Here is a 115,343-nt window from a genome sequence, read left to right as displayed (position 1 = left end):
AGGCCCCCACGTTGGTCAGCGCGGCATGCTGATTTTCCGTAACGGGCTGCTGATTCACCTGAATGTGGCCGTCAAATTTAGTGAGCCCCAAGATGGTCTTCATGATGGTGGTCTTGCCAGCACCATTAGGACCAATCAACCCGGTAATGCTCCCAGGTTGAAGGTTAAAGGTGGCGTCTGCCACTATTTTCTTATGGCTGATATAGGTGTTTACGTTTTGTACATTGAGCATGTAATCGTCCTCCCCATCATTAGTTGTTGTGCGCTTTAACTAATTCTATTGTTGGTTATGGGTGGGGTTGCAAACAAGCAATTCATGGCAATCATTCCGCAAATAGCAAGGTAAATGCGCGCAACTTGGGGGTTCGCAAGGAAACGAGATGCTTGCTGTGACGGTATTTTAGCGGGTTGCGTTGCGGTATGCACTAAATTACCGAGAAATGGGGCACTTAACTGGTTGAGCCAGCATTAGCTAAACCAGACCGGCCAAATTAGTCGGTCGGCAATTAGCAATCACGATTTTAGCCCAACGGTTACCCGGTTATTCAGGGTGTTGTAATTGTTGGCATGGAGGGGTAAAGTTACCCTTGCAATAGTAGCAGACAATATTTTTAAAGAATCTAAAGGGGAAAAGGCTATGTGGAGGAAAATTGTTTTATTTTTGGGGATTGGACTGGTTGGTTTGGGGTTATCCGCTTGTACGAAGTCAAATAAGCAGTCGACTACTGTGAATGTGGCTAATAATTATCAGCCAACCTTATTTTTTCACGGTTGGGGAAGTAGTTATCATGCTGAAAATCAGATGGCACGCTCCCTGGTGAATGCTGGGTTGACGAATACCGTAATTCGGGCAATGGTGTCGAAGCAAGGTAAGGTCACCTTATCTGGCCAGTTCCATCAGGATGACCACCGACCAATTGTGGAGGTTGGCTTCGAAGATAACCGCAATGGCAGTGCACAGCAATGGGGACGCTGGGCCACGGCGGTCGTGGTTAAGCTCCAGCAGACGTATCACATTAAAACGTTTAATATGGTGGGTCATTCAATGGGCAATATGGCCATCATGTTTTACCTGAAGCAGCAAAAGGCTAATTTGCCTAAACTACAAAAACAGGTCGATATTGCCGGGCATTTCAACGGTATTCTAGGCATGAACGATGAGCCTAACCGTATGAAGTTAAATCGTGCTGGGAAGCCAGACAAGATGCAAGCGGACTATAAGGCGTTGCTCAGTCTGCGCAAGACGTATCCGAAAAATCAAATTGCTGTGCTGAACATTTACGGCGACAAGAATGATGGATCCCATTCGGACGGCTCCGTCAGCAATGCGTCTTCAAGATCGCTACGTTATCTGGTCGCTGACCGGGCGAAGTCCTACCAGGAACACAGAATCGTTGGGGCCAATGCGCAACACAGTAAATTGCATGACAATTTACAAGTCGATCGGCTACTCATCAGCTTTTTGAAAGCTAATACCCAACGTCAATCATAAGCAGTACAGGTGGTCGCGGTGATCTGAATTGACGTAAAATACCGCGATATTCTCTTGCAGACGACAAATAAAGTCTAGGTGATGTGAATTCACCTGGACTTTATTTTTTTCTGAAAATTACGGTTAACCAGTAACTTATCGTGGTCGAATCAGTCTCGACTAGGATTCCGCCACATGGCCTCTAGCATATCTAAAATCGCTTCAAACGGTACCTGAATAGGATCGACCGTCTGTTCACTCACGGACTGAACGTAATTAATAATGGTCGTATACCCAATCGACAGCAGCACGCCGGGATCCGTGGCGCGGATTTCACCGATTGCGATGCCATGCTTAACCATCGCTTACGTAAATCCCTGGGCTACGCTAGCGCCGCCCAGGTCTTCCAGGACCAGGTCTTCAAGAACATGCATCCAATTCTGTTTACGCTTCATCAGCCTGTGTTGCACTTGGTTTGACAATTGGGGTAGAATTAAAAAGATCAGATCACCAGGGATTCGCCGCGGGTGTCCTGACCTTTCTTAAATCTCAGATGTAAATTAAATGAACTGATCAATCGTAGAAATGACGTGTGCCCATGTCACAGGATCACATGTTTCAATAAATTCTAGCTTTCTTCTCTCGAAATCCATTGATCGTAATTGGTGTGTCACAACCTCACCTTTAATTTTATGAGGCTGAACAATCGTTACATAAGTTCCAAAAGCACGCTTCGTACTCGTAATCGGACAGATTAGACAGAACCCGGTCATTTTATTAAAAATAGTCTTGCTAACGACTAGGCCGGGACGTCGTTTCTTGATCTCGTGACCAATCGAGGGGTCAAAGTTGATAGTGACTAAATCTCCTTGGGTAGGAACATACATTAGTTTTTAGCCTCGTCCCATTCGTGATCTTCCTTGGAGATGCTGTCGCGAAAACCAATCCAGTCGGCTTCGTTGCTAAAAAGATTGTCACGCAAAGGTGTCATGATAAAGGTGTCACCAATTTTAACAATTTTATATTTGTCACCAGCCTCAGCATTAAGTTCACTAGGAATAATAGCGCCAACTGAATTACCAATTTTACGAATGGTTGTTTCCATGTTCATCACTCCTTTTGTAATCTTAATTTACCGCCAGTATAACTAAATTTAACATTAGTGACAAGAAAAATGCATGTGAACTGCGAAGTAAACGGGTCATGTCTAATATACAACATTCTGGATTATTAACGGTTCACGAGGAAGAATAACCCAAAGTGAATGACCAATTTTGGGGACAGTTGTTTCCAAGTTCATCACTCCTCAAGAATCTTAAGCTACAGGCAGTGGGAACATACCTTTGTCGCACTACATCAGATTACTTGAGCGAACGTAACTGGCTACCGTTTGGCCTAAATATGCTGGTGATTCAACAAAGCCATGCTTGACCCAGTTGACCGTGACGTTAATGACAGCACCAGAGAAAAATTCCAAGTAATAAGGCGCCGTTAAACGTGACGTGTGATTTGCAATCCGCTCTTGCTTAATGAGTAGTTGAAAAACAGTCTGAAATGTTTCCAACAGAATATCTAATTTGCCATTTTTAATCAAGAGCTGATAGGTTTCAGCCTCTAGTTTGGTATTCTCAAAGTAGTGTGTCATTAACCGCGTTAAGTCAACCTTAGATGTCTGCGGTAATCGCCGCAGATAGCGTAGCATGTTCTGCGTCTGATAGGCCAGAATGATCTGATTAAAATTCTGATAGTGGCGGTAGAAATAAGTCCGTGAGACTTGAGCCTGCTGACAAAGTTCGGTGATGGAAATAGTCATCACTGGTTTTTGCGCCATCAACTCCAGTAAGGCACCGTAGATGGCCGTCAGATTTTGCTGTTTCCGGTCTTGTGGGTCCATTAGGTAACAACCTCTCCCTTATCTGTAACCTAAACCTAGTTTATCATCATCGGGGCTCGTAAACTAGCGATACACACATTAGGAGGGGACCTCAATCTTGAAAAAATCAACGAAGTTAGTTGGGACAATGTCCATTGGCATTTTTCTCTGCATGTTGGACACAACGGTCATGAATATTGCGTTACCCGCAATTCAGACAGGTCTATCCGTCAGTTTAGAACAGCTTTCATGGGCACTAAATCTGTACACGATTCTATTTGCTACCTTGACGATTCCATTAGGGCGACTAGCCGATATTCACGGTCGTAGTCGCTTCTACATTTTGGGCTTAGGGCTATTTCTGGTTGGGTCGCTATTTTCTGGATTGGCGGGCAAAGTGGCATGGCTGATTGTTGGCCGAGGGATTCAAAGCGTGGGTGCAGCGATTGTTTTCCCCGCTAGTATGACGATTGGCATTCAGAGTGCACCCATGGAAAAGCGGACCAGTGCGATTGCCATTCTGGGAGTTACTCAGGGGTTAGCAGCTGCCATGGGGCCAACAATTGGGGGAATCGTGACGCAGTTCTTTAGCTGGCGAGGCATCTTTTTAATCAATGTGCCCTTTACCCTGCTCGCACTGGTTCTTTGCTGGCAGCTGCTTGATCGACACGAAAGAAGGCAAACAGCAGAACACTTAGATATTTTGGGATTGCTGCTTTCAATGACGATGCTATTTAGCCTGACCCTGTTGCTGGTGAAAGGCAGTGACTGGGGGTGGCTCAGTTACCAGTGTCTCGGGCTGGGACTGATGAGTCTTGTTGCTTTGGCGACCTTTGTGGTGGTCGAGTCTCGGGTCAAGCAGCCCATGGTGCCACTGACACTATTCAAGGACAAACAGTTTGTCGGCGCAGCAATTGTGACCGTGATGTCAGGAATCTTCCTGGTTGCCTTACTCGTCTTGATGCCGAGCTTCTTTACGAAGGTTCAAGGTAAAGGCGAATTGCTAGCGGCCTTGATGATTACGCCAGCGTCGCTCATGATTTTTATGTGGTCCCCGCTGAGTGGCTTGTTGTTGGCCAAGGTTGGCCCACGTGCCGTCATCTTGATGGGCAGTCTTGCCATGATTGGTGGCTACGTCGTCCTTAGTCAAATGAATCCCAATGCGTATTGGCAGGTCTGCATGGCGGCGATCCTGGTGGGTGCCGGTTATGGAATTGTCATCGGCCCCATCACAGTCTTGGCAGCGGGTGACTTTACTGGCAGTCTATTAGCAGCATCGCAGAGCGTCATCGGGGTCTTCCGACAGATTGGCACATCCCTGGCTGTGGCCATCTTTGTGTCGGCGCTATCGACGAATTTAGTGACAGCCAAAACAAATATCTGGACTTTCGCGCAAAATCGGGTTGAGGCATTAACGGTGACGGCTAAGGTAAAGAGTGACACACTGATTCAGGTAAAGCATCAACTGAAGACAGAGACAACGCCTCACCAGCAAACTACTTTTATCAATAAAGCAAAAGCCCAGCGACTCATCCGTCAAAACTATCAGCAAGCATTGCGGCAGCCTCGGCTGGCCCAAGCGTCAGTGGCCACAAAACGGACTGTTTACCAACAAGTCAGTCGGACTGTCACGCAACAGGTTGCCCAGGACAATCGCGTCTTGACGACGGCGGTTGCGACGATCAAGCGTGAAACCAAGGACCAACTGACTGCAGCTTTTATCCGGCCATATCAACTGGCGTTGCCATTTACATTCTTGATGCCACTGACGGCCTTTCTGTTTAGGAAACGCCGTGATTATCTCAGTCGAAAGTAACTGATTAGGCAAGTGCATATGACTGGTGGTAGAAGAGCGTTTAGACAAAGTGACTTGCTGGTTACCTAAAAACGCTACTCAAAGAGACAGGGTTGAATTGAAATTCCGGTTCGGGCCGGTCTCTTTAGATCTTTCTGGCAACTGTCGGTTGACCATTCTTTGGAAAGGGGTGCACCAGTAAAGAACCTAGTTAATGCACTAGACTGAAGGTTGAAATACGTAGATTATATTGGTCGGATTGCGGTTGGCATTCATGGAAGTGAGTTGCCGGGCACAGTGTTCCTAAGACGTCTTCAAGAAACGACTTAACTCGCTAGCGTGCTTAACTACCAGTGTGCAATACGCCTTGGTCTGGTCAGAGTCCCGCACAGTTTGCCATCAATGAAACTTCATGCCCACGTTTAATAGACAACACTCTGGATTGTATATGGCCTGAAAAGATTGGAAGTATGGTAAGATAAACTAAAAGGGGAATGGACGTTATGAAGTTTAGAGCGACATTAGGGGTAGTCTTGGGGCTCATCTTGAGTATCACATTGTGCCTGTTTTTTTCGCAGACGGCGCAGGCTTCTCAGAAATATACAGTGGTCTCAGAAAAGTGGCCAACTGAGCGACCGACTTATCGCGCGAAGTATCCTAATAAGAAAGTGGCGTTGTGGAATAAAAAACATACGAAACGGTACGGCTATTTGACAGACAGACCTAATACGACCTTTACACGTGCATCAACTGTCGTCCTACGGCATGGTGGGACCAAAGCAGTCTACTATTACCTTAATGCCGGCGGGACCAAATCACACCCTAAAGCAACGGTCGGTTATGTTTGGCGGGGGTATTTAACGCACGGGTTAGCGATGGACCTGCTGAAGAGTCGCTATGTGCCGATGGGTATGTTCACGAATAGTCAGGATTTCCAAGATTACATTAAGTATTCACCAACTCAGGGGATTACTCGGTCGTTAGTAAAGTCATTACCCAATATGAAGTTAACCTATAATTTAACGAATATTGCTGCGTATGAGTTTGGCCTGAAGCTTGGTAACGAGGATCCAGCAACGCCAATGGTTAAGAAGAGCGTGCTGAAGACGAGTCGTTATCAAAACGTGACCTATTTCCCTAAGGTTACTGAATATTTAGCAACGAGTAACGCTGTTAGCACGAAGAATCGGGTTAAAAAGGTTAAGCAGATTTTGGCGAATGACTACGGTTATACGGCCGCCAAATTAGGTAAGCTTAAGGGGTACGAAATCGGCTTAAACATTGAGGAAAATGTTAAAGGAAAGAAGTCGATTGATAATGGCCCATATGCAGAAAAATTCTACGCATTTGCCATTGGTCAACGGATTGATTAGCGAGTCAAGACAGGCTTAATGTCAGATATTAATTTGTAAGGGGCCGTGAAACTCGTGCTGCCCATTACCATTGGCTGTCGGGCCATGATTGGAAACTTGATTTTCAATCATGGGTGATCTCATGCCAGTTATGCATGAAAAAAAGGGGCAACATCATTAAGTTAGTGATGTTGCCCCTTTTTAGCAGCAATCACGTGGTCAAAAAAATAAAATCTACATTTTCTCTAGTCCATGCCGCTGTTCCTCATCAATGATGTGGGTATACAATCCAGTCGCACTCGTTGAGTTCTGGCCCAGCTGAGTGGCTACTAGTTGTTCGTTCTTAGTAGCCAGGTAGAGCTTTGAAGCCAACGTATGGCGAAGTTTATGCGGCGTGACGCGGACCTTAAACGATGAGGAGTACTTGGCGACCATTTTTTCAATAGAATTGGCTTGCATCCGTGAGGCCTGGCCACGGTAACTGCTGAGAAACAGCGCACGATCGCTACTGGTGGCGTGATAAATAGCTGCTCGGTGTTCGACGTAATCTTGAATGTAGGGCAGCGTCCACGGGGCAATAGGCACTGTATCGCGTTGCCCACCTTTGCGGACGACGCCAATCGTCCCCGTCTTCAAGTTCAAGTGGCGTAAGTCCGCATTAGCTGCCTCGGAAACGCGGAGACCACTCCCAAGTAGGAGGGCATTGATGGCTAAATCTCGCTGTTTATCCCGGTGAAAGTACCGCTTTTTAGCCGGTGACAGCTGTGTTTCATATTTCTGGTCGATATAGGACAGGTAATCATGGTCCGTATTGCCTAGCATGAGCTTCGTTTTTAAGTTAGCTGCACGGGTCGCATAGGTCTCACTGGTCCGCACCAGGGCAATCTTGTGCATCACGTTACGGTCGAAGTAGGCTTCGCCATCGTCGTTCTCCGTGTCTTCTGTGAGATACTTGAAGAGTGACGAGAGGGCATTTAACGAGCGGTTGATGGTTGGGTGAGTTCGACTGCCGGATGCGCCCGTGAGCTTGGTTTGATTCAGCAGGGCAGACTTATACAATTCAACAGTCTCTTTCTTTAAAATCGCCAGAACTTGAATATTGATGTCAGCGGGGCGGCTAGCCGGCGTAAGACCTTCACTGATCAGCCAGTTAAAGAAACGCCGGTATTCAGTTAAATACTGGTAAAGGGTTGCCGGAGACAGGGGGACGGTTGCTTTAGCTTGGTAGTATTCCTGAACGTACCAGGGCGCGGTGGCCAGTTCTTCGTTAATTAATTTTAAGTAATGCTGCTTCTCCATAAGACGGCCTCCAAACATATGTTCTCATATGATATATGATACCGGTGAATGCTCAAATTAGCAAGTCCCCCATCTTATTTTTGGCGATAACTATCTTTAAAATATTTGTTTTAATGAAAGTAATGGTGGCTTAAGTGGGTTCACCCCAATCTGAGACTGATTAGGGTTTGGGCTACAGATTGTCAGTGATGCCCGTTATATGGGCTTTTTCACCACATTTAACCTAGGATTCATGCTGATGATCATTGTTTGCAAAAATCCACAAACAGCCGTCAAATACCGGTATAACAACGTTTCCTGATGTTAGAGCTACTAGTCATATTAGCGATTGCAGTAGCACCAAATCAGTCGTTCAGTGTAAGTTGTACTGTGGTACCAACGGCTTGGACCATAGATGTCTAAGCACAACTGGTATCACTGACAGTAATTTTCGAGTTATTTAATGTGGCCCAGCCCATAGTTGGGTATCTGTTAGACCATTCAGCCGGCTGACATCGCTGAAACCAATAGTAAATACGTTCTGACCACTAACGACGCGTCTGAACCTGATATTGGGACTTCATCATCGCGAGCAACGTGCGCTGCCATAGTATCTGAATCAGCAGTTATCACGGGATTTTTGACGTTAATTCTAAGCACACGTTCAGAGTTTAGACGGAGACCTGACCGTGAAATTAACGGAGGATCCGCCTGTAAATTGATCGTTTTAGCTAGTATTGAACAGATGCTAGCATAATACGTTTGCAGTGGCATTGCTTAATAGAAATAAAATCGATTTGGTTGCAGACAGACGATTGTAGTCGGTCAGCTTGAGTACTAGTCATTGAGACAAGAAAGATGCTACTAAACATCATGGCCGGTTCCACGCAGTATCGTCAGCGGATGGCTATTAAACTCAAGCAGTTAAATTTTTAAACGGCTACGACAGTCAATACATAAGTTACGTTGAAAAGAACCGACACATTCAAAAGAAAGGGAACGACCAGTCTCAGTCGATAAAGTAAAAAAATATTCTACTTTACATAATATATATTATCGAAAGTAGGACTAGAAGCTAAAAATAAAGGCTTCCTCCAACTTTCCTGGATTTGGCCTTTACTCTCAGACTTATAGGTTTGTCGTGATTCGTAGTTGATTTAAAATGCGTTGGGTAATTGGCGTTAACGTCGGTGGTAACTCTGCTAACGAGAAAAATTTCGCCAAACTCGTCTCGTCTTGATCTGCTCGGAGCTCACCAGTCGCCGTCAGTTGGTAAACGGTTGTGACTGAATCAATCTGATCACCGTTGGGATACGTGTATTGCATGCCAACACCACTGACCACCGTTAAAAGTTTGGGGTCCTGACCAACCAAACCGGTTTCCTCGTTTAATTCACGAATTGCCGTTGTTTGCAGATCTTCAGTCAGTTCTTTGGAACCCGCCGGCAGTCCCCAGAGTAAGTTATCCGTTCGTTTTACCAGTAAGAGTTGCTGTTGTTTGAGCACGACTGCTGCTGCGCCGACAACAATCAATTGTTGAGAGCCAATCGACTGGCGTAAATTCAAAACGTAACCCATTCGCAATCACCATCCTCTAGGCTAATTGTAATGCACAACTAGACAGTTAGTCTTGCCATTTTTTCGCGATAAACGCCTGGCGACCACCCATTTCTTCAATCTGGTAACGGAATGGATTCTTGCGGTAGAAATCCTGATGCTCGTCTTCAGCCGGATAAAATGGCTGGGCGTCCTCGATGCTGGTCACGATTGGCTCGTCAAACTGACCGCTATCAATCAACTTTTTCTTAGACGCCGATGCAATTTGACGTTGTGTGGGGCTATTGACGAAAATGACTGGTCGATAGCTGTCGCCACGATCCTGAAACTGGCCACTGGCGTCGGTTGGATCTGTTTGATGCCAATAGATGTCAACCAGATTAGCATAACTGATCACAGCTGGATCAAACGTAATCTGTACAGCTTCTGTATGCCCAGTGGTATGGCTGGCGACCTCGGCATACGTTGGATTCACAGTGTGACCACCGGTGTAGCCGGAAATGATCGACTGAATGCCGGGTTGCGTATCAAACGGTTGCACCATACACCAGAAGCATCCGCCAGCAAAAATTGCCGTTTCTACCTGTGTCATGAGTGTGCCTCCTTAATTTTGATCGGGAAATAATTGTTGGAAGTCGTGGTAGCCACTCTCTTCGAGCTGATCAACGGGGATAAACTTGAGGGCCGCCGAATTAATACAATAGCGTAAGCCCCCCGCTTCCTGCGGCCCATCGTTGAAGACGTGGCCAAGGTGTGATTTGGCCTCGCTACTACGAACTTCCTGGCGTACCATGCCAAATGAACGGTCGGCGTTTTCCCTGACGTTGGCAGCAGCAATGGGTTTGGTAAATGACGGCCAACCGCAGCCTGCGTCATACTTGTCGGTCGAGCTGAACAAGGGTTGCCCACTGGCCACATCCACGTAAATACCAGGTTCATAAAAGGCATCATACTTACCGCTAAAAGCCGGTTCCGTTGCGGCATTCTGGGTAACGGCATATTCTTCCGCAGTCAAACGAGCCTTTAAATCTGCTTGAGAGTCTTCTTGTTTCATTCCGGTTCCTCCAATCAATTGTGCACAACTTTTTACTTATTTCCAGTTTACGACTCTTGGGGCAAAAGGCAATTAATTTGCCTAATCACCTTTGAATTTTTCCGTGGCGCTTAACTTGTCGGCCGTGATGTTCAAACCTGTGTCATTGACTCGTTGACACAGAGATACAGATATTTAGGCGTTAATTCAAAAAACGTCGGCCCGTAATGAGTCGACGTTTATCTTCTATTCTACTTTTGCTGCTCTACTTCGCACTGACTAACTTGCCTGCCCAGCCGGTGTTTGATAACGGGCCTTAACGCCATTGATATCAACCTGCTGAATGGCAACCGAGCGATTCTCGTAGTACATGACGCTGTCTCTTGACGGGTTATGGGCAAGTCCCATGGCGTGACCCAGCTCATGTTCAGCAACGTGGGTGTCATCCGACTTGGAATAGCCATAGTCATGTAGCAGTTCTGGATTTAACTCGGAATTGATCTTAAACAGGTAGTCATGCCGGGCCCAGAACTCCGTTAACCCAACATCCTTTCCAAGTTGTTGTGACTCACTCTTTGTTGCCGTCGTCAGCTTAATCTGAGCTGACTTGGTGGAAGCGAGTTTAAACGTGAACGCCCCGGTTCTGTTCCATGCCCGAATGGCCGAGCGCCAAATCCGTTGATAGTAAGCCGATTTGGTGGTAATTGCATAGGTCGCATGATTCGTGACAAACCTTTCAGGTCCAAACGGTGTTGTAGACGCTGCCAACGCCACAGCACCACCGATTTGGCTGACAAAAAGACCAATCGTAACCAACACCATCACGATTTTTCGATACCAAGCACTTCTTGTCATGCAAAGTTCCCTCTCTCTTACAGGGAAGATGCCTAACGGCTACCATCGGCCCGTATTATATGCGGGTTACCTAAAAGTTGCGACAAAAACGCTCCCCGAAGGCATAATTTCTTCGAGGAGCGTTCTAATTTATTGTAAATTTACCGAATTAAGCGTTGAAGGCGTCAGTCAATGGTGGCACAACTTGCTTCTTTCGAGAAACTACGCCAGGTAAGCTGGCACGGTTGTTGTCGAGTTTAGCATTGAAGGCTTTTTCAACGACAGCCTTAGGTTCACCGGCAACGATGAGCTCGGAGTCGCTGTTCAAGACGTTGGTTGCCAAGGTAATGAATAAGTCATAACCGTCCGCAGCAATTTCAGCATTCATTTCCTTTTCCAAGCCAGCTTGACGTGAAATAACGTCATCCAAGTCGACCGTGTTGATTTGGCCGATCCGAACATTGTGACCGTTCATTTCGAAAGACTTAGCGTCACCATCAATCAATTCCTTATCACTCTTAGCAGCCAGGTTAGTCCCAGCTTTTAACATCGCGATACCATAACTTTGAACGTCGATGTCGGCAATTTCAGCCAAGGCACGAACGGCTTCGCGGTCCTTATCCGTCGTCGTTGGGGATTGTAATAACAACGTGTCGGAGATGATTGCGGAAAGCATCAAACCAGCCAACTTAGCTGGAATTTCGATCTTGGATTCGTCGAACATTTCCGTCAGGATGGTGCTGACACAGCCCACTGGTTCTGCCCGGTAGTACAAGGGCGCATCCGTATGAAAGTTGGCAATCCGGTGATGATCAATGACAAAGGTTACTTGAACCTTGTCCAAATCGCTCACACTTTGTTGGGCCTCGTTGTGGTCCACCAACATCACTTGGTCAACTTCGTTTGAGACCGTCTTAACGACCCGTGGTGCTGGTTCGTCGAAGTGATTCAAGACATAGTTGGTTTCCATGTTAGGTTCGCCCAAGGCAACGGCCTCAACGTCGTAACCGCGTTGCGTTTGGTAGTAGGCAAAAGCCTTGGCAGCCACAATGGCATCCGTATCAGGATTTTGGTGACCGAAAATTAATGCTTTACTCATTGGTAAAAAACTCCCTTAATCAATAAATTTTTTTGTTTAAATTTACTTGTTACGCAATTGTTTGAGGCGCGAAATGTAATCGTCGGTATGCAAGTACCGGTCAAACTGCGCTAAAAAGTGACTGATCCGCGGAATCTCTGCTTTACCCTTGCGGAAAACAAAGGCTAAGTCGAAGCGAATATTGGGATCAAAGTGAGCCGTCCAAGTCTCTGGCAGGTTATCTTGACCAACCATAAACGAATTAGGCAGCGCCGTTGACGCCCCAGTTTGCATTGAGAAATGCAGTAACTGTGTCGGTGTCGTAAAGTTAGCAACACCCTTGGGAAAATCAGCCAATTGATTCTTGTAGGATTCGTGAATTGTCTGATTCAGGTAGTAACCATCGGGATACATGGCCCATACGTTAGCCGTAGTGTCCTTGAACTTGATCCGGTGTTTCTTAGCCAATTGCTCATCGTGATGGATAAACAACAGGTCATCCGAAATAATCTTCTTGGACTCGTACGGTTTCCAATTTTTGATGGAGTCATCAGGTAGGTACATGATGGCCAAGTCAATTTTATTGTTTTCCAACCGCTCCCAAATTTCCTTCCGGGTTAACATGTGGAAGGAAATCTTGAGTTCGGGGTTACTTTGGTAAGACAGGATAGCAAAATCCTCAAAGACGGCATCCTCGACCGAAGCCAAGAGGCCAATGTTGATTTCACCCTGCGTGGCACTGGTGGATTGCTGAATCTCATCCGTTGCCTGGTTCAGAATGGCATAAATTTTGTGCGTGGCGTCTAACATGGTATAGCCAGCGTCCGACAACCGAAGCTTCTTCCCGACTGAGTAGAAGAGCGGTGCCCCCACCGTTCGTTCTAGCTTCTTTATCTGTTGGGTCAGAGCTGGTTGGGTAATCCCCAAAATTTGAGCAGCCTGCGTATAATTCATGGTTTCTGCGAGTTGTAGAAAATACGTCAGGGTTTTAGAAGAAAAGATGCTTTCTTGTTTCGTCTTCATCCGCGTTTACTCCTTATGACTGGCGTGACGAACCGTCTAGCCGACACTACGTCAGCCTAATAGTAACTATTAATCTCTATAATAGGCTGTTTTGTATGAAAGCGCAACGATTACTGTTTGCAAATCCCCTCACAGCCACCTAAGATCGTTAATCCAACACCAATTCAGCAGGTTTGACGCGTAGTGAGAGCGGTGTGCCTTCTACGTCAGTATCGACCACGAATGATCCGTTTGAATAACGACCGCTCAATGGATGTTCCATCGGCAAAACATCATGGGTCCGTTCACGACTCGTCATAATTTCCAATGGTGGATTACCGGCCGGAATCGTCATGAAATCGACGACCCGATGCGGATCGCGCTTCAACTCACGAAGCACAATAACGCCTCGACGGGCACGACTCGTCACGGAGATTTCCTTCATTGCCAGGCGCTTAAAGCCCCCACGCTGGGTAATTAACGCAATCGTGTCGTTATCGGCAACCAAGGCCAGATTAACGACTTCATCGTCGTCTCGTAGATCCATCGCGCGGACACCAGTCGTCCGGGCACCATTAATGGAAACCTCATCGACCGCATAGCGAAGTGCGTAACCGTTCTTAGAAATTAAGAGAATTCCCTTCTCCACGGGTTCCGTCAGGTATTTCACCTGAACAACCTGTGCGTCATCGTGCTTGAGCTTCTCGTAAATGGCGGCCCGACTCTTATAAGTCCGACCAGGCGTCAAATCACTGAAGGCCGTTTGCTTCACGTAACCGTCACTCGTCGCAATTAAGAAACGTCCCGGCTCTTTCAGTGTCTTAAAGGCAAAGGTCGCAACGATTTCTTCATCGTTGGCTAAGCCAATTGTTTGAGAAATGTGCTCGCCGGTTTCCTTCCACTTCACATCACTGATCTCGTGGACGGGCCGGTAAATCAAGTTACCCTTGCTGGTAAACATCATGAGGTGATCCAGCGTACTGAGCTTTTTCATGAAAATTGGGTAATCTTCATCCTTCAGCCCATTATCCTGGGGATCCGAAGCCGTGTAGGAACGAACACCGGAGCGTTTCAGGTAACCATCATGACTGACCAAAACGACAACGTCTTCATCGGCTACCGTAACTGTCGTCTTGATCTTCAGGTCTTCAATCTTATCCTGAATCTCAGTCCGGCGAGGGTTCCGATAGTTCTTAGCAACATCCTTCAACTCTTTACGCAGAACCGCGTTAAGGGTCTTGGGTTCGGCCAAGATCTTATGATCCTGTTCGATAGCCGCAGATAATTTATCCGATTCGGCTTGAAGCTGTGTCACGTCGGTATTGGTCAACCGGTACAGTTGCAAGGCAACGATGGCGTCCGCTTGCTTTTCAGAAAAATCGTAAGCGCTAACCAGGTTGTCCCGAGCATCACGCCGATCTTTGCTAGCTCGGATGGTTGCAATCACTTGATCCAGGATGGACAATGCTTTGATCAGACCAGTGACGATGTGCTGCCGGTCCAAGGCCTTCTGCAGCTCGTACTTAGTCCGTTTCGTAATCACATCACGTTGGTGTTCCAAGTAAGCTGTCAGAATCGTCTTGAGGCCAACATGTTCTGGCCGCATGTGGTTAATTGCAACCATGTTGAAGTTGTAGGTGATCTGTAGTTCGGTATTTTTAAATAGATAGTTCAGGACACCTTGAGCATCGGCATCACGCTTCAGTTCAATGGCGATACGCAGTCCGTCCCGATCGGTTTCGTCCCGCACTTCGGCAAGGCCTTCAACCTTTTTATTGAGACGGATCTCATCGATCTTTTTGACCAATTGGGCCTTGTTTACTTCGTATGGGATTTCGGTCACAATAATCTGGCTCTTGTTCCCACGTAAGGGTTCAATCGCTGTCTTGGAACGGACAACGACCCGACCACGACCAGTCTCATAGGCCTTAACGATACCGTCTTTCCCCTGAATAATGCCACCGGTAGGGAAATCTGGCCCCTGAACAAAGGACATCAGTTCTGCCAACGTCGCTTTAGAATGACTCAACAGGTAAACTAGAGCGTCTACAACCTCACCCAAGTTATGCGGCGGAATATCCGTTGCATAACCGGCCGAGATACCCGTTGACCCATTGACTAATAGGTTGGGGAAACGGGCTGGTAAGACGGTGGGCTCGTATTCGGTGTCATCGAAGTTGAGGACCATTTCAACCGTATCCTTGTCAATATCCCGCAGCATTTCACCGGCCAACTTGCTCAGCCGAGCTTCGGTATACCGCATGGCAGCGGCCGGATCCCCGTCCATCGATCCATTATTCCCATGCATTTCAACTAGAGGTTCACGAACCTTCCAGTCCTGGCTCATCCGTGTTAGAGCTTCATAAATTGAGCTGTCACCATGGGGGTGAAAATTACCCATGACGTTCCCAACAGATTTAGCTGATTTTCGGAAGCCCTTGTCATAGGTGTTGCCATCCTTGTTCATAGCAAATAAAATTCGCCGCTGAACAGGCTTTAAACCATCTCGAATATCTGGTAGTGCCCGCTCTTGAATGATGGACTTGGAATACCGGCCAAACCGGTCACCCATCACTTCTTCCAAAGTTAATTCTTGAATATTCTGTCCTTCACTCACGAAAGTTGTGCTCCTTTCACCGGTTATTTATCCGTTGATTCTGTCGGTTCTGCGGATTCTAGGAGACTGGTATTATCGTCCTCTAGCGTAAATTGAACGTTGCTTTCAATCCACTTCCGGCGTGGTTCAACCTTGTCACCCATCAACGTTGTGACCCGGCGCTCGGCTAAGGCTGCATCGTCGATCTGGACTCGAATCAGTGTGCGTTTCTCGGGATCCATCGTGGTATCCCACAGTTGCTCGGCGTCCATTTCACCCAGCCCTTTGAATCGTTGCAAGTTGTAGCCGTGATTCTTGATGAGCTTGGTCTTCTGATCAAGTTCATCGTTAGTCCAAGCGTATTCGATCGTTGACTTCTTACCAGTCGTCTTGATCCGATACAATGGTGGCAGAGCAATGTAAACCCGGCCAGCATCAATCATGGGCCGCATGTACTTGTAGAAGAAAGTCAATAGTAGGATCTGAATGTGCGCACCATCATCATCGGCATCGGTCATAATAATAATCTTGTCATAGTTGGCATCGGCGATGTTAAATTCAGTACCGACACCTGCACCAATCGTATAGATCATGGTACTAATTTCTTCGTTTTTCATAATATCAGGTAACTTGGCGCGTTCCGTGTTTAGCACCTTCCCCCGCAGTGGCAGGATGGCTTGAAACTTCCGGTTGCGGCCCTGCTTAGCTGAGCCACCGGCAGAATCCCCTTCGACTAGGAACAGTTCATTCTTAGCGGAGTTCTTGGATTGTGCGGGGGTTAATTTCCCGGAGAGTAGTCGTTCATGTTTCTTGTGGCGCTTGCCATTACGACTCTCATCACGGGCCTTACGTGCAGCTTCACGCGCTTGACGGGCCTGGGTCGATTTTCGAATCAACATCTTCCCAAAATCCCCATTTTCCATGAGGTAATACCCCATCTGTTCACTGACGATGCTGTCAACCGTTGCTCGTGCTTCGGGCGTTCCCAGCTTTTCCTTAGTCTGTCCTTCAAATTGCAACAGATTTTCGGGAATCCGCAGCGAAATGACCGCAGACAGGCCTTCACGGACGTCAGTACCTTCGAGGTTTTTATCGCGTTCCTTGAGCAATCCAACTTTTCGGGCATAGTCATTAAAGGCTTTCGTCCAGCCGCTGCGCATCCCAACTTCATGGGTTCCCCCATCTTTGGTCCGGACGTTGTTCACGAACGACAGGAGGTTTTCAGTGTAGCCGTCGTTGTATTGCGCAGCGACCTCGACCTCGATACCATCCTTCTTGCCATCAAAGTACATCACGTCACCGAGAGTATCCTTGTCTTCGTTAAGGTAGCTAACGAACTCCTTGATCCCATCTTCGAAATGGTACTCTTCGGCCTTTTCTTGCCCCTCACGTTCATCGGTCAGCGTAATCTTTACGCCTTTGAGTAGAAACGCCGATTCGCGGAGCCGTTCTGAGAGCGTATTAAAGTTATAGACGGTCGTCGTGAAAATTTCACTATCCGGTTTAAAGGTCAATGTGGTCCCATTGTGAGCACGCGTATTGCCCTTCTTTTCCAGGGTACCTTGGGGGTGCCCCCCCTTGGCGAATTTTTCCTGGTACCGAACGCCATCGCGTACAATGGTCACGGTCAGCGAACTGGAGAGGGCGTTGACCACGGAAGCCCCCACCCCGTGGAGTCCCCCAGAGGTCTTGTAACCACCTTGGCCGAACTTACCCCCGGCATGTAGCACCGTTAAAATAACTTCAGGTGTGGGAATACCGGACGCGTGCATGCCCACAGGCATACCCCGACCATGGTCGACGACGGTGATACTGTTGTCCTGGTGGATGGTAACGTTGATTTCCTTACCGTACCCGGCCAGCGCTTCATCAACGGCGTTATCGACGATTTCATAGACCAGGTGGTGGAGACCCCGGCCGTCAGTGGAGCCGATATACATCCCAGGACGTTTACGGACAGCTTCCAATCCCTCCAAGACTTGGATGGAGGAATCGTCATATTTAGGTTTTGCTTTCGCCATGCGTAAATCCCCTTTACTTTTACTAGATTTAAAATTGCTTTTACGATACCCTTTAGTTTACCTCAATGCGAACGTATGTTCAAATGAATCGTACAAATCGCATGGGGTGGGTTTTCAGTAACCACATTATCATACCACAGGAAACTAAAAGCTGGCTAGTTTCCTGATATAATTGGCGTAATGCGTAAAACATGCTAAAATATAGAGCAGCTTATTAGTGACGGTCGCCACCCTAGCGATGGTGGCTGTCGGGAGAAAGAGCGGAGGAATTACGCGTGAAATTAATTGGGTTACTCATTGTGGCCTACCTCTTGGGGGCCATTCCAAACGGCGTCTGGGTGGGTAAGACATTCTTCCATACCGACATTCGCCAGTCTGGTTCCGGTAATATTGGGACAACCAATACTTACCGGGTTCTCGGGCCATATGCTGGGACGGTCGTGATGGTCCTTGATATTGCGAAGGGAACGGTCGCCACACTGCTCCCCACTTGGGGGCACGTGACCACAATCTTTGGTACCGCGACACCCCTCTTGTTCGGGCTGTTTGCGGTTCTCGGTCACACCGTGTCCGTCTTTGATCATTTCAAAGGAGGCAAGGCGGTGGCCACCTCAGCGGGGATGCTACTGGCATACAACCCGTTGATGTTTGTGATTGCAGCTGGACTGTGGGTCAGCCTAATCTACTGGACGAGCATGGTCAGTTTGGCCAGTATGATTGCCTTTTCGCTGATTACCTTGATCTCACTAGGGTTTCACGACTGGTATCTGACCGGCATCGCCTTTGTATTGACGGTATTCGTCTTCTACCGCCACAGAACCAACATTACCCGGATCAAGAACGGGACGGAATCACTGGTGCCATTCGGTCATGGCTACCAGAAACGTCACGCTAAATAGGATACCGAAGGCTCTCAACGACATTCGTCGCTGGGAGCCTTTTTCTTATGATTTAAAAGTAAGTAATTTGATAGCTCGCCTTAAAGGAATCCTTACCCGCTAATTTCTGGATGGCAACCTTCGTATTCAGGTCGCCCGTTGCTTGGGCATCATCTGCCAGGCCCCACCATGGTTCTAAGCACACGAACGGTGCTTGCTTGGGATACGGTGACCAGATACCCAGATATGGCGCAGCGACTGTCAGTGCAATACCGTGGTCGTCTGCGGGTGTGCTGAGCATGACTGTCGTCTCATGGTTGTCGAGCGTCAGAACCTGCGCGTCGTGATCGAACAGATCATGTGTCAAGGCTAATGGCTGATGGAGATCAAGTGGTACAGCATGGGGGGTATCGCTGTACGGTCCAACCAATGGGACACGTTGATAGGTCTGTTTGGGTGAAACGGTCACATTGTAATCAGTAAAGTCGGCTAAGGCACCGCCAAAGGGCACGTTGAAGCCAGGATGGGCCCCAAACGAGAAGACCATTTCTTCATCGGCTGGATTCGTCACCGTCGCGTTGACTTTGACCTGGTGATCGACCAATTCGTAGGACAGGGTCAGGATGAAGTCTTGCGGGTAAAGTGCCTTAGTCGCGTCGTCAGCAGTCAATTCAAGGCTAACCTGCGTGTCGGTCTGATCGATAATCGTAAATTCACGATCACGTGCGAAACCGTGCTGAGTCATGTGGTACGTTTCCCCATTTAATCGGTACTGATTATCCTTTAACCGGCCGACGATAGGAAAGAGAATCGGTGCGTGACGGCCCCAGTACGCTTTGTCGGCCTGCCACATGTATTCCAAGCCACTCTCATTATCCTTAACACTGGTCAATTCGGCCCCTAACGGATTGATTTTCACCGTCAGATAGTCATTCTTCAACGTGATCATCACAATTCCTCCCACATTAATCTGTTACCTCTTATCATACCTTACACCACGCAAAAGAGCCAAGACAACTGTCCTGGCCCCCACATACGTTTATAGGATGTACCGTGATAAATCCTTGTTCTGAACGATGTCACCGATCTTATCGTTAACGTAACTTTCGGTAATCGTGACGTCGCCTGTCCCCATGTCAGGTCCTTCATAGAGCAGATCTTCCAGGAGCTTTTCCAGAACGGTCTGTAGCCGCCGAGCCCCAATATTTTGGTTCTCGTGGTTCAGTTCGAAGGCCAATTCGGCAATACGTTCGATGGCCTCCATCGTGAAGGTTACCTTGACGTTGTCGGTCCCAATCAAGGCGATGTATTGCTTGATCAGAGCATTGTTCGGTTCGGTCAAGATCCGCACGAAGTCTTGCTTGCTGAGGTCGTTTAATTCAACCCGAATTGGGAAACGGCCTTGCAATTCGGCAATCAAGTCACTGGGCTTGGATTCTGCGAAGGCGCCAGCTGCGATGAAGAGAATGTGATCCGTATCGATGGTCCCATACTTCGTCTTAACTTGCGTCCCTTCAACGATTGGCAGGATATCACGTTGGACCCCTTCACGGGAAACGTCGCCACTGTTCTGGCCACTGCCCTTGGTGATCTTGTCGATTTCGTCGAGGAAGATAATGCCAGTGTTTTCAGCTCGCATGATGGCATCGTGATTGATGTCGGCGTTGTTGACCAACTTTTCTGATTCTTCACTGACCAAGATTTCACGAGCTTCGGCGACCGTGACCGTCCGCTTGATCCGCTTCTTAGGCATGATAGACCCCAAGGTATCATTCAAATCAATACCCATTTGGCCCAACATATTGTTGTCGGTTGCGCCAGCCTGCTGTGGGTCATCCATTTCGAGTTCGACCGAGTGGTTTTCAAGCAGGCCCTTGTTGAGTTGTTCCGTTAAGGACAGGCGTTCGTTACGAATCTCATCGGTAACTTCTTCCTGTTCGCTAGGCGCCGCTGGCATTTGGCCATTTTGCATCTGGGAGAACATGTTCATCATGTTTGAAAAGTCGTTGTTGTTCTTGTTTTCCTTCTTCTTAGCTGGGGCCAACAGCTTAACTAAACGCTTGTTGGCAGCCTGCGTGGCATCGGCACGGACATTCTTGAATTGGTCCTGCTTTTCCATCGCAACGGAGACTTCAACCAAGTCACGAACCATGGATTCCACGTCGCGGCCAACGTACCCAACTTCAGTAAATTTACTGGCTTCGACCTTGGTGAATGGGGCGTGCACGATTTTAGCTAACCGCCGGGCAATTTCAGTTTTCCCAACCCCGGTCGGTCCAATCATCAGCATGTTTTTAGGTGAAATTTCTTCTTGCATAGCGGCATCAAGTTGCATGCGCCGGTAACGGTTCCGTAAGGCAATAGCAATGGCCTTCTTGGCTTCATCTTGACCGATAACGTATTGGTCAAGTAAGCCGACAACCTCTTTAGGTGTTTTATTAATTGCGTCCACTATTCTCAGTCCTCCAGATTTAAAGTTCTTCAGAAATGACATTTTCGTTTGTAAAGATATCAATCCCACCTGCAATATGGATGGCGCTTTCGGCAATTTCCTTAGCGCTCATTTCCTTAGCGTGGTGGTGTAAAGCCGTTGCTGCGGCCAAAGCAAAGTTCCCACCAGAACCGATGGCCAAAATGTCATCGTCGGGGGCAATGACCTCACCGGAGCCAGAGACTAGGAGCATTTCGTCCTTGTCCATGACGATCAGTAAGGCTTCTAACTTTTGTAAAGCTTGGTCGGAACGCCACTGCTTGGCAAGTTCAACGGCTGCCCGTTGCAGGTTACCGCTGTATTCGTTGAGTTGACCTTCAAATTTTTCTTCCAGGTTAAAGGCATCGGCGACACTACCGGCGAATCCGACAACGACTTGGTTGTTGTAGATCCGACGAATCTTGTGGGCGGTTCCCTTCATGATAACTTTTTCACCCATCGTCACTTGGCCGTCACCTGCCATGGCGTTATGGCCGTTGTGACGGACGGCACAGATGGTCGTTGCTTCAAATTTTACTGGCATAATTATTAGTCTCCTTATGATTACTTCGGTTGGTCCTTGTCTTCAGTTGCACGGGGAAAGAATTGACGATAATCCCGTTGGAGGTGTTCTCGCGTCACGTGCGTGTAGATCTGCGTGGTCGAGAGGCTGCTGTGACCCAGCAACTCCTGAACCGACCGTAAGTCTGCCCCGTTATTGAGCAAATGTGTGGCAAACGTGTGGCGCAACATGTGGGGATGAATATCACCAGTCAGGCTGCTGCGCTTGATGACCTGATTGAGCAGATACGTCACGCCCGCTGGGGTCAGTTGCCCCCCATGGGCATTGATGAAGACGTAATCGTGTTGCTGATGATATTTGGCCATCAAGGGTGTCCGGGCTGCTGTGAAATACGTCTCCAGCGCATCGCTGGCGTAATGGCCAAACGGGACGTAACGTTCCTTATTACCCTTCCCGTGAACTAGCATGATCCGGTTGTCAAAATCTACATCGCGCAGGGTCAGGTTGACACATTCACTGACCCGGATCCCCGTCCCGTACAGAATCTCCAGCACGGCAGAATCACGCGTAGCCAACTGCTGATTGGAATTACCCGCGGCAGCCGTGAACAGTGCCGTCATTTCCCGTTCATAGAAGAAACGGGGCAAGTGGCTCTGGTGATGCTTGAGCTGAACATAGGCGAACGGGTCGTCTTTGGCCAGACCGTTACTCATCAGAAAGTTGTAAAACGACCGTAGCGTTGATAGCTTGCGGGCAATTGTGGTCCGGGCATAGTGGTGATCGTACAAGTCACTGAGGTAGACCTCCACATCGAGCTGGTCGATCTCTGCCCAGGGTTTCTCACCCCCGTTAGCCTGTAGAAAGTGACTGAATTCAGCTAAGTCTTCCTGATAGGCCTTCACAGTTTCAGGTGAATATTGGCGCTCACCACTCAGGTAAGTCATGAATTGTGCGACTGCTGAAGCCACGGCTGACACCTCCTGTACGTGTTAATGCTAGCAAACGCGCCCTAAAAACTCAACTAACTCATCAGAAATGTTGTAGACGGCCCCATTTGGCTAGTGTGTTGCGGCTGATGGCAATTGGCAGTTGCTGCTATTTTTGAAAAGCAAAGATTATTTTGTTTATGGTTTTTGTAAACAATGAGGGACACGCTTAAATCCACATATTGCCAAAGAAATACGGCGTTTTTAGATATTTTTTAATAATATATTCAAAAATAGTTGTTGACATTATCCGTAAACATTTGTAAAGTAGATGCCACTGGAGGGATTCGACATGAACCTAGGCGATCTGACACTAACTGAAATTGAACAGGGCTGGCACGAGACGGATGCGGCCTATATCTGTAACACTTGTGATGCAACGTTTGCCAAGGATCAAGTCTTCCCGGAAGACGACAAGTTCTATCCGGCAGCGACCATGATTCGGCATCATCTTGCGGCCGCACACCCCAATTCGGTGGCCACCTTGATCCAAAACGACACTAAATATAATACCTTGACGGCCAAGCAACGCGACCTGTTACTGGCATTCGTTCAGGGGCAGAAGGACGCCGCAATCGCCGAAGAAATGGGCATTGCAGCAGCAACTGTGCGTCATCAAAAATTTACTTTCCGTGAAAAGGCCAAACAGGCCAAACTCTACCTCGCAATCTATGAACAGGTCTTCAATCAGCCAGCAACTGCCGATCAATTGGTGACATTACCCGATCAAAAGGGACAGGAGGATGACCGTTTTAACATCACCACTGCTGAATATGATCAGTTGGTGACGAAGTACTTTACGTCCACCACCCCCTTGAAACTGGCACGGTGGCCCAAGCACCAGAAGGCCATCCTGGCTGTCTTAAAACGGATTAGCCTAACGCTGCCAGCGACTCAGCATTTGACCGAACAGGCGTTGACGGCCAAATTAAAACCGATCTATGCCGATTATCCCTTGTTGCGCCGCTATCTGATTGACTACGGCTTTCTCAGCCGGACAGCGAGTGGCAGTGATTATTGGCGAAACCCTAATGATAAGGAGTCACACATGAATCACAAAGAAATTACTCAAAATTACAAGGCGGCACCAACTTTCTATGGTGTGATTCAGATCAAAAATAAGCAGAATGGTAAGACCTTCATCGATGTTGCACGCAACATTCACAATCTCTGGGGGTACTATCAAACCAACCTAAACGGCAACTTCTACCACGATACCGCGCTTCAGGCGGATTGGAATGACCTAGGGGCGGATGCGTTTACCTATAGCGTTCTTTGGAAGGCCGATGTCGCTGAGGTTGATAATCTCCGGCAAGCCCTCAAGGACCTCAAAGCCAAGTGGCTAGAGAAGTGTCAGCCGGCGTATAACCAGTCAGAAAGGACTTAATATGACACCCTTAAATACACACAGTACCCCTATCGACTTGGCCACGTGGCCACGGCGCGAATACTTTTATTATTTCACCAAAATGATGCCAACCGGTTTTACGTTGACCGTTGACCTAGACGTCACGGCCACTAAGGAGTGGCTGGCGGCACGTGACCTCAAATTCAATGCGGCCTATCTCTACCTCGTCACGAGGATTATCGCACAAACACCTGAGTTCAGAGTCCATCGCGATGATGCTGGTCAACTCCGGCACTATGACGTCCTCCATCCGGCCTACTCGGTCATGCATACGGATGATCACAGTATTTCCAGCCTATGGACGGCCTACGATCCGAACTTCAAGCAATTTCATCAAAACTACCTGGCCGATCTGGCCGAATATGGGGATCAACGGACGCCGATGCCCAAGGCCCCGCAGAGCGAAAACACCTACATGATCGGTAGCATTCCCTGGACTCACTTCACCAGCTACACACCGCTCCCCTTTACCCCACTGAATACCTTCTTCCCGGTTATCCAGGCGGGAAAGTTCGAGCAGGAGGCCAAGCGGTGGCAAATGCCCCTGTCCCTAACAATTCATCATGCAGTGGCGGATGGCTACCACGTGAGTCAGTTCCTGGAACAGCTTCAGCTAGCCTTCGACCATCCGGAGACTTGGCTAGCCAGCTAGGATTTGACGATTATTTTTAAATGAGTGTGAAACACGTTTTGACAATATCGTTAAATCAACGGTTTGTATAAAGAATATAAGCTTGTTTTGCTAAGGCAATCCATCTGACGGACGATAAGTCTCTTCTTTGAAGAAGCGGCTTATCGTCTTTTTTTGTTATGAATTACAGGATTATATTTGCTAAATCAAAGGTTGAAAGTCCAAATGCACCTAGAAAGGTTCAGCTAACAGGGGTTCAAAGCGAGCTGGCAGACTGCTTTTCAGGCTGACAGCGTCCTACCCACAGCGTTCCAGCCTAAATTTGGCGAACGGTAAGCCGGCTGATTTAGACGACGTTGTCTAATTGTAGTCTCAGCATCATTGGTGCAACAGTCATAATTCGTATTTTAGACCTTTCAACTTTCAGTTAGTTATAAGTAGCAGGCAAAAAAAGGCGTTGACCCGCGAAAGGTCAACACCAGTGAAACAGATTTAAATTTTAGAAGCGATGAGGCACGCTACTTTTGTGGGGCTTCCTCGTAGTCGCCGTTTGGACAAACGATCTGAATGCCGCCACGAATCTTCTTAGCAACCAGGTAGTGACCATCCTTCGGGCAATCACGACCGACTGGCTTGTCCCATGAGACAAAGTCACAGTCAGGATAACGGGAACAACCGTAGAAAATCCGGTTCTTCTTGGACTTGCGCTCGATAACTTGGCCCTTATGACAAACGGGACAAACGACACCAATTTCCTTCACAATTGCCTTAGTATTCCGGCAATCTGGGAAACGGGAGCAAGCGTAGAACTTCCCGTAACGTCCCATCTTAATGACCATTGGGGCACCACAGATATCACAGTCAAAGCCAGCTGGTTCGTCACGGATCTGAATCTTTTCGATGGCGTCCTCGGCATGGGCAACTTCAGTCGAGAATGGCTTGTAGAAGTCGTCAATAATCTTGACCCAATCCTGTTTGCCTTCTTCGACGCTATCTAGTTCGCCTTCCAAGTCAGCCGTGAAGCCGACATCGACGATATCTGGGAAGTAGTCGTTGATGATATTATCTACGATCTCACCCAGTTCAGTGGGCTCAAACCGTCGACCGACCAACTTAACGTAGTACCGACGTTGAATGGTATCCAGTGTTGGGGCGTAAGTCGATGGCCGACCTACACCATTTTCTTCCAAAGCCTTGATCAAGTTGGCTTCGGAGTACCGTGCAGGTGGCTGCGTGAAATGTTGTGCCGGATCAGTCTTGGCCAACTTAACACGGTCGCCGATCTCAAGGTCAGGCAGGAGGTTATCCTTTTCCTTACCGTCTTTGTAGATCTTCAAGAACCCTTCAAACTTCATCTTGGACCCGTTGGCACGGAACGTCACGCCATTTTGGTTCAAGGTTACGGCCATGGTATCCATGATGGCGTTGGTCATTTGGCTGGCCACAAATCGGTTCCAGATTAATTGGTACAACCGGAATTGGTCCTTGTTCAGACGTTCCTTCAGACTGGCTGGCGTCCGAAATACGGAGGTTGGTCGAATGGCTTCATGGGCATCCTGGGCCCCTTCAGGCAACTTCCCTTTGATAGGCTTAGTTGCAGCGTATTCGGCACCGTATTTCTCGTGAATGAAGGTTGAAGCCTCATGCTTAGCGATATTGGAAATTCGTGTCGAGTCGGTCCGCATATAGGTAATGAGCCCCTGTGTGCCTTCCTTACCCAAGTTGATCCCTTCGTAAAGCTGTTGGGCGGCCATCATAGTCTTCCGGGTTCGGAAGTTTAATTTTCGGTTAGCGTCCTGTTGCATGGAACTTGTGGTAAATGGTGGTTGTGGCGAACGCTTCCGTTCCTTCCGTACCACGTTGGTAATGTCGAAGTCACCCTTCTTGTCCAACTTTGCCAGTACGTCTTGAACGGCAGCGTTGTCCTTCAGACCAGCCTTTTTTCCGTTGAGGCCGTAGAAACTGGCGCCAAAGGTACTTCGGGATTTCTTGAAGTCAGCATCGATCGTCCAGTATTCTTCGGGCTCAAAGGCTTTGATTTCCTTCTCTCGCTCGATAATCAGTGACAGGGCGATGGATTGCACCCGGCCGGCACTCAACCCTTTTTTAACCTTTTTCCAGAGCAGTGGTGAGATGGAATATCCCACCAGCCGATCCAGAATTCGGCGGGCCTGTTGCGCATTGACTAAGTTCATATCGATCGTACGGGGCGTCTTAAAGGCTTCCTTGACGGCGTCTTTGGTAATTTCGTTAAACGTGACCCGGTTCTTGTCGTTGACGTCCAGATTCAGGATGTGCGCCAAGTGCCAAGCAATTGATTCTCCTTCACGGTCAGGGTCAGATGCGAGGTAGACGGCTTTGGCCTTCTTGGCTTCAGCGCGTAACCCCTTGATCACATCGCCCTTACCCCGAATGGAAATGTAATGCGGGTCGTAGTTATTATCGAAGTCGATTCCCATCGAACTCTTAGGTAAATCTCTGACGTGGCCGAGACTGGGAACGACCTTATAAGTCCGCCCCAAATATTTTTCAATCGTCTTGGCTTTAGCCGGTGATTCCACAATAACTAATTTTTTTTGCGGTTTCCGCCGCTTCTTTGTACTAGCTTTCGCTTTTGACTTAGTCGGCAAATCACATTACTCCCTCGGTTGGTAGGGGATAAAGCCCCGCTGAACGCGCTTCCTTACCCCTACTTACTTGTTTTTACGACGAACGTAGTGTTCGTAATTTTTTCACTATAATCCCACTCATGGTATTTCAAGTCAGGGTACCTTGTCAACTAAAAGTTCTTCTATTATATGTTCAGAATTCAAGATTGGCTTTGCCCCAGCGAGAATTAATTCGTTGGTACCAACGGAATTTTTGCCATCAATCATTCCCGGAACGGCCAACACATTTCGATTTTCCTGCAAGGCAATATTCGCCGTAATGAGGCTTCCGGAGTGATGGGCCGCCTCGACGACCAATACACTCTGGGCCAGACCGGCAATGATGCGATTCCGTTCGGGAAAGTGATGACGGGCCCCACTTGTCCCCCACGGATATTCCGACAGGATCAATTGCTGATGGGCCAATGTTTCCATGAGATCCCGATTGGCGGCTGGATAGCATTTATCCAGGCCCGTACCAATCACCGCAATCGTTGTCCCCCGGTGTGCCAGCGCCACCTGGTGAGTCAGGGTGTCGACACCCTGGGCCAATCCTGAGACCAGGCACACTCGCTGTTCGACCACAGCCGGTAAAAGCAAACGCATGGCCCGCAACGCGTAATCTGTCGGTTGACGCGACCCCACCACCGCTAATTGCGGCGCTTGCAGACGTCGGAGGTCGCCCAGAAAATAGAGGGCGAGCGGTGGGACATACGTTTCTTTTAATTGTGCCGGATATGCGGCGTCAGCAATCGTCAGGCAGCCACTGTGCGTCAAATTCTCCGTCACCGTATCGTTCATATCTCGGCTGAATAGTTCCAGCTGCAGGGCATTCGTTACGGCAGTGGTCAGCACCAAGTCATCCGAGAATCGAGAAACCACGGCCGGGTCAACACGGTGAATCTCCGGGTGTTCGGCCAGCCACCGCCAACAGGCATTAGCGGTTCGCTGTCCGACTCCGGTCACCAAATTTAAGCGCATGAAAAAATCACGAAGTGTCAGTTGCAAGTTAACAACCTCCTAGTCTCTTTAAGACTAACTCCGTGATTGAGCAGCAATTATTTTTTGAACGGGCGAAAAAGTTTTTCGATGAATTGGGGTAACGCCCCGATCAGCAAGTCCCGCAAGGTGTTCGGCCGTTCCATAACCGGCATTATTTTTGAATCCATACCCCGGATACAACCGATCGTAGGTGGCCATCAGGTGATCTCGATAAACCTTGGCAACGATACTGGCCGCAGCAACACTGGCACTCTTGGCATCGCCCTTGATCAGTCGCGTTTGTGGCAAATCAACGGGAATCTGCATGGCGTCAACGATCAGGTGTTGCGGTGCGACGCCTAGACCCAGGACCGCCCGTTGCATGGCCACCCGGGTTGCCTGATAGATATTGATCTGATCGATCAGCTCGTTGCTACCAATGCCAATACTAACGGCCGTCGCCTGTGCGAGAATCAGTGGGTACAATCGCTCGCGTTCCTTAGGCGTCAACTGTTTGGAATCGTTGACCAGTGGAATGTCGAAGTCCTGCGGTAAAATGACCGCACTCGTGACGACGGGACCTGCTAACGGACCACGTCCCACTTCGTCGATACCAGCGACCAATTTTCCCATCGCCCACAGGTCACGCTCATAGTGCAAGCGCGTCTGAAAGGCCATCTCAGCTTCTGCCTGCTTGTTTAAGCGCCGTTTGATCTGCGCCAGGAGCAATTGAGCCCCTTTGCGTGAATCGGCCGCCAGCACGTCGAGACGGGGGTCTGTGAGACTGGTAACGTCTGCTAAGTCCTGCTTGAGGGTGATGAGGCTGGGTTGCTTAGTCATTATCCCCGTCGCCTGCCTCTGGTGCACGATCTAACGTAAACCCACCAAGCTTCTTGTGTCGAGCGTCCAGGATCAAGCGTTCACTGGCCCGCAGGTAGTCATCACGCATGCCTACCTTTTCCGTGATCTTTAGCAGCAAGTCCACGTCGTTCAGGTCGAGATCAGCTTCAGCTAAATGGTACCGGTCAATCAGGGCCGCACGATGGTACTTGCGGAAGAAATTCAGTGCAAACAGGGCAACGTCGTCCTTGGCATAAAGCTTTTCCTTGATAGCGCCAGTGACCGCCAATTTTTGCGCGGTTTCCTGATCCTTGAACTTGGGCCAGAGAATACCGGGGGTGTCGAGCAACTCCAAATGCTTATTGGATCGCAGCCACTGTTGGCTTTTCGTGACACCAGGGGTATCGCCGACCTGTGCAGCTTTACGATTGACCAGGTGATTCAGCAACGTGGACTTCCCCACGTTTGGCACCCCAACGGTCATGGCACGGATGGGGCGTTCCTTGAGGCCTTTAGCCTGTTCAGCGGCTAGCTTATCAGACAGGATAGCCATGGCAATCTTGGTAATCTGCTTGGGGGTCACGTTGGCCCGAGAATCGATAGCAAACGCCGATTGGCCTTGCGCGCGATAATAATTTAACCAAGCCGCTGTCTGTTGCGGATCAGCCAAGTCTTTTTTGGTTAAGATAATCAAATGTGGCTTGTTCTTCGCAATCCGCGCTACTTCGGGATTACGTGAAGAGGCCGGAATACGGGCGTCGACAAGCTCAAAGACGATGTCGACCAGGTGGACGTTTTCTTCCATCTGCCGAATTGCTTTCGCCATATGCCCTGGGAACCATTGGATGATGCTCATAAATTTCCTCCTTGGATGTTACCTAAATGCTGATATTAGATTAAGCCAATGCCGCCAAATACATTTGCCAGGCGTCGTCAAAGATCGTCATCGATGGCAGGTATGGCGCGTTTTCCTCAAGATACTTGGATAAGGAATCAAATTCCGTATCCTGTTTGGGAAACGAGCTGTCGAGAAAGGCATTATTGGCAAAAGTTGCGACGGGGTCGTAGCTTTCTGGATTACGTTGGGTCATTAAATATTGGTAAAACGTCTTGGGCATGAAGTGCCTCCTTAGTTAGTCTGGAATCCGCGCTTGGAAGACGAACTTTCCGGCACCAGACATATCGATCTTTTTAGCGGCATACGAGAGTTTCTTCCCGTTACCGATGGCCGTGAGGTGAAGTGTGGCGGTCTTCTCGCCACTGTTCATCGCGACCCACTTAGGCAGTGGATAGTTCTTCGCAATGTAACTCATGACGAAGCTCACCGGTACGGGCAGTGACCCAATCGAGAGCTTCTCGGCCTTCAACTGCACGTCTCCTGAGGATAACACGGTCGGCTTGAGGAGTAAAACAAAATTAACGTTGGCGCCCAGCACCTTCGTTGATCCCGTCAGGATAGCGTGGTCGGTCACCTGAAAGCTATACTTAATGTCTTGGCCCTTTAGAGATTTGTTAACATAGTAATCGGCGAGCGCATTGACCTGTTTCTTATTCAGGGTAACGTCAATGTTGGTGGTCTTCGTGGCAGGGGTGGCTGTTGAAGCGACCTTAGTCGTCCCCAGGGCTTTGACCCCCACCGTAATCATCGCAATGACCAACACGGCGACCAGGGCCAGGAAGCCCCACTTCCACCAATTTCGTTGGGTTTTAACTTTTGGTGCTGAATGACGCTGCATAATAGATAATTCCTCCTCGTTTCAAACTAGGCACGTTTGCTGTCGGTATGGGGTCACGCTACTTGAGCAGCCATTGCTCGTGGGCCTGCATTTCTTTGAAAACGTAGCGTGTCATCAGTCGGTACCCCTTGGCATTTGGGTGGAAATGATCCGCTGGTGACAGGTAATCATTCAACTCATCGCTCGCGTTACTTGCCAGAATCGTTTCTTGGAAAGTCTTCGTTGAGATCTTTCCGTTATTGATGTCTTGCGACTTACGTTTCAGCTTGGCTTGTTGCGTGGCAGACTTGAATTGACCTACTGACAGTGGCCGGCTAATGTCAACCATGTACAGGTTCTTGTAGGATTTAGCCGTCTTAGTCGTCGTTGCGTTCCAGTCATCAACGGCGTTCGTGACCTGGTCAATGTTGGCAAAGTACACGTAGACCGGATTGTAAATGGTATACAGGAAGATTGGCGCCGTTGGATTGTACTTACGCACCGTATTCAGTAGACGTTTGAGCTTATTCTGATACGTAACTTGTGCGCTATCCAGTTGCGTGTTGAGTTTCGACTGCTGATTGATTGTAACATTTTTTGTCAGCGTCTGGAGCAGGTCGTTGCCGCCGACCGTCATCACAATGGCCTGTGATTTTTCGACCTGTCGTTGCATCGGTTTACTATCGACCAAGCGCTTCTCAATCTGATCGCTACGGTCGCCGGACTTGCCATAGTTGTGCATGACGACCTTGACCTTATCTTTCTTATGAATCATGGTCTTCAATCGACCGGAGTAGCCTTTGTTATCGGTAGTATCGCCGACCCCTTGCGTCAGTGAATCGCCGAGTGCCACAACCCGGACAACTTTTCGCCGATTAACGGCGTTGGGATGCGGTCCGTTGAGCGTCGTCCGCGCGCCTGGGTGCCAGTATGTTAAGACGGCCAGGATAACGAGGACGATCAGTAGGGCGACCCCCACAATCTTACTGAGTCCTTTTGCATTTTTCATAAGAAATCCCCCCTCGGGATAAAGAAAAAGCGGTGGCCGTGCCACCCCTTTTCTCGGTTAACACTTATTTAGTTGGATCAGTGTAGTACATCAATGCGAAGGCGCCTGGGCCGCCATGGGTGGCAATGATGGGAACCGTTTCCCGCACAAGCACGTCCTTATCGGGTAAGATCTCGTGCAAGTGGCCCTGAATCTTATCGATTGACTCGAAGGCTTCCACGTGAGAGATCCCAATAGAGACGATATCCGGTGTCTGCTTGATCTGTTCATAAACTTTGTCAAAGTACCGGTCGATGGTCTTCATACCGCGACCCTTGGCCCGAATCTTCAGTTCACCGCCAGTCACCTGCAAGACGATCTTGATGTTCAACAGGGACGTCAACATACCGGCGGCCCGACTGAGACGACCACCCTTTAAAATATTTTCCAGAGTGACCACGCCCATGAATAGCTTGGTGTGGTCGCGAACGGCCACGGCACGGTCTAAAATAGCCTGTTTTTCGGCACCTTCAGCAGCTAATTTAGCGGCTTCAACCACTTGGAAAGCCATCGCTTGGTCGGTGTACTGTGTGTCAACAACCGTGACATCAGTCTTAGACAACTGTGCAGCCTGTTCGGCGGTGTGCACCGTCCCACTGATAGCCGCTAACATGTTGAAACAGATGACGGAGCTGCCATCTTCGCCCAACTTGTCAAAGGTTTCCACGAACTTGCCCAATGGTGGCTGGCTCGTCTTCGGCAACGTCTTGGACGTCTTCATCTTTTCAATAAACTCTTGGTTGGTGATTGATTCCCGTTCAACGTAAATGGTGTCATCGATCATGACCGTCAACGGGATAATGGTAATATTGTAATCCTGGATTTGCTGGTCCGTTAGACCAGCAGAAGAATCCGCAACAATTTTAATTTTAGCCATGGGTATCCCACTCTTTCTGACCAGAGATTTTGGTTTATGCTACAATATGCGTAATGGAACATACGGTAATAGTATAGCAGAATTGTTAATTTTTTTCAGTAATTCTACTAACTCGCCACCTGATTATCAGAATTTTCTGATAACAGTCAACGAAGGAGGAATTTGTTTGGAAAAAGAACGGAGTCGCACGTATCAAATTGTCAATGAAGTCCTCAATGCGGTGACCCACGGCATCGGTGCGGCATTAAGCATTGCCGGACTGGTCATTCTGATTCTACAAGCACACAGCGAAGGCGGCAGTCTCAGGATGACCACGTTCCTGGTCTACGGTATCATCCTGGTCTTGTTCTACCTGGCCTCAACGCTGTTCCATGGGTTGTACTTTACCCGCGCAAGTCACGTCTTTCAAATATTTGATCATTGTGCCATTTATCTGTTGATTGCCGGAACCTATACGCCATTTAGTTTGTTAGTTGTTGGCGGTAAACTCGGCTGGTGGATGTTCGGTATCATCTGGGCCATGGCCGTGGCAGGTGTCGTCTACAAAGCCATCTGGCTGGGAAAACTACAGACACTCTCGACCGTCATCTACGTGGTCATGGGCTGGATGTGCCTGATGGGTATCGTTCCACTGTTCCGCGGCCTTGGTCCGGTTGGTTTTACACTGCTCTTCTTCGGTGGCGTTGCCTTCACGCTGGGCGCCGTCATTTATAGCTTCAAAGGGGTTCCGTTCGGCCACGTCATCTGGCACCTCTTCGTCATGCTGGGTACAGGCTTGATGTACTTCTCGATTCTGTTCTACGCCTAAATTTGGCGAACGGTTAGCCGGCTGGTTTAGACGATGTAACTACCATTCAGGGCACTATTCCTACTGTGCAGCGGGTTATGCTAACATTTCATCTTTCAACCTTTTGCTAACAACTATAAAAGACGTTGTCCACGCCCTTCAATTACAATTGAGGGGCACTGGCACAACGTCTTTTCGTTTACATTTTTTACCGCCGTTGATACTGTTCAAAGTGGTAGTCGTAAGGGTTCTTATCATTACGAACACCCGGCTGTGTCGCAATCAACTGGAACTTTTCATAGTCAATCACCGGCATCCAGGTGTCGCCGGTAAAGTTAGCATCAATCACCGTTCGATACAGGAAGTCCACGTCGTCTTGTAAGCCCACGAATAACTGGGCCCCACCGACAACAAAAATCTTATCGTCAGGATGCGCCATCGCGTAGGTACGCACGGCGTCCAACGAATCCAACACGATGACCGTATCGGGAAAGTTGCTGGCCGGTTGATGCGTCACCACAATATTTTGTCGGTTCGGTAACGGTCGGCCGAAGGAGCTGTACGTCCGTGACCCTGCCACAATCGTGTTGCCCGTCGTGACCGTCTTGAAGAAGTGCATGTCAGCTGGAAGGTGCCACGGCAATTGCCCATTTTGGCCAATCACACCGTTATGCCCTTCCGCCCAGAGAAAGATTAACATGGCTGTGCCTCCAATCTGGCTAGACGGCGACCGGCGCTTTGATGGCCGGTGCCGGGTCGTAGCCTGTGACTTTAATGTCCGCCATTTCGTAATCAAAGATACTCGACTTATCTGGATTCAACCACAGTTGTGGCGCTGCCTTAGGTGTCCGAGCCAATTGGGTTGTGATCTGTTCGATATGATTGCTATAGATATGCGCGTCGCCCAAGGTATGGACAAAGTCGCCCACTTCCAGGCCCACTTCCTTAGCAATCAGGGAGGTCAACAAGGCATAACTCGCAATGTTAAACGGTACACCCAGGAAAATATCCCCGCTACGTTGATAGAGCTGACAACTCAGCTTGCCATCGTTCACATAGAACTGGAACAAGGTGTGGCACGGTGGTAATGCCATGGATGGCACATCAGCCGGATTCCACGCCGAGACGATCATGCGCCGGGAATCAGGATGGGTTCGCAGCGTGTCGATAACGTTTGCAATTTGATCGATCGTTTCACCATTTTTCCCTTGCCAGGCGCGCCACTGACTACCGTAGACTAGACCTAGATCACCGTAGTGGTCGCCAAAGGCTTGATCGTTCAGGATTCGGTCGTCAAAGGCGGTCTTCTCCGCCTGGTATTGCTGATTAAAGTCGGCATCGACCAGTGAACGGCGGCCGAAATCAGTCATATCGGGGCCATGGTAGTCGGAACTTTCGATGAACCGCTGGAAGGCCCATTCGTCCCAGATGTGATTGTGGTGTTGTAGAAGAAACCGAATGTTCGTATCACCCTTCAGGAACCACAGTAATTCTGATTTAATCAAACCAAAGGGAACCTTTTTCGTGGTTAACAATGGAAATCCCTCTTGTAAATTGAACCGCATTTGATAACCAAACAAGCTCAATGTCCCAGTTCCCGTACGGTCTGACTTGCGATGGCCCTCGTTTAAAACCTTCTTGGCTAAGTCTAAATAAGCATCTTCTAGCATTCTGGTCGTCTCCTATTCCGCGTACGCGCTAAGATATTCCCAACGTTCCATCTTCTCATCGAGTTGTTTATCGAGATCATCGAGTTGGGCTTGTAGATCGGCTAGCTTGTCGTAGTTCGCACCATTGGCATTCATAGCCGTTTGGACTTCCGCTTTCTGACTCTCAAGGCCGTCGATCACCGCCTCAATCCCTTCCCACTCCTTCTGTTCGGCGTAGGTCAGTTTCACTTTTTTCTTAGGTGCGGCCGGTGTATCGTCAGTGGGTTTGGCTTTTTCCTTTGCTGGCTTGGTTTTCGCTTTGCTGGCCTTCTGAGCGTCATCCAAATAGGTACTGAATTGTCCAGAGTACCGATCAATTTGTCCATTGCCCTCAAAGATCAACAACCGATCGGCTACTTTATCCAGGAAGTACCGGTCATGAGAAACCGTAATCACAGTCCCGGCAAATTGGGAAATATAGTCTTCCAGAACGGTCAACGTACTGATATCCAGATCGTTCGTTGGTTCGTCTAAGAGCAGTACATTAGGCTGTTCCATCAACAACTTCAGTAAATATAGCCGTCGCTTCTCACCACCGGAAAGCTTACGAATCAAGGTGCCGTGCATGAACCGTGGAAAGAGAAATTGTTCCAGTAATTCAGCAACGCTGACTGAATCCCCAGCTTTATCGGTCACATTCTGACCAACTTCAGACAGATAACTAATCATCCGTTTATCCTCAGGAATTGGTTCGATTTGTTGCGTGTAATAAGCCATTTTGACCGTTTCACCAATGGTCACGATGCCAGAATCCAAAGGCAATCGTTGTGCAATCACATTTAACAGACTGGATTTACCGGCACCATTCTCTCCACTAATCCCAATGCGTTCGCCACCCTGAATCAGGTCGCTAAAGTCTTTGAGAATCGTGTGCCCCCCCAGAGACAAGTTGGCATCCTTGAGTTCGATGACCTTCTTGCCTAGGCGTTGCTGTCCCAACGAGATGGCCACGTTGTTTTGAACCTGACGAGTGCCAACGTTGCTGGCAATGTCGTTGAACCGATTGATTCGGGCCTGTTGCTTAGTCGAACGCGCCTTAGCACCCGCTTTCATCCAAGCCAGTTCCTTTTTGTACAGCTGTTGTTGCTTTTGGTCAGCATCGGCCTCCTGGCTGACACGTTCCGCCTTTTCCTGTACGTAGGCTTGGTAGTTGCCCGGATACTGGTAAAGCTTTCCGAAGTCGAGTTCCCAAATTTGGTTGGCAATTTGATCCAAGAAGTACCGATCATGGGTAACGACCAGCAAGGCCCCTTTATAGCTGGTTAAATACTGTTGTAACCAGGCAATGGAATCGAAATCCAAATGGTTGGTTGGTTCGTCCAATAAGAGTAGATCAGGCGATTGAATCAGCACCTGTGCTAGACCGACCCGCTTGATCTGCCCACCGGACATGGTCTTAATGGACTGCGAGAGGTCGGTAATCTTCAATTGGGTTAGAATTGTCTTCACGTCACTCTCGGCGGTCCAGGCTTCTTCTTCGTTCATCTGCGCTTCAGCATCTAAATAACGTTGCTGGGCCTTGGCATCTTCAGGATGGGCCCCATAAGCTGCCAGCGCCGCTTCATAGCGTCGAATCGTGGCGAAGACAGGCTGATCACCAGAGAACACGGCATCCATCACTGTCAGGTTTTCATCGAGATCGGGTTGCTGTGTCAGGTAGCCGATGGAATAGTCCTTGGGTGTTGCGAGTTCGCCGGATTGCTCATTACTGATACCGGCTAAGGTATCCAGCAATGAGGTCTTGCCGCTCCCGTTGACCCCAATCAGACCGATTCGATCGTGTTCGTTAATAATAAAATTCAAATTATCAAATAGGATCTTTTCACCGTAAGTTCGGTGTAAATTTTCTGCGCGTAAGGTTTGCATAGTCTCTTCACTCTCTTAATTAAGATTCTTAAGCAGTTGCTTGAGCCACTAGGGCGTCGTGGGTATTCGCCACGGTCCCAGTAACGACCCCGTATTCTAAGTCGCCCAGAATGGCCCCCAGTTGTGGTCCCGGTTGAATACCGGCTTGCATGAGATCCTTCCCAGTAACGGCCAATTCCTTTTTATGTTGAATCGGTAGCGCCCGCAATTGCGCTGTCAGGGCTGCCAAACGATCTGGAGCCCCTAAAATAACGGCAACCTCGTTGGCTATCGTCATCAGCTCAGCGCCACACTGATAGAGTTGCCAATCGTTCAGCTCACCTTGCAGGAGTATGGTAGCTGTCTTGCTAGTCGTTTGAACGGCATTACTCGTTTGGTTGGCCGTCTTCCAATGTTTCATGAAAGGTGTTATAGCCGTGGTACCTAGCCCAAATTTAGTGACCAGCAACGACCAAGCAGCTGTTTCTGATGAGACACCGTGGACGAGTTGCGTTGTCAGTTCCTTTAAGGCTGTCTCGTGAGACGCAAAGTCTGGGCAATACTGCCACAGTCCTGTGGCCATGAGATCGGTCAGACCGCGTTGGGGCGTCTTCCCTTGGAGCAACTTCAGCAGTTCCACTTGGGTACGTTCAACGGCAATTTTCGTTAGGAGTTGGGCGTGAGCCGTGATCGCGGCTAAGGTATCCGGAACGATTGTAAAGTCCAATTGACTAGCGAACCGGACAGCCCGCATCATCCGCAGGGCATCTTCGTGGAATCGCTCCTGGGCATCACCCACGGCACGAATCTGCTTATTCTGCAGGTCCATCAGGCCATCAAACAGGTCGATGACTTCCCCATTCTCTCGCATGGCTAGTGCGTTGATTGTGAAGTCGCGGCGTTTGAGGTCTTCAGCCAGCGACCGAACAAAGGTCACTTGATCGGGTCGGCGAAAGTCGGTGTAGGTCGATTCTGAGCGAAACGTCGTCGTTTCGTAGCCGGTGCCGTGATCCAGGATCATCACGGTGCCGTGTTCGATCCCGGTGTCAACCGTCCGCTTGAAGAGGCGCTTGATCTCATCGGGATAGGCACTGGTGGCGATATCGACGTCGTGAATGGCCTTACCCAGGATGGTGTCCCGCACGCTGCCGCCGACGAAGTAGGCTTCATAACCAGCCTGCTCAATGGTCTGTAAGACTGGCCGCGCATGTTCAAATTCTTCTGGTAATTGTTCCAACTTCATGTTTAATTCACCTTTCGCCGGCTGAAATAGCCGATCGTTCTACGCACTTAGCCTGACCGAAAACTAGATGACGCCTCATTAACTATGGTCAGTCAGGCAGTGTGCTCTATATGCCAGTCTAACAGATTCCAAGAGAGAATTGAATTCAAAGTCACTACTCCCTTGCGAGTTTCTCGCCTGTTAACGCTTTCGCTGTGCTATGATAGAAAAGTAAAAATTTAATTTTGGTTAGGAGAGAACGTCATGACACAAGTTAAGGACGAATCTATCCGGCTGATTGACCTATTGATGATTGGGATTGGGTGTGCCACCATGGCTTTTAGCCTGGTGTTCTTCAACATCGCCAACAATTTGGCGGACGGTGGGATCTCCGGGATCACGCTGATTTTTCGCGCGCTGTTTCACTTGGACCCGGCCTATTCAACAATTTTGATTAACGCGCCGTTATTGTTGATTGGGTACCGATTCTTAGGACGGCAATCCCTGATTTATACCATTTATGGTACGGCCATGCTGGCCCTATTTCTGTGGATCTGGCAACGCGTGCCGTTCGCAATCGACCTCCACCACGACCTCTTGCTTGCGTCCCTGGCAGCTGGGCTAACTGGTGGATTGGGCTCTGGTCTTCTCTACCGGTATGGCGGGACCACGGGTGGAACCGACATTGTTGCGCGAATCATGGAGCGCTTCTACGGGGTCCCCATGGGCCAAACATTGCTGTGGCTGGACGTCGTGATCCTCTTAATTTCATTGGTCTACATCGACATCCAACACATGGCCTACACCTTGATTTATTCCTACGTATTCGCCCGGCTCGTGAATTTCACGCAGGAAGGAGCCTATGCCGCTCGCGGAATCATTATTGTTTCTGATCAGTACCAGGAAATCACGGACAGTATCATGGATGAACTGCAACGTGGTGTGAGCCTAGTCAGTGGTGAAGGTGGATACTCACACAAGCCACGCCAAATGATCTACGTCGTGGTTGCGCCTAGTGAACTTCACCGGTTACGTCAAATCATTGCACGGCACGATTCGAAAGCCTTTGTATCCGTCATCAACGTAAATGAGGCTTTGGGTGAAGGTTTTTCATTTGCCCGACCGAAGAAGAACTTTCTCAGCAAGTTCAAGCCTTAGAGCTGGGTTGGCAACCGCGGGTTTTGCGGTTGCTTTTTTGATAGGTTGCAAGTTAAAGTAATTATTGTGTGCTCGATCAAGTAAAAAAGAATGATCCACCGGAACCATTCTTTCTTAAACGCATTCTTAGATATCTTGATAGCCTTCCAGCATCACTGCCATCTCACCATCGTCTGGTACAACCTTCAAATAAGCCTGAAGCAACTTGATGACCTGGTCGCTGGCTCCTTCTTCACGGTAAAAGTAGATGGCCGGCTTCAGGAAGTCTGGCTGATCCATGAAGAACGGTGCTGCCGCGTCGTAGTATTTCCGCGCTCCGGCGAAGTCTTCTTGATGGTTAGCCGTGACCGCTAAGTTCCAGTATAACTGCGGATCGGCATCTTCAGCCTTTACATATGGCTTGGCTAAGGCTTCGTTCTCGTCCCACCGTTCTTGTTTGACGTAGAGATTACTCAATTGAATCACTGCAGCAAGATCATCACTGTCGAGCTCGTGGCCCTTCTTCAGATACTTCTCAGCCATGGCCTCATCGTCCAATTTTGTGGCCACGTGGGCCGCCTGAAGCCAGAGCTTCTCATTATACTGATCAACGCCCAGACCCTCTTGTAAGGCAGTCAGCGCCTCTGGTAGGCGGTTCTCCTGCTCCAACGCTTGGCCCAAGTATGGGTAAAGCGAGGTGTAGTGTTCATCGCTGTCCTTCAACTCATTAAAGAGAGTGATGGCCTCAGTTCGCTCCTTGAGTTGCAGGTAGGTAAAGGCCGTCTCGAATTTCACATCTGGCGTCATATCACCGGTATGAATCTGCTTGAGGTAGCCAATGGCCTGCTCAAAACGCCCAGCATTGGCATAGGCCACGCCGAGCCGTTCCACCAGATTAACCTTGGAGAACTCAGTCGTACCAGCCGTAATCAGGTCCAAATACAGCGGTATAGCCTTTCTAAACTCGCGCATGGTATTGTAGAGTTCGGCCAGGGCAAAGGTGATGACGGGCTCGTCAGGGGCCAATTTCTTGGCCGTCAATAATTTCTGTTCACTGACCTCGAAGAGCTCTTGCGTCTGGTAAAGATCAGCCGCTACCATCAAGGCTTCCACGTAGGCCGGTGAATCCGGACTAACTTGATTCAGGTAGTCCAGGGCCTCGTCATTTTTGTCTTCATCGATAGCAATGTCGGCCAGATTCGTACGCAATTCATCTTCATCAGGATATTTCTTCAAAAGCTTCTCGTAGATCCGTCGTGACTGATTCAAGAACCCTAGGGAGTAGAGCTCCTCGCCCAGGCTAAACAGGGTATCATCGTCATCGTGACGCAGTGACAAAGCATACTGCTTCTTGAAGTCTTCGAGCTGTCCTTTTTCCAATTGATCGAGTGCCGTTTGTGCGTAACTCATAACCCGCCTCCATTTAATTCACTGTTAGATGCTGCGCCGCTACGCCTGGATTTGACGTGGGCGCAACACGGTTTCATTTTGTTAAATTCACTAAAATTGACAACGCATTTTATTATACGCAATCCCCTCAAACATGGAAACCATAAACACTCGGCCATCACAAATTTTGGATAATAAAAAACCAGTCCGACAATTGCCGACCTGGCCCTTTACCCGTTAAATAATTAATTGTAATTACTTAACAGCATCCTTTAAAGCTTTACCTGGCTTGAATGCAGGTACTTTGCTTGCTGGGATTTGGATTTCTTGTCCAGTTTGTGGGTTACGGCCCTTACGAGCTGCACGTTCACGTACTTCAAAGTTACCAAAGCCGATCAATTGAACCTTTTCGCCTTTTGCTAACGTTGCTTGGACAGAATCGAATACTGCATCAACTGCAGCAGTTGCGTCCTTTTTAGTTAAACCAGTTGCAGTTGCAACGTCGCTAACCAATTGTGCTTTGTTTGCCATGTTTGAATTCACCTCCTGCAATGAAGATTAGATGAATGCCATCTAGTAGTCATTTTTGAGTGGTCCAAAAATGATGAAACAAATACGGTCAACCGCATCATTTCTTAATCAAAGATAGCACAGGAAGCCTTATATGACAAGGGATAACGCCATTTTTTAGCAATTATCCCGTAAGATTTATGATTTTCGACGAAAAATGGACCAAAAACAGCCTTAGAGTAAGTCGAAAGCGCTTTTTTTACTATTTTCGTGCCCGTTCGATCAGATGGATCGGCGTGCCCTCAAAATCGAAATGTTCCCGGATTTGGTTCTCCAAGAAACGTTCGTAAGAGAAATGCATCATCTTTGGATCGTTAACGAAGACCACAAAAGTTGGCGGTGCAACAGCCACTTGGGTCGCGTAGTAAACACGCAGCCGCTTCCCATTATCGGATGGCGTTGGATTCAGGGCAATTGCGTCCATGATGACGTCGTTCAAGGTAGCGGATTGTACCCGCTTGTTGTGGTTCTCAGAGACCCGTTTGATCATTTCAGGCAACTGTTCGAGCCGTTGTCCCGTCTTCGCCGAAACGAAGATGATTGGCGCGTAGCTCAAATATTGGAACTCGATACGAATCAGGTTTTCAAAGTCCGTCAACGTGTGGTTATCCTTCTTCAGAGTATCCCACTTGTTGACCAAGATAATGATCCCCCGGCCAGCCTCATGGGCGTAACCGGCAACCCGCTTATCTTGCTCCCGAATTCCTTCTTCGGCATTCATCACCATCAGGACGACGTCGGAATTGTCAATGGCCCGCATAGCCCGCATCACACTGTATTTTTCAGTGTTTTCGTAGACCTTACCACGCTTACGAATCCCGGCCGTATCGACCATGGTGAATTCGGTATCGTCAGCGGTAAACTTCGTATCAATGGCATCACGAGTGGTCCCGGCCACGTCAGAGACGATAACTCGGTCTTCGCCCAAAATAGCGTTGACCAAAGAGGACTTCCCGACGTTGGGCCGGCCGATCAGACTAAAGCGAATAGTATCGTCCTTAGGTGCACCGGTATCGTCAGGGAATTCCTTAACGACAGCATCCAGCAAGTCACCCAAGCCCAACCCATGGGCCCCAGAAACGGGGTATGGATCGCCCAATCCCAAAGAATAAAAGTCATAAATAGACTCCCGTACTTCGGGGTTATCAGCCTTGTTGACCGCTAAGAGAACCGGCTTGTTCGCCCGGTACAGGATTTTAGCCACGTTTTCATCGGCATCGGTAACTCCTTCAGGCGCACTCGTAATAAAGACGATGACGTCGGCTTCTTCGATGGCGATTTCCGCCTGTTGCGTAATCTGTGTGATGAATGGTTCGTCACTGAGGTCAATCCCCCCAGTATCGATCATTCGAAATTCAGTTCCCAGCCACTCGGCACGCGTATAGATTCGATCACGCGTAACCCCTGGGGTATCTTCAACGATTGAGATTCGTTCACCGGCGATCCGGTTGAACAGGGTCGATTTACCAACATTAGGACGACCCACGATTGCGACTACGGGATAAGCCACGACAAATCCCTCCTTTTTCAAATCAATTTAATTTTTAGTACGGGCAACTTGGCTATTACTGACGCCTTCACGGCTAACACCAACCTAACCCGTCACCTAATGACAATAACAGCTCATGGGGCAACGAACACCCACTCTTGGCGGATGCCATTGCCCACAAGAGTCATAGTCTACACGATAATCGGTTAACTGTCAAAACTGACGACCACCGCATGCCCAACTGAACCGTCATTTTTAGACCCGTTAGGTGGACGACTGAAACTCCATGATGACATGAAAAGGGTTTGGAGCGAACCAACAAAGTTCCGCGCCAAACCCTTCTTCAACCAAACGTATTACTTGTTTTCGTTGTCTTCCATGTCCTTCTTCAGGCTGTCCCCAATGAGGTCACCTAAAGAGAAACCAGTGCTTTCTTCTGGGGCGTTAGCCGTTGAAGTTTCAGCAGAGTTCCGGTTGTTACGACGACGGTTGTTGTTACCACCGTTGTTGTTCCGGCTCCGGTTGTTGTTCGTATTGCTACTGTGGCTTTCGGAAGCTTCGTCACCAGATTGTGGCTTTTCTTCCAAGGCCTTGATAGACAATGCCAAACGGTGGTCATCTGGACGTACATCCAAGACCTTAACCTTGATTTCTTGACCAACCTTCAAAACGTCAGCAGGCGTTGCGATGTGTTGGTGAGAGATTTGGGAAATGTGAACTAAACCTTCAACGCCAGGGAACACTTCAACGAAGGCCCCAAAGCTAGTCAAACGCTTAACAGTTCCGTCTAAGACGCTACCTTGTGGTGCCTTTTCTTCAATACCATCCCAAGGTTCTGGTAAGGTTTGCTTGATAGAAAGGGAGATCCGGTCGCGGTCAGTATCAACAGATAAGACCTTAACCTTAACTTCTTGGCCCACCTTTAAGACATCACTAGGCTTTTCAACCCGTTCAAAAGCGATTTCTGAAACGTGAACTAAACCATCAACACCACCAAGGTCGACGAAGGCACCAAAGTTGGTCAAACGTGCAACCTTACCTTCGACAACATCACCAGCAGTCAACTTAGCCATGATTTCAGCCTTTTGTGCTGCGCGTTCCTTTTCAACCAATGCACGGTGAGAAAGAATCAGACGGTTTTCGCTAGGTTCGATTTCGACAATCTTGAATTCCAGGGTTTGGCCCTTGAATTGAGATAAGTCTTCAACGAAGTGATCTGATACCATAGATGCAGGAACGAATCCACGCACACCGGCATCAACGACTAACCCACCCTTAACCACTTGGGTAACGGGTGCAGTCAACGTGTGACCTGCTTCGAATTCCTTTTGGATGTCGTCCCAAACCTTGCGGGCTTCCAAACGACGTTGTGACAGTAAGTAACTGCCGCCTTCCTTGTCAGTACCAATACGAGAAATTACGACGAGGTCCATAACGTCCCCGACTTTAATTACAGAATTAATATCATCAACTGGCTTCGTGGAAAGTTCCTTCTTTGGAACAACCCCTTCAATACCAGTATCAGCAATACCGACGATTGCTTGTTGGTCGTCATCGATCGTTAAGACTTCACCCTTAACGACGTCACCGACTTTAACGTTATCGATGCTGTTTAAAGCATCTAATAATTCGTTATTTTCATTGTTTTGACTCGTGCCATTTTCACTCATGCGAATTTTTCCTCCTTGCGACAACTCTAAATACCATTTTAGCTGATTATGCTGTTAAAAGCTAGTAAAAAGCCCATTTCTATAGGGATTCTTTTTCTTGGATGATTTCAGCGATGCGATCAGCCACTTCTTGGATGGACATGGACGTCGTATCAAGCCGAATTGCGTCTTCTGCCTGAGTCAGTGGTGAGATCTTTCGGGTCGAGTCTTTTCGATCTCGTTCTTCAATCTCAATCTTCAACGTCTCAAGTGGTGTATCGATTCCCTTGGCGGCGTTATCCTTCAACCGACGTTCAGCCCGCTCTTCAACACTTGCAACTAAGAAGATCTTAACCTCGGCACGTGGCAACACAGTTGAGCCAATATCGCGACCATCCATAACGATTCCGCCGGCGTCGGCAATCTGTCGTTGGCGTTCCGTCAATTCAGCTCGAACAGCTGCTTGGGCTGAAATCTGTGATACAGCGTTCGTCACGTCCGGTTGGCGAATTGCCAAGGTGACCTCGGTATCGTCAACGAAGACCTTTTGAACGGGAGTCCCGGGTTCAAAACGAATTGTGATCTGATCCAGAAGGCCCTTCACCGCAGCCTCATCGTCTAACGCCACGCCCGCTTGTAAGACTTTCCACGTAATTGCGCGGTACATGGCACCCGTATCACAGTATATGTAGTGAAAACGCTGCGCAACAATTTTTGCCACCGTACTCTTCCCAGCCGAGGCTGGACCATCAATGGCAACCTGTAATCCTTGTTTATCCATCAAACCAAACTCCCTATAAATTGAAATTAAATCCTACTTTACACGTAACTTTTGACCAGGGTGCAATGCAGCACCTGAAGACAGGCCATTTAATTCAAGCAACTTATTAACCGAAATCCCGGCATTCGTCGCGACCCGGTAGACCCCTTGGCCGGATTCGACAGTCGCGTACTTTTCACCGGCAGTACTGCTTGAACTGGTGCTACTACTGGTTGCACTACTGCTGGTAGCAGCAGAACCACTGTGACTAGTGGTAGCCGAAGAACTGCTAGTCGTCTTAGCCGAACTAGCAGTCGTGGTAGATGTCGTTGATTTTTTGTGGCTTGTTGAAGCAGCTTGCTTCTTCGATGACGCCTTGCTTGATGATTTATGGGAGCTCTTGGCCTTCTTGGAGGACGAACTAGACGAACTAGCCGCGACCTTCTCGGTATTTTGAGGCCGGTTGACCGCACTTTGACGGGCTAGGCCGTAGACCAACGAGGCTGCCGCAATCACAATGATAATGGCCACCAGAATGATCGTAACCATGGTATTGCTATGATTTTGTCGCCGCATTTTCGTTCGTGACAGGTTTCCCTGATCGTCGCGATCATCGGCAAATGTGGAATCCCATGGATGGGACTCCTGTTTTTTCGACGTTTGATCGTCACGCTTTTGACTCATCATCTAACCTCCCTGAAAAACTTTCAACCGTAATTGTACCATACCAGCTGAGCGAATTCTCTAAATTCTTCTTAAAATAACCGGTGTAGTCGCACGACCCAGTCCTCATCTGGAGCTGTCGGAGCGGCTTGGTTCGACACCAGTAGGCCTAACTGGCCAAGATTCAGGGACATCCCCGCCGGTGCACAACACTGTTCATGGTGGGCTGGGCTCTGCTCGTCAAATGCTGCAAGCCAGTTTTGCCGTAAGCAGTGTGCTTCTCGCACGTACTTCAGCATCTGTGCCAGTGCACGGTTCCGTTCTCGCTCCCGACGACTAAACAGCTTGACGACTGCCGCCTCACTAATGCCATGCCGCTTGTAGAATGCCAACAGGGCAATCGCCGCATCATCCTCGCTGAATGCCTGTGGTCGTGCATAGTACCGATGGATGGTCTCCGGCTCCGGTCGATTAGCTTGTCCCAGCATCAATGGGAGTTGCTCATCCCCACTGGCATATAGCAGAATGGCCACGCTTGGTAGACCATCCCGTCCAGCGCGCCCAATCTCCTGGGCATAGCTCTCAAAATCAGCTGGTAAGTGGTAATGGATGACGTAGCGGACATCATTCTTATCGATGCCCATGCCAAACGCACTGGTCGCACAGATGACGTCAAGTTGCCCAGCCATGAACTGTTGCTGAATCTTGAAGCGATCCTCACTGCTCAATCCGGCATGGTACGCCGCCGCCTTCACCCCCGCCAGCTGTTGCAGAGCCAATGCCGTATCACTAGCCTGCTGCTTACTGGAAAAGTACACGACCCCCGGTCCTTGGAGCTGACCGACCAACGCCGTCAACCGTTCCTGTTTCTCCGACTCGTCAGCGACCTGCTCCACGTCGAGAAAAATATTGGGCCGGTCGACGGATTCCGCCACAATTTTGGGCTGACTCCGTAACTGTTTGGCAATTTCCTGACGCGTCGTCTGCCCCGCAGTCGCCGTCAGCATTAACGTTAACGGCAGCTGTAACTGCGTTCTAATAGCCCCAAGTAACAGGTATTCCGGTCGAAAATCCGGTCCCCACTGTACAATGCAATGGGCCTCATCAATCACTAACAGACTCAGTTTAAGCTGCTTGATCTGTGCCAACATCTGCGGTTGCGCCAACATTTCCGGTGACATGAAGAGAAATTGGTAGTCTCCGAGATGGCGCATAATCAGTTGCCGTTCCGTATAACCCGTCAGTGAATTAATCGCTGCCACTCGCTTAAATCCTGCCATGCGCATCCGGTCAACCTGATCGTTCATCAGCGACAGTAACGGCGAAATAATCAGCACGCATCCCGGATGACGGTACCCATACAGCTGATAAATCAGCGTCTTACCGGCACCCGTGGGCAGCACAGCCAACGTGTCCTGCCCCGCCTCGAGTGACGTGAGCGCCGCCTGCTGGCCTTCTCTAAATTTTGTAAAACCAAATACCTTTTCTAAACTTGTCGTTAAGGGCTCAAGCATCCCCCACACCTCGCTTATCACACCAAATGGCGTAGAGTCGAAAATCAAAAAAAGAGTAACGGTCCTGGAGCTCTTGGGGCAATGCCGTGTACTGCCAAACATCGATTGGTCCCGTCAGATGCGTCGCAAACGCCGCCCGCATCGCTGACGTCAATAGCCAGTCATAGGGAAATTGCGTGAGGGGTAACAGGATTGCCGCCTCCAGTAAATGCTCCCGTGCTGTTCCCGGCTTAATTTGTCGTATCGTCGCAATCTGTTCCACCCGCCGTCCCTGTGACACCGCCGCTAGAGTCTGCTGCGCACTGCGCGTCACTGGCGACTGCCACAACGACCGAAATAATGTGCCCAACGGATGCTCGGGATCCCGGGCATCCTGAGCAATCTGCATAACCCCGTCAAACTGCATCAACGTTACCGACCAAGACGTTCTTCGCTGTGCCCGTGCAATCTGATCTGCCGTGAGGCCCGGTTGCGCGTACCCCGTAAACAGATCCGTGACAACACTCGCAGTTGCAGGTGGCAATTTTTCTAGGCTGCTTTTCAAGGCATTGAACACTTGTTCCGGTAGCTGAGAATTCTTACTTTGATGAAACCAATTCCGTACCGCTTGGCGTGTCTCCAGATCCGTTGCCAAGGGATAATAGCGTTTAGCCGAGTGCGCATACTGACTGACAACCTGCACGGCTAATAGGAGGCGTTGTCGCGCGGCCAACAGATCTAGCATCCCCCAATCGGCCCACGTCTGCGGGTGTTCAGTCGTCTTTGCCTGCTCGACTACCCCAGCTGCAGTCAGACGAACCTGATCGGGGGTCTCACCGGTCTCGACCCATCCCTGCTTAAGCAACGTCTGGGTCGGCGCATCCAAAGCGCCCCGCACCATTTTCTTATCTAAAGCAATCAGGTAGAGTAATCGGTAGCGCAGCCCCCAGTACAGTGTCGACACCGTCTTCTTCTCTCGCAGGAGATTCTCGATCACCCGCAAACGGCGAAATTGTTGGTGATCGAGTAACCCTAATAAGTCCGCCGCTTCCATGGCTACGCTTCCCTTCCGTTACAAGTCTGCACCTAGTTTACCATACGAAAAGGGCCGACAGTTTGCCAGCCCTTCATTTCAAGACAATTCACTATTGATTCGCTTATGATAGCGTGTGCTTACGTAGCCAGGGTGCCATTCGTCGATTCAGAAGAATGAACAGGACGCCTAGGACGATTCCCTTGATCAAGTTAAACGGAATGACCCCGAATAAGATGAGCTTATTGACGGGTAGCCCCAGCGACATCCCCCACACTTTAAGGTACAGGGGTGTGATGACCCACCAGTTAGCAAGTGACAGCACGATCGTAAGACTCAGCGTTCCCACGATTACCGCGACCACCTGGCGTTTAAACGTCCACTCGTGTCGCCGTAACACGACACTGATGGGTAGCACCAAGGCGAGGTCGGCAATGAACGCCGTCAGGACGCCGATGAAGTTCACGATGTCTAACCCGGTTGTGACAAAGTACAACAGCTCCTTAATCGCAGCAATCGTAATCGCTCCCGCCGGACCAAAGACCCCTAACCCAATCAGCACGACCAAGTCACTCAAATCAAGCTTCATGTACGGGACGATGGGAATAATCGGAATCGACACGAACATCAAGATATAGGAGACACCGGCAAATAACGCCATCTCGACCATTGCGCGAACACCTAACCCCTTGTGACTACTTTCCATGAGACTAATTCCTCCTTGCGGTCATCTCAGTGACGCGACCCACGAAAAAAGGCCTCGCCACAGAAGAGCAAGACCTTGGAGTTTACGTCAAAATTAAGCTACGCAAAAAGCAACGTCTCATCTTCTGCATACCAGACTATACTGTCGGTTTCGGAGTTGCACCGAATCAACCGCTCGCGCGGGTCGCGGACTTTACCGCCGGTCGGGAATCACACCCTGCCCTGAAGATGAACCATAAATTTTTAGTACACCTTTAATGTACTAAACGAACCAACGTCTGTCAACGATTTGTCTCAGGCTAAACCGGTCAACCGGCGGAGTTCTTTGACTTCCTCTGGCTTCAGGTTACGCGCATCGCCGGGTTGGAGACCCTTGAGCGTTAAGAAACCATATTCTTCACGTTTCAGCTTCTCAACGGGACAGCCAATCGCGTTCAGCATCTTCTTAACCTGATGATTCTTACCTTCATGAATCGTTAACGAGACAATCGCAATCTTTTTCTTGTCATCGGTACTGATGATCTTGGCCTTAGCCGGCGCATACTTCATCTCGTCGACCGTGATACCCTGACGTAATTTACGGAGGCCATCGTTCGTTGGAATACCCGTGACCCGTGCCACATAGGTCTTCTCAACCTCATACTTGGGGTGTGTCAAACGATTGGCGAGTTCTCCGTCATTGGTCAGTAGGATTAATCCCGAGGTATCGTAGTCCAAGCGACCCACTGGGTAGACCCGTTGACTAACGCTTTCGACCAAGTCGACCACGGTCTTCCGGCCCTTATCATCATTGGACGTGGAAATGACTCCCCGTGGCTTATACAGCATCACGTAGGCGGGCGCTTCAGTGGTAATTGGGACGCCATCCACGAGAATCTTATCGTGAACACCGACCTTGGTGCCTAATTCAGTCACAACGCTACCGTTGACCTTGACGCGGCCGCTCATGATTAACTTTTCTGATTGACGCCGTGAAGCCACGCCGTCGTGTGCTAAAACTTTTTGTAGTCGTTCCATTTACGTTTCATCTCCTGATTCTCCTGATTGGTTCAGTTGCTGGTTAAAAGCTTGTAAGAACAAGTCACCGCCATCCCCATCGTCCTGCTCGCTGGGATTAGCCGCAGCTGGCAAAGGGGGCAAGTCGCTGAGTTGTTTCAAGCCGAAATAGTCGAGAAAGTAAGCGCTGGTCCGATAGAGCTTCGGCCGTCCTGGTTCATCGAGACGTCCCGCATCTTCAATCAATCGGCGCAAGACCAACTTTTGAACGGTGGATGCGCTCTGAACCCCACGAATCTCATCAACCTCAATCCGCGTGATGGGTTGACGATACGCAATAATCGCCAGGACTTCTAGTGAGGCTGGCGAGAGACTCGTACTCAAGGGGTTCTCAAAGTACCGCTTGATCAAGTCGCCGGCGGCTTCCTTAGTGACCAGCCGGTAAGTGGTATCGTTGACCATCAATTCTAACGCCGAATCCTGATCGGCCGCGTACCTCTGAGCCAGCCGCTCCAGGGACGCTAGAATCGCCGGTCGCAATAGTCCCGTGGCTGCCGCCAAATCAGCGACTGTGATGCCTTCGTCACCGCTGACGAACAGTAAACTTTCAATCTGTGCTAGGGGTGACATCTGTGGGATACCTGCCTTTCAACCGTAAAAAATCGATCTGCAACGGCACTAAGCGACTAACCTGTTGTAAGGCGACCTGTCGCTGCCGCGCGAGCTCTAAGACGGCCAGAAAGGTCGTGACAATCTCATCGAGCACCGGTGTCTGCCCCAGTAGCTTTTCAAAGCTGACTGGTCCCTTACTGTGCGCCAAATGCGTCAGTACCGTCTGCATCTGTTCTTTAATCGTGTAGTGTTCCTGCTGAATACTCTGCGTGACCGGTTTAGCCACCATGGCCCGATGAATCAGCTTGGCCAATGCGGCCTGTAGATCGGCTGGTTCAATGCCCGGTGCCACCGATAAAGCTACCGAGTCCGGCACCGCCATAGCAGGCCGAGTAAAGTGTTGTTGGCGTTCCTGAGCCCGTGCCTTGAGCACCTGAGCAGCTTGTTTATAGCGCTGATACTCCAAGAGCTGATTAACCAAATCCTCACGGGGGTCACCCATATCGTCCTCGTCACTAGGCACCAGCGTCTGGGGCTTGGGTAACAGGAGTTTTGCCTTAATGGCCATCAAGTTTGCCGCCATCACAAAATACTCCCCGGCAATGTCGAGGCGCAGCGTCTGCATCTGATGCAAGTAATCCAGATACTGACTGGTGATCGTTGCGATCCGAATATCATAAATATCCATCTCGTTGGTTTTAATGAGATGTAACAGTAAATCTAGTGGGCCTTCAAAATCACTGACCTGAATCAGCGGTTGCCCGTTTGCTGTGGCTTTGTCCATGGTGATACTCCCATTTTGCAATAGTCTTGGCCGTGGAGAGGGTTCCCATCAGCCGCTTATCTGGCAGTGCCGTCGCGAGTTGATCCAACAACTGCCACGTATTTTCAATAACATCCTTATCCGGCATCAACGTGATCAGCCGCACGATCAGGTAATTCCCCTGAACCTGCGTCCCCACGGCACCGGAAAAGTCATCGTATTTATCTTTCCACAGGTAGAGCGTCCGGTCGGCTCCCCCTTGATACCAAGCCAGTTCTCGCTGCAGTCGATCCCAGTCCTTAAAACTCGGTATCAGACTCAGCAAGCCCATGGCGATCTTCTGATAATCGCTACGATATTTTAATAGCATGGTTTGCCTCCGTTTAATCGTCTCCATACACACTGTAGCTGGCTAAGCTCGTGGATGATACTGGTCGTAGACCGAAACCAACCGTTTCTTAGAGATGTGTGTGTAGATCTGCGTGGTCGTAATATCCGCGTGCCCCAAAAGCTCCTGAACCACCCGTAAGTCCGCACCATTTTCCAAAATATGGGTCGCAAATGAATGCCGCAGGGTATGGGGCGTCACGTCCTTCTGAATGTCGGCCAAGGTCACATAATGCTTGATTTTCTGCCAAATAGCCTGCCGTGACAGGCCCCCGCCGTGCGCGTTGAGAAAGAGATAGGGACTGGTTCGCTGCTTCAGCAGGACCGGGCGGCTGTGCGCTAGGTACCGGTTAATCCAGTCGGTCGCCACATCACCAATGGGAATGATGCGTTCCTTATCACCCTTGCCCAGTGTCTGGATCAAGCCCATCTCTAGGTGCAGATCGACTAGCTTTAAATGAACCAGCTCGCTAACCCGCAATCCGGTCGCGTACATCACTTCCAGAATGGCCCGATCGCGCAGTCCATACTTATTCGCCGTATCCGGGGTCGCCAGCAAACGGTCGACTTCGGCCACAGTGAGCACCGCTGGCAAATGTTCCGCGTGCTTAGGTGCAGCAATATTGGCCATTGGATTGTCGATCAACTGATGGGTCTGCACCAGATAACGGTAAAATTTTCGCAAGGCCGACACGGCGTGAATCACGGAATTTCGCGATTTGCCACTAGTCGTCAGTGCACTCAGGTAAGTCATGACCGTCAAACGATCAACCGTTAAAAAGTTCGTGTGGTGCTGATCAGTCAGATACGCCGAAAAATTATGGAGTTCTTGCGTGTAACTCGTCACCGAATTCTTGGCCAGCCCCTGCTCTACAGTCAGGTAGTGGGCAAAGTCCAGCGTTTGATCCGCTAATTCGGTCATGAGCGTTCCTCCTAGTCTTTGGTCTCCTCATCAGCGGTGGCATCCGTTGGTGCTAGCCAGAGTTGACCATCGTGCTGGGTAATCTTACGGGCCTTCAAGAGGTGACCAATGGCCCGCTTAAATTGACCCTTACTGATGCCAAAGTAAGCTTTGATAGCAGCTGGGTCACTCTTGTCGCTGAACGCCAGACGGCCATCTTCACTGTGTTCCAGAGCAGCTAACAGCATCGCTGAATCGTCGTCAATAGCCTCATACGTCCGTGGACGTAAGGATAGGTTCAACGTCCCATCGTCGTGAACCCCGATAACTCGTGCGTGGAGTTCCTCACCTAAACGCGGTTCGCGTTCCCGTTCGGATGGATGAATGAACCCCAACTCATAATGGTCCGTCATGACCCGCGTGCCGACCAACTTCAATTGATACGAGCGGGCAACGACGTTAGAGTTCTGCAAGATCTTCTTAGCGGGCTGGGCAATGGCAGCGTAAATATCGCCATCGGCCAACACACCCCAGAGTCGTTGCTTGGCATCTTCGCGCAACGCAATCATCAGGCGATCGCCCTGTTGTGGCCACAGTTCCATCATGTCTGGGAGGTCATCCAAGGAAACGACAATATCCTTATTGGGCAATCCAACATCGACAAAGACGCCCAATGTCCGTTGCGTCCGTACAACCGTACCAAAGCCGTAGTGATCGACTTGTACTTGCGGGGCATCACGCGTAATCTGCATTTCATGATTTTCATTTTCGTAGGTAAATCCTTTAAAGTTTGACCCTAATTTTAAAGGTTTTTTGATTTCTGATTTATCCAGCCGAAAAGTCGTCCCGGCAATCTGGACATAGTAATCATTTTCATTTTCATCAGTAACTTTTCCCGCGATGACGCGGCCTAATAGTTCTTCCATAATCTCCTCAATTCTACTGGTTTCCCAGTCAACCGTTCAAAAGTGTCTAACCTTTATTTTACACGGAAACCACCCAACTAGCGAGCTTTAATCTTACAAATTTATTTATGCTGGCCACAGCTCCTCAGCCGCAGTAAGGACATGTACCCTGGTAAGCTTTTTGGTCTCTGCACCCCGTCTTCCCCTTTAAAAAGCCAACAAAAAACGGACCCCCGACAGAGGATCCGTTTTTAATAACAGGTTTATCTCGTATTAAAGCGCGTTGGAAGCACCGTGGTAAACGATACCGCGACGTGAGTCAACGGTGATCAATTCGCCATCGGAGATCTTGTCACTGGCACCAGTAGCGCCAACGATAACAGGAATCCCCATGGAAATCCCAACAACAGCTGCGTGAGAAGTCAACCCACCGTTTTCAACGATAACGGCGCTAGACTTTTCGATAGCTGGCAAGTAGTCTTTGTCGGTGTTCTTGGCGATCAAGATACCACCTTCAACAACCTTTGCATTTGCGTCAGCAGCGGAGTTTGCGATAACGGCCTTGCCGATTACCGTGTCATCACCGACACCTTGGCCTTGAACTAACTTTGAACCGATCAATTGGATCTTCATCAAGTTAGTCGTGCCACGTTCGCCAACAGGAACACCGGCAGTGATTAAGATCAAGTCGCCTTCCTTGGCCAAGCCAGTTTCAACGGCCTTAGCAGCAGCTAAATCAAACATTGCATCAGTGTTAGCAGGCTTTTCGGTAACGATTGGGTATACACCCCAGTTAACCATCAAGCCACGACGCGTACGGTCGTCAAAGGTAACAGCTAAGATATCAGCATTTGGCCGGTACTTAGAAATCATCTTTGCAGTGTAGCCGGATTCCGTAGCAGCAACGATGGTCTTAACGCCCAATTCGTTAGCAACACGGGCAACGGAAGCACCGATGGATTCAGTAACGTCGCCGTTATCGAAGTCCAAGTTGTCACGGCCAAATTCTGCCAAAGCATTTTCAGCCTTGATGTCGATCCGGTTCATAGTTGCAACGGATTCTACAGGGTATTCACCGTTAGCACTTTCACCAGAGAGCATGGTTGCGTCGGTACCGTCAAAGACAGCGTTGGCAACGTCAGAAGCTTCGGCACGCGTAGGACGTGGGTTTTCTTGCATGGAGTCTAACATTTGGGTAGCAGTGATAACTGGCTTACCTAAAATGTTACACTTCTTGATCAAAGCCTTTTGTACCAAAGGTACGTTTTCCGTAGGAATTTCGACACCCATGTCACCACGAGCAACCATCAAACCATCGGAAACCTTGATGATGTCATCAAAGTTGTTGATACCTTCTTGGGATTCGATCTTAGGGAAGATTTGAACGTGTTCCATGTGCTTTTCTTCGAGGAGTTCACGGATGTCCATGACATCTTGTGGCTTACGAACGAATGAAGCAGCGATGAAGTTGATTTCGTGGTCCAAACCAAAACGAATGTCATCGGAGTCCTTTTCAGTGATCCCAGGTAAGTTAATGGAAACACCAGGAGCGTTAACACCCTTACGGGAACCTAAGATACCATCGTTTTGAACCTTAACAACTAATTCCTTAGTTGCGTCATCTTTGGATTCAACGACAGTATCTAATAAACCATCATCGAATAAGACGTGGCCGCCTTCGTGGACATCTTCGAACAAGCCAGGGTAAGTAACAGCGATCTTTTCCTTGGTTCCTTCGAGTGAGTCATCCATGGAGATCCGGAATACGTCGTCGGTATGGAAGGCAAGCTTGCCACCCTTTTCAACAGTCGTCCGAATTTCGGCACCCTTAGTATCTAACATGATACCAACGGTCTTACCAGTAATCTTTTCAGCCTTGTGGACCTTTTCCAAACGGTCTAAATGTTCTTCATGGTCACCGTGTGAAAAGTTGAACCGGAAGATGTTGGCGCCAGATTCGATTAATTTAACAATCGTATCAACGTCAGTACTTGCAGGACCAAGGGTACTTACGATCTTGGTTTTCTTCATTAGAAAAATCTCTCCTTTAGAATTGGCCGAAGCAGTCCGCCAATCTCGTTAAAAATTGGCATGCCAAAAGTTTCGGCTCAAATTTGATTCCAAAATTATTCTATCACTTTTGAAAATTAATGTCTGCTATGTTTATCGATTTTTCGACACTTTGTACACAATTTCTCAAAGTAAGCGTTTTCCCTTACCTACCGGCACTGAAAACACACAGAAATCGATTTGTTTTATAATCAATCAGTTATCGAAAAAATAATTTTCGATTTATTTAAAAACGCTTTCAGGGATTGATTGTCAACGCCAAGGTTTGGCCTAAAGGTAACCTGATCGAACGAAAAAGCCAGCCATGAGTCCCTCTCGGAATTCATGGCCAGCTTCTCATAAAAGCTCATTTAGACGATGCTTAAAGACTTTAACGATCCAAAGCTAGCCGAGCATCGCCATCCGGCTGAAATCAATTGCCCGGTATCAGACTCCGTTTTTAATCAGTGCTGTCGCACATTTGGGTAGACTTATCCGACCTCTACTGGAATTGTAAAGCCCAACTCGGCGATATCTTGGTCAAAAGTTTTGACCGTGTCGACGGAGACCTGGAAGGCATCTTTCCCGAACTTGTCTAACTTATTCAGAATCTTTGGTGGCACGGTGATGATGTCACAGCCAGTCTCGTCGGCTTGAACAACGTTAATTGACTCACGCGTGCTGGCCCACAGAAGTTCCACGTTGGCCTTCCCGTGACAGAGTTCTGCTGACTGTTTCATCATTGGCATTGGATCGACACCGGTGTCGGCGATTCGACCAGCAAATACGGACACGATGCCCCCAGTTTGGGCATTCAACGCATCCACTGCCAACTTAACTTCTTGCAGCGTGGTGATGGCGGTCACGTTGACCTGGACGCCGGCGTCGGAAAGTGCCGTAATCACGGCCGTATTGTCATCCCCACTCGCCCGTATAATCGGTACTTTAACGGCCACATGCTTGCCTAACGCTGCGAGTACTTTTGCCTCAGCTAACATCCGTTCTGGCGTATTACCGAAAACTTCAAAGCTGATCGATTGGTCTGGGAACGTTGCAACAGCTTCCTTGGCGAAGGCCAGATAATCCGTAATCCCAGCAGCCTTCATCAAGCTAGGGTTCGTGGTAAAGCCCGCAACGAGTCCCTTCGCAGCAACGGCTTTCATATCGGTCAGCTTGGCCCCATCGGAATAAACTTTAACGTTTAATTTCATTAAAAAATACCTCCAAAGTAGAATATCTTGTCCATTGGTATATATAATACAGGACTTGATATAAATAGTCTAGAGGTATTTTTTATTAAATTGGTCTATCCATTTTCATAAACAACATTACCCGCACCCATCAGGCGTTCCAGTGCCGCTTTTAGTGCCACATCTGCACGTAGCCACTGCGTCTTCGGCAACAGCCGTTTTTGATCGGTCTGGGGTTGATACACGATCACCGGCACTGGCCCCGTATTCGCCGTCAAAAATTGGGCGAGTTGCTGAGCTACCGGTCGTTGATCGTGATCTTCATCGACCCGAATAAACCAGCGGGGCCCTTGTTTGGCCTGCTGATCTCCAGCCGGCTGCAAGCTTTCGGCCAGATCCAGTCGATCGGCCACAATCTGTAGCCCCCGCTGTTGTTCCACCTTGCCCCGAACGACGATAACCTGATCCGTTTTCAGCCACTCACTCACGGTGCGATACTGATTGGGAAAAATGGTGATACTGACATCGGCGGTCTCATCACTCCCAGTGACAAAGGCCATCGGCTCGCCACGCTTGGTCCGAATCGTCCGAATCCGCGTGACGTAAACAACGATCGCGACCCGATTGTTCTCAGCCAGATCACTGATCGTCACGGCGTGGAGTTTTTGAGCCAGAGGTCGATACTGCTCCACTGGATGACCTGACAGGTAAGCACCCAGCACGGCCTCTTCCTGTGTCAACTTCGTCATCAGATCCAAGTCAGGCCGGTGCTCGACCTTAGGTGCCAGCGCCGCAAAGAGCTCGACGTTGCCCCCAGATAGCTCGACACTGCTTAAGAATTCCGGTAGTGCCGCAATCAATTCCGCCCGATTGTAGCCAAAATTGTCGAAGGCGCCGGCATAGACCAGTGCATTGAGAAGATCCGCCTTCCGGTACTTATCGGCAATCCGTTGAAGAAACTGGTGTAAGTCACGATACGGCCCATTTTCGTGGCGGTCGGCTAGGAGTTCTCGCAAGAAGTCTCGGCGCACACCCTTGATGGAACTCAGGCCAAAGATAATAGCCGCTCCCCGCAAATTAAAGTAAGCCGACGACTGGTTAATATCCGGCGGTAGAATGGTGACACCGTGACGCTTGGCCTCAGTCAAGTACAGTTTGGTCTTCTCCGGCACATTAATCACCGAGTTCAACAGGGCCGCATAGAACGGCCCCGGATAATGGGCCTTCAGATAAGCCAGCTGAAAGGCCAGTTTGCTATAGGCCACGGCATGGGACCGGTTAAACCCGTAGTTCGCGAACCGATCCATGTAGTCAAAGACTTGCTGGGCCGTCTCAGTGGCGTACCCCAGTTGTCGGGCACCCACAACAAACTTCTTTTGCATAGCGTCCATGGTCTGCTTCTTCTTTTTACTCATGGCTCGCCGCAACAGATCGGCCTCACCTAATGTGAAGCCACCCATCGTACTAGCAACCTGCATGACCTGTTCCTGGTAGACCAAGACGCCATAGGTTGGTCCCAGGATTGGCTTAAGCGCATCGGCCGCATAGGTCACCTGCTCCTGTCCGTCCTTACGTTTGATAAAAGTGTCGATGTTTTCCATTGGCCCAGGTCGATACAGGGCATTGACTGCGGCCACCAATTCAAAACTATTCGGTTTTAATTGGCGGAGGACGCGCTTGATGCCAGAGGATTCAAACTGGAAGACGCCGTTGGTTTCCCCCTGAGCAAAGAGCTTGAGGGTCGCCGCATCGTTGAGGTCAATGGCGTTGATATCCAATAACTGTCCCGTCTGCTTTTTAACCAACGCCAGAGCATTGGCGAGGATACTTAGGTTCCGCAGGCCCAAAAAGTCCATCTTCAGCAGACCGACCGCTTCGACTGTATCCTTAGGGTACTGCGTCATCAGTAGGCTCCCAGCGCCCGGTTGTAAGGGCACGAGGTCCGTCAACGGTCCCTGACTTAACACGATCCCGGCCGCATGGGTCGAGTAGTTACGGGGAAGACCCTCCAGCTTACAAGCGGTCTCATAAAGCAATTTATTCTTCGAGCTATCGGCAACTAGGTTACGTAACTTCTGTGACTGCTTATAGGACTCAGCCAGTGTAATGTGAAGTTTATTGGGAATTGCCGCACTCCAGTCACTCATCTGATACGGCGCCATTCCCAGAGCCCGACCCACATCGCGGAGGGCAGCCTTAGTCGCCAGTGTTCCAAAAGTAATAATTTGACCGACGCGAGAATGACCGTACTTATCGTGCACATACTGTAAGACCTGTTCTCGCTTATCGTCCGGAATATCCAGATCAATATCGGGCATTTGGGCCCGTTCTTCATTCAAGAAACGTTCAAACAAGAGATTATAAGTCAGCGGGTCAACCTCGGTAATCGCCAAAACATAAGCGACTAACGAGCCGGCCGCTGAACCCCGTCCTGGTCCCGTTTGAATGTGAGCACGGTGGGCGAAGTTCATGACGTCCCAGACAATCAAAAAGTAGTCGTCAAACCCCATCCGATGAATGGTCCCTAGCTCGCGTTCTAAGCGCTGCTGATAAGGTTGGCTATCCTGGATGCCATTTGCCACTAGCCGCCGCTGAAGGCCCTCCTGGCAGAGCTGTCGCAGGTAACTTTGGGAGCCCTGCTGGTCGGGCGTTGGAAATTGGGGTAATTGTGGTTGTTGAAACTTCAGTGTCACGTCACACGCTGCGGCCAGCTGTTCAGTCGCCGTGACGGCATCCGCCAATCCCGCGTGCGTAAAACGTTCTGTCTGTTCAGCGGCCGGCCGTAACCAATGTGTGCCCATCGTCTCTTGTGCGGCTGGTAAATCTTCAATGACCTCACCCGCCCCGATTGCTCGCAGAACCGTGACAGCAAAATGATCCTCTCGATTCAAATAGGCCACTGGTGCGAGACCCACGAGGGGGACCTGTGTGGCGGTCTGGAGTGCTCGTAACTGTTGCTGAGTGCCCGCGTCCAGATCCGGGCTGATCCCCACGGCCACGTTACCCGGTGCCCACGTCTGTAACTGCTGAACGGTCTTCGTTGCCGCTGCTGCATCCCCAATCGCCAGTAGCTGACCCACCTCACCGGTCAGCGGAACAATCATACTGAGATGCGTTAGATTAGCCGTCTGTTGACTAAGATCGACCGGTGCCTCGGCCACTTGATAGGCCGTGGACAACTGCATAAGCTGTTGATAGCCGGTAAAGTCTTTGGCCAAGAAAATCAATTCACTTGGCTGGGTCGTCTCCCCAATCGCTTGTGTGGTTAACGTCAGCCCCAAGATTGGCTTGATACCTGCCGCGCGACAGGCGTTGTAAAAGGCCACGGCCCCATACATGACATTCTTATCAGTTAGGGCCAACGTGATATAGCCACGGTCTTTAGCCGTTTGCACCAAGTCGGGGATGCGGTTGGTACTCTGTAACAAGCTATAGGTACTTATGACCTGTAACGGGACAAACATCCTGTCCACTCCTCTCATCATTATCTTTATCGCTATTATACCAGAAAAGTGACGAAATATTCGTAAAACGAACAAACGTTCTCTAGCCACTTTACACCATTCCCAGCATACTCAAAAATAGGCGATAACTGCTTAACCTGACCACTAGATAGTCACGACCTAAACTGGCAAAAAAGCTGTACTGACACGGCTTCGATGCCATGACAGTACAGCTTAAATATGCTTACCTGAAGGTTGAAAGCCAAAGTACACCTAGAAAGGCCCAGTTAACAGAGATTTAATCCACAAAATCAGTCGAAAATTACCACCTGCGGCTGCCAGAAATTCCGGCTGCTGTGGGGACCGCCTGCGGCCTGAGAAACGGTCCTCCGGCTCGGTTTGAAGCCTGACATAAACCGTCAGTCTCCAAACGCGTCCCACGCTGTAAGCTGGTTCCCAGCTAACACCGTCGACACAGCCTACCTGCATCTCTGGCCGCCTCCGGTTATGATTTGTTCTTTAACCTGACATTGCGGTGACAATCGCTGAACCGCCAACGTTAGTCCACGATAGTTGATCACTGTCTACGTAGGCGTAAGTGAACCAAATTTAGGCTCAGCCGTGGGATTTTCCAAGTGGGCTAACTTGGGAAATGGCGACTTTGAAACGCCGCCTGGGCGGTTCAAAGCGAGCTGGCAGACCGCTTCTCAGGCTGGCGGCGTCCTACCCACAGCGTTCCAGCCTAAATTTGGTGAACGGTAAGCCGGCTGGCTTAGACAACATTGCCTAATTGTAGTCTCAGCATCGTTGTGGCAAAAGCCAGAGACTATGCCAGTAGTTGTACAACATGGCGAAAAATTGACGCACTTCGTCAACCTGCAGATCATAACTGGATACGACTATTTTGTTGTTGAAATTGTCTCAGCCTGCAACTCGTGCGTGAAGGCCAATTGGTCGTCCACCACATCAATCGTAATCAGGCTATTAACCGGAATATCACCGGCAATTAACTGGCGAGCCAGTGGCGTTTCCACGTGGGTCGTGATGAAGCGCTGCAGTGGCCGTGCACCGTAAGCCGGCAAGTAACCCTTCTGGGCAATCCAGGTCTGAGCAGCGGGTGTAATTGTGAGATCCAGCTGCTGTTCATGGAGTCGGTCAGCGAGATGCGCCACTAATTTGACCACGATCTGTTGGACATCAGACAATGTCAGCGGGGTGAACATGATAGTTTCATCGATCCGATTCAAGAATTCTGGCCGGAAATGCAGTTGAAGCAACTTGGCCACCTGCTCCTGCGCCGCGGTCGTAATGTGCCCCTGATCATCGGTTCCCTGTAGCAATAGGTCCGAGCCCAAGTTGGACGTCATAATCAAGATTGTGTTCTTAAAATCAACGGTTCGACCCTGACTATCGGTTAGCCGGCCATCGTCCAGAACCTGCAACAATAGGTTAAAGACATCTGGATGGGCCTTCTCCACTTCATCGAAGAGCACAATGGTATACGGATTACGCCGAACAGCTTCGGTCAGCTGCCCGCCTTCTTCGTAGCCAACGTAGCCCGGTGCCGCCCCGACCAGCCGGGACACGGATTCCTTCTCCATGTACTCACTCATATCGATTCGTACCATGTGGTCTTCGCTGTCAAATAGATTCTCGGCGAGAGCCTTAGCCAATTCGGTTTTCCCAACACCAGTCGGTCCCAAAAACAGGAAGGAACCAAGGGGCCTCGTCGGATCTTGTAATCCGGCCCGTGACCGCAGAACCGCATCGGCTACGGCAGAAACGGCTTGGTCCTGACCCACGACTCTGTCGTGTAAGCGATCGGCAAGCTTTAATAATTTCTCGCGTTCACCCTGAACTAACTTGGTCACGGGGATCCCGGTCATTCGACTGACAACGTTAGCAATTTCATTCTCCGTAACGGATTCGGAGACCAGCCAGTTCTGTTTCTGATTTTGTGTTTCCAGATCAGCCAGTTCTTGTTCCAGACGGGGAATTGTGCCGTGTTGCAATTCGGCAGCCTTGTTCAGATCGTACTGGGCCTCGGCGTTTTCCAAATCACGCTTGGCCTTATCCAGTTCGGTCTTCTTGGCCCCGACACTCTTAATGGCCGTCTTCTCTTGATTCCAGCGTGCACTCAACTTGTCGACCTTTTCCTTAATGTCGGCTAATTCCTTCGTCAATTCCTTGAGACGGGTCTGTGAAGCCGCATCCGTTTCCTGCTTCAGTGCGGTCTGTTCGACCTGCATCCGCATCATTTGCCGCCGTTCTTGATCCAACTCAGTTGGCGCAGAGTTCATTTCTACTCGGATGGACGCCGACGCATCATCGACCAGATCAATCGCCTTATCGGGTAAGAACCGATCGGTCAGGTAACGGTCTGAAAGTTTTGCCGCCGCAATCAGGGCATTGTCATGAATCTTAACGCCGTGGTGAATTTCAAACCGTTCACGCAATCCTCGCAAGATGGTGATCGTGTCGTCAATGCTTGGTTCGTTGACCACGACCCGTTGGAATCTTCGCGCCAAAGCCTTGTCCTGTTCCAAATATTTACGATACTCGTCGAGCGTGGTCGCCCCAATTAAGTGAAGTTCACCGCGGGCCAACATGGGTTTCAATAGATTTCCGGCGTCCATACTACCCTCGGCCTTGCCGGCACCCACGATGTTGTGAATTTCATCAATAAACATGATGATCTGACCATCGCTCTTGGTGACCTCCTTCAAGACCGCCTTGAGTCGTTCCTCAAATTCACCCCGGTACTTGGCCCCGGCAATCAGGGAGCCCATGTCCAAGGAAAAAATTGTCTTATCCTTCAAGTTATCCGGCACATCCCCACGAACGATTCGTTGCGCCAGGCCTTCAACGATGGCGGTCTTCCCAACGCCAGCTTCCCCAATCAGTACGGGATTGTTTTTGGTCTTCCGCGATAAAATCCGAATGACCGACAAGATTTCATCGTCGCGGCCAATGATCGGATCAATTTTGCCGCTACGCATGGCCTTCACGAGGTCGATCCCGTATTTTTCAAGAGCCTTGTACTGGTCCTCCTGATTCTTAGAGGTCACCCGTTCACCACTCCGGAGCTTATCAACGGCGTTACGAACCATCTGTTCCGTGATCCCCTGACTCTTAAGATAATCCGTCAGGTTCTCGCCGCCTAACTGCATCAGAGCGATCATCAGCGTGTCGATGGCTAAAAAGTCATCGCCGTATTTATCTTTAATGGCATCGGCTTTTTGTAGCAGATCAGTCAGGTTACGAGAGAATTCCTGCCCGTACTGAATGCCACTGCCAGAGACCGTACTGATCCCATCGAGTTCCCGGTCAAGTTCACTATCCATGGCGGCAATATCCACGCCAGCATTGGCAAGGATCTCCCGTCCCAGTTCCCCGGGTTGAATCAAATATTTAAAGAGATGGGCCACCGTGACCGCCTGGTGCTTACGGGTCATGGCAATGTGTTGTGCCTCACTTAGGGCACTGGTCAGTGCTTCCGTCATTTTTTCTGGATTCATAGATTGCATCCTCCTCGGTTAAAATTAGTTTTGAATTGTTTTAGTAACATGGATTTACGGGTAATGACACCTTAACAGGCAGGACAAATAGACTGGGTACGCGATGGTTGGACGCCCGGAGCCCAAAAACGGTTTCAAAGCCACCGATTATCTAAGCGACAAACCGCTAAGATAATTCCATGGCTAAACCTATTTGCGCCATCCTCACAACTAACCTGGATTTAAAACAGGTGTCAGAAGAAAACAAAATTTCACAACATTCACTTTTTCTCACGCAACTTTGCTCAGTCAAAAGCGACAAATAACTGGCAGAAGGTTGAAGACAACCTTAGCAGCCGCAGATGACTAGATTCAACCTTCTGCTGTTCAAAAAAGAGGCAACCCTTAGGTTAACCTCCATTTTTCATTCATATTCTAACTGATTTTGATCAAAATTCAAAATAATTTGACCAATTTTGACTAATTAATTTAAGCCTGTTGTTCGGCGAGTTCAGCAATCTTAATCACGACGTCGGTTGCCTGTTCCATAGTTTGTTCGGAGACGTATTCGAACCGACCATGCATGTTTTCTCCACCGGCGAATAAGTTAGGCGTTGGTAAGCCCAAGTAAGAGATCTTGGAACCATCAGTTCCCCCACGAACTGGGAAGATCAGTGGCTTGATGTGCAATTCTTCCAAGGCTTCTCTGGCGAGGTCAACGACAGTCATGTCCTTCTCGATGACCTCACGCATGTTGTAGTACTGATCCTTGATGGTCACTTGGACACGTTCGCTACCATAATCCTTGTTCAATTGATCGGCAACCCCTTGGAAGAGCTTCTTACGGTCTTCGAAGATCTGACGGTCGTGATCCCGAATGATGTAGCTCAGGTGTGCACTGTCAACGGTCCCGTTCATGCTGTACAAGTGGAAGAACCCTTCACGCCCTTCAGTGTGCTCTGGCCGGTCGTGAGCTGGCAAAGCTGCATGGAAGTCCATGGCAACTTGGGAAGCATTGACCATCACGTTTTTGGCCTCGGCCGGGTGCACATTGGTCCCCGTAATTTCGACCTGGGCATCGGCGGCGTTGAAGGTTTCGTATTCCAATTGACCTAACGGACCACCATCGACCGTATAAGCGAGGTCGGCACCGAAGTCTTTAACATCAAAGTGATCGGCACCAGAACCAATTTCTTCATCAGGTCCCAAACCAATTTCAATTTCACCGTGCTTGATTTCAGGATGAGCCAACAGGTATTCTGCGGCGGCCATGATTTCAGCGACCCCGGACTTGTCATCGGCACCTAGTAAGGTGCTCCCATCCGTGGTGATCAAGGTGTGGCCTTGATAGTTCTTCAAGTTTGGGAACACCGCTGGATCCAGCGTGTACTTGCCGGCATCGTCCAACTTGATGACGGACTTGCCATCATAGTTTTCCACAAATTGGGGGTTAATGTTTTCACTGTTAAAGTCAGCAGTGTCAAAGTGAGAAATAAAACCAATCTTCTTCACTTGCTTGTCCGTATTGGCTGGTAAGGTCGCATACACGTAAGCACATTGCTTGTTGATATGCACGTTGTCCAGGCCGATTTCCTTTAAGTCCTTCACCAAGCCTTCAGCGAATTCAGTCAGCTGCGGCGTTGATGGGATCGTGCCAGAGTTGGGATTGGAACGCGTGTTGATCTTGACGTACTTCAGGAACCGGGAAATCAGGTTTTCATACTTTGCCAAAATAAATCACTCCTCAAATGAATTAACTACATTTTTAGTGTACCCGTTTTCACGACTAAATAAAAGTGAAGGGGTCGGTATTTAATTGCGACGCTACCACGGTGATCGGCCACTGATTTTCAGCCGCCCACTGCGTAAACAATGTCTGTAGGTGCAGCTTGCAGATGCTCTCGATATGGTGTCCGGGATCAACTACGTTCAACCCTGCCGCAATCATATCATGACCAGGATGATACGAGATATCGCCAGTCACGTAAACATCAGCGCCCTTATCCAAGGCGGTCTGATAGAATGGCCCCCCACTGCCACCCAGAACGGCGACCCGCTTGACGGCCGCATCCGGGGTGTGACTAATCAGCCGCAAGCCCTGTACATTGAAGATGCGTTTGCAATCTTCTGCAAATTGACGAACGGATGTGGCGGTCGGTAAATTACCGATTCGGCCCATGGTAATGGCCGGTGTTGCGGTCGCCCCATTGCTGGGAACTAGTCCTTCGACGTCCTGAAGATTCAGGGCAGTTGCCAACCAGTCATTCATACCACCGGGGGCGCTGTCCAGGTTAGTGTGCGCACCATAGACCGTGATGTGATGCTGCAATAGTGTCGCATACATTTGATTCTGGGGGACTGCTAAATCCAGGTTCTTGGCCGGATGAAACATCATCGGGTGGTGTGCAAAGATAAAGTCGGCCCCAACCGCAATTGCCTCATCAACAACCTCAGGTCGCACATCCAGGGTCACCATGACCTTGTGGACCGGTGCATCTAGGCTACCCAGCTGCAACCCAACTGGATCACCAGGCTCCGCCCACGTCTTCGGGGCGAACTGCTCGAACCGTTCAACTAACTCACGCACCAACACGTTGCAAGACCTCCTCAATCTCCTTGATCTCAGCCGTTAATTCTGCAATCTTTGCCGTGGGGACTTCCTTGGCTGATTGTACCTGGGCCAAAACTTGCCTGGTCCGGGCCAACTCGCGCCGCCACTTGGCCATGAAGATGGCGTTGTGTTCCGCCAATAAATACGGACCGAACCGCAAGTCTTCCGCACTATACTGCTGGGGATTGTCCGCCCTGTCGGCCACTAAAATTTCGTAGTCGTGTCCGTCTTCCGTCACAATCTGTTCCGTGACTAACTGAAACCCATGGGTCATCAAGAACTGCCGGACATTCTTCTCACCCACGTTAGGCTGTAAAACTAATCGGTTAACTCCGGCCAAGCGATCAAAGTCCTGCGTGAGAATCTGGACGATGAGTGTACCACCCATCCCTGCAATGGCAACGGTATCAATGTGATCGTCGGCTTCAATTGCCTGAAGACCGTTGGCCAGCCGCGCTGTAATTCGGCTAGTCAGTCCCTCTTTTTCAATTTCATGTTGGGCATTTTCAAACGGGCCCTTAACGACCTCACCGGCCACACCATCAACAATCTTGCCACGCTTGGCTAGATTAACTGGCAGGTACGCATGATCGGTCCCAATATCAGCCAACCGGCTCCCCATGGGAACGTAGTCGGCAACGGTGGCAAGACGCACCGATAAATGGTCTGCATCCATTCGTCAAATCTTCCTTTCTAACTTCCTGATTACTCTAAGTATAAGCTAGTCCGCCCGTCTTGGATAGCGTCAAAATGAGCGCGGTGCAAATGCCTAAAAGTTAACTTAGTTCATCCCCGCGTTAGGTCAGTTCCAACCGTCAAGATTCTATGTAGTTATCCACCAGAATGAATTCGTGACTAAACCAAATTTGGACTTTATTTCCAAAAAAATGAGACAAGATCCGCAAATTTTACATTAGTACTAGTATAGGGATAATTTAGATCTGAAGGTTGAAAGCTCCAAAATACTCATTATGCCTGTTGTCACAACCATACAGAGGCTAAAATTAGGCACCACATGGGATTCAGTGTTTGAAATTGACGTTCACAATCAGAGCCGGAGGCGGCCATTGTCACTAATTTAGCGGTAACAAATCCTACGATTGTAAGAGTAAGGTGAGCATTTTGGATTTCAACCTTCAATTTAGATATTTTTACGAAAAAAAGGCGCCGGACAGGCCGACGTCTAAGACACTTATGATTTAGAATTCAAAGCTTCACGACTCACCTTCGCATTGTAAGTCAGGTGCGCGATTTGTCCGGCTACGTGCTTAAAGGGCTTGCCGACACGCCGCCGACCGTATTCTTGCAGCGTCAGCTTCTGACCGCTCCGCGTGATCTTGGTGTAGTTCCAGACCTTCTCGCTACTGTCGTAATCCCGCAAACGATAGACCCCATGATGCAAACGATACCCAACATGATTGCCGCCATAGGCCTGATTACCGAATTCAGTCGCGATAAACACCGTTTTTTTCGTCGCAATCAAGTTATTCCAATAGATAGTCGTGTCGTTGCCCTTGTGCTGGACGCGATATTGCATCCAAGTTCCCCTGAGCGGCTTGGGCGTCCCCGCCGTCCACTTTGTCTGCGCGTGCGCTGTGGTTCCCCAACCAAAGCCGCCCGCAAGGCCTAGTGCAATCGCCGTACTGATAACCAATTTATTCATAAAATCCTCTCCGATGCTTATCAGTATACCATTGCATGGAATCGATAGCTAGTTCACCCATGTATCATTTACACCAGCAATCGTTCTAAGTTCCAACACGTGCAGTGCAAAAAACACGACTCACCGCATCGGTGAGTCGTGCCTTGCATCACTCTAAAAATTTTTATTTTCTTCGCCGCCGGAAGGGACGCTTCTTCTCCTGCGCCTCATCTTCCTCATTTTGTACCCGTGCCATCTTAGAATAAGGGTACGGATAGGTAATCTTCATGACGGCTGGCATCACGATTGGGAGCAGGATGACCAGCAGGATAATCCCAATGATCACGGCTAACGCAATCTGAATCAGTGTCATGACCCCGGATGGAATCAGGGCGGCAAACGTGCCACTCAGAATAACCCCGGCAGAGAGAACAACTGTCCCGATAACCGTTGCGGCACGCAACATCTTGGTGCTGGTAGCCCCCGGTTCGTGAAGGAACTCACGGTACTTCCGCATCAGGAAGATCGAGTAATCGACCCCTAATGAGATCAGCATGACAAACGTGAAGAACGGTGTGTTCCACGTCAACATGTCGGTCCCCAGCAGTGGATCCACCAACCAGTGAACGATGGTCAGGGCGCCAGAGTAAGCGACGACCAAGATACCTTCGATCACGATCGGTTGAACCAGCGAACGGGTCACAATCATCAGGGCGATAAAGATCCCGGCTAACATGATAATAACGGTTCGCGTGAAGTCACTGGAAGCCATGTCGTTAATGTCATTGGTTTGAGACGTATTCCCGCCAAATGCCACTTCGGCGTTCTTCAGACTCGTCCCAGCCAAAGCCCCGTTGACCACCTTCTCCAACTTCGGTAGCCGTGCCATGGCAGCTGCAGAACTTGGATCATCGTTCAGCACGACTGTAATCTTCGTGATCTTCCGGTCGGGCGACATGTAAGTCTTCAGCGCTGGCTTAAATGAACTGCCATGCAGTTGCTTCGTTGGGATGTAGAAGGTCGACGATGCCGCGGACTTCTGCAAGCCCTTCAAGTAGACATTGGCCGAACCCACCCCGGTGGAGACTTGTGTCAGCCCACTGGATGCGGAAGTTAAGCCTTTCCGCAAAGCAGTCAGTTGCTTACTCATCGCAGCCAGCTTTTCTGCCATGGTTTGGTTCCCAGCAGCGACTTGGTTCGCGCCAGAGACCAGCGTTGGCATCTTACCATTGATGGTAAACATCGCACTAGACAGCTGACTCGTCGCACTCGCCAACTGACTGGATTGTGAGCTAGCCGTCTGTAGCGCAGTTGCTGCCCCGGGCAGAACCACGTTAGACTTTTGTGCCAACTCGGCAACGGCACCTTGCAACTGACTCGTGGAGCTCTGTAGCGATTGCAATTGACTAGCGACACTCTGATCCGCAGCACCGATTGATGTGGCATCGCTCCCGATTTGCTTCAGAGACGTGCTCAGTGTGGTCTTTAAGGCACTCTGCGCAGCACTTTGCTTCTGCAGGATGCCGGCCATGACCGTCTTCTGAGCAGCAGATAACGGTACGCCCTGCGCACTGAAGGCTGCAGCGACTGTGCTAGCATCCATGCTTGGCAAATTAGAAGTCGCACTCTGCAGCTTCGCCAGCTGTGAAGCGATGTCTTGCGTACTGGTCTTGATCGTCGTCAGTGATGTTGTCACGCCACTAGTACTGGTTGAACTAGCTGAAACCTGCGAATTCAACTGCTGAATAGCGGCGTTCAGTTGTGGCAAAGCGGCCTCCAACTGGGCCAACTGGGCGGCCTGTTTGCCCCCAGAAGCGGAAGAAACTTGAGAATTCAACGAATTGACGCCCGTAGAAACTTGAGAAATGGCACTCTGTAACTGTGTCGTCCCGGTGCTGACTTGCTTAGCCCCGGTTGCTAACGTGTTTGCATCTTTGACAGCGCCACTGACATTTTGCTTGCTCAGCGAACTATTCGCAGATTTCAGGCCCTTATTGACCTTGTTTACACCTTGTTGCGCCTTGGCTAGCCCAGATGTCACATCACTCATTTGGTTGCGGACATAGAGCTTCTTAATGGCTTTCCCACCAGGTTGCGTGACGGAAGCCACCGTCTTAACACCATCGGATTGTTGTAGTTGTTTCGTTAAGCGGTCAACGATCAACAGTGTCTTTTCATTATCCATCTTGTTCTTGCTCTGAATGTAGATGGTCGTTGGTTCAGCAGTTCCCTTTGAGAAGTGCTTCTGGACGACCTTAAACCCTTGCTTAGCGGGAACGTTATCACCAATTTCTACTAAGTTATCGTAATCCAAAGTTCCGTGAGAAGTTAGCGCCAAAGGAATAAAGACAATTCCAGTCAAGATCAGCGTAATCACTGGTCGGATCATGGCGTGTTTAGCCATCCCGTGCCAGAGACGGCTGTCACCTTCACCCTGGAATTTCTTGATTGGCCAGAACATGTGCGGCCCACAGATAGCCATGAAGAATGGGTTCAGCGTGAGGAGTACGGCTAATAGGACCACCACCCCAACGGCAATACCAACTGCTGAACGATACAGCGAGAAGTTGGCAAAACCCAGCACACTCATCCCAATTAAAACGGACAGGCCGGAGTACAGAACCGTTCGACCACCGACCCGGGTAGCCTCCCTCGTGGCGGTGTACCTATCCTTACCACTGGCCAACCGCTCTCGAAACTCGTTATACAGGAGGATGTTGTAGTCGGTCCCAATCCCGAATAACACGATGACAATAAAGACTTCCGTAAAGTTAGAAAATGGAAAGTTGAAACGGTCAACCAGATTAGCCACCACGGAAATGGATGTAATCACGGAGACAGCCACTGTTAACAGTGAGAAGAGTGGCGTAATTGGCGACCGGAAGACTAACCATAGGACTAAAAAGATAAAGATGGCGGCAATAATTTCCGTCTTCTGTACCCCAGCCTGCGTGGCGTCAGAGAAATCTTGATTCAAGACATCGGCACCCGTCACGTACGTCTTCACGCCACTGGTTTTCGCCACCTTGGTGATTTGGTCACGGATGCTAGCAACCGAGTGACTTGATGACTTGTGCACGTTCAATTGTAAGAGTTGCGTACTCTTATCCTTAGAAATCAGCTGGGAGGCAGCAGTAGAACTGTCGCTTGCTGCCGTCACCGAACGAATTTCATATTTGCTTTTATTGTTCTTGATTCGGTTAATGGTTTTGTTAATTTGGGTATCCTGCGAGCTGGTCAGCTTTGCATTCCCATTACTGAAGACCACCACGACGGCAGTAGTGCCCCGTTGCGAGCGGCCCCATTTATCTTGCATATTTGTTGCTCGTGTACTTTGGTAGCTGCTGGGAACAGTAATCTGCCCTTTATCCGCCACCAACTTACTCATATTAGGAATCGTCACGATAGCTAAGATCACAATGACCAGCCACCCAATAACGTTCCAGACGTAATGTTTATTCATCCAGCGCACGGTGAAACCTCCTTAACGGTTTTAGATATTTTTAGGTGTTTGCTTACAGCTATTCAGTCGTGACATTTTGAAAACAAGAAAGCACGGCAACGCACTCGTGTGGACGATTGCGGCCACTCCCAACCACCTAACAGGTCATACCCCGACCCGCTCAATTTTTTTGATTATTCTATTCTGCTGGTTAACGCGTTAACCACTTGGTCCAATCCAGTTGGAGGGGCTGGTCCGCAGTGGTCGGGATCACTTCACCGATGGATAACGTTGCAAGTTCCTGCCGAAACTTCTCTTCGGCCTGGGCAAATACGGCAAGTACGTTGGATACCGGCTGCGTGTCTTTGAAATCCTCAAGCTGATAGGCCTGAATGAAAGCTTCCTTCTTATCTAGACCAAATACCTTCGAAGCCAACCCCGTATTGTGCACCAGTGGTGTTGTCCCTTCAATAGCATTGAAAATATCCAAGAGCGTAATTTTCAACGGATCTTTGGTTAAAACAATCCCACCATCGCGACCAGAAACTGTTTTCACAATCTCAGCGGCCGATAATTTTTGAACAATCTTCTTCAAATAGCTGGTAGAAATGTCCAAGCGTTCCGCCACAAGACGACTATGTAGAGGTATCTTTCGGTCTTGAATCCCTAATAACGCAACAATGCAGAAGGCCTGTTCCAAACTCGGTTTTGCCTTCACAATATGCCTCCTTTCCCTTATCTCCCTTAAGTTTTAAACAAGATACATTATATCCCCTTTAATGATTTTTTCAAGACCTTTGACCCGATAAATTGCACCACCCAAAATATCTTTTTACTGTAAACGGTTTCAACGGACTAATGTCACTATACTATAAACGACGTACATTGGGAACTATCTTTATTTGTGAATTTAATTTTTCCGTTCCTAGCCAATCAGCTGCTTGGTAAAGTCTCACAGCTTATCGCCACTGACCCCAGCTCTCACGATTTCCGGCTCTATTATCATTTCATTTTCAAAGTATGTATCGTTTATGTATGCGAAACTTTTTTTGCAACACTGCACGCGCCTGATTGTCTGATCCACTGTCGTTTTTCAAGCAACACCGTCTATCTTTGCCGTCCACATTTTGTCACCAAAAAAAGGACCACCCGTTTCGGATTAGCCCCACTAAGATTACCACGTTGTCTTCCTAACGTATCGTTTCCCAGTTACTGATACCGCTGTAATTGTGCTGCAATGCCATCACTGACCATTCCCTGAATCAATACCGCCGATTCGGTCACGGGTAAGTCACGGTCGTTGGCGATCCACTTCTGCAGGATCGCAATGACGCCGGACAGGTCAATTGCCCCTGAATGAATTCAGAGGCTTGTCGCTCACGTGTCTTACAACACAGTAGTCCAATATACCTGTTAGGGTACTCCTACGCATAGTGGCAACATCGTCGGGTAATTGACGGCTACCCGTTTAACTACCAGGTTTACCCGGTAGTTGTTAGCTTTTGAATCTTTGGTCGTTTGACACCGCTCAACCATTCCTGTCCAAGTATCTCAATATTCATTGCGCCCAAGCGGTCATCATTACAACGATACTGGCACTGCGCACACCAATACTCGTGCGTGTCATGATGGCGATTAGTCTTCGCAATTAGCCCACACCTTGGACAGCGTTGTGAGGTATATGCTGGGGCTACTTTCACGACGGTACTCTGAACCGCTTGCGCTTTATACGTTAGGAATGCTTCCAGTTGGAAAAAGGCCCAAGAACGATGGCTGTTACGTAAGGATTTTGGTAAGTCTTCGGTATTGAAGGTGACGTTAGTTAAGTCTTCCAAAACAAAAACCGTATGCGAACCGTATAATGCAACGAGTGTCTTAGCCAACCGATGATTCACATCAGTCATCCAGCGGTTCTCTCGTTGGGCCAGTTGCTTCAGCTTCTTCTTGGCTGACTTGGATCCTTTGCTTTGAAGGCGACGCCGATTCTCCAAGAACTTCTTCCGCCGAAGTAGGATCTTCTGGCCATCGAAAAAAGTAGTCTTTCCCAGATGGTCGTATGATGTGGCCAAGAAGCGCAAGCCACGGTCAATACCGACAATCTGGGGACTATTTTCTTTGTCAAAATCAGCGATATCCTTAGTGATGCCAATATGTAGGAACCATTTTCCTTGGTTGTGGACCAGTTTGCCAGTCCCTAACTTCCAGTCGCCCTGAAAGTAGTCTTCAAAACCTTTATTGGTAAAAGCTAGCTTCGTTCGCTTCCCAAGGGTGGTGATGGATATCTGGGTCATACCATTGATGAAGGAATAATTACTCTGACGAACCAAATCGGCTTGAGGCCGGCAAAAATCAATCGGTTTTTCCAGCCACGTCAAGTCTCGCGGAATTTGAATCCACTTGTTGTCGGCTGCCTTGTAGCGATAAGAATGTTGTTTCATTTGTTCCTGGACCGTCTTGTAACGGGCGACAACCGTGCGAAAGACCGATTGTACCATCTGACTATTGAGCGATGATTCTTGTCTAAATATTTTGTACAGATGGTGGTTGATTTTTAGCCAGTTCAACTGAAAATCATGGTCAAAGATCCATTGACTGACAATATTAGCTAATCGTTGATACTCCTGGCTCATCGCTAGAAATTGTTCTGCTTGATTAGTGTCCAGATAGAGTCTCAGCTTGATTGTTCGCCCTAATTTAACCAATGGATACCTCCCCTGTAGATTGGGTTAAGTATAACATGTTTAGTCTTCTAGGGGAACACATGTTTTAAAATGTCGAATTCTGGCATTCATCACGCGATTAAAATCGCAGGTTTTCTGCTTAGTTTTTAATAAAAAAAGCCCTATCAAACTTTAGACATGCCGTCTAAAGTCTGATAGGGCCTTCATAGTTTCAATTAAATTATTCCAAGAAATCCTTCAGTTGCTTGCTCCGTGAAGGGTGGCGCAACTTCCGCAAAGCCTTGGCTTCGATCTGCCGAATCCGTTCACGGGTAACACCGAAGACCTTACCGACTTCTTCCAAAGTCCGCGTCCGGCCATCATCCAACCCAAACCGCAACCGCAAGACGTTTTCTTCCCGATCAGTCAGCGTGTCCAAGACACTTTCCAACTGTTCCTTCAGAAGTTCGTAGGCAGCGTGATCGGCAGGACTCGTGGCATCCTGGTCTTCGATGAAGTCACCTAAGTGAGAGTCATCTTCTTCACCAATAGGGGTTTCCAAGGAGACGGGTTCTTGCGCGATCTTCAAGATCTCACGAACCTTTTCCGTTGGCATGTCCATTTCAGCCCCAATTTCTTCTGGCGTTGGTTCCCGCCCTAAGTCTTGGAGGAGTTGCCGTTGAATCCGAATTAATTTGTTGATTGTTTCGACCATGTGCACAGGAATCCGAATGGTCCGTGCTTGGTCGGCAATTGCCCGTGTAATCGCCTGACGAATCCACCAAGTAGCGTACGTAGAGAACTTGAACCCTTTACGGTAGTCGAACTTTTCGACGGCCTTCATCAGGCCCATGTTTCCTTCTTGAATCAAGTCCAGGAATTGCATTCCCCGACCCACGTAACGCTTAGCGATGGAAACCACCAACCGCAAGTTGGCTTCTGCCAGCTCTTGCTTGGCTTCTTCTTCGCCCTTTTCGATTCGTAAGGCTAAGGCAACTTCTTGATCAGCCGTTAACAGGTTGACCCGGCCGATTTCCTTCAGATACATCCGAACAGGGTCATTGATCTTGACCCCGGTCGTCGTGCCGGCATCTTTTAATTCCTTCTTTGAAACGGCCTTTTGGGCTTTGACGGCCCGTGGGTCTGGCTCACCCTTAGCATCAACCACACTGATCCCTGCGTCGGAAATTGTTTCGAGTAATTTGTCCATCTGCTTAGCATCCAGCGTGTAAGGTGTTGCGACCTTGTCAGACAGGTCATCATACGTGATGTGCCCTGCCTTCTTGTTATCTTTAATCAAAGCGCGCACCGTTTTGTTGTATGCTTTTTGATCAAACATTGGTTGATCCGTGGTCTTTTTTGCCATTAAAATACCCCCTAGATTAAACTTGTTTGTTCGCCTGGCGCTGTCGTTCCAACTGCACAATCTCAACGACGAGTTGGCGTTGTTGGTTGGCATCGCCTAGTCGTGAAGCTTCCGCCAGCTGATTTTTCTTCTGCCGGAGCTTCGCCTCGACCGGCGCCTCATCCATAATCACCGCTAAATAGTCATCGATCTCCCGCGGGGTTCCCGCCGCGGCCATATTCGGTGTTGTCTCGAGATCAATCACAAGCTGTTGCAGGCGGTCTTCTTGAATGAAGTCCGTGAACTGCGCGGTCTGATACACTTGATGCGTTTGAAAATAGCCCTGGGCCAAGGTATAAATAATTTGATAATCGTCATGTACAAAACTGAAATCAGCAATACTGGTCACTTTCGCCCAGACATTGCGGTCGTGCAGGCACCGATAAAGCAGGTTCCGCTCCGCCCTTTCCAAGCGATTCAGCGGTCGTTGCTGTTGATGCACAGTGACCGGTGGTGCATTAGTTGGCGCGGGCGCCGGTGTACTTGGGCGCTGACGCTCTTGCTGAGCCGCGGTATCCCGCTGCACCTGCTTGAGTTGTGCGGCCAACGCAGACTTATCGATGTGAAACTCACTAGCCAGCTGATTCAGATACATGTCCAACTCGACCGGCTCGTTAACTTGCGCCAAGAGCGGCATGACTTGATTCACGTATTCCAGCCGTTCACTGTCCGTTTCCAATGCTCGGTTTCGCCGCAAAAAGCGCATTTGAAAACGCAGCGGTGGTTCCTTAGCAGAGACCAACATTTGCCGAAACGCCTCATCACCGTGAGCCTGACGATACTCATCGGGATCCTGACCTTCAGGAAGCTGAATCACGCTGAGCTGCAAGTGACTGTGTTCGCCCAGTAGCCGTAATGCCCGATCGATAGCCCGCTGTCCAGGTTCATCCCCATCATAACAAACGTTGAGCTTGTCCGTGGTTCGCTCAATAGCGTAGATCTGTTCGGTCGTCAGACTCGTTCCCATGGAGGCAATCCCATTGTTGACACCCGCTTGGGTCGCCGAGATGACATCCATGTAACCTTCAAACAACGTAACTTCTCCCGCCTGTCGAATCGCTGGTCGCGCCAAATCGAAGTTAAACAACAGCTTGCTCTTATTAAATAATGTGGTTTCAGGGCTGTTTAAATACTTCGGTTGGTCGTCAGCTTTCTTGAGCAGCCGTCCAGAAAAGGCTGCCACGTGTCCACTAGCATTTCGCAGAGGAAACATGATCCGCTCCGTGAAGCGGTCGCGCAACTCACCTTGCGCATTTTCAATGAACAGCCCGGACTGCCGTAATAATTGGTAGTCACTCTGTCGCTGATCAAAGAATAGTTTGAGCAAGCGTTGACCCGGCGCAAAGCCTAATTGATAAGCTGCAATCGTCTCATCAGTCAACCCCCGGTCGTGCAAATAATCCAAGGCTGGCTGCCCCATCTCGGTATTGACCAAAATGTGGTGATACAGCTTGGCAGCCTGCTCGTGTAAGTCGAGCAGTTGGCCTGTCTTGGAATCTACAGCGGGACCCGTAGCGTCTTGCCGATACTCACTGTCCAGGTCAACGTGACTGAAATCGGCCACCTTGACTACGGCTTCGGGAAAGGTTACATGTTCCAGCTCCATCAGAAACTTGAAGACGTTGCCGCCCCGACCACAACTAAAACAGTGAAAGATCTGCTTATCTTCCGAAACGGAAAACGAGGGTGTCCGTTCCTCATGAAAGGGACATAAACCAAATAAATTCTTACCGGATTTCTTCAGTTGCACGTACTGGCCGACAACGTCCGCAATATTTGTGGCCGTCCGAACCGTTTCAATCACGTCTTCGGGTATCTTCGCCAACCAATCACTCCCTTACGTGTTCCCGTTTGCCCACCATAGCCTTGAAAAGTCGCACCCCGGAAACCCGAAAAGTGCGACTCTTTAATTAGAATTCGTGCGCAAAAATACACTATATATGATACCACCTATGGAGGCGTTGTCAACTTTTATAGCTCACTCGACCCTTTAAAAACCCTTATATCCAATTTACACCTCCACCTCTCAGGATAAAAGTTAAACGACTTACTAACTAGTGTCTGAAGGCTGAAAGATGAAATGTTCATGTTACTCTTGCGACAGTATAGATTATCACCATTAAACTAGTTGAAATAGTCGCACTCCGGCCGCCAGGGATTCTGCTTGCTGTGGGGAACGCCTCCAGCCAAAGGACGGGCTTCCAGCTCGCCTGAAAGCCGCCAAGTTCAGGCGTCTCTCAGGTCGTCCCACGATGTAAGGCCGGGAAAGAATCGCCCGGTCTAACATCGTCGACACGGCTAGCTCCATCTCTGGCCGCCTCCGGCTCTGATTGTGCACGTCAATTTCAAACGTTGAGTTCCAGATAAGTGCTAACGTTTTAGCGTAAATCAATAACGTTTCTATAGGCATCGCCTCAGGACACTCAAGTAAGCCGAGAGGTCGACAGATATGGGCTCAGGCGCGTCGTTCTACTTAGTCAGGGGTGATTTCCCCGCTGGCTTAGTAGAAAACCAAGCTTGTAGACTCGGACCTTTCGAGGCTTCAAGCTGTGTTCGCACCGTTCCAGCCCATATTTGCCGGCCGGTAAGGCGATGGTTGGCAACGTTGCCTAATTTTAGGCCCAGTATCGCTGTGCCAACAGTCATAATGAGTGTTTTGGAACTTTCAACCTTCAGCTAGTGTGCTAAAGATTTTATTCTTTTCGGCGAGTCACTCTATTCTGGCACCCCGCATCTGGCAGATAATGTCTAACCCCAGCTGATCAGCAGTCGTTACCTGAACAGGTAGTTTCCCCTAAGCCAACTCATATGAAAATAGGAATAATCGGACAAGAAAAAGCCAGTTCCAAACAATCGGAACTGACTCAAAAATAACTTCATTTAAAAAGATTTATTTAACGATCAACTGGTCCAAGTCACCCAAGCCCATGGCCAAGTTCGCCAACTTGCTGAGTTCCGTCAGACGGTTGTTCTTAACGGCTTCATTCTTGTCCATGACCATCGTTGCTTCAAAGTAAGCGGCAATCGTAGGTTGAATGTCGGCTAAGGCAACGTACAGGTCGTTCAAACCCTTGTCAGCGGCCTTAGCAACTTCGGCAACACCTTGGTCCAAGGCACCTTCGCTGTCGTTTTCAAACAGCTTGGCGTCAACCGTGGCGTTGACTAATTCTGCTGGCGCCTTTTGTGCCAAACGAATGACCCGCGTCAAGGATTCAATAACAGCCTTGAAATTGTCATCGTTAGCGTGACTAGCCAAAATGTCAGCAGCCGTGAAGAGCCGTAACACATCACTACTACTTCCGTTCGTTACAGCATCAATGATGTCGTGACGTTGCTTAGCGGAACGCAAGATCTTTCGAATCCGGTCCTTGATAAAGTCAACGACGGCTTGAATTTGGCTAGTTTGGTCCAACTCTGGGGCAACCTTTGCGTCCGTTTCAGCCGCAATGAAGTCGTTAGCCAATTCAGCAACTGGTAAGGCCCAGTTCTGATCCTTAGCAATCCGCACGATCCCCGTTGCCTGACGCCGCAAAGCGTAAGGGTCATTAGATCCACTAGGAATCATCCCGGCAGCGAAGAACGTCAGGATACTGTCAAACTTGTCTGCCAGGGCCAAGACGGCACCGGGAACAGATTCAGGCAGTGCACCATCGGCTGAGATGGGTTCGTAATGTTCGCGAATCGCCTGGGCAACGGCAGGATCTTCGCCACCAAGTAAGGCATACTTTTCACCCATGACTCCTTGTAGCTCGGCGAATTCACCGACCATACCGGTAACCAAGTCAAATTTGTAGATTTCGCTCGCACGCAGGGCAGCTTTGGTCTGCGCATCGTTTAAGTTCAGGTGCTTGGCCAAGACGCCAACGATCGCCTTTACGCGATCCATCTTCTCTGCCATGGTACTAATCTTATCGTGGAAGCTAACGGTCTTCAACCGGTCAACAAAGTCGGCAATCGTCTTCTTCTGGTCTTCCGTGTAGAAGAACATGGCGTCCTCCAAACGAGCAGTCAGCACCTTTTCGTTTCCGGCAACCACGTTCTGGAGATCATGATCCGTGCCGTTTCGAACGGAAATGAAGACTGGTAAAAGCTTACCGCTGGCATCACGAGCGTAGAAGAACCGTTGGTGGTCGCGCATGGACGTGATCAGCACTTCATCGGGAATCGTCAGGTACTTTTCATCAAAGCTCCCGGCAAAAGCAGTTGGCCATTCAACCAGGTTGTTAACTTCTTCCAGCAGTCCAGCATCAACATCGACCGTCCAGTTGCTGTCGGCGGCTAGTTTGTCGATCTGCTGTTTAATCAATTGCTTACGTTTGTCGGCATCGGCAATGACGAATTGACTGGTTAAGTTTTCTTCGTAATCAGCAGCCGTTGCCAAGTCAATCTCTTTCCCCAAGAAACGGTGGCCATGCGTGCTACGTCCAGTCGTCACGTCCAGAATGCTAAATGGAATGACCTGCTCGTCGAGTAAGGCCACCATCCAGCGAATTGGCCGGATGTATTGGAAATGGTGAGTGCCCCACTTCATCATGGTTGGGAAGGTCATTGCCATGATGATGTCGCGTAGGCCAGCCAGGACGGCAGCAACGGGTTCGCCAGCAATAAACTTGTCGACGTAAACGTATTCCGTTCCTTTAATTTTCTTAAAGGTAATGTCCTCGGGTGTCAGGCCTTGACCACGAGTAAACCCAATAGCAGCCTTACTCCAGTTACCATCGGCATCTTGCGCAATCTTTTTAGCGGGGCCCTTAACGGATTCGCTAATGTCTTCTTGCTTGTCAGCTAAGCCACTGATTAGGATGGCCAACCGGCGTGGCGTGGAGAATGGCTTGATGTCATCGTAATCCACGCGTTGTTCCTTTAAATAATCTGCCGTGCGCTTAACCAGTTGTTTAATCGCTGGGGTCACCACGTGGGCGGGCATTTCTTCCAACCCAATTTCAAGTAAAAATGTGTGTGCCATTATTTGGCCTCCTCATCAGCTAATAGTTTTTCCCGTAACTTGTCATCCTTGATCAACGGGAAACCGCGCTTCTTTCGTTCAGCAACGAAGGCCCGTGCTACGGCTCGTGCCATGTTCCGAATCCGAGAAAGGTAACCGGCCCGTTCCGTCACGGAAACGGCGCCACGCGCATCTAACAGGTTGAAGGTGTGACTACACTTTAAGATGTAGTCGTAAGCTGGGTGAACCAAGCCATTGGCAATTTGCTTCTGCGCTTCGGCTTCGAATTCGTCGAAATGGCGGAGCAACATGTCTTGATCGCTTTCTTCAAAGCTGTACTTGGAGTGTTCGTATTCAGGTTCCTTAAAGATATCACCATACTTAACACCATCGGCCCACTCCAAATCAAAAACGGAGTTCACGTCTTGCACGTATGAAGCTAACCGTTCCAACCCATAAGTCACTTCAGAGGTCACGGGATCAACTTCCATCCCCCCAACAACTTGGAAGTAAGTGAACTGGGTGATTTCCATCCCGTCCAGCCAAACTTCCCAACCAACACCGGCACAACCCATGGATGGGTTTTCCCAGTTGTCTTCAACGAACCGAATATCGTGTTCCAAGGGATCGATACCCAGTTCACGCAAACTGTTCAAGTAAAGCTCTTGGATGTTATCGGGTGAAGGCTTCATGACCACTTGGAATTGATGATGTTGGTACAACCGGTTAGGGTTCTCCCCGTAACGACCATCAGCGGGGCGACGAGAAGGTTCAACGTAAGCGGCGTTCCAAGGTTCTGGACCGATTGCGCGTAAGAACGTGTAGGGACTCATGGTACCGGCCCCTTTTTCAGTATCGTAAGCTTGCATCAGCATGCAGCCTTGTGCGGACCAATACTGTTGTAACTTTAAAATGATTGCTTGCATGGACAGTTTTTCTGTCATGGGTGCAGTTCCTCCTTGTGTGGTTACCAGCCGCCATTGACGCAATAACATGCAAACCAACAACGGTCTGATCAACCGATTAAACAAATAAGCGCGCAAAAAAATCCCTACGAGAATTCACTAAGGCAAATTCACGTAGGGACGAATTTTAATTTCGCGGTTCCACCCTACTTCTAGTCAAGGACTAGCAGCTCACTTGGAAACGACTCCGAATGTGCCAACTCACACCAACTTGGGTTCGGCTCTCACTGCCCCGAACTCGCTAGACCAATACTGATGTGACTCTCATTCATCGTAATCGACTTATTTAACTGTGTTTTATGATAGCCGTCTGGGGCGGGGATGTCAATGTGTTTCAAGGAAAAGCTCCTCAGAATTTAGCCCGTCTAACTCTAAAATTATCAGATACAAGCGCCTTCGTTCCAATTCGCATGTATATGAGGCATTTAAGTAAGCCACGTTCGTTATCTAACAGTCTGTAGTGAATTGATCTTAAATTATAATCACTTTTCTCGTATACTGATCCTATTCACTACAGAAAAGGAAGTCTTCCCATGACAAAAATTAAAATTCACGTTCTCCACACCGGTCTCGTTCAAGTCGACGCCGGCCTTCCCACTCACGACAAATCTCGTAATCCCCTGGCTTTTACCGGCCTCTTACGTTCCCATATTCATCAAGTGACCTTACCCGTCTCCAGCTATCTGATCGAGCATCCAAAGGGACTGCTGTTAATCGACACCGGTTGGAACGAACTGGTTCGAACGAGCCAATGGCGTGAACTTGGCCTGCAAATGCAAATCAATAAAGCTTACTTACCAGATGGTTGGTCGATCCGCGAACAGCTACACGCTCTCGGTTACCAACCATCCGATATTGACTACCTCGTCTTGAGTCACTTACACAGTGACCATGCTAGCGGCTTGCCCCTCGTCAAAGATGCACAACATATTCTGGTCAGCGCGCCCGAATGGCAAGCCGCACAACATGACAAGCTCCGTTATATTGCCAAAATGTGGCAAAACGTTTCTCTCAAAACATTTGCCTTTCAACCCAGTCAATTGGGGCCCTTCCACCAATCGTTCGATCTTTTCAACGATGGCTCCGTCCAATTCATCTACACACCTGGTCATAGCCGAGGCTTAGCTGCAACCCTGATTCACAGCACATCTGGTCAGGAGGTTTTGCTAGCCAGTGACACCGGCTACGCACAATCATCCATCGATCACCTCTATACCCCTGGAATCGTCATCAACCGTCGCCAAGCACTAGAATCTATCGCCTGGGTTCAGCAGAAATCCCATGAACCACAGGTTATCGAGACCTTGACCAATCATGATCCCCAGATTTCCCCCCATACAATCACTTTGGCTTAGTTAATCCAGCGAGGACGACTTTAAAACTCTGATTCATAAAGGAACTGATACGTTCATCCAACCCGTTTTCAATAGCGTAACGGATATACGTCATGGCACTCGCTGCGTAAATCTCTTGAAGGTAATCTAAAGGGACTGGCAGGACCACCGATCGCTGCTCTAAGTATTGGGGTAGAGCGGCCTGCAAGATTCGCTGGAAATTTTGGGTCAAATCTGCTGAATCAACGTGAATCGCTAATAATATTTGTAGCCGCCGTTGTTCGGGTAACAAGCCCTTCACCAATTGTGTCAGTGACGAGGTTTCTTGAAAGTCGAGCTGTCGCTGATTCATTAATTCTTGAAAAGAAGCGGTATAACGCGCGACTTGTTTTTCAAGCCAATCGTACTTGTCTAGATAGTATTGGTAAAAAGTCGAGCGCCCAATCTCAGCTTCTTGACAAATTTCCGCTATCGACAGTCGTTCAAAAGCAGTCGTCGCTAGTAAGTCATAGCATGTTTGGTCGATCAATCGTAGTGTTTTCACAACCCGCCGATCAATTTTATTCATCACAGTCACTCCTCAAATAGGACCTAAGCCCTTCCCGTTTAGATGATGTCGATAGCAATTGTTTCAAGTAAGAGCATGGTGACACGCATAGCGTGTGATCATGCTCTTATTGGATACCCCAAAATCGAAAGTTAATGTCATGCCAATCTCCGTCGATTCCGCCAGTACACCACCACCAGCAGTGGCAGCGTTATCGCCATCACCGGATAGAGCCAGACCCACGGCAGATAAGTCGTGATGACCCCCGCCAGCATGGGACCGAGCGTCATCCCCAGATCGATACCAATGTAAAACGTGCTGTTGGCCAGACCTCGGTCGGACTTTGGAACCAGCGTGAGCGACTTTGCCTGACAGATTGAAAACATCAGGCCGTACCCGGCCGCGAGTCCCACGGCTCCCACCGCCAGCATTAGCCAATTTGTCATCTCTGTTGGCCCAATGATGCCAATCAGATTACACCCCAGGCAGATCCAGAAAAATTTTCTAAAGGGAATCCGATCAAAAGCATCCCGCAAGAGCAATCGCATTGCCAACAATACCAACGCGTAGACCGGGAAGAAGGCCCCGGCCGGAATCCCAAAGCCACGATGCTCGACGTAACTCACGATATAGGTCTGTGTCGCAAAGTATGGCAGTGAGAAGAGTAAAAGAATCGCGGCAACCGGTACGACTTTTGGTTGAACCAGTCGCAGTTTAGGATGCTTCACTTTGCTCTTCTGATAGTCGGGGTGCGGCACGCTCCGATTACCCACGAACTGAATAATAATGAGCAGAAGCGTCACACAGACTGCAGCGACCCAAAAGACACTACGATAACCAAAGTGGTGATAGAGGTAGACACTTACGGCCGGTCCAATCGCCATTCCCAAGGCATTGGCGATCCCGTAAATTCCCATTCCAGCACCAATCCGGTCGGCCGGTAACAGGCTGGCCATCCAGGTTGACATGCAGACCGTGCACAACGTATAGCCCAAGCCATTCACGACTCGCCAGACCATCGTCAGTGCAACCGAGGTGGTTAGGCCATAGCCCACGCAAGCGATGAGAATTAAGATACCCCCGATTAAGGTTAAACGGTACTTGGAAAACCGGTCAGTTAGGTTTCCCGCCAATGGCCGTAAAACCAGCGAGGTCAAGTTCATCATCCCAGCGACGACCCCGGCTAACACACTGTTAGCGCCAATGTTACTTGAAAATCCTGCGATGATCGGATTTACCAGCATCGGACTCATCAGGAAGAAGAAGCTGGCAGCTAAAACTAATTTAACATCCTTCGTATATAAGCTGGTCTTCACACGACTTCATTTCCCTTCTAAATTCTGACTGATACGATCCAGCATCGTTAATAATTCTTGTTGTTCGGTCGGTGTAAAGTCGGTAAATAATGCCTGACTAGTATCCTTAATATGCGCATCCAACTGCCGACATTTGGCGAGACCGGCCGCCGTGAACCCTACCAATTTAGCACGACCATCGTTAGGATTAGGATCTAACCGCAATAACTGACGGTTGACCAGCCGTTTTACAATCAAGCGGGCCGTTTGATGGGTAATCTGCTGATGATCTTTAAAGTCCGTAATCGTACTCTGCGGAAAGTCTTCGAAGAACCGTAGCGCATCGGCCTGCTCACTAGTCAATTCTAGCTGGCCAACGAACAAATTCCGTTTATGTCTGATTCGCCGGCCTAGAATGACCAGCTTGCGAGAAATCATTTGATCACCGTTCATGGAATCACCTCTACGGTTATTATACAGCTAACTGTATAGTTTTAGAAGGCTTGCTCACGTTTTCTTTCCTAAAATACCTTCAGTTTGCTTTCATTTCTGATTTTTCGTTGATTAACACTCTTCTAAACGCTATCCGTAACGCTTCAACGACAGCAACAATACTAATCTGACCAGAATCAGTTTATTTCGCCTTCGCCAAGTATCAGCGTAAAAAAATGGTCGTCATTTTGTCCTGACGACCATTGTAATCTGTGATTCTATATCATATTTTCAAACAATCTAATTACGCCGGCGTCGTCCACCCAAACCGAACACACTCAATACAGCCAACAAGGCCGCACCAATCGCTGACCAATAAGTGGTTCGTTCATTGGTTTGTGGCAAGTGTGTTTGCGGCCGCTTTTGACTATTAGCGGTAGAACTGCGCTTTACGATAGCCGCCTGTTGCGCGTAAGACCAGCTAGCTGTCATCGTTCCCTGCTGTGTACCATTGAATGCTGGGGAACCGGCAAATCTAACAGCTGCGTGCTGACCCTTGCGTTTCACATCCACACCTTTAGATCGTCGTTGTTCAGCGTTACGAGCTGGCGTCTTCTTTTGTGAGGTTTTGGCCGGTTTAGTCTTTTTAGTTGGCTTACTAGGAATCGTTGGTGTGCTTGGCGTCGACGGAGTTGTTGGTTTTGTCGGCGTCGTTGGGGTCGTCGTACCGGAACCGCTATCCGATGTTGACCAACTCAGCGTTAGGGCATCCACCCCATAGTTTCCAGAATGGTCTGTCGCATCCTCAGTTGTTCCACTCGACAGTGAGAATGTCAGGCTGGTTGCCGTAAAGTTTGCCGGCAGAGTTAGCGAATCAGTGGTTGGATCGTATGTAACCATCGCACCGTCTAGCTTGAAAACCATGGGATCCGTGAGACTGAAGTTCTGCAGTTGCAGTTGCTTGGTAATAGCAGCACGGATCCCGGTCAGTTGATTACCAGACCTGCTAACGGTTACGGCCAACGTTTTTTGTCCGTCAAAAGCGTAGTCCCCCAGATTTTTCACCGGTTGGACTGCCTGAATCTTCTGTAAATTGTTACCATCAAAGGCATCAATCCCGACACTATTTACGGTACCGTCCAGTTGGAGTCCACCTAGATTATTACTAGCGAAGGCTGAATCCCCAATATTCGTTACACTATTGGGAACCTCTAACATTCCCATCAACTGATTCTTAGCAAAGGCGGATGACCCAATGGTAAGTAAGTCAGTTCCGAGTTTGAGTCCCGTTAACTGGTTACCAGCGAAGGTAGCCGTTCCAATATGCTGAATGCCATCCGAAAGTATCAGAGTCCCCGTCAACTTGTTCCCAGAAAAGGCACTCTCGCCAATCGTTCCCGTACTCTTGCCAAAGTCGATAGCATTCAAGGAATCCCCGGCGAAGGCACCAGAGTTAATAAACGATACGCTATCTGGAATCACCAAAGTTCCCGCTAAGGTTTTATTGCCAGTAAAGGCGGCACTTCCGATAGTTTCAAGTTTAGACGCCCCATCACCGAGCTTTAATCCTGTCAATTGATTGCCAGCAAAGGCCGTATCACCTATAGTGATCACTGTATTTGGAATGTAGAGTTCTCCGCTGATACCATCGCCAGCAAAGGCCGCGTCGCCAATGGATTGAACACTCTTCCCGAGAGTAAGCTGAGTAAGCGTACTATTTGTTGAGAACGCTGCCGTTCCAATCGTTTTAACGTTATCTGGAATCACAACATTGGTTAACAAATTATTGTCAAAAGCTGATTCGCCAATCGTTGTCAATCCATCCGCATTGTTCAAATTAAGCTGAACAATCTGATTGTATTGGAACGCATTGCTCCCAATCGTTGTTACTGTCTCAGGTATGCTGACGGCCGTTATCTTATTACTTAAAAAGGCAGCAATATCAATCGTCTGTAAGGCATCACCTAAGTCAACTGTGGTCAGATCATTATAAGCAAACGCACTTTTCCCTACAGATAAGGTTTTCTTCGGTAATATCACACTGGTCAACGCATTATAAGCAAATGCCTTATCGCTAATTTGAACAGGCACCGTTCCCTTCCCAAAATCAATTCCAGACAGCTGGTTACCGGAGCCGTCGCCTAATTCACTACCTTCAAACGCTGCGGACCCAATTTGCGTCACAGTCGGTGGCAACGTCAATACACCCGCCAACTTGTTACCAGTAAACGCATTGGCCTTGATATCCCATAGTGACCCATTATTCCTTGAAAAATCAACCGTAGTCAATAGGTTGTTTTCAAAAGCAGCCTCTCCAATAATTTGGATATTAGCGCCCATAGTTAAACTCTTGATCCCATCGTTCTGGAAGACACCATCAGCAATTTCCGTCACATTAAAACTGCCTGCACTCCCAGTATGGGTGTCTGGAATCACAACATTCTTGCTCGTACCTGAGTACGCTGTAATAATATAACCATAGCCCTCGCTGTTTAAGGCATACGAGAACCCATCCGCATCCGGTGTCGTGGTATCAGCACTTGTTGGAACAGCCACTGCTCGCGTTAACAAACGTGAGGATGGCCGAACTTGATTCAGCCTCAATGATTCTCCCATCGCCGGTAGCATTCTGGAATTCTTTACGGCCATGGATGATACCTTTATTTTAAGCGATGTCGTAGTCGTTACCGATGTTTGTACTGGTTCCGTTGGCTTTTCAACCGTTTCTTTGCCGCTTGTTGCGTGACTTGTCCCAATTAGTGAGCTCAACTGATATGGCTGTTGTGCAGCGGCCGGCTTCCCACTAGCTGTGCTCGACGCTTGACTGGTTACTGACGACGGTGCAGCGCTTGACGCTTGACTCGTAACTGAAGATGGCGACGTATTTTCACCAGACGTGTCATTCATTGTGTCATCGGCAATCTTTGCTGAAGCAGCAACTTCGCCAGATGTTGCGCCTTCAGAATCTTTAACCGTTGTTGTAGCCGGTTCAGCGGTACCCGTTGCCGCTTGCGCGGATTGTGCACTGATCATGAGCCCCGTACTCAAAGCCACTAGCGTAACACCCGCGTATAATAGCTGATATTGTGTTTTATTTTCATGCTCCCGCTCTTCACGATTTTTCGTCTGCATTCCTAATCTTCCTTTGCCTTTTTCTCCACGCCGTTATCGCGCAAGACTACATTCTCCGATTAATAAGTTTTCTTATATTTCAATCGTAGCACGAATAAGGTGAATTACCAGGCATCGCCAATTAACGATGGGAGAAACGATTCACTCTATTATTAAGGCGATTGGGGTGTTCCATGCCTAGACCTTTTGGAAAGCCCCAATTCTCGGCTATGATTGTCAAGATTCATCACAGATTTTATTATCTGTGGTGGATAATATTTTTCTTATCATTGACCATTCTTTAATCATCATTTAATGCCTTTCCAATCATTAAACCTGTCCCTTCTTAATCACCAACTTGTCAAACAAAAAGTGCCAAACAGCTCCCGTGATAGGAATTGTTTGACACTTTTATGCATTTAGATCCCCTAGGATTCAGGGCTATTTCCGGTTTCAGGCGCGTCACTTGCCGGCGGCGTCATCAACCGTGCCGACCAGGACTGCATCTGATCCAAGAACCGTTTGCTCTTGGGATGAACCCCAATCTGACTATCGTAGATTTCATCCATCAACTGCCGCAACGCGTGCTCCGTTTGGGGCTTTACGCTAATCGTGTGTAACTTGTCCAAGTCAAGTACCGAGAACTGCCGCAGGTAATAAATTGTCCGTTGATTTAGGTGAAGCCGCCGTGGGTCCATCTGCCAATGCTGCTGGCACAGCAGACCCCCGTAACTTTCCGAATAGTCAAAGGGCAGATCATTTCTGCCACAGACTGCACAGCCTTGGAGCTGCGGCGCCACTCCGAAAGCCGGCATCAATTGAATCTCCATAATGTTGGTTACAATCGACGCGTTGACGCCATCATCGATCAATGTCAGTGCACGCTGAACCCGGTGATACCAGTCGGGTAACGGCTGACTGTCAGGAAAGGCGGCATCCACCAAACTCATGATATAAGTAGCGTACGCGTTTTTAAAAATATCCGCACTGATATTCTGATACTGACTGGTCTCTCTGGCCGTGCGAATGTAGGACAACCCATCGTCAGCAATGTCGCCTACGTAACTCCCCACCGTGAACGGCAGGATATCCGCAACCATCTTGAACCCTTTTTTCTTAGCACCGCGTACCAGGAACATTTTCTTACCAAATTCTGCCGTTAAAAACTTAATCAGGAAGTCCCGTTCGGCATAATCGCGCCGAAACAGCAGGATGCCGTGAAAATCCGTCACGTTACGTGCCACCGTCATCCCCGCTTTCTTTCAACACTGATGATTTATAGATCGTCCTTGCGGTAACCGTAGCTCTTCAACAACGTTGCTTTATCTCGCCAGTTCGGTTGCACCTTGACCCACAATTGCAGGTAGACTTTACTCCCCAGCAAGTGTTCAATATCGCGCCGAGCCATCGTCCCAATCTTCTTGAGCATGCTGCCACCCTTGCCAATCATAATTCCCTTTTGGGTTGGCCGCTCGACAATAATTGTCGCTTCGATGTGAACGTGGTCTTCATCCTTTTGTTTCATACTCTCAATTTCTACGGCCACTGAATGGGGCACCTCTTCACGCGTCAACATGAAGATCTTTTCCCGAATCAGTTCACTAACCACGAACCGTTCTGGGTGATCGGTTACCTGATCCTCAGGGTAGTATTGCGGCCCATTCGGCATCTCATCAACCAGATCGCCTAAAAATTCATCCACGTTATTTCCTTCGAGAGCGGAAATTGGGTAGACGGCCTTCCATGGCAACGCCGTCTTGTATTGTTCCATAATGGCCAGCAGGTCGTCCGGATGGATCTGATCGATCTTGTTGATCAACAGGTAGACCGGCGCCTTGATACCCTTCAGGCGGTCGATGATAAAGTTATCCCCGGCACCACGTTTTTCAGCAGCGTTGATCATGAACAGCACAGCATCGACTTCGTTTAACGCCGACATCGCTGACTGTACCATGTAATCGCCTAACTTACTCTTAGGTTTGTGGACCCCCGGCGTATCGATGAAGACAATCTGAGCCTCATCCGTCGTGTAGATTCCTTGAATCTTATTCCGCGTCGTCTGCGCGGTGTCCGACATGATAGCGATCTTTTGACCAATCACGCGGTTTAAAAACGTTGATTTTCCCACATTGGGCCGGCCAACGATAGCCACGAAGCCTGATTTATAATTTGGATTATCCATATTTTCCTCCACTTAGAGCCAACGACTTAGCGCTGGCAGCATGACGAGTGCACCGACAATGATTGCAAATATCGCGGCAAGTAAGACGCCACCGGCAGCCACATCCTTGGCCCGTTTCGCCAAATCGTGATAGGTTGTGCCCACCACTAGGTCGACAACAGCCTCAACGATCGTATTGAGCGTTTCAGCGATCAACACCAAGAAGATGGCAAGCACCAGCCACAGCCACTCGTTTAACGTTAGTCTTAAAATCATGCCGACGATCACCGCCAGCGTTCCCACTGCCAAGTGCTTCCGGAAATTCCGTTCGTAATGAAACAATGCCCGCAGGCCATCCCACGCGTGGCCTAACGACTGCACGAACGCCCGGTTCTTTCCCGTCTGCTTGCGCTTATCGTTTGAGCCCATAGGCATCGAGGATATCGGCTTGCAATTTGAACATGACTTTCTCATCCTCAGGCTTCATGTGATCATAACCGTTAAGATGAAGGAAACCGTGGACCACGAGAAAACCGAGTTCCCGTTCGTAGGAGTGGCCCAGGTATTCCGCCTGTTCTGCGACCTTATCCATGGAAACAAAGATATCGCCGATGTTTTCGGGAATCTCAGCAGCCATCTCAGGATCCATCACTAATGGAAAATCAGTATCTTCCTCTTCGTCGTCTTCAATCGCAAAACTGATGACATCGGTTGCCCGGTCAACCCCACGGTACTGCTTGTTGATGCGATGAATGTCTTCGTTATTCATCAGGGTTACGGACATTTCGGTATTTTCGGCAAGTTCAAGATACTTCCCGGCATATTCCAAAACTTCTTTAATCATGTCCACGTGCTTTGCTGGCACGCCATCTTTAGTTTTATCGTAAATCTCTAAATCCATTATTTTTTAGCTCCATTTGGTTTAGTATCGTTGGCTTCGTAAGCATTAATGATGCTAGCCACGACTGGGTGCCGGACAACATCGTCAGAACTGAAGGTCACAAAGTTAATGTGCGCGACGTTCTGAAGAATGTGCTGGGCCTGAATCAGCCCAGACTTGGCGTTGTGTGGCAGGTCAATCTGCGAAATATCTCCGTTGACAATCATCTTGGACCCAAAGCCCAATCGTGTCAGGAACATCTTCATCTGCATATTGGTCGTGTTCTGGGCTTCATCGAGAATGACGAAAGCCGATTCCAGCGTCCGCCCCCGCATGTAGGCCAGCGGCGCAATTTCGATGACCCCACGATCCATCAAGCGGGTCGTATGTTCTGCCCCTAAAATGGCATACAGCGCATCATAGATGGGCCGCAAGTAAGGGTCAACCTTTTCCTTCAAGTCTCCGGGCAAAAACCCCAGACTTTCCCCAGCTTCCACGGCGGGCCGCGTAATGATCAGCTTCTCTACATCACCACGTTTGAGGGCTGCCACAGCCATAACCACGGCTAAGAAAGTTTTCCCAGTCCCGGCTGGACCAATCCCAAACGTAATGTCATTATGCTTGATTGAATCGATGTACTGGCGTTGGCCAAAGTTCTTGACCCGCACAGCACGCCCCTTCGCATCCTTAATCAGCGTTTCATTGTAGAAATCTTTAAAGTACGTCAACGTGCCCTTGCCCGCCATCTTCATAGCGCTGATGACGTCGGCACTATTGAGCTTGATGCCCTTAGCTAGTAAGTCGCTCATGTTTCTTAAAATCGCCAGCGTTTGATCAACCGTATCTGCGGCACCAGAGACTTTGATTGAATTACCAAAGGGCTTAATGGTCACTTGCAATCCCTCTTCAAGGATGGTGACAAACTGATCTTGCGCGCCCAGTAAGGCAACCTCGTCCTCAGGTCGTGCCAAGATATATTCTTTTTCAATCGTTGTGTTTTCAGTCAAATACGGTGGCTCCTTTATTTTTAGTTAGTGTCTAATAGTCAAATTTTAGCATACTGCCGGGGATTGTAAAAGGATTCCGCGCGAAAATCCAAGAGAAGCGACGATAACTGACGTTAATCACCGGTCCAGACCGGTTTTTCGACGTACAACCTTTGTGTGCCTCACCAATTTGGCCGTCAACGTGCCGGGTCAACACGAGTTGATCCCGGAGCTTCAGGCCGTTCCCCATATACAGTGGGTCGTAAAGTAATCAGCCTCCACCGTCACAATGCGATAGCGTCGTCGCCAGTAGATCAAGGCCACGCCGATCCCTTCGTTAAAAAAATCACCACGGTCCGACCGTGATGATTCTCGTAAAACTTACTTGTTTAATTGGGCCTTAACGGTCTTGTTGACAATAGCCCCATCGGCCTTGCCCTTAACCTGTGGCATCACAACACCCATGACCTTACCAAAGTCACCCATGCCACTAGCAGACACCTTAGCAATGCTGTCAGCGACGATCTTAGCCACTTCGTCTTCACTCATTTGCTTAGGCGCGTACTTTTCGACGATGGCGATTTCGGCCTTAACGCCTTCCACCAAGTCATCACGGTTACCTTTGGCGAATTCTTCCATGGATTCCTTACGTTGCTTCAATTCACGGGAAACGATCGTTAATTCTTCGTCAGGGGTCAAATCATGGCCTTGCTTAACCTTTTCGTTGGTCAAAGCTGCCTTCATCATCCGGATAACGTTTAAGGATAACTTATCGTGGGCCTTCATGGCCGTCTTTAAATCAGTGTTGAGTTGGGTTTCTAAACTCATTACATTTCCTCCTAAAAAATCATAATTATAGTCTAGTTTACACCTATTTAATGGATGCGTCAGCTGAAGTTACCGCGGCTCGCTGCTGATGGTAATACTGCCCCCACTTTTCCATCGCCGAAATCACCGGCCACAAAGACTGACCCAAAACCGTTAGACGGTACTCTGTCTGTGGCTGAACAGCAACGTAAACCCGTTTCTCTAGCAAGCCATCTGCAACCAGCTCATTTAGCTGGCGCTCCAAGACTCGCGTCAAAATCCGTGGTAGCCACCGCTTAAAGTCACTGAAGCGGCCCACTTGTTCCTGAAATAGGCGGTAAAGAATCACACTCTTCCATTTTCCTGCCACAAACTGTAACGTATCCTCAACCTGACAACTATCAGCACAATACTTCACGTGCCTCACCCTCCCCACTCTTGTGCTTTCATTCTACGCCGAAGCCACTAGAAAACAAGTCAGGTCACTCACAACACATGTCAGTAAGCATCCAGGTTAGTCGTCTATTTTCATAACATCTGGTTCACCTGGCAACACGGCGCCGCAATTGTTGTCGCGCGAGGTAACGACTACCTTAAAATTCAGGATTGTTTTTCACCGGCCGATGACTTACGCTAGCACTGAATCACAATTACGAAGGGAAGTTTTGCCATGTCAGACATGCGGGCCATCGGCTTCACTCAGAATTTGCCGATTGCGAATGAAAAAAGTTTCTTTGAATTCTTCACACCTAAGCCAACGCCAACGGGTCACGATATTTTGGTAAAGGTCCAAGCCACCTCGGTCAATCCCGTGGATACAGGTGTACGGCGTGGAACACCGGGCGTCCTCGCCACACCCAAGGTGATCGGTTGGGATGCTTACGGCATCGTCGACGCAATTGGCGACGCGGTTAGCCTCTTTCAACCCGGTGACCAAGTCTTCTATGCCGGCTCCTTCAAACGTGCTGGAACAGATAGCGAATATCACCTCGTAGATGAACGTATCGTGGGCCACGCACCCACTTTGCTGAGTCCTGCAGAGGCCGCAGCCATGCCTCTGACCTCACTGACGGCGTGGGAAGCCCTCTTCGAACAGATGCCCATCGACTTTGATCATCCCCATAACAACGCTGGCAAGACCGTATTGATCATCAACGGTGCCGGTGGCGTTGGCTCAACAGCCACACAGCTCGCCCACTTGGCCGGTCTAACTGTAATTGCTACAGCTTCACGTCCGGAAACCATTGCCTGGACTAAGGCCCATGGCGCGGATGCCGTCGTCAATCATCGTAAGAACCTCGTTGATGAAGTCCACGCGCTAGGTTACGCCACGGTTGATTACATTCTCGAACTCAGCAATCTCAATCAACACTGGGCTGAGATTGTCGCGCTCATCGCCCCCAGTGGTCACATCGTCTCCATCACTGGTAATGACCAACCAATTGACCTACGTGCCTTAAAGCAAAAGCGCGCCACCTTCGCCTGGGAATGGATGTACACCAAGTCTTTCTTCGAAACGCCGGATATGATCACGCAACATGAAACGTTGGAACGTATTCGACAGCTGCTGGACGATGGCCAACTCACCACTACGCTGACCAAAACATTTACGCCGATCAATGCCGCCAATCTCCGGGCCGCCCACACCTTAGTGGAAGCCAACCGAATGATTGGGAAGGTCGTTTTGGTTAACTAATCTACGTTAGCTTCAAATTAATCTTAAAATAATTGTTACTCTTACCGCCATCACTAGTTACGTAACCGATACAAAAAACCGCTAACCAATTAAGGTCAGCGGTTTTTGAATTAAATTGCAAAAAGAGCTTAGAAACGCTTCTTCTTGGCTTTACGCTTACGCGCAGCTTCTGATTTTAACTTTTTCTTCACACTTGGTTTTTCGTAAAATTCACGTTTACGGTATTCTTGTAAAGTACCGCTACGGGAAACCGTACGTTTGAAGCGCCGAAGAGCGTCGTCAAAAGACTCGTTTTTACGAACGACTGTCTTTGCCATATAAAATTCCCTCCCTCCGAGCACAAGTAATAACGCCGGTTAGTTTTTTACCACCGGCGTAACGGTTCTTAACTATTATACATAATCATCCAAACCGCGTCAATAACGCAAGACAATAAAATTTGAACCGTTTTAACGGACGGGGTAAACTAGGGGTAATCACCAAGACAAAAACGCAGAGGAGTTGCTCGCTATGCCGCAGATTACCATCTTTATCATTTCTGATTCTTCCGGAGAAACAGCGCTGACCGTTGCACAAACGGCGGTGTCTCAGTTTCCCACCGTGCAAGCCAGCTACCAACGGTTTCCCTTTATTCAAACCGATTCGATTCTCGACGGGATTCTCAACCTCGCCAAGAAACAGCGAGCGATGATCTTCCATACACTGGTCAACGCCAAGCTGAGTAAAAAGGTCAGAGAATTTGCGACCACTAACCAGCTCCAGCAGTTCGACTGCATTCAGCCCGCCATGGCCGTCATGCAAAGTGCTACGGGCTTAACCCCCGAAGGCGTGCCCGGTCTGGTTCACAACCTCAACGACACCTACTTCGACCGGATTGCCGCCATGGAATTCGCCGTCACCTATGACGATGGGAAGGACCCGACCGGCCTACTCAAGGCGGACATCGTGATTCTTGGGGTCTCACGGACCTCCAAGACCCCACTGTCCCTCTTCCTTGCCAACCGAAACTTACGGGTCGCTAACCTGCCGCTAGGCCCCACCACGCAACTACCAGACGAGCTGTGGCAGGTCGATCCCAAGCGGATCTTCGGCCTGACCAACAAGCCGGAATCCTTACGTAGGATTCGACAGGAGCGGATGCTATCTTACGGTCTACCGGCCGACAGCGCCTATTCCGATACTAAGAAAATCAGTGAAGAACTGGACTACGCGCAAAAAATTTATAAAAAAATCGGTTGCCTCGTGATCGATGTCTCAAACAAATCGATTGAAGAGACCGCCACACTGATTATGGAGAGTGTGGATTATGATTTGATTCCCCACTCATTGACCGACTAAGTTGATTCTGCCAGCCTTCACGGCACAAAGTAAATGGTCCACGCCACCTCAATTATCGAGGCGACGTGAACCATTTTATTATCTACTACAGGTCGAAAGATGAAATATTGGCATAACCCGCTGCACAGTAGGAATAGTGTCCTGATGGTAGCTACATTGTCTAAAACAGCCAGTTTACCGCTCACCAAATTTGGGCTGGAACGTCTACGTAGACAGTGACCAACTATCGTGGACTAACGTTGTCAGTTCAGCGATTGTCACCACAATGTCAGGTTAAAGAACAAATCATAACCGGAGGCGGCCAGAGATGTAGGTAGCTGTGTCGACGGTGTTAGCTGGGAACCAGCTTACAGCGTGGGACGTGTTTGGAGACTGCCGCCTTTGGTAGGCTTCAAACCGAGCCGGAGGACCGCTTCTCAGGCCGCAGGCGGTCCCCACAGTAGCCGGAATTTCTGGCAGCCGCAGGTGGTAATCTTCGACTAACTTAACATCAAAAAGCATTGTTAACCAGAAATTCCTAGGTGTTCTGGAACCTTCAACCCTTAGATCCATTTTGGTTAGTTTTCAGTCAAATATGCGTCGACCGGTTTCCCCGCCAACACATCGGCTTCTAAGTTTGGATTGAATCGTTGATGCTGGAGCATAGCGACTTCGTAGCCATGAGGATTGACCCCATGTTTGCGGTCCGGCCCAATCACGGGTGTTTCCATAATCTTCGGTACCGCCGTTAATTGGGGATGGTGTGCGACGCTGTTCAACACGTCAAACCCCAATGTTCCCAAGCCAATATTGGTGTGACGGTCCTTGTGACTTCCCTGTGGATTCTTGGAATCATTCAGGTGAATCACCTTGAGTTTATCGACGCCAATGACGTGGTCAAATTCGTTGAGTACGCCGTCAAAATCCGTGGCGATAGCGTAACCGGCGTCACTGGTATGACAGGTATCAAAGCAGACCGACAGCCGGTCATTAGCCGCCGTTGCATCCATGATGGCCGCTAGCTCTTCAAAGGTTCGACCGACTTCTGTCCCCTTGCCTGCCATCGTTTCCAAGGCAATCTGCACGGGTTCATCGGCTGCAGCCAAGATTTCATCGAGTCCCTTGGCAATCTGGCCAATCGCCGCATCCGGACCAGCACCTACATGAGCCCCGGGATGCAAGACAATCTGCGTGGCGCCGAGAGCCGCCGCCCGTTTCACCTCATTGGTCAGGAATTCCACGGCAAAGGCATAATTTTGCGGTTTGGTCGTATTTCCTAAATTAACCACGTAAGGCGCATGGATCACCACAGCCCGTTGATTATGGTCAACCATGAATTGCCTGCCTGCTGGAATGTTCAGCTCATCGATTGGCTTGCGGCGGGTGTTCTGCGGTGCACCGGTATAGATCATGAAGACATTTTCACCATATTGGGCGGCCTCCTGCGCTGATCCCAGGAACATGGCCTTTCCCTTCATACTAACGTGTGAGCCAATTAACAATTCTGCCATTACAACTCATCCTTTCCACTAATGATCAGACTGGCCACCTTTTGACTAGCCGTGCCATCTTCCCAATCACAGAACTTCTGGTAAAAGGCGTCCTGCTGAGCTTGATATGCTGGAAAGCTTCCTTGTTCACGCCAACCATCAAGTTGTGTATAGAAAGCTACGGCCGTCGTGACGAGCGGTCCCGGAATTTCCTTTTGATAATCGAAATAGAATCCGCGGAGTTGGTCGCGGTAGTGTTCCAGATCGTAAGCAAAGAATAATTGTGGTCGTTTTAAGTTGGCAAAGTCAAACATCACCGAAGAATAGTCCGTAATTAGTAGATCCGTAATCAAATAGAGTTCGGCGATGTCGGTATCGGCCAACACCGTCACGCGGTCTTCATACCCACGGATATCTACGGCGTCCTTAACCAGATAATGTGGCCGAATAATCAGGTGCGTCCCCGTCGGCACATGCCGGAAGAACTCACCTAAATCAAACGGCAAGTCAAAACGGTATACACCCGGTCGCACAGCCATGTCATCCCGCCAAGTCGGTGCGTAAGTCACGACTGGACCAGTGACCTTGCCCAGCAAGTGTTGACGCAGGGCTGCTACCTTATCTGGCTGATTATCCGTATAGAGGACATCGTTTCGAGGATAGCCAATCGTCAGGAAGTGCCCCCGGTATCCAAAGGCACGTTTGAAAATGTCGCGCGAATACTGGTTCGGCGCAATCAGATAATCCCAGCGTGACGAGGCCGTCACAAACTGCTGGTGATAGTCAGCCGTGCTGGTCCCCGGAATCGCCACGTGCGCAATGTCGGCACCAAGCTTCTTCAGGGGTGTCCCGTGCCAAGTCTGAATGGTCCGCGTGTGGCGGTTAGCATGCCACCAATTGGGTAAGCGGGAATTTAAAACCCAGTACTCCGCTCGAGCCATCAGCCAGACCCACTTGGGTGTAAAACGCTTGATCAGTTGGATTCCCGGATACTTACGTTTCAACGCCGCATATTCACGGGGTTTGACGCTAAAGTACGCCGTCTCTCGGTAACGTGGGTCCGCCGCCACCAATGCCCGGTAGATGGCCGCCGGATTGTCGTTGACGTCCTTACCGTTGAAACTTTCAAACATCACTAGTCGCCGTTTAATGGGTAAACAAATAAGCCCATCGTTCAGCACGATGAGCCCATAGCGAGCAACTAGCTTCAATGACTGCGTGATTTTTTGGAAACCGTTCGCCATTTGAGGTTGCTCCTTTCAATTAGATTAAATCAACAAAACGTGACCGGAACTTGTAGTGCAAGTGAGAACCCACCAGCAACAGGAAGAACACGAATAGCCAGAATTCCAACGTTAACATTGGCTTATCCCAGAACCAACCGGTCCCCAAGAAGGATTCCCGGAAGCCCGCAACAATGTAGTAGTACGGGTTGAGTTCGAGTAAGTGAATGAACGGTGTTGGAAATGATGGCGTCACGAAGTTAAACAGCACGCCGGACACGTAGAACAGCATCCGCATCAGAGACTGTAAGAGGATATGGTAGTCCCGCACCAGCACACTGATACATGAGTTGAAGATTCCTAGAGCCACGAGTAAACAAATCATGGCGAAGAAGTAGTAGATCCATTGGAACCAGGCCACCTTAGGGTAAACCCCGTTCAACAGGCCGATAAAGATCGTGAAGACCATCATGGTCCAGAAGGAACTCAGGTTGCTGACGATCTTAATCGTTGGCAGTGCGGACACGGGGAACTTCATCTTGGCCACCATGTTGACCCGTTGGTAGATACTCTTGGAGCCATCCAACGTGGCCCGGTTCATGAAGAACCAAGGCGAAATCCCAATGACCATCCATGGCAGATAACCGACCCCACTGATGGGTTGGCCGTGTTTCAGACCCACACCGAAGACTAACCAGTAAATACCGATTTGAATCAACGGATATAAGTACTCCCACATTAAACCTAAGTAATGACTTTGATAACTTGCTTGATCTTCGTAGCGCGAAATCCGAAAAATGATTCCGAGACTCGAGACCTGTTCTTTGAATAAGGTCATGACCTCTTTCAAGGCACTGCACTCCTTTAAATTTTAATCGCTGGTGCTACTCTAGCAACGCAGCATAACGGTCGACGACCCGCTGGGTGGCCGCCCCATCGTTGGCGGAATTCCACCGTTGGTTAAACTGGGCTAAATCGGTCGGCGCGTCGGCTTTAATTGCTACTGCCAACTGCTCGGTCGTCTTGATAACCGTTCCGGGCAACCAATCTTCCAAGTCCGGTTGAACACCGGGATCTTGCCGGTAGTCGTCCAGATCGAACAGGAAGAATAACAGGCTGTGCGCGTTTGGCACCAGACTGTAGTCGAAGGCCACCGACGAATAATCCGTGATGACTGTTTCCGCGACATTCAACAGATCCGTGGTACTGAGATTTTCGGTCACCACGACTTGCTGTCCCAACTGTGCCTGCAACTGCTGGGCACTCGCTTTCAATGCCGGATGAATCTTCACGACCACCTTGGCATCGGGATCAGCGGTCAACGCCGCTGCCAACCCAGCCGGTGGCGTAAAGGCCACACCTTCACGGTAGGTCGGGGCGTACAAGATGACCCGGTGGTCCACCAATTCCGGTGCTGTCTCAGCAACCGCCTCACGCGACAACTGCTGCCACTTCGGATCTGAATATCGGTCCGATCGTGGATAACCTAAGACTTGCATTCGGTCGATCGGCACCCGATAACTTCTAGCGAAGACTCGCGCCATGGCCGGTGAACCAACAACGTATTCGTCAAAGTGATCGTAGACCGCTTGGAAACGGCGTTGATCACTGGCTGAACGCTGCGCCGTGGTCGGATCGTCCCAACCAAAACGCTTGATAGCTCCCGCCGCATGCCAGACTTGCACGATTCGCATCCGTTTGGGATGATGCAAGCCACCGAGAAACGCGTAGTAGTTGTCACAAAACAAGACCCGTGCACGCATGATCTGGGGAATGCCCGTCAAGACAAAGGCCAGATCATCACGAAACGGCCGCACATCAATCCCGGACCGCGCCAAACGCTGCGCCGCCCGTTCCTGTTGCGGTCGGTAAAACACAACTAACGGTCGATCGACCGGTGACGCTTGTGCCAAGGCACGAATAAACGCGAGGTTGTCGCCAAAACTCATCAGGTAAACAAAGTTACGCTGCCGGCGGCCACCACACAAGAGCGACATCAGTCGGATTAACCCTAAATAAATATCTTTCACGCTATCACCAATATCACTTATTTTCGCTGTCCATAACACCGAGAATTATACCACATCTCTGGGTGGAACCTAGATAAATTTAAGAACCTTTAAGAAACACCATGAAAATCCGCTGAAAACTCAGCGTGCAAACTAGTGAAAAATGCCGTCATCTTCCCGCTCATTCCTCTTTAAAGACATGTTCTCTACTCCATAATGACTCATGAGTTAAACCGACTTTTAAATAATTATTGACAAAATTCATGAGACAAATTCCGGAAAAATTACATTAGTAGTAAGTAAAGGGGGAATTGCTAAAAAATACAGCGGCGAAGGCTACCCTTCATCGCTGTATCAGTTTACCATTTCGGCTCGTAGAAGTGACCCAACACCTTCACCGTATCGGAGATGCTGACAAAGGCGTGTGGATCGGCCTCTTCCATGGCGACTTCCAACTCATCCATTTCATAACGTGTAATGACCGTGAACAGAATCGTTTTTTCATCGTGGCGGTAGGCCCCCTCAGCACCGTGGACGATGGTAATTCCCCGGCGCATATGGTTCTGAATACTGTCGATGACCGTCTTAGGCCGGTCGGTGATCACCATGACCTGCATCCGTTGTTGGCGGGTAAACGTCATGTCGATGACCTTAGCGTTCACGAACAAACCCAGCGCGGAATACAGCGCATATGGCCAGCCATAGACGAATCCAGCACTCACTACAATCAAACTGTTAAAGGCAATGTTAATGGTTCCCATGCTCCGGCCAGTTTTACGCCGCAGCACGATTCCAATAATATCCAACCCACCGGTAGAGATCCCATTCTTCAAGGCAAACCCCGTCCCGAAACCGTTGACTGCACCCCCGAAAATCGCACAGATAATCGGGTCACTGGTCAAATGAACGGGTTGGATAAACCGAATCATAATGGACGCGAATAGGACACAAATGAACGTAAAAACCGTAAAAGACTTACCAATTTGTTTCCAAGCTAGGACAAACATGGGAATGTTAATCAGAAACAGCCCCAGAGCCGTGGAGATATGAAACGTTCCCAACCCTGCCGTCAAACTGTTGACCAACTGTGCTAACCCGGTCACACCGGAGGAATAAATATGCCCCGGTGTCCAGAAGAAGTTCACCGCAATCGACACCAAGACCCCGTAGAAGAACGCCACGGAGAACTTTGCCGTATAGGTATGCCGTTTTAACAACTGTTGCACATCATCCATGATTTAAATACCAACCTCGCTTACTCTTTTGTCATATTTCATACTATGCTCGGCTTAGTATAGCATTTATCCCCCGCTACGGCCACGTTCCCGCGTATCTTTTAGCGAGTTCTAATGATTCTGCCAGTGCTGTTGGATAAATTCAGCCCGACCCCCAGCCTCTTCTTGTTCGAAACGTTCGGCATTCTTCTTGTAAAACTGTTGATGCCGTTTCTCAGCCACAAAGAAGGGTTGCACGACTTGAATCTTTGTCACAATAGGCTTCTCAAACTGTTCACGGTCTTGCAAGGCCGTCTTCGATGCCACTGCAGTTGCCGCCTGCTCTGCGCTATTCACGAAGATTACGGGGCGATAATTGCTGCCGCGATCCTGAAATTGACCAGCATCGTCCGTGGGATCAGTTTGTTGCCAGTACAAATCAACTAACTGGTGGTAAGTCACCTTGCCAGGATCAAACCAAATTTTAACGGCCTCTGTGTGCCCGGTTGTTTGGCTCTTAACCTGCTCATATGTAGGATTAGTCACGGTTCCCCCAGTGTAGCCAGACAGGACCTTTATAATACCTGGGAAGGTGTCAAACGGTCGAACCATGCACCAGAAACAGCCACCAGCAAACGTTGCAGTTTCAATTCTCTCACTCATCATAATCACTCCATTTTCTAATGATTCAATTAAACGGCTTTTCGTCGACGGCGTCAAGGGCTACTTACCTTTCGTCACAGTATTGACCTTGGATTACGCCTTACCGGAGCCGGGACGCGGCAGGTGGAATCTTGGCAGCTACAGGCGACGGGGGGCACCCATCACAGATCTTCAGTAAACGAAAAAACGCCAGCCACAAGTACGGCTGACGTTTCACCAGACAAAGCTAGTCTTCGTCTGAATCTGACTCTTCTTTTTTAGCGATCAACAAGTCCAAATCAAGCAATTGCTTGTCCGCAACTGTCGATGGCGCTTCGGTCATTGGTTCCGTGGCCTTCGAGTTCTTAGGGAAGGCAATCACATCGCGAATGTTATCACGCTTAGCCAGCAACCGGGCGAAACGATCCAACCCGATGGCCAGACCACCATGAGGCGGGAACCCGTAATCTAAGGCTTTCAGGAGGAAGCCAAATTGCTTTTCGGCACGTTCAGGCGTGAAGCCCAAGGCCTTGAGCATCTTCATTTGCAGTTCACGAGTGTGGATCCGGATTGAGCCCCCACCTAATTCCAAACCGTTCAGGATGATGTCGTAACTCTGTGCGTAAGCCTTGTGTGGGTCTTCGCCATCGTTCAAGTAGTGCGCATCCCCTTCAGCAGGCATCGTGAATGGGTGATGGGCAGGTACCCAACGTTCGAGGTCAACATCGTAGTCAAAGAGTGGCCAGTTGATGATCCAGAGGAAGGCCCACTTGTTCTGGTCGATCATGTCTTGTTCCTTGGCAATGGCTACCCGCAAGTAACCCAAGGTTTGGGCAACGACACGCTTGGAGTCGGCAGCAAACAGCAAGAGGTCGCCACTCTTAGCACCGGTCTTCTCGGTAATTTGGGCGAACCAGTCGCCTTCCTTAAAGAACTTCGCGACTGGACCGCTAAAGCCATCGTCGGTAACCTTCATCCAAGCTAAGCCCTTGGCGCCAAATCGTTCGACGTATTGACCGTACTTGTCGATATCCTTCCGGCTGTACTTATCAGCACCACCAGGAACGGCGATAGCCTTGACTTGACCGCCGTTAGCAACGGCTCCGGAGAACACCTTGAAGTCGGTGTTGGCCATGATGTCGGACAAGTCCTTTAATTCCATACCAAAGCGGACATCTGGTTGGTCAGTCCCAAAGCGAGCCATGGAGTCATCCCAATCCATCCGTTCGAATGGTAATTTCACGTCAACATTTAAGGTATCCTTCATAACCTTAGCAATCAGGCCTTCAGTCAGGTCTTGGATTTCTTCAGCCGTTAAGAAGGATGTTTCCAAGTCAATCTGCGTAAATTCGGGTTGACGGTCCCCACGCAAATCTTCGTCACGGAAACAACGGGCGATTTGGTAGTAACGGTCGAAGCCAGAACCCATCAACAATTGCTTGAACAATTGTGGGGATTGTGGCAAGGCGTAGAAGTGACCAGGATAAATCCGTGAAGGTACTAGGTAGTCCCGGGCCCCTTCTGGCGTCGACTTAGTCAAATCTGGCGTTTCAATGTCGATGAAGCCATTCTTGTCAAAGTAGCTGTGAACGGACTGAACGATCCGGTTCCGTAACAACAGTGACTTTTGCATTTCTGGCCGACGTAAGTCCAGGTAACGGTACTTTAACCGTAAGTCATCGGAGGCGTTAACGTCATCCTTGATTTCAAATGGCAATTCCTTAGACTTGTTCAGCAGGTTGATCCCGGTAACCCGGACTTCAACTTTACCCGTATGCATATCGGGGTTGATTTCTTTAGGTGCCCGTGCCACAACTTTCCCTTGAACCTCGATCACGTATTCACTACGTAATTGGTCAGCAACAGCCAAGGCATCCTGATCAACCTCTTCACTGAAGACCAATTGGACGATGCCTTCGCGGTCACGAAGATCAACGAAGATCAAGCTCCCTAAGTCACGACGCTTCTGCACCCAACCCTTTAAGACAACGGTTTGGTCGAGGTAGTCTTCATTGACTAACCCGGCGTATGTGGTGCGTTTTAAATTCTTTTCCATGCTTATCCCCTCTTATTTTGCCGTAAACTTAGTGTTCACAACGTTTTGGAAATCTTGGTAAACATCAGCTAACGGCACGCTGACTTCTTCACCAGTCTCCATGGATTTTAAATTAGCCGTTTGGTTGGCTAACTCTTGGTTACCAATGGTTAAGGTGTACTTGGCCGCCAACCGGTTGGCCGTCTTGAATTGGGCCTTGGGCTTACGGGCCAAGTAGTCACGATCAGCGGTCAGACCAGCTGCACGAATGGCCTGAACCAGTTTCAACGTTTCTAAGGACGTCTCATCGCCGATACCCACGACGTAAACGTCAAGTGGATGGTCGTCTGGAATAGCAACCTTTTCGGCCTGCATCAACAGAATCAGACGTTCGACACCGAGGCCGAAACCAACGCCGGGCATTTCCGGACCACCGAGTTCCTCAACTAAGCCGTTGTAACGACCACCGGCCAGAACGGTCGTGTAGCCTTCACCCAGTGCAGGTGAGTCGGCCATGATTTCAAAAATGGTGTGGTTGTAGTAATCCAACCCCCGAACCATCGTAGCATCGACATCGTAGGCAATACCCAGAGCATCTAAACTAGCCTTGACCCGATCAAAATGGGCGGTCGCGTCAGGCGTCAGGAAGTCCAAGATGGACGGTGCATCGGCAACGATAACTTGGTCGTGCTTGTCCTTACTGTCAAGGACCCGCAGTGGGTTCTTATGCAGTCGAACCTTAGAATCGTCACTCAATTCATCGAAGTGGGGTTCCAAAAAGTCGATCAGAGCTTGACGGTAAGCATCGCGGCTTTCCTTGTCACCCAGAGTGTTCAAAGCTAAGCGTAGGTGCTTTAAGCCCAACTTGCCCAGCAGATTCATCCCCAAGGCAATGACTTCGACGTCTAATTCAGGCGCATCACTCCCAAAGGCTTCCACCCCGATCTGATGGAATTGCCGTTGACGACCAGATTGGGGCCGTTCATAACGGAACATAGGGCCCATGTAGTAGACCTTGTAAGGCTTGTTGGTCTCTGGACCATAAAGTTTATTTTCAACAAAGGCCCGGACAACACCGGCAGTCCCTTCTGGCCGCAAGGATAAGTGACGATCCCCCTTGTCCTTGAAGTCGTACATTTCCTTAGTCACGATGTCGGAGGTGTCCCCGGAAGTCCGTGAAAAGACTTCGAAGTTTTCAAACATTGGTGTCCGAATTTCTTCGAAGCGGTAATTAGCAAACAACTGACGTGCGGTGGCTTCGACGAATTGCCAGGTCTGTGACTCGCCTGGCAGAATGTCGGCCGTTCCCTTTGGTCGTTGATAACGCATGAGCATTCTCCCTTTCTACGCCTGCAATGAACCCATTAGTGGAAAATTAGCTATAAGAGCATAAAAAACGCCCCTGTCAATTGACAAGGGCGCAGGTATGCACGGTACCACCTTTTTAAAGTTCTCTGCAGGATAACGTTGCAAACGAATGACGACAAACGCCATTAGCCTCAAAAGTGTCTTCAGAGTCACACCGTTGACCGCTCCCAGCAACGCAGTCTCTCTAGTTAACGGGCTTTCTCCTACTCATCTTTCTCATTGGCAATCTATTTTATTCTTCCTAAGCTTACTGAAACTACCGTGAAAAGTCAAGGCACCTCCTCACGAAATTTAGGAGCTATGAAAACCATTCGTGGTATAATGAAATCTAATTTGATGAAGGAGAATTCAGCATGCATTTTAAACCACGCAACTGGCCGGGAATCATTACCGCGCTGGTTATCCTCTTGGTTGCTGGGGGACTGCTTTTCAGCTTCACCCGCAACAATTCCGTTACCGCCACCGTCAGTAATCTTAACCTGCGCAACGGTCCCGGCCTGACCTATAAAACAACTTATAAAATCAAACGTAACAGTCGCCTGACCATTTTGGGCGAAAAGAACAATTGGTATCACGTTCGCGACAGTCAGAATCACTTTGGGTGGGTCGCCAGTTGGCTGGTTGATCACCCCGGAAACCTCAAAAAGGCTACGAGCCTGTCGGAAGCCACGGTCGTCTTGGATCCTGGCCATGGAGGGAGTGATTCCGGCGCCCTATCGATTGATCAGAAGCACGATGAAAAGACCTACACCTTAGCCATGGCTAAACAAGTTGCTAAACAACTCCGGGCGCGTGGTACCCACGTGATCATGACCCGCGACAGCGATAAATCAGTTAGTCTTGCTGATCGACCCGCTTTGGCGAATACCAATCAGGCCAGTGCCTTCATCAGTTTTCACTTTGACTCATCTCCGACCAATAACCTAGCCTCCGGGACAACGACTTACTACTATCACCGTAACACGTCCTACAGGCTAGCCGAAGACATCAACGATCAGATGGGTGATTTGCCCTTAACGAATCGCGGCATTAAGTACGGTAACTTCGAGGTCATTCGTGACAATAGTCGGCCATCCCTTCTATTAGAGATGGGTTACATCAATACCAAACAAGACTTTAAATACATTCACAGTACCACGTATCAAAAGCAGGTTGCGACTCGCGTCGTCAAAGGGCTTAGCACCTACTTTAGTTCCCAGTCCTAGTCACTTAACTTAGAAAGAAGATCTTATCATGCAACTCACGTCGGAATGGCTAAATCAATTGCCGTTACCGCAGATTCAAACCGCCCACGCCGTCTCTGGTGGGGACATCAACGAAGCCTTTCAACTGGAGACGGCCGAAGGACCATACTTTCTCCTGGTCCAGCCGGGTAAACCCACTAGTTTCTACGCTCACGAGGTTGCCGGCTTAAAAGCCCTAAGTCAGGCCGCTAACGTGCCAGAAGTCATCGCCACTGGTGAAATTGGTCACGATGCCTATCTCGTGCTGGAATTCCTAGAGACTGGTCACGGGAGCCAGTACAACTTGGGCCAAACGATCGCCCGGGTCCACCACGTCACTGCCAAACAATTTGGCTTCGGTGACAGTAATCTCGTCAGTAAGTTGCCCAAGAATAACACCTGGCAAGATGACTGGACGACATTCTACTTACGGCAACGACTCGATCCACTCGTGCAACGTGCCCAAGCGCATCACTTATGGACCCCCTCTCGTCAGGCCGCATACGATCGCGTACGTCAGGCCATTATCATGGAGAACCAAGACCGGCAGATTCAGCCATCGCTGTTGCACGGCGATCTTTGGGCCGGCAACTATCTATTTACGGCTGACGGCGTGCCAACATTGATTGACCCGGATGTTCTCTACGGCGACCGCGAATTCGATCTCGCCATGACCACCATCTTCGGGGGCTTCACGGCCGACTTCTACCGTGGCTATCAAGATCTCTATCCGCTAACGGCCGGCTACACGGAACGCTTACCCCATTATCAACTGTACTACCTTCTGGCTCACTTGAACCTTTTCGGTGAGACTTACGGCGAGGCCGTTGACCAGACGTTGGCACGGGGCTAACCCCCACTAATTAAATTGCATTCAAAACGCAGATTGCCCAAATGAGATAATCTGCGTTTTTTATTTGCTATTAGCGTATTGTCAGCTTCTTGCCTATGCCAAAATCAAAGTTGTAAACAATTTCATCATACAACTAGATCTATTTATGTTCTGATCATATGCACTGTTATTTGCCTATTTGCAGCGCTCGAGCTACGAAAGTTCACGTCACTTTTTGCTGAACCGGTTGTAACTGGCAATAAGCATTTTATCAGTCCTTCAAGCGTCTATTTTTCAGTCATCCAAGCCTGCAAGTCTGCCATGCGGGTCACCCGAATCTCCGGTTGATTCTCATCTACGATTAAATGTTCTGGATCAAACAACGCCCCCGCCATGCCCGCACGATGACCGGCCGCCACATCCAGATTGCGATCACCAACCATAATGGCCGTACGTGGGTCGACATCATATTGCTGGCAAAGTGCTAATAGGCTGGTGGGGTCTGGCTTCCGTGGATAGTCGTCGTCCTTAGTCACATATCCGCTGAAATACTGGTCTAATTGCAGAATCCTCAGCCGATCCAAAGAACGTCGGTTGCGGTGGGTCAGCAAAAAGCTTCGTCCACCGTTAGCCACGACCATCGCCAGCAAATCGGCTACCCCAGGAAAGGCGACCGTGTCATCCAGTAGGGGCGCTGCTAACTGTTCATAGATTTTAGCTAACCGTTCACGATCAACCTGATACTCTGCGGTAAAGCGTTGATAGGCCGTTCCCAAGCTGTGTTGCCGCATCACGTGATAGATGTCCTCACTATCAATCTCAAAGTCATTGACGCCACAGGCAACCAACGCCTCGCCAAAGGCCTTGACCATCCCCGGATACGTATCGACTAAAGTCCCGTCAAAATCCCAAAATACTTGCTGGTAACGCATGTTGCTACCTCCCGAAAAAACGAGCCTAGACGCTTGCCGCCCAGACTCGCTTCGCTTATTTATTTATGATCCGTGTCAAACCAAATGGTGACCGGGCCGTCATTGACCAACGCCACCTGCATATCAGCGCCAAAGACGCCCGTTGCCACTTTGATGCCTGCTGCGGCGAGCTTGGTATTAAGTTCCTCGTACAACGCCTTCGCATGCATTGGTTCCCCAGCCGCCGTAAAACTCGGGCGGTTGCCCTTTTTGGTACTTGCATATAACGTGAATTGTGACACGGACAGAATCTGTCCATCAACATCGGCTAAGCTCAAGTTCATCTTGCCCGCGTCGTCCTCAAAGACCCGTAATTTACTGATCTTATGGACGAGATAGTCGACCTCTTCACTGGTGTCACTGTCCTGGGCACCCACTAACAGACAGAATCCCTGCTGAATGGCACCGTGGACTTGTCCGTCGATAGTGACGGATGCTTCGCTAACTTTTTGGAGTAGTACTCGCATGTGAACCTGCCCTTCTGTTTGCAATCGGTTGGGTTGCGATCGCTCTGAGGCAACCTTGCCGAAACGTGAAAAAAGGACGGCCGATTTTGCTTAACGTCGATAACCGCCCTTTCCCTCACTCTTTCTTTAATGAAACGCACGCTTAACCACGTAGACGTCTGGAATATTTTTAATGTTATCGAGAATCCGTTGCAATTCAAACTGGTTTCTAGTGCCAACACTGACCGAGATGACAGCCATACGGTTGTGATCGACCTTACCATTGATGGACGTCAGGTACTTGGTATTGTTGTTGATAGTCCGCAACACGTCGTTCAGTAAGCCATTGCGATTGTAACCCTGGACTTCAATATCGGCGTTGTAGTTCGTCTTGTCGCCGGCCATGTCGCCCCAGCTAACCGCCACGATTCGCTCACCATTTTTCTCAGCTTGCTTGACGTTTGGGCAATCCTTTCGGTGTACGGAGACCCCGCGGCCCTTGGTGATGTATCCCACGATATCATCACCGGGTACCGGTGAACAGCAGTGACTCAGCCGAATCAACAGGTTGTCGACCCCTTCGATCACGACGCCATCTGAATCCTTCCCCTTACGATCCTTCTTGTCAGTGTCCGGATCGTTCTTAATGGTTTGGTGTTCCTCCAGCAGCTCACGTTCTTCTTGGCGCTGACGCTCGTTCTCTTCGGCTTGGCGCACGCCTTCGGTCAGTCGGTTGGCCACCCCACGGGGTTGAATGTCGCCAAATCCAATAGCTGCTAGCAAGTCATCGGCGTGTTGATAATGCATCTTAGCCGTGACCTTTTCTAGATTTTCCTTGTTCATCAAGGCCTTCGGTTCGTAGCCCAGCTCGCGAATCGTCCGTTCCACGGCATCCTGACCCGCCACAATGTTTTGTTCCCGATCCGTCTGACGGAAGAACTGCTTAATCTTGTTCCGCGCTCGCCGCGTCGAAACCAATTTGAGCCAGTCACGACTGGGACCAGCAGAACTTGGGGAGGTCCGAATGTCAACGATATCCCCGTTCTTAATTTCGTAGTTCAACGGAACAATCTTGCCGTTAATCGTGGCTCCCGTCGTGTGGTGCCCAACCTCGGTGTGAATGGCATAGGCCATGTCCAATGGACCAGCACCTTTAGGCAGTTCGAGCACGTCACCCTTAGGAGTAAACGCATAAACGTGGTCCCCAAAGAGCTCACCTTTGACACTGTCCATGAAGTCGGAGGCATCATCAGTATCTTCCTGCAACTCAATAATATGCTTGAAGATGTTGAGCTTATCTCCAGAATTGGACTCTTGAACCTTATCCTTGACGCCTTCCTTGTAAGCCCAGTGCGCAGCAACCCCATATTCAGCGACCGCGTGCATTTCCTTCGTCCGAATCTGGACTTCCAATGGCTTGCCTTCGGGACCAATCACCGTGGTATGCAGTGATTGGTACATGTTGGCCTTGGGCATCGCAATGTAGTCCTTAAACCGGCCGGGCATTGGCTTCCACTGTGAGTGGATGGCGCCTAGAACGGCGTAACAATCCTTAATCGTATCGACGATGACTCGGATAGCTAACAGGTCGTAGATTTGGCTAAATTGCTTGTGTTGGTCCTTCATCTTGCGGTAGACCGAGTAGATATGCTTCGGCCGACCATAGATTTCGGGGTCAAGCTTCAAATCCTGAATAGAGGACTGAATGACCTTGATGGCCCCCGCAATGTACTGTTCTCGTTGGTCCCGCCGTGAATTCATCAGGTGAACGATCCGGTAGTACTGTTGGGGATTCAAGTAACGGAGCGAAATATCTTCCAGCTCCCACTTAATGGTACTGATCCCCAAGCGATCGGCCAGCGGTGCGTAGATTTCCAGTGTTTCGTTGGCGATTCGCCGTTGCTTATCGGGCCGCAAATGCTGCAGCGTCCGCATATTATGCAGGCGATCGGCCAGTTTGACAATCATGACCCGGATATCCTTGGACATCGCAAGTAATAGCTTCCGGTGATTTTCAGCCAGTTGTTCTCGGTTAGACTTGTATTTAATCTTCCCCAGCTTCGTCACGCCGTCCACAATCAAAGCCACGTCGTCACCGAAAAGTTCCCGCACGTCACTCAATGACACACCGGTATCCTCCACAATATCGTGCAGGAATCCAGCAGAGACCGTCTCAGGATCCATATTAAGATCAGCTAGGATCCCCGCTACTTGAATGGGGTGCATAATGTAGGGTTCACCAGATTGGCGATGTTGGTCCTTGTGGGCAACCGTTGCAAAATGGCAGGCTTTAACCACCATCTCGACGTGTTGCGCATTCATATATTTACCGACTCTGGCAATTACTTCTTCAGCCGTCCAGACGCGTTCTTTGGTCATATTGGACGCCACCACCCTTAGTTATAAATTATGATTCGATTGCTTGCTTCGTTTCCGTTAAACCATAGCCCAGATAAGTCAGGCACAGATAAACCACTGCGAAGTACCACGTGTACTGAGGTAAGAATAAGATTGCCCCCAATAAGTAGACCAATGGCCATATGGCAAGCCACCAGCCAGGCTGCGTGTGCCGATAGATGCGTCGACCCACGGCCACGGCAAGGCCACCATTGACGATGACTAGTAATCCCGCAAAGCGCCAGACCGGACTAATCCCCAGCCAACTTATCACTGCCGGAACGATCACACCCATCACCAGGCCGATAGCCCAATAACGCCAACCCACTCTCTCCAAAAATGCCATCCGCGTTCACCCATTCTCTCTTATAATTGGAACCATTTTAGCATGTTTTCACAGAGATTTCATTAAATCATCTCGGCTGTTGTAGTTCCAGTACCATTGAAATGGCTGAAAGCAGGTATAATGGCGCGGTTTCCGTTCGTAAAATCCGCGGGCCCAAACCAACCAGCGTCGTTTGAGCGGCCTGCGCTGCGGCAACTTCAGCTGGGCTGATGCCACCCTCGGGGCCAAAGATGGCCAGCAGGTTTTGACCCGGCGTAATGGCCTGCAGTTGCTGGTTTAAGGCACTCTGTTCACCCTGCTTGGCTGATTCTTCATACGCCATTAAGCTCACGTCTACGGGCTCCTGAAGCACCTCTGCTAAGTTCTGGGCATAACTCACGACCGGTCGTCGTAAACGATGAGATTGTTCAGCCGCACCATGAGCAATTTTAGTGAGTCGTTTTATTTTTTTATCAACTTTATTTCCCTGCCACTTGGCAACGGACCAGTCTCCGCCAAAAAAGATGATCCGGTCGACCCCTAGCTCAGTGGATTTCTGTGTAATCCACTCGGCTTTCTCCTGCTTAGGCAGTCCACAGGCAATCGTCACGTGAACTGGCAATTCCACTTTAGGTGTGGACACAGCCGTCAACGTCACGGTCGCCGTTTCGTCAGTCACCTGCATAAGGTCGCCGTGAAAGAGGTGGGCCTGTGCATCGACGAATTCAGCGGTTGCCCCAGTCTCCGCACGCAGAACCGTTACCCAATGGTGGGCAATTGTGTCGGGTAAATCCACACGATCACCGGACTGATGACTATCATCTAAGAAGTACCGTTGCATGACTATTCATCCTCCGTTGGCTTGTGTGCAATCACACCGCGCCAGTCCTTCATCTGTAAGATGTTATCAACGATGAAGCCTTGTTTTTCTTGCGCCGCGACCACTTCATCCAGCTTATCGGCAATGATCCCGGAAGTCAGGAAGTAACCGCCGTCGGTCAAGTTTTCCCAAGCCTGCGGCACCAGCGGCAGGATGATTTCAGCTAAAATATTCGCCACAACCAAGTTAACTGGCCGATGAATGCCCTTCAATAAGTCATTAGGCTTAGCCACGACATCCTTAGCGATTGGATTCAAATCCAGATTGGTCTTGGCGGAACGAACGGCCACTTCATCGAGATCAAAAGCAGTGATATCTTTCACCCCCATGTATTTAGCCGCGATACTCAGGACGCCAGAGCCAGTTCCCACATCGTACATGGATTCGCCACCACGGACGACCATCTCCAGCGCGGTCATTGAAAGCCGTGTCGTGGGATGGGTCCCGGTTCCAAAGGCCATACCAGGATCAAGACGAATGACGCTTTCACCGGGTTGGACGGGTTGATAGTTCTCCCAGCTGGGCGTAACCGTTAAATAACGGGTCACGCGGACTGGATGGTAGTATTTCTGCCAGGCAGTTGCCCAGCTCACATCATCAACGGCCTTGGTCGTCACCGTCCCAGGCTTGGGGTCGAGACCAAATTGGCTAAGCTCGTTGACCCGTTGCTTGATTGTTGGCAAGATTTCGGGGACAAACACAGTCTCCGGATAGTACGCGGTGATCAGTGCCCCCGTGGTCCGATGTGGAATCGTCTTTAAGTCCACGATTTCACCGAACTTGCCAGCCTTTAAGTTGGCGTAGTCGGCAGCGTCATCGATTTTGACGCCACTGGCCCCAGCTTCCTGTAAGATGTTACTGACCGCTTCAACGGCCTCGTTGGTGGTTAAAACACTGACTTCGGTCCATTCCATGAATTATTTCCTCCTTAATCTATGTAAAAAAAGAGCCGGGACAACAACCTTGTCACCAGCTCACCGCTAAACATTTAAGAAATTGACGAAGACGGCCGCCTAGACCTTCTCGGTTTTCGACGGGTGGTCAGCGCTTTTTTGCTTTCGCTGGGCAAGACGTGTCTCGAGATAGTCCAACATATCCGCCTCATTTTGGAATACGCGGGGATGCTTCTGTTTATGCAGGCGCAAATCAATCTCGTTAATTCGCTGACGCCCGGTCCACGTATGCCCATAACGAATGATTACCCGGTTATTGAGCGAATCTTTTCCGAATTTGAAGACGTAGACGCTCTCTGGCGCCATCAACGGCCGAATATACGATTTTTCATAACGGTAGTCGTTCTGCCGCAAAAACTCTTTGGTTCGACTCAGCATGGTAATCACCTCCTATACAATGACAATCAACGGGCTTCCTAACCTTTTAGGGCCGTTTAAACTGTCTTACCATTTTAAAATGTATCAATAATTGATAATAGTTGATTTCTCCCAAGAATGCAAGCAAAAAGTTCACCCACCACAACTTTTGTGCCTCTTGATTTCAGGTCAATTGCCCCTGAATGAATTCAGAGGCTTGTCGCTCACGTGTCTTACAACACAGTAGTCCAACATGCCTATTAGACACTCCTACTCGTAATGGCAACATCGTCGGGTAATTGACGGCTACCCGTTTAACTACCAGGTTTACCCGGTAGTTGTTAGCTTTTGAATCTTTGGTCGTTTGACGCCATTCAACCAATCCTGTCCAAGCATCTCAATATTCATTGCGCCCAAGCGGTCATCATTACAACGATACTGACACTGCCCACACCAATATTCATGCGTATCATGATGGCGATTGGTCTTCTCAATCAGCCTACACTTTGGACAGCGCTGTGAGGTATATGCTGGTGATACCTTCACGACGATACTCTGAACCGCTTGCGCTTTATACGTTAGGAATGCTTCCAGTTGGAAAAAGGCCCAGGAACGATGACTGTTACGCAAGGTTTTCGGTAAGTCATCGGTGT

The 115,343-nt window shown here is 49.3% G+C and carries 103 protein-coding genes and 1 riboswitch (1 of these 104 running past the window's edge); of the genes, 14 read left to right on the top strand and 89 right to left on the bottom strand.

The window, feature by feature from the left end:
- Positions 1 to 232: the beginning of an ABC transporter ATP-binding protein gene (locus tag ACKTSF_RS02715; protein WP_407886399.1), read on the bottom strand. Its footprint begins 656 nt before the window's first position; 232 of the gene's 888 nt are visible here — the first part of the coding sequence; the start codon lies at positions 230 to 232; the stop codon falls past the left edge of the window.
- Positions 233 to 637: 405 nt separating this feature from the next.
- Between ACKTSF_RS02715 and ACKTSF_RS02710 the strand changes: the two genes are divergently transcribed.
- Entirely contained in the window at positions 638 to 1,492 is an 855-nt protein-coding gene (locus tag ACKTSF_RS02710) for an alpha/beta hydrolase (protein ID WP_407886398.1), read from the top strand.
- A gap of 149 nt (positions 1,493 to 1,641) precedes the next feature.
- Here the strand turns inward: ACKTSF_RS02710 and ACKTSF_RS02705 are convergent, their stop codons facing one another.
- The 4 genes from ACKTSF_RS02705 to ACKTSF_RS02690 all read right to left on the bottom strand — a co-directional run bounded on the left by ACKTSF_RS02705 (position 1,642) and on the right by ACKTSF_RS02690 (position 3,365).
- On the bottom strand, positions 1,642 to 1,833 hold the full coding sequence (locus ACKTSF_RS02705; protein ID WP_407886396.1) for a hypothetical protein: 192 nt from the start codon (positions 1,831 to 1,833) through the stop codon (positions 1,642 to 1,644).
- 198 nt (positions 1,834 to 2,031) lie between these two features.
- The gene (locus ACKTSF_RS02700) at positions 2,032 to 2,358 is read right to left on the bottom strand and encodes a type II toxin-antitoxin system PemK/MazF family toxin (protein ID WP_407886394.1); all 327 of its coding nucleotides are present in this window, start codon (positions 2,356 to 2,358) and stop codon (positions 2,032 to 2,034) included.
- Complete coding sequence (locus tag ACKTSF_RS02695) at positions 2,358 to 2,576, bottom strand: AbrB/MazE/SpoVT family DNA-binding domain-containing protein (protein ID WP_407886392.1); 219 nt, start codon at positions 2,574 to 2,576, stop codon at positions 2,358 to 2,360. Before ACKTSF_RS02695 ends, ACKTSF_RS02700 begins: the two co-directional genes overlap by 1 nt.
- 246 nt (positions 2,577 to 2,822) lie before the next feature.
- Positions 2,823 to 3,365, bottom strand: coding sequence for a TetR/AcrR family transcriptional regulator (locus ACKTSF_RS02690; protein ID WP_407886390.1), 543 nt, complete (start codon positions 3,363 to 3,365; stop codon positions 2,823 to 2,825).
- Positions 3,366 to 3,459: 94 nt separating this feature from the next.
- On the opposite strand from ACKTSF_RS02690, the gene ACKTSF_RS02685 reads away from it, so the two are divergent.
- Together ACKTSF_RS02685 and ACKTSF_RS02680 are read left to right on the top strand one after the other, a co-directional pair.
- A complete protein-coding gene (locus ACKTSF_RS02685) occupies positions 3,460 to 5,160 on the top strand; it encodes an MFS transporter (protein WP_407886580.1) in 1,701 nt (566 codons plus the stop codon).
- Between the two features lie 482 nt (positions 5,161 to 5,642).
- A complete protein-coding gene (locus ACKTSF_RS02680) occupies positions 5,643 to 6,512 on the top strand; it encodes a hypothetical protein (protein WP_407886388.1) in 870 nt (289 codons plus the stop codon).
- Between the two features lie 213 nt (positions 6,513 to 6,725).
- Here the strand turns inward: ACKTSF_RS02680 and xerS are convergent, their stop codons facing one another.
- From xerS to parE, 9 genes are all read right to left on the bottom strand, one after another.
- Positions 6,726 to 7,790: a tyrosine recombinase XerS gene (xerS, locus tag ACKTSF_RS02675; RefSeq protein ID WP_407886386.1), complete on the bottom strand. Its 1,065-nt coding sequence runs from the start codon at positions 7,788 to 7,790 to the stop codon at positions 6,726 to 6,728.
- Between the two features lie 1,107 nt (positions 7,791 to 8,897).
- The gene (locus tag ACKTSF_RS02670) at positions 8,898 to 9,347 is read right to left on the bottom strand and encodes an NUDIX domain-containing protein (protein WP_407886384.1); all 450 of its coding nucleotides are present in this window, start codon (positions 9,345 to 9,347) and stop codon (positions 8,898 to 8,900) included.
- A gap of 46 nt (positions 9,348 to 9,393) precedes the next feature.
- Complete coding sequence (msrA, locus tag ACKTSF_RS02665) at positions 9,394 to 9,918, bottom strand: peptide-methionine (S)-S-oxide reductase MsrA (protein ID WP_407886382.1); 525 nt, start codon at positions 9,916 to 9,918, stop codon at positions 9,394 to 9,396.
- A 12-nt stretch (positions 9,919 to 9,930) separates the two neighbouring features.
- On the bottom strand, positions 9,931 to 10,380 hold the full coding sequence (gene msrB, locus ACKTSF_RS02660) for a peptide-methionine (R)-S-oxide reductase MsrB (RefSeq protein ID WP_407886380.1): 450 nt from the start codon (positions 10,378 to 10,380) through the stop codon (positions 9,931 to 9,933).
- Between the two features lie 258 nt (positions 10,381 to 10,638).
- Complete coding sequence (locus ACKTSF_RS02655; protein WP_407886378.1) at positions 10,639 to 11,214, bottom strand: matrixin family metalloprotease; 576 nt, start codon at positions 11,212 to 11,214, stop codon at positions 10,639 to 10,641.
- A gap of 148 nt (positions 11,215 to 11,362) precedes the next feature.
- On the bottom strand, positions 11,363 to 12,292 hold the full coding sequence (locus ACKTSF_RS02650; protein ID WP_407886376.1) for a manganese-dependent inorganic pyrophosphatase: 930 nt from the start codon (positions 12,290 to 12,292) through the stop codon (positions 11,363 to 11,365).
- Positions 12,293 to 12,334: 42 nt separating this feature from the next.
- Positions 12,335 to 13,294 (bottom strand): LysR family transcriptional regulator, encoded by a 960-nt coding sequence (locus ACKTSF_RS02645; RefSeq protein ID WP_407886374.1) that lies wholly within the window; start codon positions 13,292 to 13,294, stop codon positions 12,335 to 12,337.
- Between the two features lie 148 nt (positions 13,295 to 13,442).
- Complete coding sequence (gene parC / locus ACKTSF_RS02640) at positions 13,443 to 15,890, bottom strand: DNA topoisomerase IV subunit A (protein WP_407886372.1); 2,448 nt, start codon at positions 15,888 to 15,890, stop codon at positions 13,443 to 13,445.
- Positions 15,891 to 15,913: 23 nt separating this feature from the next.
- The gene (gene parE, locus ACKTSF_RS02635) at positions 15,914 to 17,890 is read right to left on the bottom strand and encodes a DNA topoisomerase IV subunit B (protein ID WP_407886370.1); all 1,977 of its coding nucleotides are present in this window, start codon (positions 17,888 to 17,890) and stop codon (positions 15,914 to 15,916) included.
- A 275-nt stretch (positions 17,891 to 18,165) separates the two neighbouring features.
- Between parE and plsY the strand changes: the two genes are divergently transcribed.
- Entirely contained in the window at positions 18,166 to 18,789 is a 624-nt protein-coding gene (gene plsY / locus ACKTSF_RS02630) for a glycerol-3-phosphate 1-O-acyltransferase PlsY (protein ID WP_407886368.1), read from the top strand.
- Positions 18,790 to 18,841: 52 nt separating this feature from the next.
- On the opposite strand, the gene ACKTSF_RS02625 is transcribed toward plsY, so the two are convergent.
- From ACKTSF_RS02625 to xerC, 4 genes are all read right to left on the bottom strand, one after another.
- Positions 18,842 to 19,717: an aldose 1-epimerase family protein gene (locus tag ACKTSF_RS02625; protein ID WP_407886366.1), complete on the bottom strand. Its 876-nt coding sequence runs from the start codon at positions 19,715 to 19,717 to the stop codon at positions 18,842 to 18,844.
- A 90-nt stretch (positions 19,718 to 19,807) separates the two neighbouring features.
- Complete coding sequence (gene hslU, locus ACKTSF_RS02620; RefSeq protein ID WP_407886364.1) at positions 19,808 to 21,220, bottom strand: ATP-dependent protease ATPase subunit HslU; 1,413 nt, start codon at positions 21,218 to 21,220, stop codon at positions 19,808 to 19,810.
- 19 nt (positions 21,221 to 21,239) lie between these two features.
- A complete protein-coding gene (gene hslV, locus ACKTSF_RS02615; RefSeq protein WP_020088639.1) occupies positions 21,240 to 21,782 on the bottom strand; it encodes an HslVU peptidase proteolytic subunit in 543 nt (180 codons plus the stop codon).
- 20 nt (positions 21,783 to 21,802) lie between these two features.
- Positions 21,803 to 22,705 carry a tyrosine recombinase XerC gene (gene xerC / locus ACKTSF_RS02610; RefSeq protein WP_407886578.1) on the bottom strand — a complete coding sequence of 301 codons (903 nt, stop codon included), beginning with the start codon at positions 22,703 to 22,705 and terminating at the stop codon, positions 21,803 to 21,805.
- A 334-nt stretch (positions 22,706 to 23,039) separates the two neighbouring features.
- Between xerC and ACKTSF_RS02605 the strand changes: the two genes are divergently transcribed.
- Together ACKTSF_RS02605 and ACKTSF_RS02600 are read left to right on the top strand one after the other, a co-directional pair.
- Complete coding sequence (locus ACKTSF_RS02605) at positions 23,040 to 24,134, top strand: DUF2087 domain-containing protein (RefSeq protein ID WP_407886362.1); 1,095 nt, start codon at positions 23,040 to 23,042, stop codon at positions 24,132 to 24,134.
- A 1-nt stretch (position 24,135) separates the two neighbouring features.
- Positions 24,136 to 24,807: a chloramphenicol acetyltransferase gene (locus ACKTSF_RS02600; RefSeq protein ID WP_407886360.1), complete on the top strand. Its 672-nt coding sequence runs from the start codon at positions 24,136 to 24,138 to the stop codon at positions 24,805 to 24,807.
- 497 nt (positions 24,808 to 25,304) lie between these two features.
- Here the strand turns inward: ACKTSF_RS02600 and topA are convergent, their stop codons facing one another.
- The 8 genes from topA to ACKTSF_RS02560 form a co-directional block, all read right to left on the bottom strand.
- Positions 25,305 to 27,416: a type I DNA topoisomerase gene (gene topA / locus ACKTSF_RS02595; protein WP_407886358.1), complete on the bottom strand. Its 2,112-nt coding sequence runs from the start codon at positions 27,414 to 27,416 to the stop codon at positions 25,305 to 25,307.
- 132 nt (positions 27,417 to 27,548) lie between these two features.
- Positions 27,549 to 28,442: a DNA-processing protein DprA gene (gene dprA / locus ACKTSF_RS02590; protein WP_407886356.1), complete on the bottom strand. Its 894-nt coding sequence runs from the start codon at positions 28,440 to 28,442 to the stop codon at positions 27,549 to 27,551.
- Between the two features lie 27 nt (positions 28,443 to 28,469).
- Positions 28,470 to 29,255 carry a ribonuclease HII gene (gene rnhB / locus ACKTSF_RS02585; protein ID WP_407886354.1) on the bottom strand — a complete coding sequence of 262 codons (786 nt, stop codon included), beginning with the start codon at positions 29,253 to 29,255 and terminating at the stop codon, positions 28,470 to 28,472.
- On the bottom strand, positions 29,248 to 30,111 hold the full coding sequence (gene ylqF / locus ACKTSF_RS02580) for a ribosome biogenesis GTPase YlqF (RefSeq protein WP_407886352.1): 864 nt from the start codon (positions 30,109 to 30,111) through the stop codon (positions 29,248 to 29,250). The genes rnhB and ylqF overlap by 8 nt, the downstream gene beginning before the upstream one ends.
- Before the next feature lie 40 nt (positions 30,112 to 30,151).
- The gene (locus ACKTSF_RS02575) at positions 30,152 to 30,373 is read right to left on the bottom strand and encodes a YozE family protein (protein WP_125700778.1); all 222 of its coding nucleotides are present in this window, start codon (positions 30,371 to 30,373) and stop codon (positions 30,152 to 30,154) included.
- Positions 30,374 to 30,388: 15 nt separating this feature from the next.
- Entirely contained in the window at positions 30,389 to 30,991 is a 603-nt protein-coding gene (locus ACKTSF_RS02570; protein ID WP_407886350.1) for a YpmS family protein, read from the bottom strand.
- A gap of 58 nt (positions 30,992 to 31,049) precedes the next feature.
- Entirely contained in the window at positions 31,050 to 31,979 is a 930-nt protein-coding gene (locus ACKTSF_RS02565; RefSeq protein WP_407886348.1) for a GDSL-type esterase/lipase family protein, read from the bottom strand.
- 64 nt (positions 31,980 to 32,043) lie between these two features.
- The gene (locus ACKTSF_RS02560; RefSeq protein ID WP_407886346.1) at positions 32,044 to 32,895 is read right to left on the bottom strand and encodes a DegV family protein; all 852 of its coding nucleotides are present in this window, start codon (positions 32,893 to 32,895) and stop codon (positions 32,044 to 32,046) included.
- Positions 32,896 to 33,061: 166 nt separating this feature from the next.
- Between ACKTSF_RS02560 and trhA the strand changes: the two genes are divergently transcribed.
- On the top strand, positions 33,062 to 33,703 hold the full coding sequence (trhA, locus tag ACKTSF_RS02555) for a PAQR family membrane homeostasis protein TrhA (RefSeq protein ID WP_407886344.1): 642 nt from the start codon (positions 33,062 to 33,064) through the stop codon (positions 33,701 to 33,703).
- Positions 33,704 to 33,890: 187 nt separating this feature from the next.
- Here the strand turns inward: trhA and ACKTSF_RS02550 are convergent, their stop codons facing one another.
- The 4 genes from ACKTSF_RS02550 to ACKTSF_RS02535 are packed head-to-tail and all read right to left on the bottom strand — an operon-like array spanning position 33,891 to position 38,479.
- Positions 33,891 to 34,382, bottom strand: coding sequence for a dihydrofolate reductase (locus ACKTSF_RS02550; RefSeq protein WP_407886342.1), 492 nt, complete (start codon positions 34,380 to 34,382; stop codon positions 33,891 to 33,893).
- A 19-nt stretch (positions 34,383 to 34,401) separates the two neighbouring features.
- Positions 34,402 to 35,352 carry a thymidylate synthase gene (locus ACKTSF_RS02545; RefSeq protein WP_407886340.1) on the bottom strand — a complete coding sequence of 317 codons (951 nt, stop codon included), beginning with the start codon at positions 35,350 to 35,352 and terminating at the stop codon, positions 34,402 to 34,404.
- Between the two features lie 12 nt (positions 35,353 to 35,364).
- Positions 35,365 to 37,257 (bottom strand): ABC-F family ATP-binding cassette domain-containing protein, encoded by a 1,893-nt coding sequence (locus ACKTSF_RS02540; protein ID WP_407886338.1) that lies wholly within the window; start codon positions 37,255 to 37,257, stop codon positions 35,365 to 35,367.
- Between the two features lie 28 nt (positions 37,258 to 37,285).
- Positions 37,286 to 38,479, bottom strand: a complete 1,194-nt coding sequence (locus tag ACKTSF_RS02535; protein ID WP_407886336.1) for a CCA tRNA nucleotidyltransferase — start codon at positions 38,477 to 38,479, stop codon at positions 37,286 to 37,288.
- Between the two features lie 243 nt (positions 38,480 to 38,722).
- Here ACKTSF_RS02535 and ACKTSF_RS02530 point away from each other — a divergent pair, with 243 nt between their 5' ends.
- Positions 38,723 to 39,616, top strand: a complete 894-nt coding sequence (locus ACKTSF_RS02530; RefSeq protein ID WP_407886334.1) for a YitT family protein — start codon at positions 38,723 to 38,725, stop codon at positions 39,614 to 39,616.
- A 126-nt stretch (positions 39,617 to 39,742) separates the two neighbouring features.
- Here the strand turns inward: ACKTSF_RS02530 and ACKTSF_RS02525 are convergent, their stop codons facing one another.
- The 18 genes from ACKTSF_RS02525 to dnaE all read right to left on the bottom strand — a co-directional run bounded on the left by ACKTSF_RS02525 (position 39,743) and on the right by dnaE (position 60,613).
- Complete coding sequence (locus ACKTSF_RS02525) at positions 39,743 to 41,005, bottom strand: tetratricopeptide repeat protein (protein WP_407886332.1); 1,263 nt, start codon at positions 41,003 to 41,005, stop codon at positions 39,743 to 39,745.
- Between the two features lie 234 nt (positions 41,006 to 41,239).
- Complete coding sequence (locus ACKTSF_RS02520; protein WP_011667553.1) at positions 41,240 to 41,515, bottom strand: HU family DNA-binding protein; 276 nt, start codon at positions 41,513 to 41,515, stop codon at positions 41,240 to 41,242.
- Positions 41,516 to 41,756: 241 nt separating this feature from the next.
- Positions 41,757 to 43,064 (bottom strand): ribosome biogenesis GTPase Der, encoded by a 1,308-nt coding sequence (gene der, locus ACKTSF_RS02515; protein WP_407886329.1) that lies wholly within the window; start codon positions 43,062 to 43,064, stop codon positions 41,757 to 41,759.
- 335 nt (positions 43,065 to 43,399) lie between these two features.
- Complete coding sequence (rpsA, locus tag ACKTSF_RS02510; RefSeq protein ID WP_407886327.1) at positions 43,400 to 44,713, bottom strand: 30S ribosomal protein S1; 1,314 nt, start codon at positions 44,711 to 44,713, stop codon at positions 43,400 to 43,402.
- 79 nt (positions 44,714 to 44,792) lie between these two features.
- Entirely contained in the window at positions 44,793 to 45,473 is a 681-nt protein-coding gene (gene cmk, locus ACKTSF_RS02505) for a (d)CMP kinase (RefSeq protein ID WP_407886325.1), read from the bottom strand.
- A 33-nt stretch (positions 45,474 to 45,506) separates the two neighbouring features.
- Positions 45,507 to 46,136, bottom strand: coding sequence for a LysM peptidoglycan-binding domain-containing protein (locus ACKTSF_RS02500; protein WP_407886323.1), 630 nt, complete (start codon positions 46,134 to 46,136; stop codon positions 45,507 to 45,509).
- 71 nt (positions 46,137 to 46,207) lie between these two features.
- Positions 46,208 to 47,629, bottom strand: coding sequence for a RecQ family ATP-dependent DNA helicase (locus tag ACKTSF_RS02495; RefSeq protein WP_407886321.1), 1,422 nt, complete (start codon positions 47,627 to 47,629; stop codon positions 46,208 to 46,210).
- Entirely contained in the window at positions 47,622 to 48,662 is a 1,041-nt protein-coding gene (locus tag ACKTSF_RS02490; protein ID WP_407886319.1) for a helix-turn-helix domain-containing protein, read from the bottom strand. Before ACKTSF_RS02490 ends, ACKTSF_RS02495 begins: the two co-directional genes overlap by 8 nt.
- A 103-nt stretch (positions 48,663 to 48,765) precedes the next feature.
- Positions 48,766 to 49,347, bottom strand: coding sequence for an ECF transporter S component (locus tag ACKTSF_RS02485; RefSeq protein ID WP_407886317.1), 582 nt, complete (start codon positions 49,345 to 49,347; stop codon positions 48,766 to 48,768).
- Between the two features lie 115 nt (positions 49,348 to 49,462).
- Positions 49,463 to 49,580: riboswitch (FMN riboswitch) on the bottom strand.
- Between the two features lie 60 nt (positions 49,581 to 49,640).
- Complete coding sequence (locus ACKTSF_RS02480; RefSeq protein WP_407886315.1) at positions 49,641 to 50,363, bottom strand: pseudouridine synthase; 723 nt, start codon at positions 50,361 to 50,363, stop codon at positions 49,641 to 49,643.
- Entirely contained in the window at positions 50,364 to 50,972 is a 609-nt protein-coding gene (gene scpB / locus ACKTSF_RS02475) for an SMC-Scp complex subunit ScpB (protein WP_407886313.1), read from the bottom strand.
- Positions 50,950 to 51,738 (bottom strand): segregation and condensation protein A, encoded by a 789-nt coding sequence (locus ACKTSF_RS02470; RefSeq protein ID WP_407886311.1) that lies wholly within the window; start codon positions 51,736 to 51,738, stop codon positions 50,950 to 50,952. Before ACKTSF_RS02470 ends, scpB begins: the two co-directional genes overlap by 23 nt.
- Complete coding sequence (locus ACKTSF_RS02465; protein ID WP_407886310.1) at positions 51,692 to 52,087, bottom strand: N-acetyltransferase; 396 nt, start codon at positions 52,085 to 52,087, stop codon at positions 51,692 to 51,694. Before ACKTSF_RS02465 ends, ACKTSF_RS02470 begins: the two co-directional genes overlap by 47 nt.
- Before the next feature lie 42 nt (positions 52,088 to 52,129).
- Entirely contained in the window at positions 52,130 to 53,026 is an 897-nt protein-coding gene (gene xerD / locus ACKTSF_RS02460) for a site-specific tyrosine recombinase XerD (protein WP_407886308.1), read from the bottom strand.
- 11 nt (positions 53,027 to 53,037) lie between these two features.
- Positions 53,038 to 53,931, bottom strand: coding sequence for a CvfB family protein (locus tag ACKTSF_RS02455; RefSeq protein WP_407886306.1), 894 nt, complete (start codon positions 53,929 to 53,931; stop codon positions 53,038 to 53,040).
- 252 nt (positions 53,932 to 54,183) lie between these two features.
- The gene (gene pyk / locus ACKTSF_RS02450; protein ID WP_407886304.1) at positions 54,184 to 55,941 is read right to left on the bottom strand and encodes a pyruvate kinase; all 1,758 of its coding nucleotides are present in this window, start codon (positions 55,939 to 55,941) and stop codon (positions 54,184 to 54,186) included.
- Between the two features lie 509 nt (positions 55,942 to 56,450).
- Positions 56,451 to 57,170 carry a transaldolase gene (locus ACKTSF_RS02445; RefSeq protein WP_407886302.1) on the bottom strand — a complete coding sequence of 240 codons (720 nt, stop codon included), beginning with the start codon at positions 57,168 to 57,170 and terminating at the stop codon, positions 56,451 to 56,453.
- Positions 57,171 to 57,265: 95 nt separating this feature from the next.
- On the bottom strand, positions 57,266 to 60,613 hold the full coding sequence (dnaE, locus tag ACKTSF_RS02440) for a DNA polymerase III subunit alpha (RefSeq protein WP_407886300.1): 3,348 nt from the start codon (positions 60,611 to 60,613) through the stop codon (positions 57,266 to 57,268).
- Positions 60,614 to 61,165: 552 nt separating this feature from the next.
- Between dnaE and ACKTSF_RS02435 the strand changes: the two genes are divergently transcribed.
- Positions 61,166 to 61,354 carry a hypothetical protein gene (locus ACKTSF_RS02435; protein WP_407886298.1) on the top strand — a complete coding sequence of 63 codons (189 nt, stop codon included), beginning with the start codon at positions 61,166 to 61,168 and terminating at the stop codon, positions 61,352 to 61,354.
- 137 nt (positions 61,355 to 61,491) lie between these two features.
- On the opposite strand, the gene clpB is transcribed toward ACKTSF_RS02435, so the two are convergent.
- The 13 genes from clpB to glyQ all read right to left on the bottom strand — a co-directional run bounded on the left by clpB (position 61,492) and on the right by glyQ (position 81,738).
- Positions 61,492 to 64,110 carry an ATP-dependent chaperone ClpB gene (clpB, locus tag ACKTSF_RS02430; protein WP_407886296.1) on the bottom strand — a complete coding sequence of 873 codons (2,619 nt, stop codon included), beginning with the start codon at positions 64,108 to 64,110 and terminating at the stop codon, positions 61,492 to 61,494.
- A gap of 468 nt (positions 64,111 to 64,578) precedes the next feature.
- Positions 64,579 to 65,820 (bottom strand): peptidase T, encoded by a 1,242-nt coding sequence (gene pepT / locus ACKTSF_RS02425; RefSeq protein ID WP_407886294.1) that lies wholly within the window; start codon positions 65,818 to 65,820, stop codon positions 64,579 to 64,581.
- A 55-nt stretch (positions 65,821 to 65,875) separates the two neighbouring features.
- A complete protein-coding gene (locus ACKTSF_RS02420; protein ID WP_407886292.1) occupies positions 65,876 to 66,682 on the bottom strand; it encodes a Nif3-like dinuclear metal center hexameric protein in 807 nt (268 codons plus the stop codon).
- Complete coding sequence (locus ACKTSF_RS02415; protein ID WP_407886290.1) at positions 66,669 to 67,376, bottom strand: tRNA (adenine(22)-N(1))-methyltransferase; 708 nt, start codon at positions 67,374 to 67,376, stop codon at positions 66,669 to 66,671. The genes ACKTSF_RS02420 and ACKTSF_RS02415 overlap by 14 nt, the downstream gene beginning before the upstream one ends.
- Positions 67,377 to 67,892: 516 nt before the next feature.
- Entirely contained in the window at positions 67,893 to 68,363 is a 471-nt protein-coding gene (locus tag ACKTSF_RS02410) for a hypothetical protein (protein ID WP_407886288.1), read from the bottom strand.
- A 163-nt stretch (positions 68,364 to 68,526) separates the two neighbouring features.
- Positions 68,527 to 71,814: an MMPL family transporter gene (locus tag ACKTSF_RS02405; RefSeq protein WP_407886286.1), complete on the bottom strand. Its 3,288-nt coding sequence runs from the start codon at positions 71,812 to 71,814 to the stop codon at positions 68,527 to 68,529.
- Between the two features lie 181 nt (positions 71,815 to 71,995).
- Positions 71,996 to 72,502, bottom strand: a complete 507-nt coding sequence (locus ACKTSF_RS02400) for an RrF2 family transcriptional regulator (protein WP_407886284.1) — start codon at positions 72,500 to 72,502, stop codon at positions 71,996 to 71,998.
- A gap of 763 nt (positions 72,503 to 73,265) precedes the next feature.
- Positions 73,266 to 74,486 (bottom strand): RNA-guided endonuclease TnpB family protein, encoded by a 1,221-nt coding sequence (locus tag ACKTSF_RS02395; RefSeq protein WP_407886283.1) that lies wholly within the window; start codon positions 74,484 to 74,486, stop codon positions 73,266 to 73,268.
- A gap of 199 nt (positions 74,487 to 74,685) precedes the next feature.
- Positions 74,686 to 75,816 (bottom strand): RNA polymerase sigma factor RpoD, encoded by a 1,131-nt coding sequence (gene rpoD, locus ACKTSF_RS02390; RefSeq protein ID WP_407886576.1) that lies wholly within the window; start codon positions 75,814 to 75,816, stop codon positions 74,686 to 74,688.
- A gap of 10 nt (positions 75,817 to 75,826) precedes the next feature.
- Positions 75,827 to 77,674 (bottom strand): DNA primase, encoded by a 1,848-nt coding sequence (gene dnaG, locus ACKTSF_RS02385; RefSeq protein ID WP_407886281.1) that lies wholly within the window; start codon positions 77,672 to 77,674, stop codon positions 75,827 to 75,829.
- A gap of 644 nt (positions 77,675 to 78,318) precedes the next feature.
- Positions 78,319 to 78,495 carry a hypothetical protein gene (locus tag ACKTSF_RS02380; protein ID WP_407886279.1) on the bottom strand — a complete coding sequence of 59 codons (177 nt, stop codon included), beginning with the start codon at positions 78,493 to 78,495 and terminating at the stop codon, positions 78,319 to 78,321.
- 244 nt (positions 78,496 to 78,739) lie between these two features.
- Positions 78,740 to 80,815, bottom strand: coding sequence for a glycine--tRNA ligase subunit beta (glyS, locus tag ACKTSF_RS02375; RefSeq protein ID WP_407886277.1), 2,076 nt, complete (start codon positions 80,813 to 80,815; stop codon positions 78,740 to 78,742).
- Complete coding sequence (glyQ, locus tag ACKTSF_RS02370; protein WP_407886275.1) at positions 80,815 to 81,738, bottom strand: glycine--tRNA ligase subunit alpha; 924 nt, start codon at positions 81,736 to 81,738, stop codon at positions 80,815 to 80,817. The genes glyS and glyQ overlap by 1 nt, the downstream gene beginning before the upstream one ends.
- A gap of 554 nt (positions 81,739 to 82,292) precedes the next feature.
- Here glyQ and ACKTSF_RS02365 point away from each other — a divergent pair.
- Positions 82,293 to 83,114, top strand: coding sequence for an N-acyl homoserine lactonase family protein (locus ACKTSF_RS02365; protein ID WP_407886273.1), 822 nt, complete (start codon positions 82,293 to 82,295; stop codon positions 83,112 to 83,114).
- Here ACKTSF_RS02365 and ACKTSF_RS02360 read toward each other — a convergent pair.
- The 11 genes from ACKTSF_RS02360 to ACKTSF_RS02310 form a co-directional block, all read right to left on the bottom strand.
- A complete protein-coding gene (locus tag ACKTSF_RS02360) occupies positions 83,101 to 83,661 on the bottom strand; it encodes a TetR/AcrR family transcriptional regulator (RefSeq protein WP_407886272.1) in 561 nt (186 codons plus the stop codon). The genes ACKTSF_RS02365 and ACKTSF_RS02360 overlap by 14 nt on opposite strands.
- 137 nt (positions 83,662 to 83,798) lie before the next feature.
- The gene (locus tag ACKTSF_RS02355) at positions 83,799 to 84,956 is read right to left on the bottom strand and encodes an MFS transporter (protein WP_407886270.1); all 1,158 of its coding nucleotides are present in this window, start codon (positions 84,954 to 84,956) and stop codon (positions 83,799 to 83,801) included.
- Between the two features lie 6 nt (positions 84,957 to 84,962).
- Positions 84,963 to 85,388, bottom strand: a complete 426-nt coding sequence (locus tag ACKTSF_RS02350) for a MarR family winged helix-turn-helix transcriptional regulator (RefSeq protein ID WP_407886268.1) — start codon at positions 85,386 to 85,388, stop codon at positions 84,963 to 84,965.
- A gap of 279 nt (positions 85,389 to 85,667) precedes the next feature.
- Positions 85,668 to 88,499, bottom strand: coding sequence for a leucine-rich repeat domain-containing protein (locus tag ACKTSF_RS02345; protein ID WP_407886266.1), 2,832 nt, complete (start codon positions 88,497 to 88,499; stop codon positions 85,668 to 85,670).
- A 407-nt stretch (positions 88,500 to 88,906) separates the two neighbouring features.
- Positions 88,907 to 89,728, bottom strand: a complete 822-nt coding sequence (gene recO / locus ACKTSF_RS02340) for a DNA repair protein RecO (protein WP_407886264.1) — start codon at positions 89,726 to 89,728, stop codon at positions 88,907 to 88,909.
- 26 nt (positions 89,729 to 89,754) lie between these two features.
- A complete protein-coding gene (era, locus tag ACKTSF_RS02335; RefSeq protein ID WP_020088523.1) occupies positions 89,755 to 90,660 on the bottom strand; it encodes a GTPase Era in 906 nt (301 codons plus the stop codon).
- 12 nt (positions 90,661 to 90,672) lie between these two features.
- Positions 90,673 to 91,074, bottom strand: coding sequence for a diacylglycerol kinase family protein (locus tag ACKTSF_RS02330; protein ID WP_407886262.1), 402 nt, complete (start codon positions 91,072 to 91,074; stop codon positions 90,673 to 90,675).
- Positions 91,052 to 91,540 (bottom strand): rRNA maturation RNase YbeY, encoded by a 489-nt coding sequence (gene ybeY / locus ACKTSF_RS02325; RefSeq protein WP_407886260.1) that lies wholly within the window; start codon positions 91,538 to 91,540, stop codon positions 91,052 to 91,054. Before ybeY ends, ACKTSF_RS02330 begins: the two co-directional genes overlap by 23 nt.
- Entirely contained in the window at positions 91,540 to 92,526 is a 987-nt protein-coding gene (locus ACKTSF_RS02320) for a PhoH family protein (RefSeq protein WP_407886258.1), read from the bottom strand. Before ACKTSF_RS02320 ends, ybeY begins: the two co-directional genes overlap by 1 nt.
- A 360-nt stretch (positions 92,527 to 92,886) precedes the next feature.
- Complete coding sequence (locus ACKTSF_RS02315; RefSeq protein WP_407886256.1) at positions 92,887 to 93,333, bottom strand: GatB/YqeY domain-containing protein; 447 nt, start codon at positions 93,331 to 93,333, stop codon at positions 92,887 to 92,889.
- 43 nt (positions 93,334 to 93,376) lie between these two features.
- The gene (locus ACKTSF_RS02310; protein ID WP_407886255.1) at positions 93,377 to 93,730 is read right to left on the bottom strand and encodes a winged helix-turn-helix transcriptional regulator; all 354 of its coding nucleotides are present in this window, start codon (positions 93,728 to 93,730) and stop codon (positions 93,377 to 93,379) included.
- Positions 93,731 to 93,991: 261 nt separating this feature from the next.
- On the opposite strand from ACKTSF_RS02310, the gene ACKTSF_RS02305 reads away from it, so the two are divergent.
- Positions 93,992 to 95,008, top strand: a complete 1,017-nt coding sequence (locus ACKTSF_RS02305; protein ID WP_407886574.1) for a zinc-binding alcohol dehydrogenase family protein — start codon at positions 93,992 to 93,994, stop codon at positions 95,006 to 95,008.
- 128 nt (positions 95,009 to 95,136) lie between these two features.
- On the opposite strand, the gene rpsU is transcribed toward ACKTSF_RS02305, so the two are convergent.
- Positions 95,137 to 95,325 (bottom strand): 30S ribosomal protein S21, encoded by a 189-nt coding sequence (rpsU, locus tag ACKTSF_RS02300; protein WP_011667518.1) that lies wholly within the window; start codon positions 95,323 to 95,325, stop codon positions 95,137 to 95,139.
- 193 nt (positions 95,326 to 95,518) lie between these two features.
- Between rpsU and ACKTSF_RS02295 the strand changes: the two genes are divergently transcribed.
- A complete protein-coding gene (locus tag ACKTSF_RS02295; RefSeq protein WP_407886253.1) occupies positions 95,519 to 96,346 on the top strand; it encodes a pyruvate, water dikinase regulatory protein in 828 nt (275 codons plus the stop codon).
- Positions 96,347 to 96,903: 557 nt separating this feature from the next.
- On the opposite strand, the gene ACKTSF_RS02290 is transcribed toward ACKTSF_RS02295, so the two are convergent.
- The 8 genes from ACKTSF_RS02290 to hisS form a co-directional block, all read right to left on the bottom strand.
- On the bottom strand, positions 96,904 to 97,836 hold the full coding sequence (locus ACKTSF_RS02290; protein WP_407886252.1) for a deoxyribonuclease IV: 933 nt from the start codon (positions 97,834 to 97,836) through the stop codon (positions 96,904 to 96,906).
- A complete protein-coding gene (locus tag ACKTSF_RS02285; protein WP_407886250.1) occupies positions 97,836 to 99,059 on the bottom strand; it encodes a CDP-glycerol glycerophosphotransferase family protein in 1,224 nt (407 codons plus the stop codon). The genes ACKTSF_RS02290 and ACKTSF_RS02285 overlap by 1 nt, the downstream gene beginning before the upstream one ends.
- Before the next feature lie 19 nt (positions 99,060 to 99,078).
- Complete coding sequence (locus tag ACKTSF_RS02280) at positions 99,079 to 99,888, bottom strand: ABC transporter permease (protein ID WP_020088537.1); 810 nt, start codon at positions 99,886 to 99,888, stop codon at positions 99,079 to 99,081.
- A 34-nt stretch (positions 99,889 to 99,922) separates the two neighbouring features.
- Positions 99,923 to 101,035, bottom strand: coding sequence for a CDP-glycerol glycerophosphotransferase family protein (locus tag ACKTSF_RS02275; protein WP_407886572.1), 1,113 nt, complete (start codon positions 101,033 to 101,035; stop codon positions 99,923 to 99,925).
- A gap of 371 nt (positions 101,036 to 101,406) precedes the next feature.
- On the bottom strand, positions 101,407 to 102,282 hold the full coding sequence (locus tag ACKTSF_RS02270) for a YitT family protein (RefSeq protein WP_407886248.1): 876 nt from the start codon (positions 102,280 to 102,282) through the stop codon (positions 101,407 to 101,409).
- Between the two features lie 111 nt (positions 102,283 to 102,393).
- Positions 102,394 to 102,924: a peptide-methionine (S)-S-oxide reductase MsrA gene (msrA, locus tag ACKTSF_RS02265; RefSeq protein WP_407886246.1), complete on the bottom strand. Its 531-nt coding sequence runs from the start codon at positions 102,922 to 102,924 to the stop codon at positions 102,394 to 102,396.
- A gap of 226 nt (positions 102,925 to 103,150) precedes the next feature.
- Positions 103,151 to 104,959 carry an aspartate--tRNA ligase gene (aspS, locus tag ACKTSF_RS02260; RefSeq protein ID WP_407886244.1) on the bottom strand — a complete coding sequence of 603 codons (1,809 nt, stop codon included), beginning with the start codon at positions 104,957 to 104,959 and terminating at the stop codon, positions 103,151 to 103,153.
- A gap of 12 nt (positions 104,960 to 104,971) precedes the next feature.
- Positions 104,972 to 106,267 carry a histidine--tRNA ligase gene (gene hisS / locus ACKTSF_RS02255; protein ID WP_407886242.1) on the bottom strand — a complete coding sequence of 432 codons (1,296 nt, stop codon included), beginning with the start codon at positions 106,265 to 106,267 and terminating at the stop codon, positions 104,972 to 104,974.
- A gap of 392 nt (positions 106,268 to 106,659) precedes the next feature.
- Here hisS and ACKTSF_RS02250 point away from each other — a divergent pair, with 392 nt between their 5' ends.
- Entirely contained in the window at positions 106,660 to 107,511 is an 852-nt protein-coding gene (locus ACKTSF_RS02250; RefSeq protein WP_407886240.1) for an N-acetylmuramoyl-L-alanine amidase family protein, read from the top strand.
- Between the two features lie 28 nt (positions 107,512 to 107,539).
- Positions 107,540 to 108,382, top strand: coding sequence for a fructosamine kinase family protein (locus ACKTSF_RS02245; RefSeq protein WP_407886238.1), 843 nt, complete (start codon positions 107,540 to 107,542; stop codon positions 108,380 to 108,382).
- 266 nt (positions 108,383 to 108,648) lie between these two features.
- Here the strand turns inward: ACKTSF_RS02245 and ACKTSF_RS02240 are convergent, their stop codons facing one another.
- From ACKTSF_RS02240 to ACKTSF_RS02205, 8 genes are all read right to left on the bottom strand, one after another.
- Complete coding sequence (locus ACKTSF_RS02240) at positions 108,649 to 109,293, bottom strand: HAD-IA family hydrolase (RefSeq protein WP_407886236.1); 645 nt, start codon at positions 109,291 to 109,293, stop codon at positions 108,649 to 108,651.
- Positions 109,294 to 109,352: 59 nt separating this feature from the next.
- The gene (dtd, locus tag ACKTSF_RS02235; protein ID WP_407886234.1) at positions 109,353 to 109,799 is read right to left on the bottom strand and encodes a D-aminoacyl-tRNA deacylase; all 447 of its coding nucleotides are present in this window, start codon (positions 109,797 to 109,799) and stop codon (positions 109,353 to 109,355) included.
- Positions 109,800 to 109,925: 126 nt separating this feature from the next.
- Positions 109,926 to 112,157: a RelA/SpoT family protein gene (locus ACKTSF_RS02230; RefSeq protein WP_407886233.1), complete on the bottom strand. Its 2,232-nt coding sequence runs from the start codon at positions 112,155 to 112,157 to the stop codon at positions 109,926 to 109,928.
- Between the two features lie 28 nt (positions 112,158 to 112,185).
- The gene (locus ACKTSF_RS02225) at positions 112,186 to 112,521 is read right to left on the bottom strand and encodes a hypothetical protein (protein ID WP_407886231.1); all 336 of its coding nucleotides are present in this window, start codon (positions 112,519 to 112,521) and stop codon (positions 112,186 to 112,188) included.
- 67 nt (positions 112,522 to 112,588) lie between these two features.
- Positions 112,589 to 113,341 (bottom strand): 16S rRNA (uracil(1498)-N(3))-methyltransferase, encoded by a 753-nt coding sequence (locus ACKTSF_RS02220; RefSeq protein WP_407886229.1) that lies wholly within the window; start codon positions 113,339 to 113,341, stop codon positions 112,589 to 112,591.
- A gap of 2 nt (positions 113,342 to 113,343) precedes the next feature.
- Complete coding sequence (gene prmA / locus ACKTSF_RS02215) at positions 113,344 to 114,294, bottom strand: 50S ribosomal protein L11 methyltransferase (protein WP_407886227.1); 951 nt, start codon at positions 114,292 to 114,294, stop codon at positions 113,344 to 113,346.
- 99 nt (positions 114,295 to 114,393) lie between these two features.
- Positions 114,394 to 114,711, bottom strand: a complete 318-nt coding sequence (locus ACKTSF_RS02210) for a hypothetical protein (RefSeq protein ID WP_407886225.1) — start codon at positions 114,709 to 114,711, stop codon at positions 114,394 to 114,396.
- Between the two features lie 306 nt (positions 114,712 to 115,017).
- The coding region (locus tag ACKTSF_RS02205) for a zinc ribbon domain-containing protein (RefSeq protein ID WP_407886223.1) at positions 115,018 to 115,343 on the bottom strand (326 nt) is incomplete at its 5' end.

It is taken from the genome of Levilactobacillus muriae, from assembly GCF_045862015.1.
GTDB lineage: Bacteria > Bacillota > Bacilli > Lactobacillales > Lactobacillaceae > Levilactobacillus > Levilactobacillus muriae.
This window is presented reverse-complemented; position numbering and strand designations above follow the sequence as displayed.

What these genes read in the sequence shown, in the direction of transcription:
- ACKTSF_RS02710 (WP_407886398.1), top strand. Translation starts at nt 638, where the DNA reads ATGTGGAGGAAAATTGTTTTATTTTTGGGGATTGGACTGGTTGGTTTG.
- ACKTSF_RS02705 (WP_407886396.1), bottom strand. Translation starts at nt 1,833, where the DNA reads ATGGTTAAGCATGGCATCGCAATCGGTGAAATCCGCGCCACGGATCCC.
- ACKTSF_RS02700 (WP_407886394.1), bottom strand. Translation starts at nt 2,358, where the DNA reads ATGTATGTTCCTACCCAAGGAGATTTAGTCACTATCAACTTTGACCCC.
- ACKTSF_RS02695 (WP_407886392.1), bottom strand. Translation starts at nt 2,576, where the DNA reads ATGGAAACAACCATTCGTAAAATTGGTAATTCAGTTGGCGCTATTATT.
- ACKTSF_RS02690 (WP_407886390.1), bottom strand. Translation starts at nt 3,365, where the DNA reads ATGGACCCACAAGACCGGAAACAGCAAAATCTGACGGCCATCTACGGT.
- ACKTSF_RS02680 (WP_407886388.1), top strand. Translation starts at nt 5,643, where the DNA reads ATGAAGTTTAGAGCGACATTAGGGGTAGTCTTGGGGCTCATCTTGAGT.
- xerS (WP_407886386.1), bottom strand. Translation starts at nt 7,790, where the DNA reads ATGGAGAAGCAGCATTACTTAAAATTAATTAACGAAGAACTGGCCACC.
- ACKTSF_RS02670 (WP_407886384.1), bottom strand. Translation starts at nt 9,347, where the DNA reads ATGGGTTACGTTTTGAATTTACGCCAGTCGATTGGCTCTCAACAATTG.
- msrA (WP_407886382.1), bottom strand. Translation starts at nt 9,918, where the DNA reads ATGACACAGGTAGAAACGGCAATTTTTGCTGGCGGATGCTTCTGGTGT.
- msrB (WP_407886380.1), bottom strand. Translation starts at nt 10,380, where the DNA reads ATGAAACAAGAAGACTCTCAAGCAGATTTAAAGGCTCGTTTGACTGCG.
- ACKTSF_RS02655 (WP_407886378.1), bottom strand. Translation starts at nt 11,214, where the DNA reads ATGACAAGAAGTGCTTGGTATCGAAAAATCGTGATGGTGTTGGTTACG.
- ACKTSF_RS02650 (WP_407886376.1), bottom strand. Translation starts at nt 12,292, where the DNA reads ATGAGTAAAGCATTAATTTTCGGTCACCAAAATCCTGATACGGATGCC.
- ACKTSF_RS02645 (WP_407886374.1), bottom strand. Translation starts at nt 13,294, where the DNA reads ATGAAGACGAAACAAGAAAGCATCTTTTCTTCTAAAACCCTGACGTAT.
- parE (WP_407886370.1), bottom strand. Translation starts at nt 17,890, where the DNA reads ATGGCGAAAGCAAAACCTAAATATGACGATTCCTCCATCCAAGTCTTG.
- ACKTSF_RS02625 (WP_407886366.1), bottom strand. Translation starts at nt 19,717, where the DNA reads ATGATCACGTTGAAGAATGACTATCTGACGGTGAAAATCAATCCGTTA.
- hslV (WP_020088639.1), bottom strand. Translation starts at nt 21,782, where the DNA reads ATGCCAGTAAAATTTGAAGCAACGACCATCTGTGCCGTCCGTCACAAC.
- xerC (WP_407886578.1), bottom strand. Translation starts at nt 22,705, where the DNA reads ATGACTTACCTGAGTGGTGAGCGCCAATATTCACCTGAAACTGTGAAG.
- ACKTSF_RS02605 (WP_407886362.1), top strand. Translation starts at nt 23,040, where the DNA reads ATGAACCTAGGCGATCTGACACTAACTGAAATTGAACAGGGCTGGCAC.
- ACKTSF_RS02600 (WP_407886360.1), top strand. Translation starts at nt 24,136, where the DNA reads ATGACACCCTTAAATACACACAGTACCCCTATCGACTTGGCCACGTGG.
- rnhB (WP_407886354.1), bottom strand. Translation starts at nt 29,255, where the DNA reads ATGACTAAGCAACCCAGCCTCATCACCCTCAAGCAGGACTTAGCAGAC.
- ylqF (WP_407886352.1), bottom strand. Translation starts at nt 30,111, where the DNA reads ATGAGCATCATCCAATGGTTCCCAGGGCATATGGCGAAAGCAATTCGG.
- ACKTSF_RS02575 (WP_125700778.1), bottom strand. Translation starts at nt 30,373, where the DNA reads ATGCCCAAGACGTTTTACCAATATTTAATGACCCAACGTAATCCAGAA.
- ACKTSF_RS02570 (WP_407886350.1), bottom strand. Translation starts at nt 30,991, where the DNA reads ATGCAGCGTCATTCAGCACCAAAAGTTAAAACCCAACGAAATTGGTGG.
- ACKTSF_RS02565 (WP_407886348.1), bottom strand. Translation starts at nt 31,979, where the DNA reads ATGAAAAATGCAAAAGGACTCAGTAAGATTGTGGGGGTCGCCCTACTG.
- ACKTSF_RS02560 (WP_407886346.1), bottom strand. Translation starts at nt 32,895, where the DNA reads ATGGCTAAAATTAAAATTGTTGCGGATTCTTCTGCTGGTCTAACGGAC.
- ACKTSF_RS02550 (WP_407886342.1), bottom strand. Translation starts at nt 34,382, where the DNA reads ATGTTAATCTTTCTCTGGGCGGAAGGGCATAACGGTGTGATTGGCCAA.
- ACKTSF_RS02545 (WP_407886340.1), bottom strand. Translation starts at nt 35,352, where the DNA reads ATGCTAGAAGATGCTTATTTAGACTTAGCCAAGAAGGTTTTAAACGAG.
- ACKTSF_RS02540 (WP_407886338.1), bottom strand. Translation starts at nt 37,257, where the DNA reads ATGCAAACCTTACGCGCAGAAAATTTACACCGAACTTACGGTGAAAAG.
- ACKTSF_RS02535 (WP_407886336.1), bottom strand. Translation starts at nt 38,479, where the DNA reads ATGAAGTTGGAACAATTACCAGAAGAATTTGAACATGCGCGGCCAGTC.
- ACKTSF_RS02530 (WP_407886334.1), top strand. Translation starts at nt 38,723, where the DNA reads ATGACACAAGTTAAGGACGAATCTATCCGGCTGATTGACCTATTGATG.
- ACKTSF_RS02525 (WP_407886332.1), bottom strand. Translation starts at nt 41,005, where the DNA reads ATGAGTTACGCACAAACGGCACTCGATCAATTGGAAAAAGGACAGCTC.
- ACKTSF_RS02520 (WP_011667553.1), bottom strand. Translation starts at nt 41,515, where the DNA reads ATGGCAAACAAAGCACAATTGGTTAGCGACGTTGCAACTGCAACTGGT.
- rpsA (WP_407886327.1), bottom strand. Translation starts at nt 44,713, where the DNA reads ATGAGTGAAAATGGCACGAGTCAAAACAATGAAAATAACGAATTATTA.
- cmk (WP_407886325.1), bottom strand. Translation starts at nt 45,473, where the DNA reads ATGGATAAACAAGGATTACAGGTTGCCATTGATGGTCCAGCCTCGGCT.
- ACKTSF_RS02500 (WP_407886323.1), bottom strand. Translation starts at nt 46,136, where the DNA reads ATGAGTCAAAAGCGTGACGATCAAACGTCGAAAAAACAGGAGTCCCAT.
- ACKTSF_RS02495 (WP_407886321.1), bottom strand. Translation starts at nt 47,629, where the DNA reads ATGCTTGAGCCCTTAACGACAAGTTTAGAAAAGGTATTTGGTTTTACA.
- ACKTSF_RS02490 (WP_407886319.1), bottom strand. Translation starts at nt 48,662, where the DNA reads ATGGAAGCGGCGGACTTATTAGGGTTACTCGATCACCAACAATTTCGC.
- ACKTSF_RS02485 (WP_407886317.1), bottom strand. Translation starts at nt 49,347, where the DNA reads ATGGAAAGTAGTCACAAGGGGTTAGGTGTTCGCGCAATGGTCGAGATG.
- ACKTSF_RS02480 (WP_407886315.1), bottom strand. Translation starts at nt 50,363, where the DNA reads ATGGAACGACTACAAAAAGTTTTAGCACACGACGGCGTGGCTTCACGG.
- scpB (WP_407886313.1), bottom strand. Translation starts at nt 50,972, where the DNA reads ATGTCACCCCTAGCACAGATTGAAAGTTTACTGTTCGTCAGCGGTGAC.
- ACKTSF_RS02470 (WP_407886311.1), bottom strand. Translation starts at nt 51,738, where the DNA reads ATGGACAAAGCCACAGCAAACGGGCAACCGCTGATTCAGGTCAGTGAT.
- ACKTSF_RS02465 (WP_407886310.1), bottom strand. Translation starts at nt 52,087, where the DNA reads ATGCTATTAAAATATCGTAGCGATTATCAGAAGATCGCCATGGGCTTG.
- xerD (WP_407886308.1), bottom strand. Translation starts at nt 53,026, where the DNA reads ATGACCGAATTAGCGGATCAAACGCTGGACTTTGCCCACTACCTGACT.
- ACKTSF_RS02455 (WP_407886306.1), bottom strand. Translation starts at nt 53,931, where the DNA reads ATGGAAGAACTATTAGGCCGCGTCATCGCGGGAAAAGTTACTGATGAA.
- pyk (WP_407886304.1), bottom strand. Translation starts at nt 55,941, where the DNA reads ATGAAGAAAACCAAGATCGTAAGTACCCTTGGTCCTGCAAGTACTGAC.
- ACKTSF_RS02445 (WP_407886302.1), bottom strand. Translation starts at nt 57,170, where the DNA reads ATGAAATTAAACGTTAAAGTTTATTCCGATGGGGCCAAGCTGACCGAT.
- dnaE (WP_407886300.1), bottom strand. Translation starts at nt 60,613, where the DNA reads ATGTTTGTCCCGTTACAGGTCATAAGTACCTATAGCTTGTTACAGAGT.
- clpB (WP_407886296.1), bottom strand. Translation starts at nt 64,110, where the DNA reads ATGAATCCAGAAAAAATGACGGAAGCACTGACCAGTGCCCTAAGTGAG.
- ACKTSF_RS02415 (WP_407886290.1), bottom strand. Translation starts at nt 67,376, where the DNA reads ATGGATGCAGACCATTTATCGGTGCGTCTTGCCACCGTTGCCGACTAC.
- ACKTSF_RS02410 (WP_407886288.1), bottom strand. Translation starts at nt 68,363, where the DNA reads ATGAATAAATTGGTTATCAGTACGGCGATTGCACTAGGCCTTGCGGGC.
- ACKTSF_RS02380 (WP_407886279.1), bottom strand. Translation starts at nt 78,495, where the DNA reads ATGACTGTTGGCACAGCGATACTGGGCCTAAAATTAGGCAACGTTGCC.
- glyS (WP_407886277.1), bottom strand. Translation starts at nt 80,815, where the DNA reads ATGGCACACACATTTTTACTTGAAATTGGGTTGGAAGAAATGCCCGCC.
- glyQ (WP_407886275.1), bottom strand. Translation starts at nt 81,738, where the DNA reads ATGACAGAAAAACTGTCCATGCAAGCAATCATTTTAAAGTTACAACAG.
- ACKTSF_RS02365 (WP_407886273.1), top strand. Translation starts at nt 82,293, where the DNA reads ATGACAAAAATTAAAATTCACGTTCTCCACACCGGTCTCGTTCAAGTC.
- ACKTSF_RS02360 (WP_407886272.1), bottom strand. Translation starts at nt 83,661, where the DNA reads ATGAATAAAATTGATCGGCGGGTTGTGAAAACACTACGATTGATCGAC.
- ACKTSF_RS02350 (WP_407886268.1), bottom strand. Translation starts at nt 85,388, where the DNA reads ATGAACGGTGATCAAATGATTTCTCGCAAGCTGGTCATTCTAGGCCGG.
- ACKTSF_RS02345 (WP_407886266.1), bottom strand. Translation starts at nt 88,499, where the DNA reads ATGCAGACGAAAAATCGTGAAGAGCGGGAGCATGAAAATAAAACACAA.
- recO (WP_407886264.1), bottom strand. Translation starts at nt 89,728, where the DNA reads ATGACGGTGGCACGTAACGTGACGGATTTTCACGGCATCCTGCTGTTT.
- era (WP_020088523.1), bottom strand. Translation starts at nt 90,660, where the DNA reads ATGGATAATCCAAATTATAAATCAGGCTTCGTGGCTATCGTTGGCCGG.
- ACKTSF_RS02330 (WP_407886262.1), bottom strand. Translation starts at nt 91,074, where the DNA reads ATGCCTATGGGCTCAAACGATAAGCGCAAGCAGACGGGAAAGAACCGG.
- ybeY (WP_407886260.1), bottom strand. Translation starts at nt 91,540, where the DNA reads ATGGATTTAGAGATTTACGATAAAACTAAAGATGGCGTGCCAGCAAAG.
- ACKTSF_RS02315 (WP_407886256.1), bottom strand. Translation starts at nt 93,333, where the DNA reads ATGAGTTTAGAAACCCAACTCAACACTGATTTAAAGACGGCCATGAAG.
- ACKTSF_RS02305 (WP_407886574.1), top strand. Translation starts at nt 93,992, where the DNA reads ATGCGGGCCATCGGCTTCACTCAGAATTTGCCGATTGCGAATGAAAAA.
- rpsU (WP_011667518.1), bottom strand. Translation starts at nt 95,325, where the DNA reads ATGGCAAAGACAGTCGTTCGTAAAAACGAGTCTTTTGACGACGCTCTT.
- ACKTSF_RS02295 (WP_407886253.1), top strand. Translation starts at nt 95,519, where the DNA reads ATGCCGCAGATTACCATCTTTATCATTTCTGATTCTTCCGGAGAAACA.
- ACKTSF_RS02290 (WP_407886252.1), bottom strand. Translation starts at nt 97,836, where the DNA reads ATGGCAGAATTGTTAATTGGCTCACACGTTAGTATGAAGGGAAAGGCC.
- ACKTSF_RS02285 (WP_407886250.1), bottom strand. Translation starts at nt 99,059, where the DNA reads ATGGCGAACGGTTTCCAAAAAATCACGCAGTCATTGAAGCTAGTTGCT.
- ACKTSF_RS02275 (WP_407886572.1), bottom strand. Translation starts at nt 101,035, where the DNA reads ATGTCGCTCTTGTGTGGTGGCCGCCGGCAGCGTAACTTTGTTTACCTG.
- ACKTSF_RS02270 (WP_407886248.1), bottom strand. Translation starts at nt 102,282, where the DNA reads ATGGATGATGTGCAACAGTTGTTAAAACGGCATACCTATACGGCAAAG.
- msrA (WP_407886246.1), bottom strand. Translation starts at nt 102,924, where the DNA reads ATGAGTGAGAGAATTGAAACTGCAACGTTTGCTGGTGGCTGTTTCTGG.
- aspS (WP_407886244.1), bottom strand. Translation starts at nt 104,959, where the DNA reads ATGGAAAAGAATTTAAAACGCACCACATACGCCGGGTTAGTCAATGAA.
- hisS (WP_407886242.1), bottom strand. Translation starts at nt 106,267, where the DNA reads ATGCGTTATCAACGACCAAAGGGAACGGCCGACATTCTGCCAGGCGAG.
- ACKTSF_RS02250 (WP_407886240.1), top strand. Translation starts at nt 106,660, where the DNA reads ATGCATTTTAAACCACGCAACTGGCCGGGAATCATTACCGCGCTGGTT.
- ACKTSF_RS02245 (WP_407886238.1), top strand. Translation starts at nt 107,540, where the DNA reads ATGCAACTCACGTCGGAATGGCTAAATCAATTGCCGTTACCGCAGATT.
- ACKTSF_RS02240 (WP_407886236.1), bottom strand. Translation starts at nt 109,293, where the DNA reads ATGCGTTACCAGCAAGTATTTTGGGATTTTGACGGGACTTTAGTCGAT.
- dtd (WP_407886234.1), bottom strand. Translation starts at nt 109,799, where the DNA reads ATGCGAGTACTACTCCAAAAAGTTAGCGAAGCATCCGTCACTATCGAC.
- ACKTSF_RS02230 (WP_407886233.1), bottom strand. Translation starts at nt 112,157, where the DNA reads ATGACCAAAGAACGCGTCTGGACGGCTGAAGAAGTAATTGCCAGAGTC.
- ACKTSF_RS02225 (WP_407886231.1), bottom strand. Translation starts at nt 112,521, where the DNA reads ATGGCATTTTTGGAGAGAGTGGGTTGGCGTTATTGGGCTATCGGCCTG.
- ACKTSF_RS02220 (WP_407886229.1), bottom strand. Translation starts at nt 113,341, where the DNA reads ATGCAACGGTACTTCTTAGATGATAGTCATCAGTCCGGTGATCGTGTG.
- prmA (WP_407886227.1), bottom strand. Translation starts at nt 114,294, where the DNA reads ATGGAATGGACCGAAGTCAGTGTTTTAACCACCAACGAGGCCGTTGAA.
- ACKTSF_RS02210 (WP_407886225.1), bottom strand. Translation starts at nt 114,711, where the DNA reads ATGCTGAGTCGAACCAAAGAGTTTTTGCGGCAGAACGACTACCGTTAT.